The following is a 115,343-nucleotide window of genomic DNA, read 5'->3' on the forward strand; positions in this document are numbered from 1 at the left end:
GGCACCTGCACGATCATGCCCTGCGGGAACTTGCCGACCGACGGCGAGAAGATCGGCGCGCGGTCAAGCAGGCCATGCGCCGTCATCTCGGGCACATGCTTGTGGGTCAGCGGCAGGCCGTAAAGGAAATGCGGCGCGGTGATTGCATCGGGATGATCGGCATTTTCGATCTGCGCGATCATCTGCTTGCCGCCGCCGGTATAACCGGAAACGGCATTGATGGTGACAGGATAGCCGTCCGGCAGAATGCCGGCAGCACGCAGCGGCCGGATGAGGCCGATGGCGCCGGTCGGATAGCAGCCGGGATTGGCGACGAAACGGGCGGCCTTGATCTTGTCGCCCTGCTCCTTGTCCATCTCGGCAAAGCCATAGGCCCAGCCGGGATTGACGCGATAGGCGGTCGAGGTGTCGATGACGCGGACTTTGTTGTTCGCCGAAACCATCTTTACCGCTTCCTTCGACGCATCGTCGGGCAGGCAGAGGATGGCGATATCGGCGCTGTTCAGCATGTCTTCGCGCATCGCGGCATTGCGGCGCTCGGCTTCCGGAATGGACAGAAGCTCGACATCGCGGCGGTCTGCCATGCGCGTGCGGATCTGCAAGCCCGTGGTTCCGTGTTCGCCGTCGATGAAGATTTTCGGTGCCATTTTATTCCTGCTCTTTCAATAGGTTCAGAGTGTTTCCGGACTCAGTTTGCCATGGAGTTGATTCAAAATGATAACAGCAGTTTTCGAGCGGGCATGATCTCGTCCGAAAACCGCTTCTCACTTTTCGGGATCATGCCTTAGCGACCTGCTGCACGCCTTTCAGCGTGGAGACCGAGCATATACATTGCCACTGTCGCCCCCGCAATGGCGGTGATGTCGGCATGGTCATAGGCCGGGGAAACTTCGACGACGTCCGCTCCCCTGATGTCGAGCTGATGCAGCCGCTGCAGCACCGAAAGGATTTTCGCACTCGACGGGCCACCGGCTACCGGCGTTCCGGTACCGGGTGCATAGGCCGGATCGAGGCAGTCGATATCGAAGGTCAGGTAAGCGGGCGCGCCTTTGGTGTGGGAAATGATCGTCGACGCAATGTCGGCCGCGCTCATAGCCTCGACTTCATGGCCGTAGAGAAGCCGAATGCCGTAATCCTCTGGCGCATGCGTGCGAATGCCGATCTGGATGGAGCGATTGACATCGATCAGGCCGTCACGGGCGGCGCGCGCAACGAAGGAGCCATGATCGATCCGTTTGCCGTCGTCGAACCAAGTGTCCTGATGCGCGTCGAACTGCACCAGCGCCAAGGGGCCATGTTTGGCCGCATGCGCCTTCAGCAATGGCCAGGTGACGAAATGGTCGCCGCCGAGCGTGAGCAAAAAGGCGCCGCTGTCGAGGATCGTGTTCGCTTGCCGCTCGATCTCCGCCGGCGTCTCCTGATGGTTGCCGTAGTCGAGCAGGCAATCGCCATAATCGATGACGGCCATTTCGGCGAAGAGGTCGCGGTGGAAAGGATATTGCGGATCATTGTCGAAGATCGCGGAGGCGCGACGGATCGCCTGCGGCCCGAAGCGCGTTCCAGGCCGATTGGATGTCGCCGCATCGAAGGGAATGCCCCAGACGACGGCGTCGACGCCGTCGAGCGACTTGGTGAAGCGCCGGCGCATGAAGGAGAGCGCCCCCGCAAATGTCGGGTCGCTGGCTGCCGACCTCAGGCTCGTTGCTGAAAAGGCGTGATCAATCGACGTGCTCGGCAAAGGATTCTCCTTCGTTCGCATGGAAACTATAGGCCCGCTCGACCCGGGCGACACGGACTTGGTATTGCTCGTACCAGCGCTCGCGCCCAAGCTTCTGGGCTGCCATGTGCGAGACGACATTCTTCCAGGCCAGAATGCTTTTTTCGTCCCGCCAGAAGGAAATGGTGATGCCGAAGCCATCGCTGCGTCTGGCGCTCTCAAGGCCGAAGCAGCCGTCCTGGGCGAGCGCCAGCGCCTCCATTTTCTCTCCCATGGCCCCATAGCCCTGATCGCCCTCCGTACGGATGGAGGAAAACGAGACGATGTAATAGGGCGGCTTCGGCGTGGCGGCAAAAGGCGATGCGCGATCACGTGTCATAGGGTGTCTCCCGAGGTGAAGAGAAGTAGAGAGCATGGGTGCGGCATGCAAGCATGGGAGCGACAACGAACGCCTATTTGCTTGGTGGAACCGTGCATCGATACGCTTGCTTCACGCAGGCGATTTGCGGCGTCGAACATTGCGCTTTGCCGTCGACAACAGCACAAATCGAACATTGATCGGTAAATTCGTGACAGCCCGGATTGGCTTGCAGGAAATCCCGCATGCTTTCCATGGGGACCGGTGTTGCCTCAATCGTCGTAACGGCATCCGCTGAAAAAGCCGCGGTTGCGTAGAGGGCTGAGAATGCCAGCGAAGAGACCAAACCCAATCCCGTGGATCTCATGTCTGCCCCTGCATGGTTCCTATTCCGCTCTAACCTAGTCGATCATACGATAACAGAGAAAAAAGCGCTGACACATCTCAATGTGGAACATCGGCCGCCGAGGACACTGCAGTTCTGACAACTGCACATAAACGAAAAAAGGCCGGGCGAACCCGGCCTTTCCAAAATCCGATCTCGGATAAGCGATTAACGCTTGGAGAACTGGAACGAACGACGTGCCTTGGCGCGGCCGTACTTCTTGCGTTCGACAACGCGGCTGTCGCGGGTCAGGAAGCCGCCCTTCTTCAGGACCGAGCGCAGGCCCGGCTCGAAGTAGGTCAGCGCCTTGGACAGGCCGTGGCGAACGGCACCGGCCTGGCCGGAAAGACCGCCGCCGGCGACGGTGGCAACGATGTCGAACTGGCCGTCACGGGCAGCAGCGACGATCGGCTGACGCAGGATCATCTGCAGAACCGGACGGGCGAAGTATGCCGTGTAGTCCTTGCCGTTGACGATGATCTTGCCGGAGCCCGCCTTGACCCAAACGCGGGCGACGGCGTCTTTGCGCTTGCCGGTCGCGTAGGAACGGCCAAGCGAGTCGACCTTGCGGACGTGAACCGGAGCAGCAGCTTCCGATGCCGTGCCGAGATCCTTCAGGGAAGAGAGATCAGCCATTATCAGGCGCTCCTTACGTTCTTCTTGTTCAGCTTGGCCACGTCGAGAACGACCGGCTGCTGGGCTTCATGGGGATGGTTGGAGCCGGCGTAGACGCGCAGGTTCTTCATCTGGCGACGGCCGAGCGGGCCGCGCGGAACCATGCGTTCGACAGCCTTCTCGAGAACACGCTCCGGGAAGCGGCCTTCGATGATCTGGCGAGCGGTGCGCTCCTTGATGCCGCCGGCATAACCGGTGTGCCAGTAGTAAACCTTGTCTTCGTACTTCTTGCCGGTGAAGACGACCTTGTCGGCATTGATAACGATGACATTGTCGCCGTCGTCGACGTGCGGCGTGAAGGTAGCCTTATGCTTGCCGCGCAGACGCATTGCGATGATAGAAGCGAGACGGCCAACGACGAGCCCTTCGGCGTCGATGAGAACCCACTTCTTCTCCACCTCTGCAGGCTTCTGGGAGAAGGTAGCCATGTTGAATACTCTCTTTTGGATCCCCGGGCCCGAAGGCATCAGGGCGTTTCTTGTTGCTTGGTTTGGCGAGCGAAACGCGCGCCAAAAAGAAAGCAGCCCGGAAAGGCTGCGATCTGGGGCGGCTTATAAAGGGAATGGGTGAGGAGGTCAATAAGAGCGGATTTTGTGATCTGAAAAATTCATAATGAAAATCAATAGGTTAAATATGAGGTATTTTGATACCCCATATTTCTTGTCCCTAAGCCAGTCTCAGAACCAATACGCCCCCTGCAATAATGGCACCCGCCACATAGCGCCAGACGCTCGATCGCTCCTTCAGGATGACCACCGAAATCACCAGCGCGAACAGGATCGATGTCTCGCGCAACGCCGCCACCATGGCGACGGGTGCCTTCGTCATCGCCCACAATGCCAGGCCGTAGGATGTCAGCGAGCCGCCACCGCCGATCAGGCCGCGCCACCAGTTATAGCGGACATGGGCGGCGACAACGGAGACCCCGCGCCGTGAGATCGCCCACGTAAACAACAGGACCGGCGGCAGGAGCGACATCCACAGTGTATAGGATATGGAATTGCCGGAAAGGCGCGCGCCGATGCCGTCGACATAGGTATAGGTGGCGATAACAACCGCGTTGGACAGAGCGAGCACAATGGCCTGCCGGCCGCCCTTCCGGGCTTCGAAGGCAAGCGTCAATATCCCGGCGCAGATCGTCATCGTGCCGAGCAGCGCGCCGCCGGACAGCGCCTCATGCAGGATGAAGCCGCTGGTCGCCACGATGATCATTGGCGCCACCCCGCGCATCAGCGGATAGACGAGACCGATGTCGCCGGCGCGATAGGCTGCGGCCACCAATTGAAAATAAGCGAACTGCAGGATCGCCGACGCACCGATGAATGGCCAGGCGGCCGAAGCCGGCAATGGCAGAAAGGGCAGAAAGGGCAGGGCGGTTACCGCGCCGCCGGCCGCGACCATCGCTGCATCCAGCGACTTGTCCGTTCCAGCCTTGATGATGGCGTTCCACGTTGCATGCAGCAGCGCGCCGAAGAGAACGAGAGCGATAACGTCAGCGGACACGGAGACCTCGGGATTGCACGGCAACGAGCAAGGATTTGACGATTTGTGGGCATGCAGGCGCCATTTGACCCTCAATGCACCGAAAAGCAACAAAATGTGTGGGTTTTTATGCTTCTGGCTGTTCTTTCTCTCAAGAAATTCAATCGAAAAGCGCGGTTGTGTGTTCTCTGTTTGTTCGAATTATTCGCGCAACCATGAGGTGTTTCTAATTTATGGGAGAATGAAGCGAGAACAAAAATTGCATGCCGGGTGAACGCACGGCGCAAGGTTATTTTAGTAACATTCAAAGCGCTGTGAGGGTGTTATCGTAGTATCATTGACTAAGACGGAAAATTGTAACGCGGAGAATCCCGCTACTTCCAGTCGCTTAAAGCAATCGGAGGCGCAGGAGCCTACTCTGCGTCGCAGATGAGATGGTTCTGATAGGCTGAGCCACATCTCGCGTGAAAGAGGGACAACCTGTCTTGCCGCACGGCTATCGGTGGTGCGGGAAGAGCAAATCATCGTCGTCGAAATCGGTCGACGGCCGGCACGTATAGACGGGGCAATTGGCTCTGTCCTTGGTCGGCATATAGTCCTGGTAGGCATAATAGCCGGGGTCGCAGGCATTGCTGTCGGAGACGACGCGATCGTAAAGCGTCATGTTGCGTACCCTGGTGGATGGATAGCGCATGATGACGGCCCGTTCGCGGTTGATGATCGCCCTGGCCTCACCACAGGTGAAGGACATGGAGTTGTAACGCGAGATCGCCAGGGCCGGTGTGGCGGCGGAGGCGATCAGCAGGCTCAGCAGCACGAATTTTTTCATCGGAGCAATCCTCCTCGAAATTGTTATAATGCTTATATATACGCGAAAGCCGCGGCCGTGGTTTCCGGATTTGTGGCAAAACGCAAGTTTGATCCAATGGGAGGCTGTGTGATGAACCATGACCGTTATGAGGATTCTTATATCGCCGATATCCTTTTATCCGTGCGGACAATCGCGCTTGTTGGCGCATCGCCCAATCCCGCGCGCCCAAGCAACGGCGTCATGGCCTATCTGATGGCGCGAGGCTATCGCGTTATTCCAGTCAATCCCGGACAGGCCGGCAAGGAAATCCTCGGACAGTGGGTTTTTGGTCATCTGGCCGATATTCCCGAGCCGGTCGACATGGTCGATGTCTTCCGCGCGCCGGAATATCTGCGATCGGTGGTCGAAGAGACAATCATGATCGAGCCGCGGCCACCGGTCATCTGGGGCCAGCTCGGCGTGCGAGACGATGCCGCCGCGGCGAGAGCGGAAGCGGCCGGCGTCAAGGTCGTCATGGACCGCTGCCCGGCCATCGAATATCCGCGGCTGGTCGCCTGACGCCGGCAGAGCGCCTCCGACTGCGAAAAACCTGACATGCGATATCGCTGAAAGATGGCAGGTTTTTCACTTGGGTGGAAAAGCTCGGCAAAGTTCGCGGTTAACTTTCAAACCTGAGACGTTATGATCCTCCCGTCACAACAGGGGCGGGAGAAGAGAGTATGGCGACGAATAATCCGGGTTTCGACACGCTGGCAATCCATGCAGGCGCGCAGCCGGACCCGACGACGGGCGCCCGCGCGACGCCGATCTATCAGACCACTTCCTTCGTCTTTCAGGATGCGGACCACGCCGCCGCGCTCTTCGGGCTGCAGCAGTTCGGCAATATCTACACGCGCATCATGAACCCGACCCAAGCCGTGCTTGAAGAGCGGGTGGCCGCTCTCGAAGGCGGCACGGCGGGCCTTGCTGTCGCCTCCGGCCATGCCGCCCAGATGATCGTTTTCCATACCATCATGCAGCCCGGCGACAATTTCGTCGCTGCCAGGCGGCTCTACGGCGGCTCGGTCAACCAGTTCGGTCATTCCTTCCAGAATTTCGATTGGCACGTTCGCTGGGCCGACTCCGCCGATCCCGCGACGTTCGAAGCTCAGATCGACAGCCGTACCCGCGGCATCTTCATTGAAAGCCTTGCCAATCCGGGCGGCACCTTCGTTGACATCGAGGCGATCGCCGCCGTTGCCCGCAGACATGGCCTGCCGCTGATCGTCGACAATACCATGGCCAGTCCCTATCTCATCCGGCCGCTGGAACATGGCGCCGACATCGTCGTGCATTCCCTAACCAAATTCATTGGCGGCCACGGCAATTCCATGGGCGGCATGATCATTGATGGCGGCACCTTCGACTGGTCTGCTTCAGGTAACTATCCGATGCTGTCGACGCCGAGGCCGGAATATAACGGCATCGTGCTGCACGCGACCTTCGGCAATTTCGCCTTCGCCATAGCCTGCCGCGTCCTCGGCCTGCGCGATCTCGGCCCCGCCATTTCCCCTTTCAACGCCTTCCTGCTTCTTACGGGCATCGAGACGCTGCCGCTGCGCATGCAGCGCCATTCCGACAATGCGATCGCCGTCGCACGCTGGCTGAAACAGCAGGACAAGGTGGCCTGGGTGAACTATGCCGGTCTTGAGGACGACCCGAACCATGCGCTGCAACAGCGCTATTCGCCCAAGGGGGCGGGTTCTGTCTTCACCTTCGGTTTGAAGGGCGGCTATGAAGCAGGCAAGGGATTGGTGGAGGGCCTGGAGCTCTTTTCCCATCTCGCCAATATCGGCGACACGCGCTCGTTGGTCATCCATCCCGCCTCGACGACGCACAAACAGCTCACCGACGAGCAGAAAATCGCCGCCGGCGCCGGTCCTGATGTCGTCCGCCTGTCGATTGGTATCGAGGACGTCAAGGACATCATCGCCGACCTCGAGCAGGCGCTGGCGAAGGTGTGATACGCGAGCGTTTCCTGATAGGGACGGAGGATTTATGACAACATATTTACGATTGGACACCGACGGCATCGAGCCGGAAACCGGAGCTCCTGCCGCCGATCGCATCCTTTCCGGTGCGCCAGGGTTCCGGACCTGGAGTGTCGAGGAAGCCGATGGCGGCCTCTATGCCGGCATATGGGAGGCGACGCCTGGCAAATGGCAAATCGTCTATGACGAGTGGGAGTATTTCCATATCCTTTCGGGCTATTCGGTGATGACCGCCGAAAACGGCGAGACTTTTCATCTGCGCGCCGGCGATCGCATGATTCTGAGACCCGGCTTCAAAGGGACGTGGGAAGTCATTGAAACGACTCGAAAGGATTATGTGATCCGTCTCTGAAGGCCGTGCGGATTCCGCCGCAAAACCGATCGCTTCAAACCGGAAAGGTCGGCGCCATTGGATGCAGACAGGCATTCGCGGCAGAGCCAGCGCAATCAGCCATTCCTATTGCTGTAAGTTGTGTCACTGGCCTTTCACCAAACTGTCATCAAACTGAAACACTGCGAGATTAGAGCCATCACTGTCGCCAGGGGATTGAGGTGGGGTTGTGAACCGATGGGGCGCTCCACGCTATCTCCTGCTCGCCATTCATTCATCACTTGAGGAAGTGAGTTCAATCATGTTGAATCAGAAATTTCGTTCGCTTTGCCTGACTGCAGGCTTCATCGCGGTTATGGCCGTTTCGGCCTCGGCTGCCGACATCACGGGCGCCGGCTCGAGCTTCATCGCTCCGGTTCTGTCCAAGTGGGCCGAAGGCTACAAGGCTGCGACGAACAATGTCGTCAACTACCAGTCGGTTGGTTCGGGCGCTGGCATCAAGCAGCTCCTCGACAAGACCATCGTATTCGGCGCTTCGGACAAGCCGATGAGCGACGCTGACCTCGAGAAGAACGGCATTGCCCAGTTCCCGATGATCTCCGGCGGTATCGTCGTTTCCTATAACGTTGAAGGCGTAAAGCCGGGCGAACTCGTTCTCGACGGCAAGACGCTGGGCGACATCTTCCTCGGCAAGATTGCCAAGTGGGACGACACGGCCATCAAGGCCCTCAACCCCGACCTGAAGCTGCCTTCCACGGCGATCTCCGTCGTTTATCGTGCCGACAGCTCGGGCACGACCTTCAACTTCACCGATTACCTATCGAAGGTTTCGCCGGAGTGGAAGGAAAAGGTTGGTTCGAACACGGCAGTTGAATGGCCGGTCGGCTTCGGCGCCAAGGGTTCCGAAGGCGTTTCCACCACTGTCAACCAGACCGCTGGTTCGATCTCCTACGTTGAATATTCCTACGTCGTCGCCAATCACATCGGTTTCGCGAAGATGAAGAATGCTGCCGGCAAGGTTATCGAGCCGAGCCTCGACACCTTCAAGGCTGCTGCTTCCAACGCCGATTGGGCTCATGCTAAGAACTTCAACCTGATCATCACCAATCAGCCGGGCGAAAAGAGCTGGCCGATTGCAGCTTCGACCTGGGTTATGCTCTACAAGAAGCCTGCCGATGCTGCTAAGAACGAAGAAGCTCTGAAGTTCTTCAAGTGGGCCTATCAGAACGGTCAGAAGGATGCGACCGCTCTGTCCTATCTGGCGGTCCCGGAAACTGTTGCCGCTGTTGTCGAAGAGTCCTGGAAGAAGGACTTCGGCACGAAGTAATTTGTGCTGGCTGAGAAGTTGCGGCGGACAGGGTATAAGCCCTGTCCGCCTTTCGTGACAGGACAAGGGGAAATCGATGGCTGACGCGATTCAGACGGCTGGCTTCCAGGCTGTGGATACCACCGCCGCCACCAGAAAATTCCGGATACAGGATCGGATTTTCTATTTTATGACGCTTGGCTCGGCTACTCTTGTCGTGCTTCTGCTGCTGGCAATCCTTGCGGTTCTTGTCATCGATGCCTTGCCGACCTTCCAGACCTTCGGATTGTCGTTCCTTTGGGGCACGAAGTGGAGCGCTCCAGCCGATATCTACGGTGCTGTGCCTGCCGTGGTCGGCACGCTGGTGAGTGCGTTCATCTCCATGCTGATTGCCGTTCCGCTCGGCATCGGCATCGCCATCTTCCTCACGGAACTTTGCCCCGGTAGCCTGCGTCGTCCGATCAGCACGGCCATCGAGCTTCTGGCGGGCGTTCCCTCCATTATCTACGGCATCGTCGGTCTGTTCATTCTCGTGCCGCTGATGCAGAATTATGTCCTGCCCTTTCTTATGATGACGATCGGCCAGGTGCCGGTGATCGGCTTGCTATTCCAGCCGCCGGCGCCGGGTGTCGGCTTGTTGACGGCAAGCCTCGTGCTGGCTGTCATGATCCTGCCGTTCATCACCGCGATCGCCCGCGACGTGTTCAGCACCGTGCCGCCGATGCTGCGTGAATCGGCTTACGGCATGGGCATGACCACATGGGAAGTGGCTCGTAACATCCTGATCCCATATACGCGTCGCGGCCTCGTTGGCGGCATCATGCTCGGCCTCGGCCGCGCGCTTGGCGAAACCATGGCCGTCACCTTCGTTGTAGGCTCGGTAAGCCGTCTGCAAGCGTCGATCATCTCGCCATCCACCACCATTTCCGCCCAGATCGCGAATAACTTCGGCGATGCCGACGGTCTGCAATTGTCGAGCCTGATTGCGCTCGGCCTGCTCCTGTTCGTCCTTTCCTTCTGCGTGCTTGCGCTGGCGAGGTGGATGATCGGCCGCGGCGACTCGCTCTGAGGAAAAACCGATGGAAAATGCAATTCGTCAGAACCTCGTGTCGAGGCGTTATGGGAAGAACCGGGTGATGATGGCCCTGTGCTTTCTCGCGGCCATCCTCGGCATATTCTTTCTCAGCGTTATCCTTGTGACCCTGGTTTATCGCGGTGTATCGGCGCTCAGCCTCGACGTTTTCACAATGTCGATCCCAGCTCAGGGCTCGCGCGGCGGCCTGATCAACGCCATCTACGGCACTGTGCTGGTCACGGGCGCCGCCATCCTGATCGCCGCGCCGATCGGCATTCTCGCCGGCACCTATCTGGTGGAATATGCCAACGGCACCAAGCTTGCCGAAGCTGCCAAGTTCATCAATGACATCCTGCTGTCCGCACCCTCGATCATCGTCGGTGTGTTCGTCTACGGTGCCGTGGTCGTGCCCATGCACGGCAACTCTGCCATCGCCGGCATCCTCGCGCTGGCGCTGATCGCTCTCCCGGTCGTCAATCGCACGACGCAGGACATGCTAATGCTGGTGCCAAATGCGCTTCGTGAGGCGACCGCCGCGCTCGGCGCGCCGCGCTGGAAGTCCATGATGATGGTGATCTACCGTTCCGCCTGGACGGGCATCCTCACCGGCATCCTGCTGGCCGTAGCCCGTATCAGCGGCGAAACCGCGCCGCTTCTCTTCACGGCCGGCTACAGCAAATTCATGAATGCGGGACTGACCGGTCCAATCGCCACGCTGCCGGTTGCCATCAATACGCTCGCCGCCGATGCAGGCGAGGATCTCAAACAATTGGCTTGGGCCGGCGCGCTGATCATCACCGTTGCCATCCTTGCCCTCAACATCCTTGCCCGTGTCTTGAGTGGGCGCCGCCAGTGACGCAGCCGCCGAACGATAGGAATGAAACCATGAACATGAGCGATAGCAATTTTCAGAGCGTCAACACACAGCCGGGGAAGGACGCCGTTTCTCAGTCGGGTGTCGGTGGCGTCGCGAAACTTGAGGTGAAGAACCTCGATTTCACCTATCAGAACGGTCATCGCGTTCTGAAGGGTGTCAATATGAACATCCGCAAGAATGCGGTCACCGCCTTCATCGGCCCTTCGGGTTGCGGTAAGTCCACGCTGCTGCGCACCTTCAATCGGATGTATGATCTCTATCCGGGCCAGACGGTTGGGGGCGAGATCCTGCTGGACGGCCGCAATATCCTTGCGAAGGACGTCGATCTGAACGATTTGCGTGCCAAGGTCGGCATGGTGTTCCAGAAGCCGACGCCGTTCCCGATGTCGATCTATGAGAACGTCGCTTTCGGCATCCGGCTCTATGAGAAGATTTCCAAGGCGGAAATGGACGCTCGCGTCGAAGCGGCGCTGACGGAAACTGCGTTGTGGAGCGAAGTGAAGGACAAGCTGCACCAGAGCGGACTTGGCCTTTCCGGCGGTCAGCAGCAGCGCCTCTGCATCGCCCGCGCCATCGCGGTCAAGCCGTCCGTGCTGCTTCTCGACGAGCCGACCTCGGCTCTCGATCCGATCTCGACCGCTAAGATCGAAGAACTCGTGTCGCAGTTGAAGGGCGAGTTTACGATCGTCATCGTGACGCACAACATGCAGCAGGCAAGCCGCATCTCCGACAACACCGCCTTCATGTATCTTGGCGACCTGATCGAATACGGCCCGACCGAGCAGATTTTCCAGGCGCCGAAAGTCAAGCGCACGGAAGACTACATCACCGGCCGTTACGGCTGATACGGAAGAGGCGGCACCGTCCCGCTTCCAGTGATTTTGCGATGGCGCGCCCACCCGGCGCGCCATCTGCGTTTTGGGGGATGATTCATGAGCCCGGCGCGTCGTTCGACATCGACGTCGTCGAACTTAACTCACCAGCTCAATTCCAGCTTGTCGAGGCCATGGAATTGATAGAGGTCCTTGACCTCCGGCGTCTTCTTGAGCTTCAGGCCGCGCAGGCGCTCGAACAGGATCGGCAGCACCGCATTCAATTCCAGCCGCGCCAACGGCGCACCGATGCAGAAATGGATGCCGGCGCCGAAGGAGAGGTTGGGCGCTTCATTGCGGTCGGGCTTGAAGGTGAGGGGATCGGAGAACTTCGTGGGGTCCAGATTGGCGGCGGCGAGAATCAATGCCGCCTTGTCGCCACGCTCGAAGGAAACGCCGTCGATCTCCGCCGACTCCAGGCACCAGCGCTGGAAAACATGCACGGGCGCGCAGATCCGCAGGGTTTCCTCGACCGTGCGCTCCGTTGTCGCCTCGTCCTTGAAAAGCTCGGCCGGCGCATAGCCGCTCTCCAGGATGACGCGAACGGAATTGCCGATCTGGTGCACCGTCGCCTCGTGGCCGGCATTGAGCAGCACGATCGTCGTCGAGACCAGCTCGTCTTCCGTCAGATACTGGCCCTTGTGCTCAGTGGTGATCATATGGGTGAGGAGATCGTCGCGCGGATTGGCGCGGCGCTCGCGAATGACTGTTTTCACGTAGTCGGCAAATTCCTTGGCCGCCTGATCCGCCGCGATCTCATCTTCGGGCGTGCGGCCGAAGATGTACATACGCACATAGGCATGCGACCACTTCAGCAACTGCGGCCCCATCTCTTCCGGAATGCCGATCATCCGCGCGATCATCGTGACGGGAATGATGTCGGCAAAGGCCGACAGCAGTTCGACTTCGCCTTTTTTCTCGAAATTGTCGATCAGCCGGTTGGCGAGCTCGGCCAGCTCCGGCTTCATCTTCTCGACGTGACGCGAGACGAAAGCGCGATTGACGAGGGTTCTCAGCCGCGTGTGTTCCGGCGGTTCGATTTCGAGAAGCGAATGCTGTTCGGCAAGGTCGAAGTTTTTCAGATGTGGCTGCGGTGCGGGCAGGCCGAGTTCTTCGCGGCTGGCGATATGCAGGATCTGCCGGCCGAAGCGGCGGTCGCGCAGCAGGCCGTTCACATGATCATAGCCGGTGAAATACCATTGCTGCTGCTGTTCCCAATAGAAGGTGGGACATTCGGCATGCAAGGCAGTGTAGACGGCGTTCGGATTGTTGTAGAAGGCGGGATCGCGGGCATTGAGGGACACGCGACGCGCGACGGGATCGATGGAGAAAACGGAGGATGTGGTCATGACGAAAGGATTATCGGAATAAATCGGCTGGGAAAAGGCCATTACATCCGCGACAAAGTGCCGAGGCGGCGCAGAGCATGGATCTGATCGTCGAGCGTCGGCACAAGTTCACCGCCGTTGGGATCGGGCGGCGTATCCGTGGCCGTTGCCGCTTCCGTTTCGCTGAAGACGATCGTGCAGTTGCGGCCGGCGCGCTTGGCGGCATAAAGCGCCCGATCGGCGGCGGAAACCAGCCGGTCCCAGTTGGCGGTGTCGCACGGCATGATCGCCAGACCGATACTGACGGTCGCCGGCACCAATGAGCGGCCGGCAAGCAGCGGCACCCGGCAGAATTCCATGCGGATAGTCTCGGCGATCGCCTCGGCCTCCGACTGGTCGTCGACGAGGACGAAGGCGGTGAATTCCTCGCCACCCATGCGGCCGAATGCGCCGCCGCGCGGCACGAACTGCCGTCCGATGCGGGCGAATTCGGCAAGCACGATATCGCCTGTCTGGTGGCCATAACGATCGTTGATCGCTTTGAAGTGATCGAGATCGAACAACAGCGTGGCGATCTTCTGCGAGTCCTTGTCGGTTTTCCCGGCGATAAGCTCGAAATAATCCAGCAGGCCGCGTCGGTTCAGCACGCCCGTCAGCGTATCGGTAATGGAGATTGCTCGCCAGCGACGTTCGGATCGTTCCATCATCAGTCTGCCGCTGAGTGCGATTGCCGTGGTGATCAGCAGCGCGCTGCTAAGGGCGGAGTAGCTGCGATAGGTCAGAGCTTCCTCAAGGCTGGGTCGCAGGAGCGTCATCGACATGGCGGACGCGAAGCAGAGGCAGGCGAGCGCCATGAAAACGAAACCGAGCTGCCCGCGCACCCCCTCGCGTCGGCCTTCCGCGGGACGAACCGCAGAGGCGAGCAGCGTCGCGCCGACAGCGCCGGCGAGATCGTAAAGGATGACGCGATTGACGTAGCTCTCGTGAATCCAGGGCAGTTCGACGCCGGCAAACCAGATGAGCGGCGGGAACAGCGCCCGCCAGTCCAGCCTACGATTGTCCAGCCAGTAAAAGCCGGCGATCCAGGCGCTTTCGCCGAGCAGGGCAATGCCGTTGCCGACTTCGATCGACAGGAAATCCGGAATGAAGCCGCGCGCCGCCACCAACGCGAACCCGACGCCGCTGACGGTGAAGCCCATCGCCCACATCAAATAGGCGGGCGTCTGGCGATCATGCCGCCAGGCAAAGAAAAGCACGGTTGCGAGCGTAAACGCTTCGGAACACCAGATGGTGAGGCCCGTGGTGATATTGAGCACGATATGCGTTTCTCCCTTACCGTGGCGCGGATGTCGTCGGCGCAAAGGACACGGTAATGCTTGCAATGGAGGCATCATCGCCGAATAAGATGGTGAGTTCCTTAAGTCGGTTGGTAAATTTTAGCTGTGCATGGGAATGAGGCTGTGCCAACCTCGTCTGCGCTTCATCTTTCCTTCACCCTGCGGTTTGGAAAAGCGGTGGACCGCGCGCAGCGCATCATCAGATCTATTGGCATGGGGAAATCAGCGGTTAGAAACCCTTCCTCAACATCTCCTGAGCCATTAGGCCTTTTTGACGTTATCCTTTCGCGCGTCTTGAAGTGCAGGGCGGTGACACTCTATGTAGGGTAAAGGGATTTTATTCGATTCCCGGCAGTTCGCCGTCGGGGCAAGCTTGGTAAAGGACGCACATGAGAAATCCAGTCGATACAGCTATGGCTCTGGTGCCGATGGTTGTTGAGCAGACCAACCGCGGGGAACGGTCTTACGACATCTATTCTCGCCTGCTGAAGGAACGCATCATCTTCTTGACGGGCCCGGTCGAAGATCAAATGGCGACGCTGGTCTGCGCCCAGCTTCTCTTCCTCGAGGCGGAAAATCCGAAGAAAGAGATCGCGCTCTACATCAATTCGCCGGGCGGCGTCGTCACGGCAGGCATGGCAATTTATGACACCATGCAGTTCATCAAGCCCGCAGTATCGACGCTTTGCATCGGCCAGGCTGCGTCGATGGGCTCGCTGCTGCTCGCGGCTGGCGACAAGGACATGCGTTTCGCTACGCCGAATTCGCGCATCATGGTTCACCAGCCTTCCGGCGGTTTCCAGGGGCAGGCTTCGGACATCGAGCGCCACGCCCGCGACATCATCAAGATGAAGCGCCGCCTGAATGAAGTTTACGTCAAGCATTGCGGCCGAACCTACGAAGAGGTCGAGCAGACGCTCGATCGTGACCATTTCATGTCCTCCGATGAGGCCAAGGAATGGGGTCTGATCGACAAGGTGCTGACCTCCCGTACTGAAATGGAAGGTGAAACCCCCGCCTGAGTTATCCAAGGGCGGTGTCTTCTACGCCACAGTTCTATCCCATTTGTGATCGAATAGGGGTTTAATGTGGTGTAGAACACGGTAATAGTAAGCGTTAATGCTATGTAGCGATTTTATGACATAGCATTGGGCATTCGAAGGGGGATTCGTTGCCACCGCAGCCCGGGTATGTGGTCTGGGCTACGTTCAGTACCCCGAAGAGCGCCGCGATCTGCTGATGAAACGAGGGGCAGGTCCGGCGGGCGCATTGAGTGGACCGCGATTTCAATCTGGAAATCAGCGGCGTGCTGGAAGGAAAATGATATGAGCAAAGTCAGCGGCAGCAACGGCGGCGACTCCAAGAATACCCTGTATTGTTCATTCTGCGGCAAGAGCCAGCATGAAGTCCGGAAGCTTATTGCCGGACCGACCGTCTTCATCTGCGATGAATGCGTCGAGCTGTGCATGGACATCATCCGCGAGGAGAACAAATCCTCGATGGTGAAGTCCCGTGACGGCGTGCCGACACCGCAGGATATCATCAAGGTTCTCGACGAATACGTCATCGGCCAGAGGCAGGCGAAGAAGATCCTGTCGGTGGCGGTTCATAACCACTACAAGCGTCTCGCACATGCGTCCAAGAATGGCGATGTCGAATTGGCGAAGTCGAACATCATGCTCGTCGGCCCGACCGGCTGCGGCAAGACCTATCTTGCGCAGACGCTGGCCCGCATCATCGACGTGCCGTTCACCATGGCTGACGCGACGACGCTGACCGAAGCCGGCTACGTCGGTGAAGATGTTGAAAACATCATCCTGAAGCTGCTGCAGGCTGCCGACTACAATGTCGAGCGCGCCCAGCGCGGCATCGTCTACATCGACGAAGTCGACAAGATTTCGCGCAAGTCTGACAATCCGTCGATCACCCGCGACGTGTCGGGCGAAGGCGTGCAGCAGGCGCTGCTGAAGATCATGGAAGGCACGGTTGCTTCGGTTCCTCCGCAGGGTGGCCGCAAGCATCCGCAGCAGGAATTCCTGCAGGTCGACACGACGAACATCCTGTTCATCTGCGGCGGCGCTTTTGCCGGCCTCGACAAGATCATCTCCGCCCGCGGCGAAAAGACCTCGATCGGCTTCAGTGCTGCCGTCAAGGCGCCTGACGATCGTCGCGTCGGCGAAGTGCTGCGCGAACTGGAGCCGGAAGACCTGGTCAAGTTCGGCCTGATCCCGGAATTCATCGGTCGTCTGCCGGTTCTGGCGACGCTGGAAGACCTGGACGAGGATGCGCTGATCCAGATCCTGTCGGAACCGAAGAACGCGCTCGTCAAGCAGTACCAGCGCCTGTTCGAGATGGAAGACGTCGAGCTGACCTTCCACGAGGATGCGCTGCGCGAAATCGCCCGCAAGGCGATTGTTCGCAAGACCGGCGCGCGCGGCCTGCGCTCGATCATGGAAAAGATCCTGCTCGACACGATGTTCGATTTGCCGGCGCTGGAAGGCGTTCGCGAAGTGGTCATCTCCGAAGAGGTCGTTCGCGGCTCTGCCCGTCCGCTCTACATCTACGCGGACCGGCAGGAAGAAAAGGCCAACGCTACCGCCTGATCGCCAGATTTAAGGCCTAAATCCGGGGCTCGTCGTTGACGGGCCCCTTTCTATTTGAAAAATCGTACAGTTTCCTGATAAAGTCCGGGATAAGCTCACTGGAACGCCGACGAAACCGGTTGTTAAGAGCGCCTGCCGCGGCCATGATGGCGTGATTCTGGGGATCATCGGCGGATATGTGGATTTGCGTCCGGCTTCGGTCCATCGGGAACCGCATTGCCGGCGATGTTCGAGTAGCCGGGGTCCGGTGTTTGTTGTTGCGTTCCTCCTCGTGACATGCGTGTTTCGTGACCCTGCGGCGCGTTTTGCACGACTTGAAATGAATGATGTGAAGCTCCACTTCTAACCCAAGTGAGAGAGCCGGCTAATCCCTCCAAGCCGGCAGAGAGCCCGGGAACGGGACGACGGAAAGGAAATGACATGACTAAGAAAACGTCTGCGGCAAATGAGAGCATTGCCTATCCGGTATTGCCATTGCGCGACATCGTGGTTTTCCCCCACATGATCGTGCCGCTGTTCGTCGGACGGGAGAAGTCCATCCGCGCGCTGGAAGAGGTGATGGGGTCAGACAAGCAGATCATGCTCGTCACCCAGATCAACGCCAGCGACGATGATCCAGCCCCGGACGCAATCCACAGGGTCGGCACCGTAGCCAATGTGCTGCAGCTCCTGAAGCTCCCCGATGGCACCGTCAAGGTGCTGGTCGAAGGCCGGGCACGCGCAGAGATCGATTCCTACACGGCCCGCGAGGATTTTTATGAAGCCCTCGGCCATGTCCTGAATGAGCCGAGTGAAGATCCGGTCGAACTGGAAGCACTGAGCCGCTCGGTCGTTTCGGAATTCGAAAGCTATGTAAAGCTCAACAAGAAGATTTCGCCGGAAGTGGTTGGTGCAGCCAGCCAGATCGATGACTACTCGAAGCTCGCCGATACCGTTGCTTCGCACCTGTCGATCAAGATCACCGAGAAGCAGGAGATGCTGGAAACCACCAGCGTCAAGGGTCGCCTCGAAAAGGCGCTCGGCTTCATGGAAGGCGAGATTTCGGTTCTTCAGGTTGAAAAGCGCATCCGCTCGCGCGTCAAGCGCCAGATGGAGAAGACCCAGCGCGAATACTATCTGAATGAGCAGATGAAGGCGATCCAGAAGGAACTCGGCGACGGCGAGGAAGGCCGCGACGAGATGGCTGAACTGGAAGAGCGCATCTCCAAGACGAAGCTCTCCAAGGAAGCCAAGGAAAAGGCCGATGCGGAGCTGAAGAAGCTGCGTCAGATGAGCCCGATGTCGGCGGAGGCCACGGTCGTGCGCAACTATCTCGACTGGCTGCTGGGCATCCCCTGGCACAAGAAGTCGAAGATCAAGACCGATCTGAACAATGCCGAGAAGATCCTCGAAGCCGATCATTTCGGTCTCGAGAAGGTCAAGGAGCGCATCGTCGAATATCTGGCCGTCCAGGCTCGCGCGACCAAGATCAAGGGCCCGATCCTGTGCCTCGTTGGCCCTCCGGGCGTCGGCAAGACCTCGCTCGCTCAGTCGATCGCCAAGGCGACCGGCCGTGAGTACGTCCGCATGGCGCTTGGCGGCGTTCGTGACGAAGCCGAAATCCGCGGTCACCGCCGCACCTATATCGGCTCGATGCCCGGCAAGGTCATCCAGTCGATGAAGAAGGCGAAGAAGTCCAACCCGCTCTTCCTGCTCGACGAGATCGACAAGCTCGGCCAGGACTATCGCGGCGATCCGTCTTCGGCTTTGCTTGAGGTGCTGGACCCGGCGCAGAACTCGACCTTCATGGATCACTACCTGGAAGTCGAATACGACCTGTCTGACGTGATGTTCATCACGACGGCGAATACGCTGAACATCCCTGCGCCCCTGATGGACCGCATGGAGATCATCCGTATCGCCGGCTACACCGAAGACGAGAAGCGCGAAATCGCCAAGCGGCACCTGCTGCCGAAGGCCATCAAGGAACATGCGCTGCAGCCGAATGAATTTTCGGTCAGCGACGACGCCCTGATGGCGATCAGCCAGCAATATACCCGTGAAGCCGGTGTGCGTAACTTCGAGCGCGAATTGATGAAGCTCGCCCGCAAGGCGGTCACCGAGATCATCAAGGGCAAGACCAAGTCCGTCGCGGTCACCGCTGCGAATATCGACGAATATCTCGGCGTTCCGCGCTTCCGCCACGGCGAAGCCGAACGCGACGATCAGGTCGGTGTCGTAACCGGTCTCGCCTGGACGGAAGTCGGCGGCGAGCTGCTGACGATCGAAGGCGTGATGATGCCGGGCAAGGGCCGTATGACGGTCACCGGCAACCTGAAGGAAGTCATGAAGGAATCGATTTCCGCGGCGGCCTCTTATGTCCGCTCGCGTGCCGTCGATTTCGGCGTCCAGCCGCCGCTCTTCGACAAGAGCGACATCCACGTGCACGTGCCGGAAGGTGCGACACCGAAGGATGGCCCCTCGGCCGGTGTTGCCATGGCGACCGCCATCGTCTCGATCATGACCGGCATCCCGGTTTCCAAGGATGTCGCCATGACCGGTGAAATCACGCTGCGTGGCCGCGTGCTGCCGATCGGCGGCCTGAAGGAAAAGCTGCTTGCAGCGCTTCGCGGCGGCATCAAGAAGGTGCTGATTCCGGAGGAAAACGCCAAGGATCTGGCGGAGATTCCGGACAACGTGAAGAACAGCATGGAGATTGTCCCGGTATCCCGCATGGGCGAGGTCATCAAGCATGCGCTGGTGCGCAGGCCCGAGCCGATCGAGTGGGACGGCACCGTCGAAACACCCGTGATCGCAACGGTTGAAGGTGTCGACGATGTCGGGGCAACTATCGCCCACTAAGCGTGGTTGCGCCTCATTTGCGCCGAATTGACATAAAACCAGAAAAGACCGGCATTTTTGCCGGTCTTTTTTTGTGAAAAGCTTTTGACAGCGCTTGCTTTTCCTTGATTTGCAGGGCTTTTGGGGTTTGCGGCGGGCTGGAGCATTCGTATTCTACGCCCCGCTTACAAGATGAGTCGTTTCATACCAAGAAAGGGGTGGAAACATGAATAAGAATGAGCTCGTGTCGGCAGTGGCCGAGAAGGCCGGTATTACGAAGGCTGACGCTGCTTCCGCTGTTGACGCTGTTTTCGATACCGTCCAGTCTGAACTGAAGAAGGGCGGCGACATTCGTCTCGCAGGTTTCGGCAGCTTCACCGTTTCTCACCGTGCAGCCACGAAGGGTCGTAACCCGTCCACCGGCGCTGAGGTTGATATTGCGGCTCGCAACGTGCCGAAGTTCACGCCCGGCAAGGGCCTGAAGGACGCCGTCAACGGCTGATATCTCGTTTTCACCCGCCTATCGAGGCTTTAGCTCGATGGTGGAGGATATGGGGGGTTCGAAGTATTTCGGACCCCCTTTTTCGTTCTTGTCTGGCAAATGCCATCAATGACGACTTTCGGCCCGAAGCCGACTTTCATTCCTGGATTTTCGCACCAAGTACGCCGTCGAAACTTGTGCAATTGAAAACTTCCAAAGAGCGTACGGCTCATCGAATGAGGGCGACATGGGTGTCAGAAACTATCTGATCGAGGGTGTTTCCGGGACTGGCAAGACCTCGGTCGCCACCGAACTGCAGCGGCGTGGTTATCACGTCATTCATGGTGACCGTGAATTGGCCTATGAAGGCGATCCCGTGACGGGCGAACCGCTGGATAGCTCTGCATTAGACCAGAATATTCTGGATGTGGCCTTCCGGCACAGGCTCCACCTTTGGGACGTCGACAAAGTCAAATCTCTGCTGGCGGACAAAAGCCATCCGATCTCCTTCTTCTGCGGCGGCTCAAGAAATTTTCATCGCTTTATTGATCTGTTTGACGAGGTATTTGTTCTCGATGTTGACGCCGTCACTTTAAAGAGGCGGCTTGCGGAGCGACCTGAAGACGAGTTTGGCGGCAAGCCGGCCGAACAAGAGCTAGTCTTGCAACTGCACGCATCGAAGGAAGACGAGCCCAGGAACGCGAGGATCATTGATGCCACTGCACAGCTCTCCTCCGTTGTCGATGACATTCTTTCGAGCTGCGGAGAACTCAATCAAAACCGGCGATGACCGTCTGGCGCATCTAAGCCACGGGCTGTGTTCGGCCCGAAGCGCGACTCGCGATCATAAAAGGGCTTTAGGCAGGGACGCCTATTCGTCCTCGCGGGGACGATCATGACCGGACACTAGCCCGGTCGAAACCACGGTCTCGAAATACTCGACCTTCAAATCGAAGGAGCGCAAAAGCTTCTGCGTACTCGGCTTCACCACCGCATCGTCAAAATCGCCTTTGCCAAAATGACCAGCGGAAGCCATATCGGCCCAAAAGCTCATCACCACCAATTCATTGTCGTTGCCTCGAACCTTGCGGGCGAGGGTCGCCCCGAGATGGCCGGGAAGCTGCGCCATTTCAACAAAAGTGGTCGTCTCAAGATGCTTCGCATAGGCTGCCAGCACCTCGTCAGAGCCAGCGACGGCCCGCCAGGAACGAACGATCATATCAACTCCCTATTCCGCCTGGAGGGTGCTTGTAGCCCCCATCGCCCGATGTCCGATCGTGATTTATGCACCGCTTTCGTTGCCCGGCAATCTCAATTGCGTGTGTATTGGAGGCTCGAAATTCCAGAGGGTGGTCAAAGCAGCGTCCGCCCGCCATTGGACAAAAAATCTATGGCCGGATCTGCATCCGGCCACAGATTTTCCCGGAAACGCCTGCCGTTACCAGCGGTGATGGACGTGCGGGGCAATCAGGCGTTCGTAGATCTCCCGCGTTGCCGCCATGACATCGGCCGAAAGCGGTGCAAGGTCGGCGGCGGCCGCATTGGCCTTGGCCTGCTCGGCATTGCGGGCGCCGGGGATGACGACCGTGACTGCGTCGCTCATCAAGATCCAGCGCAGTGCAAAAGCGGCCATACTAGCGCCTGCGGGGATAAGCTTGCGGACTTCTTCGACCGCCTGCAGGCCGACATCGAACGGCACGCCGGCAAAGGTCTCGCCGACATCGAAGGCTTCGCCGTGGCGGTTGAAGTTGCGATGGTCGTCGTTGGCAAACTGGGTATCGCGGGTGATCTTGCCGGAAAGCAGACCGGAGGCCAGCGGCACGCGGGCAATGACCGCGACATTCCTGCGTCTGGCTTCCTTGAAGAACAGGTGGTCGGGACGTTGACGGAAGATGTTGTAGATGATCTGGATGCTAAGCACGCCCGGATATTCGATCGCCTTGAGGGCTTCCTCGACGTTCGAGACACTGACGCCGTATCCTTTGATCTTTCCGGCCTTCTGCAGCTCATCGAGTCCGACGAAGACCTCTGGGCGGTAGAGCACCTCTGTCGGCGGGCAATGCAACTGCACCAGGTCCAGGCTGTCGACGCCGAGGTTTTTCAGGCTGCGGTCGATGAAGCCTTCGAGATTGGCCTTGGTGTAACCGTCAGCGACGTGCGGGTTGAGCCGCCGACCGGCCTTGGTCGCGACCATCGGGCGCGTGCCGCCACGAGCTTTCAGTACGTCCGCGATGATCTTTTCGGAGCGGCCATCGCCATAGACGTCGGCCGTATCGATGAAGGTCATGCCGGCGTCGAGCGCGGCGTTCAAGGCGGCGCGGCCGTCGGCCTCGCTGACATCACCCCAGGCGCCGCCGATCTGCCAGGCGCCGAAGCCGACATTCGTAACGACAAAAGGCGTGCGGACGAAAGCATCATGTTTCATGGAATTGTCTCCGTTCGTAATGAAATGCCAAGGCACTACCAGCCGCTCAGAGTGCCGACAAGCCTCAGCATGTCGCGCAAAGTGCGTAGCGGTTTTGCGATAACGACATGCGCAAAATCAAGAGCCTAAAGCGCAAGGAGCGAATCCAAGAGATCGCAATGCGCTTTAGGACGAAGTTGCAGGATCGCAATCGCGTGACATAGGAGGATGACAGGGCGTGGCAATAGACGAAAGCGTTGGATGACTTCTGCCGCACGGTATTCATCGGCTCCGTATTTCCCTAAAAGAAGATGCCAGATATCTGACGAAGACCGGAGCTTATGCCCTCTTTCAGTTTCATCCACGCCGCCGATCTGCATCTCGGCAGTCCTTTTCAGGGACTGGCGTTGAAAGATGCTTCTGTCGCCGCTGTCTTCGTGGAAGCGAGCCGCAAGGCCTTTTCGACGCTGGTGGGGCTGGCGATCGAGAAAGCGGTCGATTTCTTCCTCATTGCCGGCGATGTCTATGACGGCGATTGGAAGGACAACAAGATCGGCCTGTTCTTCAATCGGGAAATGGCGCGGCTGGAGCGGGCCGGCATCCGGGTCTATCTGCTGCGCGGCAATCACGACGCGGCGAGTGTCATCACCAAGACCATTACGCTGCCGGCCAATGTCCATGAATTCCCCACCAACAAGCCTGGCTCCGTTAAGCTGGATGCCTTGCAGGTGGCGCTGCACGGGCAGGGCTTTGCCGAACGCTCTGCCAACGACAATCTGGCGCTTGCCTATCCCGCGCCCGTGTCCGGCTGGTTCAATATCGGTATTCTCCATACCTCGCTGACCGGCCGCGAGCCGCATGCTCCCTATGCGCCGTGTTCGGTCGACGACCTGCGTTCGCGCGGTTACGATTATTGGGCGCTCGGCCATGTGCACGACTACGAGGTGGTGGCGAGCGACCCGCTGGTGGTTTTCCCCGGCAACCTGCAGGGCCGCAGCATTCGCGAGCGCGGTGCAAAGGGCGCCGTGCTGGTCACGGTCGACGAGGGCCGCGTCAGCCACGAGCGCTTGATTGTCGACGAGGCGCGGTTCGCGCAGGCCGATATCGTCGTCGATCCGGAGGATGACCAGGCCGCAATCCTGCGCCGCATCGAGCAGGCGGTGCAGCCACTTGCCGATAATATGGCGGGACGCATGACGGCGCTGCGCGTTCGGCTGTCGGGCATCACGCCATTGCAGGGCACTATTGCGGCCAATCGCCAGCAATGGCGCGACGAGGTCGAGGGGGCGTGCCATCGCGTGCATGAGGATATCTGGCTGGAGAAGCTGGAACTGCGGCTGGAGCCGCCCGTAGCGAGCGCTGTCGAGGCCAATGGCACGCTCGATCTCGGCCAATTGCTGACCGAACATGCGGGTGATGCGGATATTGTCGCGGAAGCGGAAAAGCTCGTCGGCGAGATCGCGATGCGCTTGCCATCCGGTCTGGGCGCGGCGGAGTTGCCGCTTGATGATACCGTCGAGATGTTGATCGAGGAAGCGCGGCAATTGCTGCTGGCGCGCGGGCAGAGGGCAGGCTGACCCATGCGCTTCGATCGGCTCGACATTCTCCGCTACGGCGCGCTGACCGAGCGCACGCTCGATTTTCGCGTTGGCGCCAAGCTGCATGTCATTTACGGGCCAAACGAGGCGGGCAAGTCCTCGGCGCTCAGCGCCATTTCCGATCTGCTTTTCGGCTTTCCCGTTGCGGCCGAACAAAGCTTCCTGCATGAGCCGACGAGCCTGCGTGTCGGCGCGGCAATCAGCGCGCGGGATGGTGCGACGCTCGCTTTCCGACGCCGCCGCGGGCGCAAGAACACTCTGCTCGCTCCCGATGACAAGGAGGCGCCGCTTGCCGAAGATGCCCTGGCACTGTTTCTCGGCAATTTGAGCCGCGACGTCTTCGAGCGCGCTTTCGGCCTCGATTCTCTCCGATTGCGGCAGGGAGCAACCGCCATGCTGCATAGCGGCGGAGAGATTGGTAGCCTGCTGTTTTCCGCCGCCTCCGGCCTCACCGGCCTCTCTCGCTTGCGGCAGTCTCTTGACGGTGAAGCGGACGGCATCTACGCGCCGCGTCGGTCGAAGGATCGCAGCTTCTACCGGGCACTGGACCGCCATGACGAGGCCCGCAAGGCCGAACGCGACAATGAGCTCAAATCGGGTGACTGGAAGAAGCTGCTGGCCGAAGCCACGGAACTGGAAACGGAACTGGAGCGCCTGCAGGACCAGCGCCGCGAGACGCGGCAGGCGCTCGATCGGCTGCAAAGGTTGAAGACGCTGCAGCCGCTGCTGGCCGAAATCGACGGCGAGATCGCGGCGCTCGACCGCCTCGTCGATCTCTCGGCGATAGCGGACAGTTTTGCGGACCGGCTGGAGCAAAGCCTGAGCGATAAGCGCGCCGCCGAAGACGAGCTGCGCCGTGCCCAGCAATTGGCCACGCGCACCGGTGAAGAACTGTCGTCGATTGAGATAGACGAAACTCTGCTGCAGATATCGGGCGACATTACGCAGCTCTTTGCTGATACCGGCAACTATCGCAGCCAGCGCCAGGATCTGCCGCGCGTCGATCAGGAATTGGCCGGCTATGACGCGGCGCTCATACAGCTTGGCCGCCGCCTCGGCTTTTCAGATGTTGCGCAGTTGGAAAAACGGCAGCCGAGCGATGCCGACTGCGCCCGGCTCTCCGAACTGGTGGAAGAGGGCAGGCGATCGCTGCTCCGGGCTCAGGCCATTGCGGAGCAATTGGAGAGCGAGCGCGGGCAGCTCGCGGCGCTGGAAAAGGATGGCCTCGCCGGTCGTTTGATCGATCCCCGGCCTCATATCGACCAACTGGAGTCTCTGGGCGGTGACTTGGCTTCCCTTGCCCGTCTCGATGCGTTGGAGACACAGATCCGCCGCGCCGAGACGAACCTTCACGAGGCCGCTGCCCGCCTGCGTCCTCCCGTCGCCGATGTCGAGGCGCTATTCACCGCACCGCTGCCGGACACAGCCGAGATCGCCACGCATCGCGAGACGATTGATGCCGCCCGCGGCAGCCTGCGCGAGGCATCGGACAAGGTACGTGTCTATGATGAGCAGTTGGCCGAGATCGAGCGGGCGCTGGAGGATGCCGAGCGTACAGGCCCGATCGTCACGCGTGAACAGATCGCCGACGCTCGGGACGCGCGCAATGTCCTATGGCAATCGATCCGCGATGGATTGGCGGATGGTGGCCGTGCTCTCGAAGGCAAAGCGATCGCCAGTTTCACGACGAGCCTTGCGGAAGCGGATCGCCTGGCCGATGCGGCACTGAGCGATGCAGACCGGGTTTCGCGCCATGCGGACAATCTTTTGCGTCAGGCGCGGCTGCGACAAGAGCGCGAGGCCGCTGTAAGGCGACTGCGGCAGCACGAGGAAACATCGGCGCAGGCGCTCGCCGCCTTTGCGGCGCTTTTCGAGCCCTGCGCTATCGCGGCGCTCGATCCGGCGGCCATGCTGGAATGGCGGCGCGCGGTCGAAGGGCTGTTGCGGGAGTGCCGGGCCCTGCACGATCTGGTGGACGAGCGGGATGAAGCCACCCTTGCTGAAGCGCGCGTTGCTCCGGCACTAAAAGATCTCGCTGACGCCACAGGCTATAAAAGCGCTCGCCTGCCGTCAGGCGCCATGGCGGAAGGATTGCGAAAACATCTTCGCCTGCTCTCGGAGCGCTGGAATGAAAGCCGCACGCGCGAAGGTGAGATCGCTTCGGCACGCGACCGGCTGACGCGTCTTGGCGAACAGCAGCAAGATATCGAGCGGCGCCAGACCGCTTGGAGCGACGCGTTCGGCAAAGCTGTCCTGCCGTTCGGTCTTCCTGCAGATGCGACGCTGGAAATGGCTGCCGCTGCCTTGAAGGCATGGACGGAGCTTCCGGATGTCTTGGCGGAGCATGACAACCGTCGACGCCGTGTCAGCGGCATGCGCCGCGACATGGCCGATTTCGAGCGCCGGCTTGCCACGCTTGCCGCAACTGCCGGCTATGAACTCGATCACCTGCCGCCGGATGCCGCAGCCGAAGCGCTGCACGCCCGCGTCAATGCGGCGCGCGGTGACCAAAAGAAGCGCGATCAACTCGACGAGGAGCGCCAGCGTGCCGAGGCGCAGGCTATCCGTTGCGATGACGCCGTTGCAAAAGTGATGGCCGATCTTGCCCGTCTGACCGCCGATCTGCCTGAGGATACCGATCTGTCGGCATTGCTCTCACGCCTGCGCGAACGTGCCCGGCTGAACACGAGGCTGATGGAAAGCTGCGACCGTTTCCGCCAGCAGGCCGACGGCGACAGCGAAGATGAAACCCGCACCCAGCTCGCCGGCTTCGAGCGCGTTGCCGCGGAGCTGGAAATCGAGCGGCTGACCGCCGAAGATCTCCGGCAATTCACTGCGCATGGCGAACTGATCGCGCGTTTGTCGGAAAACCAGCGCCAGCGGCGCGCCCTGGAGACCGGCGTCAGCGCTGAACATGCCGTGTTCGAGAAGCTCTCCGCCGAGCAGGAGGCCAAGGAACTGGCACGGCAATGGGTGGTGCTGAAACTCGCGGCACGGATGTTGGCAAGCTCGATGGAGGCCTATCGCGAGCAGCAGGCCGATCCCGTCATCACGCGGGCAGGGGATTTGTTCTCGTTGCTGACCGGCCAGCGCTTTGCGCGATTGGTCGAAGAACATGACGAAAGGGATGCTCTGCAACTGCTGGCGGAGCGCTCCGGCGGCGAGCGTGTGCCGCTGGATGGCTTGAGCGAGGGTACTGGCGACCAGCTTTACCTCGCGCTGCGGCTCGCCTTCCTCGAAGATTATTCGTCCCGCAACGAGCCCGCGCCGCTGATTGTCGACGATATCTTCCAAACCTTCGACGATGATCGCGTCAGCGCCGGCCTGAAGGCGCTCGCCGGCACGGCGGAGCGTTTCCAAACCATTCTTTTCACCCATGAAATGAGTCTGGTCGAGATTGCCAAACGGGAGATCGGCAAGGATTTGGATCTGATCCAATTGTAGAGCGTTAGCGTCGGTGTTGTCGCTTGGATGACGTCATCGAATGGCATAGGCTGGCAGCAGAGAAAGAGGCGCGGCAAGCGTCGCGCTGGCAGAAGCAGGAGAAACGCCGTGGAGATCAAGCCCAAGGGATCGCGCCCGTCCTTCGATGCGCCGGCCGAATATTTTACCGGTGGCGTGCGTCAGGAACCATTGATGCAGGCAGAGGCGCCGGCACGCGTCCAGGTGGTCAATGTCAGCTTCGACCCGGGCGCCCGCACGGCCTGGCACACGCATCCCTTCGGCCAGACACTGGTCGTCACCTCCGGCAAGGGACTCGCGCAAAGCTGGGGCGGCGAAATCCGGGAGATCAATACCGGCGACGTTCTCTGGTTCGCTCCGGGCGAAAAGCATTGGCACGGCGCTGGGCCGGACACCGCGCTGACGCACATCGCCATTCAGGAGATGCAGGACGGCAAGGCCGCCGACTGGATGGAATATGTAACCGAAGAGCAGTATCGCGGGTAAAACAACGCGACGGTTCCCTTAGGTGGGATAGCTGCCGAAACTTACATCGATGGAATACGCAGCTTTGTTGGCATCAAGATCTTCGGGTCCGATTTGTCTCGGCTGTATGCCGGATTGATCGCCGGGTCCTCGAAAGTCTGCGTCGCGTGCAGCCGGCGCAGATTGTCTTTTTCCCGCTCAAATCGCTTTTTCCGTTCTCCCGATTTGTCCGATCCCCGTGAAAGCGATTCATGATGGTAGAGACAGGCAAATGGCGTCCATATGATGCGAAACCCCGCCTTGTGGGCGCGCAGGCAATAGTCGACGTCATTATAGGCGACGGCGAAATTTTCTTCGTCGAACGTGTCGATGGCTTCGGCGCAGTCGCCGGAAATCAGCATGACCGCCCCGGTCACGCAGGTCATCGAATTGCGGACGTGCAGCCTGTTCATCGGCCCGCCGAAATCCTTGGGCTTGTTCATATACCAATGACCCGCCAACCCGCCGAAGCCGATAATAACGCCGGCATGTTGGATCTTGTCGTTCGGATAAAGAAGCTTGGCGCCGACGATGCCGGTCCCTTCATAGGCAAGACAGGCCACCATCTCCTTCAGCCAGTCGGGCTCGATAATCTCGACGTCATTGTTGAGGATCAGATAGTGCTCACCTTTGGCGGCGCGCAAACCGCGATTGATCGACCGGGAAAAATTGAAGGGTTCAGGCGTGATCGAGGCCGAAAACTCTGGCCGCGTTTCGCGGTAGTGCGCGTAGAGATCCAGGACGGCCTTGTCCGAAGAGCCGTTGTCGATGACGAGCACTTCGAAATCGGCATAGTCCGTTCGCTCGAAGATATCCTTCAACACCCTGGAGATCAGGTCGAAGCTATCCTTGCTGGGAATGATGATGGATATCTTCGGCCATGACATCTTCGGACGCTCGAACATCACGCGATGCAGGGTATTCGTCAGCGCGCCCTCAACGCGGACGGGCTGCCGTTGACGCTCAAATCGTTCGACAAGCGCCTTTCTGGCGTTGGCCGTCGCGGCATCCATGAATTTCCGCGAATAGGTGCGGCCATTGCGCCGCCACCAATAGGCTGGGTAGGGCAGGTGAAGGATGGTATTGTCGGGCAGTCCTTCCAGATAGCGCAGCAGGAGATCATAATCCTGCGATCCGTCATATCCGGTGCGGATATAGCCGATCTCCTGAAGCCGGCTACGGCGGTAGATGGAGAAATGATTGATGTAGTTGACGCCTGTCAGAAGAACGGGGTCATAGGCCGGTTTCAACATCAGCCCCTTGGGCTTCAGCATGTCGTCGACAACCAGTTCATCGGTATAAAGGAAATTGGCATCCGGATTCTGCTCCAACGTGTGCCGCACGACCTTGAAGGCATGAGGGGCGATTACGTCGTCATGGTCGAGGAAAGCGACCCATAGGCCGCGCGCATGCGAAAGTCCGGCGTTGGTAGCGGCTGCTATGCCACCGTTCTTCTCGTTCAGAACAAAATGGACATTGTCTCTCGGTCTCTGCGTCTCAAACCATCGCCGTGTTTCCAGCGAGGTCGATCCGTCGTCGCTTAGAATGAGTTCCGTACCCTCTTGGTTTTGTGCCTCGAAGGATTTCAGGAGATCGTCGAGATACCGTGCCGGAGCGTTATAGACGGGAACGACAACGCTGAGCCATAGCCCAGCCGTCGAGGAAACAGGGGAGGCAGCGAGATCGGCGGCAAGCCGGTAACTTGTTTCCGCATATTCTATCGCAGCATTCTTAGAACGTTTTCCGAAGGGCAGTTTTGGCAGCTTCGTCCAATACTGCGCCAGTTTGCCGAGATCGACCCGTTCCGCTTGCCCATGGGGGCCGAGTAGCGTTGAAATATGCTTCTCGGCCGATTTCACCGAAGAAAAAGCCGCAACGTTGAAGCTGAACGTCGTCGGGAAAGTTGCGGGATCGGCGCGGAGCGAGCAGATGGTGCCGACGGCTCCCACATCGGCCGTAATAATGAAGCGACGCCCTGCCGACAGCGTGACCGCATCCTTTTCCCGAAAGCCGCGACCGCGATTGACGTAGAACTTCGGGTCGATCGGCTCATCGGTGCCGGCAATATGAACGACGACAAGCCTCTTTCTGACGGGCGCAAAGCGAATTTCGAAAGCAGGATCGTCGCCAAGGGATGTCCATAAATTGGCATCCGCACCGGAAATCTGGCGTCGAAGATCGTTATTGGGAAAAATCTTAAGTGTCATTGATTTCTTAATATCCAAATCCCGGCCACAGAGAGCGTCTCCATGGCTGGCCATCAAGCCATATCACCAAGCCCGTCAAAACATATGCCTGGAAATGCCGGCGTCGCGCTCTGGCGCATTTTTTCTATGGATTGCAGTGTTGCATTGCGCGCGGCAATTCGCTGGTCTCGATCCTCCACAAGCTGATCGATGGCCATCAGCCATTCCTCCGGCGCGTTCCCGATGTGAATCTCGCCAGAGACGGCGCAGCGTGCAAACGTCGCGCATTGCGAAAATATGGCGGCGGCTCCCATGCGGCTTATATCGATCCGCTTGGTGTCGGCGCGGCTGTCGTTGGTCCTTCCCGCCAAGAGCGGCACCAGGGCAATGTCGGAACCATGGTCCGTGGTCCTTGCGAGGTAGGACGACCACGGCAATTGCGGGTGTATCGTCATTCTAGCCGGCTCGATGCTCTGACGACACCATCGACGCGCAAGGTAGCCATCGGCAAAGACCTCGAAATGCAAATTCCCATGCTTGTTCATCGCAGATCTGACGATCGGCATCAGGAACTCGTGCTCGTGACGGTGAATACCGGTCGCATGATAGACCATCTTCAGCGACGCCGCAGTTTCATCCTTCCTCTCGACCGATCCGCGGGTGAGGGGTGATGGCATCGGCGCGAGGATGTCGACCTTATGGCCCGACTTTGCCAGCGTGCCGGCCAGGTGCTCGGTCGAGGCCCACAAATGGGTAAGCAATCGGTTGAGGCGCGGGAGCGGCCGGATAGCGAAATTGAGCAGTCGGAATTTATAGAGCCAATTGGCTTCGTCGCCCGCGATGACGGCGGGAATATCGTCGTCGACGAAATAGGCTATCCCCGCCAGACGCTTTTGCCGGTGCTCCAGCCAGCGCAGTTGCGGCTTCTTGATGTAGCGGCAGATGATGACGAACAGTCCTTCGCAATCGACGTCATCCAATCCGTCATCGAGCCCCTTCACGATAACGGGAATATCGGCAAGGGCTTTGCTCCGCTCCTCCAGATAGTAGCTGACGCTGGGGTTGGGATATCGCGACAGGACGAGCAGTCGTTTCGCGGGCGGGCGAATACCGTCGATAGGCGCAGCGGAAGGTTGCGGCCTGGGTATTGATCCATAGATGGTGTCGCGCAGACTTTGCATGGGTGATTGACGGAGCGTGATCACGCCAGGCGGTTTCGCAGGCTTGTCAGCAGGCCGACGACAATGCCCCAAATTGCCAGGGTCAGTGCCAAGATACCGCCGATCCAGAGTCCTCGTTTGGGATATTCCGCTTCGTCCGGCAGGTCCGGCGCAAGAAATGTGTCGAGATAGAGGAGCTGCTGCTTACTGACGAACTGCACTTGCTCCAGCGTTTTCATGCTGGTGGCGAATTGCTGTTCGGCCAGGCTTTGCTCCAATTGTCGTTGGGACATGTCGACCGACACGTCGGCAAGGTTCTGCGCAGATTTATTCTGCCCTGCCACCTGGCTGTTCAGATCGTCCAGTTGCTTTTGCTTGCTGTCGATTTCGCGCTTCAGAACCTTCATTTGCGGCGCATTGGGCGCCACCGTCCCGAGCAAGGCATCGTATTTCTGCTGCAGATTGATCTTGTCCGTCTGAACGCTGGCTATCAAGCCAGAGAGGATTGCAGATGATCCCTCGACACTGAGGACGCCCGTTTGGTTGCGGGCAAGCTGAAGCTGCTCTCGCGCTTTCTGCAGTTGATTCTTGGCATTATCCAAATTGGTTTGAGCTGTCGTGATGACATCGCGCCAGATGCGGTTGTTGACGTCGTTGACCACGGCTTCGGAGGCAGCAACGACCTCCTGCAATATCTTTTGCGCATCGGCGGCGGAAAAGGCACGGACCTTGACCGTCACGATACCGCTGTTGGCATCGATTTTGACTGAGACCATGTCCTTCCAGTAGTCGAGCATCTTCTCCGAAGTCGCATCCTGCTTGAGTCTCGCCAGCGGATCGATCGCCGGGTTTCCATAGAGTTTTTGGAAGTCGACTTTGGCCCGGAGTGCGGCCACCATGTCCTTGCTGGCAATGAAATTGGTAACGATCAGCGTATCCTGAACGATCTGCGCCGATGGCAGGCCGGTTACCTTGGCCAGTTGGTCCTTGCCGAGCGCCGGCGTCGACGACCGGACGGTAAAGCGCGTTTCGGACTGAAATTGATCCGAAGCCATTCGTGAGAAGTAATAGATCGAAACGGCGTTCGGAATAACCAGAAACAACACCGTAAAAGCCAATATGGCCCTTCCGAGAATTTGTTCCATCGGGCGGGGGCGCAATCCAACTGCTTTGTAAAATTGGCTTCGCTTCGATGTCGAAAAGCGCAATTTGCGCGCAGTCACCGACAGTTTCGCGGCAACGTCGCGGCTGTGCTGGATCGCACTGAGCTGAACAGTTTCAGATGTCTTTCCGGTATCGTGAGCCATATGGGACCTAGTTGAAAACCCGTCGCATCTTATCTGTTCAATCTGTAGTAGGCTTCGATGGCCTGCTCGACCTGATCGAAAAATATGAGCCTGCCGTCGACGAGCACCATTCCCTTGTCGCAATGCGATTTGATCATGCTCATGCTGTGCGAGATCATGATGATGTCGGAATGTTTCCGTCGGCTGTCAAATGCGACGCGGCAGCGCTCTTGAAACCGGGCATCGCCGACGGCCAGAACCTCGTCGACGAGATAGCACTCGAATTCGATCGCCATGGAAAGCCCAAAAGCCAATCGGGCCGCCATGCCGGAAGAATAGGTGCGTACCGGCGCGTTGATATAGTCGCCGAGTTCCGCGAACTCTTCGACAAAACGGGAGACGCGCCTGACATCCTCCCCATAGGCGCGGGCGACGAAGTGAAGATTCGCGCGGCCGGTCATATAGGGATTGAAGCCGCTGGAAAGGCCCAACGGCCAGGACACCCGAACGTCCTTGGTGATCTTGCCCGAATTTGCCAGCATGGTGCCGGCGATCATCCGCATCGTCGTGGACTTTCCGGCGCCGTTCACGCCGAGCAGGCCATAGGAATAGCCGGACATGAACTCGCAGCTCACGCGATCCAGGATTACTTTCTTGGTATTCTGGGTCTTGAAGTGTTTCGATACGTTCTTGAAGCGGATCATCGCGCATGTCGCCTATATCTGATGATCCTGCACCGACGCCCAGATCAACGAAAGCGTTGCCCAGAGAACGGCTAAGCCAAGCAATATAATCAGCGGTGTCGTGATCCGGTGCGGAAAGATAGCTTCGTCCGGAAGCGCCGGTTTTACGAACACCGCCAAATAAAGCGTCTTTCGAAGCGCTTCCGCGAGCACCGCATCGTAGTTCTTCTGGGAAGCCTCGTAGAGCTTCTCCGCAATCATCCGGTTTGTGTCGAGCTTGGAGTATTCCAGCAGCGCTTTGGCAAGACTGGCATTTTCCGGCCCGGTCAGCTCCGCTTTCTTCTTGTCGATCTGAGCGTCAAGGCTCTGCAGGGCGAGCGTGAGCTGCTGATAGGTCGGAGAACCCTTGGCATGTGACTGCTTCATTACGAACAGGCGCGTTTCGAATTCGAGCTTCTGCGCAAGCAGTCCTGTCAGCAGCGTGCTACTGTCCTTGGCCTGAGCCTCCGGGCTGAGAAGCCCGGATTGATGCTGAAATTGGTTGAGCGCGGTCAGGGTGTCGTTATAGGCCTTGCCGCTTTTCTCAACATCCGCCTGCATGCTTTGCACAATATCATTGCGCGCGCGCTGCGAGAGTTCGTTGATCAACGATTCGCTCTCCTGAATGATGGCGTCGGAGAGCTTTACCGAATCATCGGGCGTGAACGCGCGCACCTTCAAAGTGATGATACCGGAAGAGACGTCAATATAGGCGCTGACGTGATTTTCCCAATAGTTCAGGAACTTCTCATCGGATTGCGTGGAGCGGAATCGAGATAGAAAATCCGCATCCTGCCGCGCGAACATGGATCGATAGTCGAGTTTCTCGCCGATCCGTTTCAGGATCTCGGTCGAGTGAATGAAGCTCGTGACGACATAGGCATCCTGTGATGCAGAACGCATGTTGAGAAGGCCTGCTGCGCCGCCGCTATTTTCGGACCCGCCGCTGCCGTCGCCCTTATCATCCGAACTGGTGCCGGAGAGTGCGCGGACGGCGAAACGGGCTTCGGCAACATACTGATCCGAGGCGATGAAGACGTAATAGATCAAGCTCGCCAGAAACGGCAGGATAACGATCAACAGAAAGCTGAGGAGCCGCAGTGGCGGTTTGCCACCGGCTTGGGGTGCTGGTTCGTGCGTGCCGGGTACCGGCAAATATTCGATGTCTTCCAGATCATCGTGCCGGTGCCGTTCCGGTAGCCGTCGCCGAAACAATGACGGCAAGATCTGCCGTGCCGGTTTTGCCCGCGGATATTGCTGATCGATCGTCTCTTCAATGGCTATTTTGGGCATGTCGGCTTGTATTCGCTTTCCGCAATTCCGGCGCGGTGGGTTTCATCGCCTCACGCACATAATGATCAAAAATCAAATCTTCTTCGAGTATCAGTTCGGCAATATGCAACGTGCGTAATCTCGTAGCAACGTCCTCCAGAGCGGTATGCCGCGACGGCAGCGGAAGATCGCCGATGGAAATGCCAAGCAGCTCACCGATCGCGTCCTGAAAATGAAAACTGTCGGCATCGTGCCCGACAATGGTGAATCGTGAAAGCAGGTCGATCGCCGCGGCGACGTCGCTACGCTTGACGAGTTGCTCCGGAGTGCTGGCGACCAATTGGCGGGTCACGGGTGACAGCAGAACGTTTCTGACATTCTGCGACGCTTTCTTGAGCGCGGATTTAAGGGATGCCTCGCTTTCGAGATCAACCTCGGCGAAGTGTTCCGCCGCCGGCGCCAGGATGATCTTGTCCCGGTCGCCAAAGAAAGAGATCTGGGTCTTTGCCATGCGTTTCAAAAGGAAAATGCGCAGCGCCAATTCGTAATAGGGGTCCGTGAGCAGAACGATGGCCTTGAATCCCTTGTCGAGAAACTCCTCGTAGTTCCGCAGCAGCAGCCGTCCGCTGATGTAGATCGACTGGATGGCATTGAGATGAAAGGCCTGGAGCGCGGTTTCATGGCCGAAGCGCTCCACGGACGACAGCTCATATTGGAAATGGCGGCCGCAGCGATAGTCGAATTTGGCCATGGGCAGGAGCTGCGTTTCCAGCCGCAGGATCTTCAGCGGAACCGGCTGCGACACCTGCGGCCGCCGGTAAATCAGCAATCCAGACTTGGCATCATGGATCATGAGCGTATGTCGCTCGGCAATATCCGGAATGATCGATGTGTCCAGCTTGAAGCCTACCCGCCCGTTCTCATGTCGGCCCGAAGCGACAACCGCCTCCTTGATCTGGTCGCAAGGTAAGACCATTAGCTCGCCGTCCGCATCGGACACCCTGATATGCGGCAGATCAGAAAATCCGTCCGGAATGAGATAGCCTTCCAGGACCGTGCCCCGATCATATTCGAGATTAAACAGCACGGATGCCCTCCGGCGTCTCAAGCTTGCCGGCAGGGAAGGAATGGGGGCCTTCAAGAACCGTCAAATTGTCGTAGGTGCCTTCAAACACGTTAAGATTATCCAAAATACTCTCGGGCGCCGAGCTTCGGCCCACGTATCAATCACGGAGCCGCATGCGCTTTGCGGGCCAAGAAAGAAAAGCAAGGTCCGCCGGAATGGCTGAGGTCCTGATCCTTGATTACGATGTCGCTGAATCCAAGCTTTTCCAGCAGCGTTAAAATATCGTCTCTGTGCATCCAAAAATGGCGATCCTTCATTCCACCGCAGAAGGATGCGTTCGAGTTGGCATGCTGATAGCTGCGTTCGTAGTAGCGTACCGGAACGCCCTCGATCATCTTCGTTTCGACTTTTCCGCTGAAGGGATTGCGGCGCACATCGCCCGCCGGCATCGCTTCTTCGAGAAAAAAATGCGTCCAGATAAAAATGGCATTCGCGCGGCTGGCCAACAGTCTCAAAAACTCTCCGGGATCGGCCATGTGATAGAGGACGCCCGAAGCTATGGCGAAATCATAGATCTCGTCGTGTTCGGTAAGCCATGCCTGAATATCGCCCAACAAAAACGAAGCGGTGTTGATATCGAGAATCTGCCTTGTCACCAGGCATCGCAGGAAACAAAGCCGATTTGCCTCAATCGCATCGATTCGCGCCGGACGCTCGCGGTGGAGCATATAGGTATGCATCCCCTCCAATGGTCCGACTTCCAAAATCGTCTTTCCCGCAATCGAGCCAAATGACCGTAGAGCCCAATCTATTCGGTCGTCCGCATAAAGATGATGTTTTCCGGCATTCAAATTAAGGGCGACGGGAAAGGCGCTATTCCAGCCGGGAAGGGCATCAATCGCATTCTGATGATCGGGTTTGCCCTGCTCGTATTGGTCAAATATCGCTTCCAGAGAATTCTCGGACACCTTTTTTCTGGATCGCTTTGCAAAACCGAGCATCGACAGCACTTTCATTTCCATCGGTATTTGGGTCCGGTTTTGGGCACGCCTCTAAGCCGGAGGAAGAGGTCAAATCACCACAGCATCCTGTTGGACGGCGCAATCCACATTGCGGTTTCTTTCGAGACCCTTTGAGTAACGACGAAAACTTGCGCCTAACTTCCCTGCTATCATGGCAATCCCGCGAAGGATGAATTCATCGTTTTAACAATCTTGGATTGCTTTATTTGACCCGCAATATTGGCCACGGTTTAGAGCGCAAGGCTATGATAAGCAAGGGTGCCCTCATGAAAAGGAAGAGATGCTTGCTCCGATTCGTCGTATAGGACGCAGAGGCTTTAAGATATATCTTGATGTCGTTATTTAACGGATTCCTTTATCATTCAGTGACTATTAATTTAATTTGCTTAGATATTTCTCGTATAAATTGCCTTGTTTCTGCTTTCAGTCTATATCGCAAAGAGTGTGCTGCCGTAACGTGAGTTTAGAAATATGCTCATAGGATCGCACACAGATTTTTTCGCGGCACCCGTGCAGAATCGGCTTGTTGAGGGGCTCCCATTATGCTTTTCAGGGCGCCGACGGATTTTATGAATAATGCGCTGTCCTGACCTGAGTCGGTGAGGCCAGCCGATATTGATTTTGAGGTTATTCAATTGATTCGCGTAGGGGCGGCGTTGCTGGTTTGCGTGGTTCTGGCGGGATGTAATTCCGTCTCGAGCGAAGGGCCGCTGGCCGGTGCGATAGACGGTGATGCCGGGCAATCGGGCGCAGAACTTGGGCGCAAGAATGTGGCCGTCTTCGATGTCGTCGACATCAACAGCCGTACGGCGCGCTTTGTCTCGGATTACGTTTCTAGCGCGCTCAATCGTCGGTTCGGGATCGGCGGCCCTGTCGGGCGGGTCGTGATCGGCGTCGGCGATTCGCTGAAGGTGACCATCTTCGAGGCAGGCGCCGACGGCCTGTTTTCGACGGCCCAATCGAAACAGGTGTCCCTCGATATTATCGTCCAACCGGATGGGACCGCGGCCATTCCCTATGCCGGCACGGTCAAATTTGCGGGCAAGACGTTGGAACAGGCCCGTCAGGCGATTCTGGCGGCGCTGGCGAGCAAGGCAGTCGAACCCGACGTCATCGTGACGAGCATGGGCACATCGTCACGCACGGTGACTGTTTCCGGTGCTGTCGGCCGTCCGTCGCTGGTTCCCTTGGATTTGACCGGCGAAAAAATCACGCAGGTGATTGCCAAGGCGGGCGGACCCGTCACTCAGCCTTATGAGACATACGTAACGTTGGTTCGCGGCAACAGGACCGGGACAGTTCTTCTAAAATCGATCATCGAACATCCCACTGAAGATATTTATGTTCAGCCTGGCGACCAGATTTTCCTCGTGCGTGATCCCAGGACCTTTACTCTTCTTGGTGCCGTCAAGGGCGATGGCCGTCTTGAGTTCGGGGCCAATGACCTGAATCTGCTGGAGGCTGTCGCTTTGGGCCATGGCGCGGTCGATGAAGCCGCCAATGCGCAAGGATTCTTCCTGTTCCGTTACGAAGAGCCGGAAATCGTTCAAAACCTGCTCGGCGCCGCTCGCTTCCAGGAGCTCGAGCGCAAGGGAATGGTGGCGGATTCTAAGGGGCGCTATCCGATCGTCTATAAATTCGACATGTCGCATCCCGACAGCCTCATCGTCGGCCAGACCTTCCCCATCAAGAGCCGCGACGTCATCTATGTATCGCGCCATCCCTCGGTCGATATCAGGAAATTCCTGACGCTTGTCGGCGCACCGCTCAACATAGCCTCCCAGGGCGCTGCGACGGCCGCCAACTTGGGACAATGACGTTGGCTTGATCGTCAGGTGGCGCTGAATAGCTTTGCCGGGAGTTTCAAGGGCCGCGTCAACATACCCATCGTCGAAAGACGGGAATTTATTGATCGACAGTGAATGATCGGAACTGGCAAGCTGCTCCGTATATTTGAAATTCCGATGCTGGTTCTTCTATAAGGGGTTGTGGCCGGCTAGGCTTATTCCGTCCCGGATCATGTTAGTGTTGTTTGTCAATATGGTGTTCTGAACCCGGTTTTTTGCAGGTGACAACCGCAGGCAATTATGGTGTGAACGGTTGATAAGCAAATATGGCTACTTTCATCCCATGCAATTTTAAAGACGACGCCGAGAGATTATGACGGTTGAAATTATCGGGCGGGCGAGCATTGCCCCGGGGGCAGATTCGATCGAAGAGCTGCAGCTCGTCCTCAAGGAAGGACGTTGCACGGTCACCCGGATACCCGATGAACGCTGGGATCTCGCGCGTTTTTGGCATCCCGTCGTCGGCACGCAAGGAAAGACTTATAGCTACGCCGCCGGTGTCATGGCGGACATCTACTCCTTTGATCCAGCGGTCTTCGGCCTTTCGCAGCGCGAGGCGATGCAGATGGATCCGCAGCAGCGCATCCTTCTGAACCTCGTCTGGCGGGCTTTGGAAGATGCGAATTTGCCGGTCGACGGCTTCGAGGGTGAAAGGGTCGGCGTCTATGTCGGCGCTTCGTCGCTTGACCATGGCAATCTCACTGCCGAAGATCCGGCCGCCGGCAGCCCATATTTCATGGCGGGCAACACGCTCTCGATCGTCTCCAACCGCATTTCGCATATTTTCGGCCTGCGTGGTCCGAGTATGACGATCGATACGGCCTGTTCATCGTCGCTCGTGGCGCTCGATCAGGCAGTGAGGGCGCTGGAATGCGCCGATATCGATACGGCGATTGTCGGCGGCATCAACCTTCTGGTCCATCCGCTATCCTTCGTCGGCTTTTCGCAGGCGCGCATGCTGTCGCCGGAAGGGCTTTGCCGCGCCTATGACGACAATGGCCGCGGCTACGTTCGCGCCGAAGGCGGCGCTGCCATCGTCCTGCGCAGAACGGATCGCGCTCTGCGCGAGAAGGATCGCAGTTACGCGCGGATTCATGCGGTCGGGGTGAACTCCTCTGGCCGTACGAATGGGATTTCCTTGCCCTCGCGCGATGCGCAAGCAGCTTTGCTGCGTTCGATCTATGAAGGGCAAAACATCGACGTCAATCGCGTCGCCTTCGTCGAAGGCCATGGTACGGGAACCAAGGTGGGCGATCCCGCCGAGATTTGGGCGATCGGCGATGTCATCGGCCGGAATCGCCGGGCGCCGGTGCCGGTCGGCTCGATCAAGTCCAATATCGGCCATACCGAGCCTGCATCTGGTCTCTTCGGTCTGCTGAAGGCGATGATTGCGCTGGAGAACAATTTCCTGCCGGCATCGCTGCATTTCCAGCAGCCGAATGAAACCATCGATTTCGAAGGCTTGAACGTTCGGGTCAACACATCGGCCGTCGAGCTTCTTCCGGCCAAACGCCCACGCTTTGCCGGCATCAATTCCTTCGGCTTCGGCGGCACGAACGCCCATGTCGTCATCAGCGACCCTGATCCGGTGGCTCCGCCCGAGCCGCAGTTGCGCGGCGAAGGCACGACATTCATTGCAAGCGCCCACACGGCTTCGGCGCTCTCGAAGCTGCTTGAAGACTACAAGAGCCGGCTCGAGCGCGCAGAGCCCAAGGAAGCCCGGCAAATCATCGCGTCCGCGGCTGCCAATCGCGAGCCGATGCGCCACCGCTTCGCGGCCAAGGCCAAAGACAGCGCCGCAGTGCTTGCGGCGATCGATGCGCATCTCGGCGGTGAGAATTCCGCCGGTGAAGTGGGCGAAGTGCCGGGTCAGGCGGTTAAGATCGCTTTCGTGTTTTCCGGCAACGGCTCGCAATGGGCGGGCATGGGCATCGAGGCCTATCGGGAAAATAGCCATTTCCGGCAATGTTTTCAGTCGTTCAGCGCACTCTTCGAATATTATCTCGGCCAGAAGCTGACGGATATTCTGGTTTCTCCCGATCTATCCCTGCAGATCGCCGACACCAAGATCGCACAGCCTCTGCTTTTTGCAATTCAAGCGTCCCTGTCGGACTGTTTCTCGGCGCTGGGCGTGAAGCCCGATGCCGTCCTCGGCCACTCCGTGGGTGAAATCGCCGCCGCCTACGCGGCCAAAGCGCTGACGGCTGCGGAGGCGGTCGCGATCGTCGCCAAGCGTTCGCTGCATCAGGATCTTCTTGCCGGAGAAGGCAAGATGGCAGCGGTCGTTCTCAACGAGGACGCAGCACTCGCCTTCGCCAAATCGCACGGTCTCCACAATATCTGCATCGCGGCGATCAACGCGCCGAATTCGATAACGATTTCTGGTCCCGTCGACGAGATCGAAGCTTTCAGGGAGGCCGCCCGCAAGTCGCAGATCGTCGCTCATATCCTCGACATCAACTATCCCTTCCATCATCCGATCATCGATCGGGCGAAGGATGCCTTTCTGGCCGATCTGCCTGATGTTGCGCCGGATGCGGGCCTCGGTACCTTCATTTCGACGGTGACCGGCGCTGCCTGTGACGGCCATCTGCTGGACGCAGAATATTGGTGGCGAAACGTCCGCGATCCCGTGCTTTTCAAGGCCGCCTGTCAGGCGGCGATGGCGATGGGGTGCAACCTGTTCATTGAAATTGCCCCGCGTCCGATCCTGTCGAATTATGTGACGGAGATCGCCAAACAGGCGTCCGTCCAGGCGATTGCTATACCGACATTGCTGCGGGAGCCGGCGCTCTCCGGCCGCGATCCGGTTTCGCAGGCCTTTGCGCGCGCTGTCGCGCATGGTGCGCCGGCGCAGCGTTCGCGCGGCAGCGCCACGCGCAATGCCTTCGTCAAGCTGCCGCCTTTGCCGTTCGAACCAGTGGGGCTGCGTTCGCAGCCGACAACGGACGAAATCGACATTTTCGGCCGCGACGGCAAGAGCCCTTATACTCTGCTCGGCTGGCGTACGGACCCTAACGCGTCCACCTGGAAGAACCATCTGGATGCACATCTCTTCGCCGACCTTGCGGAACATGTCGTCGACGGCAAATCGATCCTGCCAGGCAGCGGTTTTATCGAGATCGCGGTCATCGCTGTTCAGCGATATTACCAGACGGATGCGGTTGAGATCGGCAATCTCGAAATCGTCAGACCCTTGGAGCTGCGCCAGGATCGGATGGTGGAACTGTCGACCATCCTTTCCCCGGAGACCGGTGATATCGAGATCCGCTCGCGTGAGCGGCTGAGCAACGACGACTGGACCGTTCATGCAGTCGCCCGCGGCCGCAAGCCGACCGGCAATGGCAGCGCCGAGGACCAGGCCGCGCGGCGGTTCGAGGAACAGAAATCCGTCCTGACGTCCGAGAAGACCTATGAGACGGCGGAGCGTTTCGGGCTGCAATATGGTCCGCATTTCCAGCTTCTGTCGAAAGCTGTCGCCTTCGGGCGCAATATCATTGAAGTGGACCTCAAGCCGGCTGCCGCGCCCACCCATCCGTTCGTGACCTACAACCTCAATCCAATGTCGATCGATGCGGCATTTCACGGTCTTGTCGCGCTCTTCGATCAACTGTCCGGCGACGAGGCCGGGGCTCCCTATATTCCGGTTCGTTTCGGCACCGTGCGAGTTGCGGGCAAGAGAAAACCCGTTGTCAAAGCGATCATAGAGATCGATCGGTTCAGCAATAATTCGATCAAGGCCCGCTTCCGCATGTTCGGGGGCGATGGCGATGAGATTGCCGTTTTCGACGATTGCCGCTTCCGCCGCACCTATCTGCGCCGGCACACGACGCTCGATTCCGTCGCCTTCCACTATGAGACCGTGCCATCGACGATATTTAGGCGTCGGTCCGTGTCGAACATGGTCGTGCCGGATGCTTCGCCGCTGCGCCGCCTCGATGGAAATCATTCGCTCAATAATGCGACCCTGCTTCTCGATGCGGCGATCTACCGGGCATGCCACGAGATCGCGCTCACGGTCGCAGGCAGAGACGGAGCGGTCTCGCTTTCAAACCTTCCCGGCGATCCGGAATTCCGGCCGTTTCTGATCAACTGCCTCTATATTCTCGAGGATGCGGGGATTGCTTCGGGTGTCGATGGCGGATGGCATATTCCGCTCGATTTTACCTTGCCGACGGTGAGCGAAGCCCTGCAGGAGCTTTATCGCGAGGATGCCGGCCGGGTTGCCGAAGCCATTCTCGTCAACAATGCCTATCGCGAGGCCCTGGAGCGTCTGGCCGCTGTCCATAAATATGTGCTTGGCCAACAGCAGGCCGAGGCCGCAGTTCATGCGGCTGGAGGAGCGACGCTGGAGCATGTGCTTGTTCATTCGCCCTTGAGCGGCAAGCGGCTTTCGTTGATTGCTGAGGCGCTGGTGGCTGCCGTCGAGGCCAATCCCGGCAGCATCGGCCACATTTTGGAAGCTGGTTCGACATCCACCGCCTTCAGCCAGCGGTTGGCAGCGGTCGCCGCCAACGCTGGTGCGTGCCTGATCATCGCCGAACCGCGAGAGCAGATGCGCCGCGCGCTTGAAATCGCTTTTGAGGGCGCTGCACATGTCATCGTCACGGAGCCCGGCAGGCTTGGCGATCAACCGCTCGCCGACGTCATCATTGCCTGTGGCGATCAGAGCCAGCTTCTTCTATCGCATGATGATGGGCTGAAAGCCGCCATCCGCAGCGCTGCCGCGCGTGGTGCACAACTCCTGTTTGCCGATCGCGCACCGAGCGTCTTCAACGATTTTGCCTTTGGCCTGTCGGAAGGATGGTTCGCCGGCAGTCAATCGTCTGAATTCCCTGTCGGCCAATTGGGGACCTTGCAGCAGGTCGAGGATATTCTTGCGGTGCTCGGTTTCAGCAAGGTACAGCTCGAGGAGCAGGTTTTCCCGGAAGGCGGGCTGATCACCGCGGCGGCTGCATCCGAAGGTCAGGTCGAAGACGAGCCTGCTTTATCAAGCGCCGACGCGCCGCTTTTGGTTCTGTCCGAGCGCGGAGAGGGTATCGGCTTTTCCGATATGCAGGTGATCGCTGTCGACGTTGGGGCAGGGTCTTCGAACCTCGCCGGTGTCATGACGTCCCATCATCCGCGCCGCATTCTCTATGTGGCGGAACGGGAGGGCGCCCGCGGCGCGTCCGATCCGTCGCAGATGCGGCTTGAGGTGTTCAAAGAGCTGGCCGATACACTTATCAGATATGCAGAGGGCGACAGGCCGCGCCTTGTCATCATGGCTCCGGGCGGTTCGCCGCTTGCCAAGGAGCGGATTGATAGCGCCAATGCCGGACTGTGGGCCTTCGCGCGCGTGCTGCAGAACGAATATGACGGCTTCGACGTGCATCTCCTTGATGCCGAAACGGACGACAAGTGGGCGATTGCGGCCATTGAGACCGTTCTTTTCGCTGAGACTAATAACCGGGAGTGGGCGCTCGACAGGGTAACCGGCGAGATCCGCGAAATCCGGGCCGTTGCGGGTCCGTTTGCGGTGACCGAGATGAACCGCCGCGACGTTGTCGCGGCGACGATCCGGCAACATTCGAGCGGCCGCTTGGACAGCGTCGTTTGGGAAGCGTCGGATTTGCCGGCACCGTCGGACGACGAGGTCATTATTGCCGTCGAAGCGACCGGCCTCAATTTCCGCGACGTCATGTGGGCCATGGGCTTGTTGCCGGAAGAGGCGCTGGAGGATGGGTTTGCTGGCGCAACGATCGGCATGGAGTTCGCCGGTCGCGTGCTGCAAACCGGCTCTGGTGTCGGCGATCTCCAGCCGGGCGACAAAGTCATGGGCATCGGTCCCGCTGCGTTTTCGACCCATGTGCGCGTGCGCCGCGACGGCGTCACCAAGCTGCCGGAGACGATGGACACGCTCGCCGCGGCCACGGTGCCCGTTGCCTTCCTGACGGCCTATTACGCCATGGTCGAGCTTGGGCGCATCCAGCCGGGCGAAACCATCCTGATCCATGGTGCCGCTGGCGGCGTCGGTCTTGCCGCGCTGCAGATCGCCAAGTTCAAAGGGGCAAAGGTGATCGCCACCGCCGGCACGATCGAGAAGCGCCGTTTCCTGCAAATGCTCGGCGCCGACCATGTGCTCGACTCCCGCTCGCTCGATTTCGTTGCGGGCGTGCGCCATGTGACCGGAGGCGAAGGCGTCGATCTCGTGCTGAATTCGCTGTTTTCCGAAGCGATGGAGCGGAGCATCGAGCTGGTCAAGCCGTTCGGGCGGTTCCTGGAACTGGGTAAGCGCGACTATTATTCCGACCGCAAGATCGGGCTGCGCCCTTTCCGCCGCAATATCAGCTATTTCGGCATCGACGCCGACCAGTTGCTGGTCAACGCTCCCGCCTTGACGAAGCGGATCTTCGCGGAAATCGGTCAGCTCTTTGCCGATCACAAGCTCACGCCGCTGCCCTATCGTGCCTTCGGCTATGACGAAATCGGCAGCGCTTTCCGCTTGATGCAAAATGCCGGTCATATCGGCAAGATCGTCGTTCGTCCGCCCGTTCTTGGTGTCGATCATCTCTTGCCGGCGCCGGCCAAGTCCCTGCGGCTCGATCCCGCCGGTATTTTCCTTGTGGCTGGCGGCATCGGCGGTTTCGGTCTTGCGGCGGCCGACTGGCTGGTGTCCAAGGGCGCGCGCCGCATTGCGCTGTGCTCGCGCCGGGGCGTCGCCGATGAGGAGACGGAGAAGGCCGTTGGCGAATGGGAGAAGAAAGGCGTCGTGGCAACACTGCACGTCTGCGATATCACCGATGAGGTCGCTGTCGAGGCACTGCTTGGCTCACTTCGTTCCGAGGGTGCGCTGAAGGGCATCATCCATGCTGCCATGGTCCTGGATGATGCGCTGCTCGCCAACCTGACGCCGGAACGCAATCGGCCAGTCATCGACGTGAAAGTCCGAGGCGCCGACAATCTTCATCGATTGACTCAGCATGACCGCCTTGATCTGTTCCTGCTGTTTTCGTCAGCGACGACGATGCTCGGCAATCCGGGGCAGGCGAACTATGTCGCCGCAAACGGCTATCTCGAAGGTTTGGCGCGTGCACGCCGTGCTGCCGGACTGCCGGCGCTTGCCATCGGCTTCGGCGCTATTGCGGACAAGGGATTTCTTGCCCGCAATATCGAGGTCAACGAGCTCCTATCCAAGCGAATCGGCAAGGCCGCCCTAAAGGCGCGCGATGCGTTGGAGCAGGTCGAACGCTACATGCTTGCCGATACCGGCAAGATCGATGCCGCGGCCGTCATGATCGCCGAGATCGATTGGAGTGCCGCACGCATGCTGCCGATTGCCGCCCGGTCGCTGTTCGAGCCGCTGATGCGCCACGCGCGCGATCACAACTCCCTGAACGATGGCGATATCATCGATCTGGGCGAGCTGATCAAAGGCAAATCCGAGGACGAGGCGCAGGCTGCTTTGCACATTGTCGTCGCCTCGGAAATTGCTGCGATCCTGCGTGTGACCGAAGATACGATCACACCCGACAAGGTGCTGAAAGATATCGGCCTCGACAGCCTGATGGCGATGGAGCTCGGCATCAGTTTCCAGCAGAAGACCGGTTTTGACATTCCCTTGAGCGGAATCGGGGAGGGGACGACGGTCAGCGACGTCGTCAGCCGCTTGCGTGATCGGGTCATGAACCGCAGTGGCGGGGGGGGCGAGGTTTCGGCGGCGAGCGAGGATCAGGTGGTCAGCCGGTTGGTCCAAAGCCACTCCCTGCAATCGCCGCAGAAGAGAGCCGCACAGTCATGACGCAGGATGCCAATGACGACATGCCGCCCGGCGATAAGAAAAGCAGCTTGCTGGAGCAGATGCGCCGCGCCAATGAATCCTCCGGACGCAACCGGGTGGAGCGGCTGAACAGACAACCGCAACAGCCGGTTCGCCAAGCCCTGCGCTTCGAGGATTTGCCGGAGTACAAGCGCGTCATGACGCAGAAGATTGCCGGCGAGATGGCCGGCATCGTCAATCCCTTCTACCGCTCGCATGATACCGCCGCCGGCGCGACGACGAAGATGGGCGGGCGGGAATTCGTCAATTTCGCCTCCTATGACTATCTGGCCACCAACACCGACCCACTCGTGGCAGCCCGTGCCAAGGAGGCTATCGACCGCTTTGGCATCTCCGCTTCCGCCAGCCGCCTTGTCGCCGGCGAGCGGCCGGTGCATGTCGAGCTGGAGCAACAGCTCGCCAGGCTCTATGGCGTCGATGCCGCTGTCTGCTTCGTCAGCGGCTACCTGACCAACGTTGCGACCATCGGCTGTCTGCTGGGGCCACAGGATCTCGTCATCCACGATGAGTTCATCCACAACAGCGCCCTTGCCGGCATCAAGCTTTCCGGCGCGGCGCGGCGCCTGTTCAAGCACAATGACGTCGAAAATCTCGAAAGCATCCTGAAAACGCTGTCTTCCGATTTTCGCCGTATCCTCGTCATTGTCGAAGGCATCTATTCCATGGACGGCGATGTCGCCGATCTCCCGGCGCTGCTGGAGCTGAAGGCCCGTTACGGTTTCTGGCTGATGGTGGACGAGGCCCATGCGCTCGGCATCCTCGGCGAAAGGGGCCGCGGCACGTTCGAGCATTTCGGCCTCGATCCGCGCGATGTCGACATCTGGATGGGAACGCTTTCGAAGACGACATCGAGCTGCGGCGGCTATATCGCCGGCAGTAGCGCGCTCGCCGATATCCTGAAGGCGGAGGCCGGTGGCTTTGTCTATAGTGTCGGTCTTGCCCCCGTTCTGGCGACGGCGGCCATGGCTGGCCTGCAAATCCTGGAATCCGAACCGGACAGGGCAGCCCGGCTCAGGCGCAACGGCAGCCTCTTTCTGCGATGCGCTAGGGAGGCGGGCCTCGATACCGGTTTGAGCATGGGCTTTTCCGTCGTTCCTGTCATCGTCGGCGATTCGCTGCGAGCGGTGCAGCTCTCCAACGATCTGCTGAGCGAAGGCATCAATGTGCTGCCTATCATTCATCCGGCCGTGCCGGAAGGCATGGCGCGTCTGCGCTTCTTCATCACCTGCAACCATACCGAAGAGCAAATCCGCCGTTCTGTTGCTGTCACTGCTCGGAGACTTCAAGATTTGAAGGATCGGAATTTCGGCCTGGCCTCCATCGACATGGACAAGGTGATGCAGTTGCTGCCGATGCGTCAGGCCGTCGGTAAGCCATAACCTTAAGGCGCTCAGCTCATGCATGTCATCGTCACCGGAGGCTCAAGCGGGATCGGTTTGGCGATCGCCAAGCTCTATGCCACCAGGGGCGCCAAGGTTTCTCTTTTCGCGCGCCACCCCGGGCGTCTGGAACAGGCGCGTATCGAGATTGCGGCCATGCCGGGTGCCGATCTTTCTCGCATCCAGATCGCCCCTGTCGATGTCGCATCCGCCAATCGAGTTTCGGAGGCCGTTGATATCTGCGAACGCGCTTTCGGGCCTTGCGACCTCCTGATCGCGTCGGCCGGGATCGTAGAGCCTTCTGCTTTCGATAGCATGCCGGCTACGGTTTTCGACGAGCAGATTGCCACTAATCTCCTGGGAACGGCAAATGTCGTGCGCGCCGTCTACAAGGGTATGAAGACCCGCCGTGGCGGCAAGATCATGATGATCTCCTCCGGCGCCGCTTTGATCGGCATTTACGGCTATACCGCCTATTGCGCCTCGAAATCGGCACTGATCGGCTTTGCAGAGGCATTGAGCGCCGAAGCGGCCGTTTCGGGAGTGGATGTCTCCATCTGCTTTCCGCCGGATACGCTCACCCCGCAATATAGCCATGAAATGTCGATGCGGCCTGCGGAAGCGGAGCTTCTGATGGGCACGGTCAAGCCGTGGAGTGCCGAAGCCGTGGCCGCAAAAATCGTCCGCGGCCTCGACCGCGGCAGGACCCGAATCCATTTTGGATTGTCGCTAACCGCACTCGGTTATTTCGGCCCGTTGATAAAGCCGCTGTTGATGTGGTGGTATTTCCGCAAGCTTCGAAAAATAATTGAAGAAGGGCGAGATGAAAGCCTTGCCCGCTCGACCGACAAAGGCTTTGGTTGAGCGCAGTTTCCATAATTCGCGTGATGCTTCAGCGCGCCTGATGGGATGCGCGTAAAAAACGATAGAATTGAGAATTGGCGGCTTTTTCCGGTTTTTGAGGGAAGCCGCCGCAGACTATGACATTTGGACGGTATTGTTTTGAAACTTCATGATTTTCCGGCTCTTTTGACGGTTGCGTGCTTCGCTTTTTCCTGTGTCGTCATTTTCCTGACCGATCCTTTTGCGATGCCTCCTGCAGTCAACAAGCAAAATCATACAGAGAGAAGTTTGAAGCGGCTGGCGTTCGAGTGGGCGGCAAGAATTCCCGTCATCGCTCTCATCTACGCCCTATTCTTCGCGATTTCCTGGCGTCCGATTTACGGTGCGCAGGGCGTGATCAGTTTCTTCGTCATCTTCACCGGAATTTCGCGTGCAAAATTCGAGTTCATCCGTGAGCCCTTAGTCTTCTCCGATATCGCCCTGGTGGTCGACGTTTTCAAATACAAAGAGATTTTCTACGCGACGTCTCTGAACATCGTCTTCTGGATCATCGCGCTTTCCTATGTGTTCGGCGTCAGCGCTCTCTATATGTATTTCGAGCCGTCGATCCTGCCCGACCACAACGGTTTCCTTTGGGTTCTCGTTATGCTGGCGGTTGCCTTCGGTCCCTGGCTCGCTTTGTTCAGCAGGACCGTCAGCGGACCCGTCTGCCGTTTCACGCAGAATGTTCTCGGCAAGGTCGACGTCAAGAAGGATACGGTCAGGTTCGGTACCTTTGAATCCGTCGTCTTTCATTTCGTCATATGGGTTGGCGTCAGGCGCGAGGCCATTGTCACCCAGCTATCGGAACGCTTCATCTCCGCCCTTCATGATCTATGGGAACATGGCGACGACGAGCCGTTGATCGTCATATGGCAATCCGAATCCTTCATCGACCTCCGGCATTTTGGTGCGGAAAACGTCAAGCTTCCCAATCTGGACCGGCTGCGGGATCAGGCAGCGCAGTGGGGCCGGATGACGAGCGTCTTCGAAGGTGGCTATACGCTGCGCACCGAATTTGCGGTGCTGAGCGGTTTGTTGCCTGAGAACGTCCATATCGACGCGAGCTACCCTTATCTGCGCGCCAGCCACTACAAGGATGTCGTATGGCCGCAACGGCTGCGGAAGGCGGGTTGGAAGACGCAGTTCATCCACCCTTACGACAAGACTTTTTTCCTGCGCCACAAGGCCATGCCGCAGCTCGGTTTCGATCGGATGATGATGCTGGACGAATTCGATCACCGGCCGGAACGCGATGGCCCTTATGTCAGCGACCTGTCGCTGACGAAAAGCGTGATTCGAGCGATCGACGGGGAAGGCGCCGGCAAAAACTTCGTTTTCGTGGCTTCCATGGCGAATCATGGACCCTGGGAACCTGGCCGTTGCGGCGACCTGACGAATCCAGTGGATATCTATAGTGAGCTGCTGATGCGCGCCGACCATGCGCTCGGCAATCTCGCGCATCACCTGGACCGGCTCGACCGCCCCGTGTGGCTGTTGTTCTACGGCGATCATGCGCCGCTGTTGAAGGCCTTTGCCGATCCCTTTCCGGATCCGCGCACGGACTACATCATCGTTCCGCTCGGCCGTGCGCGGTCGCACTCGCAAAAGCCGGTGCCGCCGCAGGAAGAAGCGCCGTGGAACCTTATCGGCACGCTGCTGCGCTATGCTGGCCTCAGCACCGAGGTGCCGGAGTGACGGCTGACGGGCAGGGGGATGCAGCGGCTTCCCAGCGCGTCTTTCTTTTCCTGCAGGGGCCGTCCTCACCGCTTTTCATGGAGATCGCCAGAAGGCTGGAGACCGCGGGCCATCGCTGCATCCGCATCAACCTGAACCCGGGCGATTGGATATTCTGGCGCCGCCGCGGAGCCTACAATTATCGCGGCGGCTTTGCCGGCTGGCGCAGCTATGTTCGCCGCCGAATCGAGGCAGATAAGGTCACGGATGTGATTCTTCTCGGCGAGGAGCGTCCGTATCATCAGGTCGCCATCGAAGAGGCGAGGCGGCGAGCCGCCAGTATCAGCGTCGTCGAGATGGGATACCTGCGGCCGGATTGGGTGACGCTCGAGCGTGACGGAATGTCATCCAATTCGCATTTTCCCGTCGATCCACTTTATATAGTCCAGGCTGCGGCGAGCCTTGCCGAGCCGGATTGGACCCGCCGGTTCAGTCACAGCTTCCTGGCGGAGGCGACATACGATCTCCTCTACAATCTTCCCAGTGCTTTTCTTTGGTTTCTCTACCCCGGCTATCGGCGCCATGCGCTCTATCATCCGCTGGTGGAATATGCGGGCTGGCTCCGCCGGCTGCCGTCGAGCGGCAGGCGTGCGCGGGAATCGGAGGCTACGATCGAGCGGTTGATCGCCGCTGAAACGCGATTCTTCGTCTACCCCCTGCAGCTTCAGACGGATTATCAACTGCGCGCGCACTCGCCCTTCCATCGGCAGCAGGATGCAATCAGGCAGGTCATGCAGTCGTTTGCCTTGCACGCAGCGCTGGACAGGCATTTGGTGATAAAGCTTCATCCGCTCGACAATGGGCTTGTCGACTGGAAAGGCTATATCCACGGCATAGGCGCAAAGCTTGCCCTGTCCTCCCGCATCCATTTCATCGACGGCGGTAATCTCGAAAAATTGATCTCGGCAAGCCAGGGCATGGTGACGGTCAATTCCACTGCCGCACTTTCCGCCCTGCAGGCTGAAAGGCCGGTGAAAGTCCTTGGAGCGGCTATCTACGATATCCAAGGCTTGACCGATCAAAAGCCGCTGGACCTGTTCTGGGACAATCCGGCGACGCCATCGGTGGACATTCGCAGTGCATTTCTGAAACTGCTTGCCGCATCCATACAGGTGCGCGGGAATTTCTACTCCCGAGTCGGCGCACGGGCGGCGGCGGATGAGATCGCCGAACGCCTGCTATCGCAGAGCGTCAACCTGCCGGCCGCCTTTATCGACCCGCCGCCACGGCAAAGGCCGACAAAGATCAATATTCCTTAGTCGCCGGTCAGCAGTTTTGATCAATCTCGGAGGGTGACGGTGTTCATCTGCCGCTCACAAGAGCGACCGTTTTGACTGTTGATCCCAAAATTGACATGCCGTCCGCCTATGCGAGATTCGCACTGGATTTGACGCAGCGATTCGATGCTGGGACAAAGAACGAATACGCAGTTTGCAGGGGGAGCAAACGCCATGGATGGCAGCAAGATGCAACGTTTTATGCTGAAGGAGCTGCTGGCGATCATCGCAGCTCTCGTGCTTGTCTCAGCGGTACTTCTGACGATCGTGATTACCGGGAATTATTGAGAGGGGCGCTGAAGAGCGCATCGGCATCAATAGCTACGCAGAAAGCGCTGCCAAGTAGCCGGAAAGCCGCTATTTCAATCAATCAGTTATATCTCTGAAAAATGGTGGGCGATGAGAGACTCGAACTCCCGACATCCTCGGTGTAAACGAGGCGCTCTACCAACTGAGCTAATCGCCCTTGCAGCAAGCGGTGCGTTGGACCGCTGCGTTTCGGTGGCCGTGATCTATGCGGAACGACAAAAAACCGCAAGAGTGTTTGTGAAGATTTTTTGATTTTTTTGATGGCGCGGCATCAGTGGACGATATCGCCACATGCGACTGCTGCGAAAGCCAGGCCTGGCCGGGGCGGGTTTATGAGCCGTTTTTGAAATGCGTGGGGCGCGAACCTGCCATGCCAAATCGACGGAGCCGAAACATGTCGGCGGCGGTCGCGAAAACAATTCGTGCTCTGTCATGGATTTGTATTTAAACCTGCTTGACACCCAAACGCGAACCCCGTAGTTAGCCGCTCATCGAACGGCGAGGCCGCTTTGATGGGTGCGAAAGCATCCGGAATGCTTGAAATGAAGTGCGGGTGTAGCTCAGTCGGTTAGAGTGCCGGCCTGTCACGCCGGAGGTCGCGGGTTCGAGCCCCGTCACTCGCGCCATTTCAAAGCATAATGCCGGATTTCGCACGACCGAAAGGTCAAACGATGCGCGGGTGTAGCTCAGTCGGTTAGAGTGCCGGCCTGTCACGCCGGAGGTCGCGGGTTCGAGCCCCGTCACTCGCGCCATTTCAAAGCATAATGCCGGATTTCGCACGACCGAAAGGTCAAACGATGCGCGGGTGTAGCTCAGTCGGTTAGAGTGCCGGCCTGTCACGCCGGAGGTCGCGGGTTCGAGCCCCGTCACTCGCGCCATTTGCTTCAAGCCATTACAATCAATCATCAATTTGCTGCGACTGCGAGAAAGCCGTTTTGCCTTTGCGCGGATTTGTCGCGATATCGTTACAGCCTGTTGATAAGTCCGGTTCGGTAGTGCTTGAAACGACATATTCAAAAGGCTTGCGCCCGCGCTCCGGCTGCGCTAACCACGGCTCTGTTGCAACGCTCTTTCGCTTGGCTTGGGCATTTGCTCAGAGGCGCCGCCCCGGCGCACATGGCAAGCAGGGATGGACATGATGACTGGACTGCTCAGTTCCTATATTCCGATAGCGATTTTCATTGGTATTGCCGTGGTGATCGGCCTAGCGTTGTTGATCACGCCGTTTGCCGTCGCCTTCAAGGCGCCTGATTCGGAAAAGCTGTCGGCCTACGAGTGCGGCTTCAACGCATTCGACGACGCCCGCATGAAGTTCGACATCCGCTTCTACCTCGTGTCGATTCTCTTCATCATCTTTGACCTGGAAGTCGCCTTCCTTTTCCCCTGGGCCGTATCCTTCGGTGCGATCGGCTGGTTTGGGTTCTGGTCGATGATGGTGTTCCTGGCGGTGCTGACCATCGGCTTTATTTATGAATGGAAGAAGGGAGCGCTCGAATGGGAGTAGCTCAAGGCAACACGACACTCGTTGCGTCGCAGCCGAAAGGGATCATCGATCCCGCAACCGGCAAGCCTGTCGGCAGCAACGATCCGTTCTTCGGCGAGATCAACAATGAACTCGCCGACAAGGGTTTTCTGGTCACCTCGACCGACGAGCTGATCAACTGGGCCCGTACCGGCTCGCTGATGTGGATGACCTTCGGTCTCGCCTGCTGCGCCGTCGAAATGATGCAGGTTTCCATGCCGCGTTACGACGTCGAGCGCTTCGGCTTCGCGCCGCGCGCCTCGCCGCGTCAGTCCGACGTCATGATCGTCGCCGGCACGCTGACCAACAAGATGGCTCCGGCTCTGCGCAAGGTCTATGACCAGATGCCGGAACCGCGTTACGTCATCTCGATGGGCTCCTGCGCCAATGGCGGCGGCTACTATCACTATTCCTATTCGGTTGTGCGCGGCTGCGACCGCATCGTGCCGATCGACATCTACATACCGGGCTGTCCTCCCACGGCGGAGGCGCTGCTCTATGGCGTGCTTCTGCTGCAGAAGAAAATCCGGCGCACCGGCACGATCGAACGGTAAGGCAGGGGACAAGGCAATATGAGTGAAGCCCTGAACGAGCTAGTCACCTATCTCACGGAAGTTCGCGGTGCTCTGATTTCGTCGTCCGAGATCAAGTACGGCGAGCTGAACGTGACGACGACAGCCGCAAATGTCGTCGCGCTGCTGACGTTCCTGCGTGATGATGCCAAGTGCGGCTTCGTCAACTTGATCGATATTTGCGGTGTCGACTGGCCGCAGCGTCCCGATCGTTTCGACGTCGTCTACCACCTGCTGTCGCCGAAGAAGAACCTGCGCATCCGCATCAAGGTTCCGGTCGCCGAAGATCAGCCTGTTCCGTCGGCCTGCAGCGTCTATCCCGGCGCTGATTGGTTCGAGCGCGAGACCTGGGACATGTACGGTGTTCTCTTCACCGGCCACCCGGACCTGCGTCGCTTGCTGACCGACTACGGCTTCGAAGGCCATCCGCTACGCAAGGACTTTCCGACGACCGGTTTCGTCGAAGTTCGCTATGACGACGCCGCCAAGCGCGTGGTTTACGAACCCGTCGAGCTGAAGCAGGAATTCCGTAACTTCGACTTCTTGTCCCCATGGGAAGGCACGGATTACGTGCTCCCGGGTGACGAGAAGGCGAAGGCATAATTTGATGGCGTGTGGCGGGCGGAAGCCTGCCATTCTCTGAATATCTGAAAACGCGAGCATCGCCGCCATGACAGAACACAACGTTCGCAACTTCAACATCAATTTCGGTCCGCAGCACCCGGCTGCGCACGGCGTTTTGCGTCTTGTCCTCGAATTGGACGGCGAAATTGTGGAACGCGTCGATCCCCATATCGGCCTGCTGCATCGCGGCACGGAAAAGCTGATCGAGACGAAGACCTATCTGCAGGCCGTTCCTTATTTCGATCGCCTCGATTACGTGGCGCCGATGAACCAGGAGCATGCCTATGCGCTGGCCGTCGAAAAGCTGCTCGGCATCGAAATTCCGATCCGCGGTCAGCTGATCCGCGTGCTCTATTCCGAAATCGGCCGCATCCTTTCGCATCTGCTGAACGTCACGACGCAGGCCATGGACGTTGGCGCGCTGACGCCGCCGCTCTGGGGCTTTGAAGAGCGCGAAAAGCTGATGGTGTTTTATGAGCGCGCCTCTGGCTCGCGCATGCATGCTGCCTATTTCCGTCCGGGCGGCGTTCACCAGGACCTGCCGGAAAAGCTGGTGCAGGACATTGGCGACTGGTGCGATCCTTTCCTGAAGGCGCTCGACGATATCGATGAGCTGCTTACGGGCAACCGCATCTTCAAGCAGCGCAACGTCGACATCGGCGTCGTCTCGCTCGAAGACTGTTGGGCCTGGGGCTTCTCCGGCGTCATGGTCCGCGGCTCGGGTGCCGCCTGGGACTTGCGTCGCGCGCAGCCCTATGAGTGCTATTCTGATCTCGAATTCGATATTCCGATCGGCAAGAACGGTGACTGCTATGACCGCTACCTGATCCGCATGATCGAGATGCGCCAGTCCGTCCGCATCATGAAGCAGTGCGTCAATCGCCTGCTCGGCGATGCCAAGACCGGCCCGGTCTCTTCGCTCGATGGTAAGGTCGTGCCGCCGAAGCGTGGTGAGATGAAGCGCTCGATGGAAGCGTTGATCCATCACTTCAAGCTCTACACCGAAGGTTACCATGTGCCCGCCGGCGAGGTTTATGCCGCCGTCGAAGCGCCGAAGGGCGAGTTCGGCGTCTACCTCGTCTCCGATGGTTCGAACAAGCCGTACCGATGCAAGATCCGCGCTCCGGGCTATGCGCATCTGCAGGCCATGGATTTCATGTGCCGCGGTCACCTGCTTGCCGACGTCGCGGCCGTGCTCGGTTCGCTCGACATCGTGTTCGGTGAGGTGGACCGCTGATGCAGTTTTGGCCGGTCATCGCTATTGCGCTTCTCGTTGCTTCCGGAGCCTCGGCTCAGCAGGCCGGTAAGGCGCAGGCGCTGCCCAGCATCTCCGTGCAAGGTTCGAATGCGAAAAGCTCGAATGTTGCGAAGAGCGGAAATACGGCTACGCAGAGCGCGGTATCGACCATGGGCGATCTCGTGTCGCGTGGCTATGAAATAAAGGCCGCCGTGCCGAACGGCGGCAAATTCGTTGTGTTTATGCAGAAAGACCAGTCGGCCTATGCCTGCGAATTTTCGTCCCTGACGGATACGCGGTGTGGGTCCTTAAACTGAGATAAGGCGTGAAAGATGTCCGTTCGTCGACTAGCCGAAGATCAATTCCAGCCTGCCGCCTTCGCCTTTAACCAGGAGAACACGGCTTGGGCTGAAAAGACGATCAAGAAATATCCCGAGGGCCGCCAGCAATCCGCGATCATCCCGCTGATGATGCGTGCGCAGGAGCAGGATGGCTGGGTCACCAAGGCGGCCATCGAAAAGATCGCCGATATGCTTGATATGGCTTATATCCGGGCGCTCGAAGTCGCCACCTTCTACACGCAGTTCCAACTGCATCCGGTTGGCAGCCGCGCCCATATCCAGGTCTGCGGCACGACGCCCTGCATGTTGCGCGGCGCCGAAGGCCTGGTGAAGGTCTGCAAGAGCCGGATCGCCGACCACGCGCTGGAACGCAACGCCGAAGGCACGCTCTCCTGGGAAGAGGTCGAATGTCAGGGCGCCTGCGTCAACGCACCGATGGTCGTGATCGGCAAGGATACCTATGAGGATCTGACGCCGGAACGTCTCGAAGAGATCATCGACGCATTTGTCGCAGGCAAGGGCAGCGAAGTGCAGACCGGTCCGCAGATTGATCGTGTTTTCTCCGCACCGGAAGGTGGTTTGACGTCGCTTCTGGATTCGCCGGCGACGAAGACGAAGAAGAAGGCTGGTGCTAAGGTTGCCGCCGAAACGGTTGTGCTGCCGCCATCCGAGGCAGCCAAGCCCGTTAGCAGCGATGCTGAGACCAATCCGGCGCTGAAGAGCCCGGCCGATGGCAAGACCGCGCTGCCCGCCGAGCATCCGAAGGCGGCTCCGGCCAAAGAAGACAATACGGCTGTCGGCGACAAGGCTGAGTAAGAGGTAAGGTATGTTACAGGATCAGGATCGCATCTTTACCAATATCTACGGTCTCAAGGACAAGTCCCTGAAAGGCGCGATGAGCCGCGGCCACTGGGACGGCACCAAGCAGATCCTCGAAAAGGGCCGGGACTGGATCGTCAACGAGATGAAGGCATCGGGCCTGCGCGGCCGCGGTGGCGCCGGCTTCCCGACCGGGCTCAAGTGGTCCTTCATGCCAAAGGAAAGCGATGGCCGTCCGCATTACCTCGTCGTCAATGCCGACGAGTCCGAGCCCGGCACCTGCAAAGACCGCGACATCATGCGCCACGATCCGCATACGCTGATCGAAGGCTGCGTCATCGCCGGTTTCGCCATGGGTGCGAACACGGCGTACATCTATGTCCGCGGCGAATATATGCGCGAGCGCGAAGCCCTGCAGGCCGCGATCGACGAATGCTACGATGCCGGTCTTCTCGGCAAAAACAATAAGCTCGGTTGGGATTTTGATGTTTTTGTTCATCATGGCGCCGGTGCCTACATCTGCGGCGAAGAAACCGCGCTGCTCGAAAGCCTGGAAGGCAAGAAGGGCCAGCCGCGCCTGAAGCCGCCATTCCCGGCCAATATGGGTCTCTATGGCTGCCCGACAACCGTCAACAACGTCGAGTCGATCGCCGTTGCGCCGACGATCCTGCGCCGCGGTGCCGGTTGGTTCTCCTCCTTCGGCCGTCCGAACAATGTCGGCACGAAGCTGTTCATGCTTTCCGGCCACGTCAATCGTCCGTGCACGGTCGAAGAAACGATGGGCATCACCTTCCGCGAACTGGTCGAGAAGCACGGCGGTGGCATTCGTGGCGGCTGGGACAATCTGCTCGCTGTCATTCCCGGCGGTGCGTCGTGCCCGGTCGTTCCGGCGGCCGACATCATCGATTGTCCGATGGATTTCGACGGTCTGCGCGAAGTCAAGTCGTCCTTCGGTACGGCGGCTGCGATCGTCATGGACAAGTCGACCGACATCATCAAGGCGATCGCCCGTATCTCGGCCTTTTTCAAGCATGAGAGCTGCGGCCAGTGCACGCCGTGCCGTGAAGGCACCGGCTGGATGTGGCGCGTGCTGGAGCGTATGGCTCGGGGCAATGCGCAGAAGCGCGAAATCGACATGCTGTTCCAGGTGACGAAGCAGATCGAAGGCCACACCATCTGTGCGCTCGGCGACGCCGCCGCATGGCCGGTACAGGGTCTGATCCGCAACTTCCGCCCGGAAATCGAAAAGCGCATTGACCAATACACGGCCAATGCCACAAGCCACGGCGCGGTGCTGGAAGCGGCCGAGTAAGGACGATGATGGCGAAGACCACGGATACAAGGCAGAACAGCGGAGTGGCCGATGCATCGGCTGATCTCGGCCGTATTGCTGCGGATATGCTGCGGAATTCGCCAGTCTTGTCGATCAATCCGCTAATGGCACATCCGGCTGCTGCATTTGCTGCGGCGACCGCAATCGGGTTCGGCTTCTCGTCGCAAATGGCCGGTGCATTCTTCGGCGCGCTGCAAAGCGCGGTCGAGGCGACCAACAAGTTCGCTGGTTCGCTGGACGAGAAGAACAATGTCGCTGTGGAAGAAAAGCCGGCGGCAAAGAGCGAAGTGGCAGGGGAGGCGACGCCGGTGAAGGCATCGCCTGCTGCCAAACCGGTGACAGTAAAGCCGGCGAGGGTGCAGAAGGCCGAGCCGAAACCCGTTGCTGTGAAGGTGGAGCCGGCAAAGGCGCCCACGAAGGCCCCAGTCAAGGCCAAGGTTGTTGCCGTAAAGCCGGTTGCGGCAAAGCCGACCACGGCGCCTGCACGCAGCAGCAAAGTCGCCGTGAAGACGGATGACCTGAAGCGGATTTCGGGCATCGGTCCGAAGCTGGAGCAGGTTTTGAACGGGCGCGGTATTCTGCGCTTTGCCGATATCGCCGCCTGGAACGAGGCGGATGTCGAGCGGATCGATGCGGAACTCGGTTTCGATGGCCGTATCCGACGCGACGATTGGGTTGGCCAGGCGATGGCGCTACAGCCGAAAGGCCGGAGTTGAGAGTTTCTTCGGCTGCGTCCCGAGCGGCCGAGGGTGTGAATGAGGCGGTGAGCATCTTGCGGGCGCGGCCTGTGATGTCTCAGCCAAGATGCTGATCTTGTGGGGCAAGGTTCGGCAAAGGTGATTGTGAGCAAGACCGGTGCCACGCGGCTCAAATGCCGCGCCGGTGGCGAGACGGTGTTGCGATCATGAAATTGTCTGCGGCCATATACGGCGGCAGACGTGACATAGGACTGAGTGGACGATGGCAAAACTGAAGATTGACGGTAAAGAGATCGAAGTTCCGGATCACTACACGCTTATCCAGGCGTGCGAGGAAGCCGGCGCCGAAGTCCCGCGCTTCTGCTTCCATGAACGACTGTCGGTGGCCGGCAATTGCCGCATGTGCCTCGTCGAGGTAAAGGGCGGCCCGCCGAAGCCGCAGGCTTCTTGCGCCATGGGCGTGCGCGATATCCGCGGCGGCCCGAATGGCGAGCTTCCGGAAGTCTTCACCAACACGCCGATGGTCAAGAAGGCCCGAGAAGGCGTGATGGAATTCCTGCTGATCAACCACCCGCTGGATTGCCCGATCTGCGACCAGGGCGGCGAATGCGACCTGCAGGACCAGGCCATGGCCTTCGGCATCGACTCGTCGCGCTATCAGGAAGACAAGCGCGCCGTTGAAGACAAATATATCGGCCCGCTCGTCAAGACCGTGATGAACCGCTGCATCCACTGCACGCGCTGCGTCCGCTTCACGACGGAAGTCGCCGGCATTTCCGAACTCGGCCTGATCGGCCGCGGCGAAGACGCCGAGATCACCACCTATCTCGAGCAGGCAATGACCTCCGAGCTGCAGGGCAATGTCGTCGACCTCTGCCCGGTCGGCGCGCTGACCTCGAAGCCTTTCGCCTTCACGGCCCGTCCGTGGGAACTGAACAAGACCGAATCGATCGACGTCATGGACGCGCTCGGCTCGGCCATCCGCGTCGACACCCGCGGCCGCGAAGTCATGCGCGTTCTGCCGCGCGTCAACGAGCAGATCAACGAAGAGTGGATCTCCGACAAGACCCGCTTCATTTGGGACGGCCTGAAGACGCAGCGCCTGGACAAGCCCTATGTCCGCAAGGACGGCCGCCTGCAGGCTGCGACCTGGAGCGATGCTTTCGCCGCCATCAAGTCCGCGGTTGCCGCCACCAGCGGCGACAAGATCGGCGCGATCGCCGGCGATCTTGCTTCCGTCGAGGAAATGTACGCGCTCTCGGAGCTGCTGAAGTCGCTGGGATCGGAAAATCTCGACTGTCGCCAGGACGGGACGGCGCTTGATCCGTCGCTTGGCCGCGCAAGCTACATCTTCAATCCGACCATCGAAGGCATCGAAGCTGCCGACGCGCTGCTGATCATCGGCGCCACGCCGCGCTTCGAAGCGGCCGTGTTGAACTCGCGCATCCGCAAGCGCTGGCGCAAGGGCAAGTTCCCGATCGGCGTGATCGGCGAACATGCCGACCTGCGCTACTCCTATGACTATCTCGGCGCTGGTCCGGATACGCTGGCTGATGTCGTCAGCGGTTCGCATGGCTTCGCCGACGTTCTGAAGAATGCACAGAAGCCGATGATCATCATTGGCCAGGGTGCTCTCATTCGCGAAGACGGCGCCGAAGTGCTGGCGAATGCCGCCAAGCTCGCTGCCGCTGTCGGCGTCGTGACGGATGGCTGGAACGGCTTTGCTGTACTGCATACGGCAGCGTCCCGCGTTGGCGGCCTCGATCTCGGCTTCGTACCGGGGGCAAAGGGCGTCAACGCTGCGGCGATGCTGTCCTCGATGGACGTCCTCTTCCTGCTTGGCGCTGACGAGCTCGACTTCACCCGCAAGGGCGCGAAGTTCGCCGTCTACATCGGCTCGCATGGCGACAACGGCGCACACAATGCCGACGTCATTCTGCCGGCCGCCACCTACACCGAAAAGTCGGGTACCTGGGTCAACACCGAAGGCCGCGTTCAGATGGGCAACCGCGCCGGTTTCGCACCGGGCGATGCTCGCGAAGACTGGGCCATCATCCGCGCCCTTTCCGATGTACTCGGCAAGAAGCTTCCCTTTGATTCGCTGAGAGAATTGCGTGCCAAGCTCTATGCTGCGTTCCCGCATTTCGCAGGCATCGACGAGATCGCCGAAGGCGATAGCGCCCAAATTGCCGCACTCGCGAAAAAAGCTGGCGCGATGGGTAAATCCGGGTTTGCTTCGCCGATCAAAGACTTCTATTTGACGAACCCGATAGCGCGTGCCTCGGCTGTTATGGCCGAGTGCTCGGCATTGGCCCGCAACAATTTCCAGGCTGCGGCAGAGTAAGGGCAGAGGACTATGGATTCATTCGTTTCGACCTATCTTTGGCCGGCGCTGATTATCATCGGTCAGTCCGTGTTGCTCCTGGTCTGCCTACTGATCTTCATCGCCTATATCCTTCTTGCCGACCGCAAGATCTGGGCGGCGGTTCAGTTGCGCCGCGGCCCGAACGTCGTCGGTCCTTTCGGCCTGTTCCAGTCCTTCGCCGACCTTTTGAAGTTCATGGTCAAGGAGCCGATCATCCCGGCCGGCGCCAACAAGACCGTCTTCCTGCTGGCACCGCTCGTCTCCGTGGTCCTGGCGCTCTCCACCTGGGCCGTCGTGCCGGTGGCGCATGGCTGGGTTATCGCCGACATCAATGTCGGCATTCTCTACATTCTGGCGATTTCGTCGCTCGAAGTGTACGGCATCATCATGGGCGGCTGGGCTTCGAACTCGAAGTATCCGTTCCTCGGCGCGCTGCGCTCCGCCGCGCAGATGGTGTCCTATGAAGTCTCGATCGGCTTCGTCATCGTTACCGTGTTGCTCTGCGTCGGCTCGCTGAACCTGACCGATATCGTCATGTCGCAGCAGACCGGCCTCGGTACCAAGCTCGGCCTGCCGGCTTCGTTCCTCGACTGGCATTGGCTGTCGCTGTTCCCGATGTTCATCGTGTTCTTCATTTCGGCGCTCGCCGAAACGAACCGTCCGCCCTTCGACCTTCCGGAAGCGGAATCGGAGCTGGTTGCCGGCTTCATGGTTGAATATGGCTCTTCGCCCTACATGATGTTCATGCTCGGCGAATATGCTGCCGTCGTTCTGATGTGCTCGCTGACTACGATCCTTTTCCTCGGTGGCTGGCTGCCGCCGGTGGATATCTGGATCCTCAACTGGGTCCCGGGCATCATCTGGTTCCTGCTGAAGTCGTGCCTCGTCTTCTTCATGTTCGCGATGGTCAAGGCATTCGTGCCGCGCTACCGCTACGACCAGCTCATGCGCCTCGGCTGGAAGGTGTTCCTGCCTCTGTCGCTTGCCATGGTCATTATCGTTGCATTCGTGCTGAAGCTGACGGGATGGGCATGATGATGTCGTTCCTCGCTTCAAGCAGATTTGGAGGTTGAAGATGGCCGGAATTTCCAACGCCGTCAGCTCGCTGTTCCTCAAGGAATTCGTCGGCGCATTCTTTTTGTCGATGCGTTATTTCTTCAAGCAGAAGGCGACGATCAATTATCCCTTCGAAAAGGGGCCGGTCAGCCCGCGCTTCCGTGGCGAACATGCGCTGCGCCGTTATCCGAACGGCGAAGAGCGTTGCATCGCCTGCAAGCTCTGCGAAGCCATCTGTCCTGCTCAGGCCATCACCATCGAAGCCGGGCCGCGCCGCAACGACGGCACCCGCCGCACGGTGCGCTATGACATCGATATGGTGAAGTGCATCTATTGCGGCTTCTGCCAGGAGGCTTGCCCGGTCGACGCCATCGTCGAAGGGCCGAACTTCGAATTCGCCACCGAAACCCGCGAAGAGCTTTATTTCGATAAGGCGCGGCTTCTGGAAAATGGCGACCGCTGGGAACGCGAAATCGCGCGCAACATCGCGATCGACTCGCCGTACCGCTGAGCGGAATTTTGAATATGCCGTGACGGGCGGCTGAGATTGTCGCCGTCGCGGTGGAATAGAGACCGGGGCTTTGGCGGACGCATGTCCAGCCAAGTCCCATCGGGCAGGGACACTCCCGGCTGCCCGGGGGAAGACGAAAAAGGCACCAACATGGGTCTGCAGGCTCTTTTTTTCTATATCTTCGCCTTTGTCGCGGTGGCGTCGGCGTTCATGGTTATCTCGGCGCGGAATCCGGTCCATTCGGTCCTGTTCCTCATCCTGGTATTCTTTAATGCCGCCGGCCTCTTCCTCCTGATGGGGGCGGAATTCCTGGCAATGATCCTGCTGGTCGTCTATGTCGGCGCCGTCGCGGTTCTCTTCCTCTTCGTCGTCATGATGCTCGACATCGACTTCTCCGAGCTCAGGGCCGGCATTCTGGAATATGCGCCGATCGGCGCGCTGATCGGCATCATTCTCGCCGCCGAGCTGATCGTCGTCATCGGCGGCAGCGTGATTTCGCCTGTTGTCGCCAAGTCGGTTGCCATGCCGATCCCGGCAGTGACGACCCGCACGAACACCGCCGCACTCGGCGACGTGCTCTATACCAACTACGTTTATTTCTTCGAGATCGCCGGTCTTGTGCTGCTGGTCGCGATGATCGGCGCGATCGTGCTGACGCTGCGGCATCGCACCCACGTCAGACGCCAGAGCATTCCGCAACAGGTCGCCCGCACGCCCGCGACCGCCGTCGAGGTGGTCAAGGTCAAGCCGGGGCAGGGCGTCTAAGGCGCGGCACGAGGGTCAAAGGAACAAGAATATGGTCATCGGACTTTCCCACTACCTGACGGTCAGCGCCATCCTTTTCGTACTCGGCGTTTTCGGCATCTTCCTGAACCGTAAGAACGTCATCATCATCCTGATGTCGATCGAGCTCATCCTGCTTGCGGTCAACATCAACATGGTCGCCTTCTCGTCGTTCCTCAACGATATCGTCGGCCAGGTCTTCGCTTTGTTCATTCTGACCGTCGCTGCTGCCGAAGCGGCCATCGGTCTTGCAATTCTCGTCGTCTTCTACCGTAACCGCGGTTCCATCGCGGTCGAAGACGTCAACGTGATGAAGGGCTGATACAGCTATGTTTTTATATAAGGCTATCGTCTTTCTTCCCCTGATCGGCGCGATCATTGCCGGCCTCTTCGGCCGTGGGATCGGCGCCAAGGCCTCGGAATACGTCACCACCGGCTTGATGATCATCGCCGCGGTTTTGTCCTGGATCGTCTTCTTCACGGTCGCGCTTGGTCACACCGACGAACCGATCAAGGTGGAAGTGCTGCGCTGGATCCAGTCCGGCGGCATCGACGTCTCCTGGATGTTGCGCATCGATACGCTGACCTCGGTGATGCTGATCGTCGTGAACACGGTTTCGACCCTCGTTCACGTCTACTCGATCGGATACATGCATCACGATCCGCATCGTCCGCGCTTCTTCGCCTATCTCTCGCTCTTCACCTTCGCCATGCTGATGCTGGTGACGTCAGACAACCTTGCCCAGATGTTCTTTGGCTGGGAAGGCGTCGGTCTGGCTTCCTATCTGCTCATCGGTTTCTGGTTCAAGAAGCCTTCGGCGTCCGCGGCTGCGATCAAGGCCTTCATCGTCAACCGCGTCGGCGACTTCGGTTTCGTGCTCGGCATCGCCGGTGTCTTCGTTCTCTTCGGCTCGATCAACTTCGATGTCATCTTCGGCAACGCCCAGAGCTTTGCCGCAGGGCAGGGTGGTCAGCCGGGCGATATCGTGCTCAACCTCTTCGGCATGCATCTTGATCGTGCGCATGCACTGACCGGCGTCTGCCTGCTGCTCTTCATGGGCGCCATGGGTAAGTCGGCACAATTCCTGCTGCACACTTGGCTGCCGGACGCAATGGAAGGCCCGACCCCGGTGTCGGCGCTCATCCATGCCGCGACCATGGTCACCGCCGGTGTCTTCCTCGTCGCCCGCATGTCGCCGATCTTCGAACTTTCGCCTGACGCCCTGACCTTCGTTACCGTCATAGGTGCGATCACCGCCTTCTTCGCTGCGACGGTCGGTCTGGTGCAGAACGATATCAAGCGCGTCATCGCCTATTCGACCTGTTCGCAGCTCGGCTATATGTTCGTCGCCCTTGGCGTCGGCGCTTACGGCGCGGCTATCTTCCATCTGTTCACGCACGCCTTCTTCAAGGCTCTGCTCTTCCTCTGCGCCGGCTCGGTCATCCACGCCGTCGATGGCGAGCAAGACATGCGTTACATGGGTGGCCTGCGCCCGCATATCCAGAAGACCTTCTGGATGATGATTATCGGCACGGTGGCGATCACCGGTGTTGGCATTCCCTTCACCCATTTCGGTTTTGCCGGCTTTATCTCGAAGGACGCGATCATCGAGGCTGCCTATGCTTCGCACAGCTCGGTCGCTGGCTTCGCCTTCACGCTCTTGGTCATCGCCGCGCTGTTCACCAGCTTCTACTCCTGGCGCCTGATCTTCATGACCTTCTTCGGCAAGCCCCGCGCTTCGCACGAGGTCATGCATCACGTGCATGAATCGCCGAACGTTATGCTGATCCCGCTCTATCTGCTGGCGCTTGGCGCTGTCCTCGCCGGTATGGTCTACAGAAGCGATTTCGTCGGCGAGGCTTATGGCGAGTTCTGGAAGACCGCGCTGTTCACATTGCCCACGAACCACATCTTCGAAGAGATGGAACATGTTCCGGCTTGGGTGAGCATCAGCCCGTTCATCGCCATGCTGCTCGGCTTCGTGCTGGCCTGGTACATGTACATCAAGTCGCCGGAGACCCCGAAGGTCCTCGCACGGCAGCATCGCGTTCTCTATGAGTTCCTCTTGAACAAGTGGTACTTCGACGAGCTCTATGACTTCCTCTTCGTCCGTACCGCCAAGGCGCTTGGTCGCTTCCTCTGGCAGAAGGGCGATATCGGGGTCATCGATACCTTCGGCCCGAACGGTGTTGCTGCCCGCGTCGTCGATGTCACCAACCGCGTCGTCCGCCTGCAGACCGGTTACCTCTATCACTATGCCTTCGCGATGCTGCTCGGTATTGCGGCCCTCGTTACCTGGATGATGCTCGGGAGTTCCCTCTGATGACCGATTGGCCTATTCTTTCAACGGTCACCTTCCTGCCGCTGGTGGGCGTCCTTCTCCTGCTGTTCATGCGGGATGACGGACCCAACGGCCGCCGCAACATCCTGAACGTATCGCTGCTGACCACGGTCTTCACCTTCGTCGTGTCGCTGTATGTCTGGATTGGCTTCGACAACGCCAATCCGGGCTTCCAGATGATCGAGAAGCATGGCTGGCTGAGCTCCGGCATCAGCTATCACATGGGCGTCGACGGCATTTCCATGCTGTTCGTCATCCTGACGACCTTCCTGATGCCCTTCTGCGTGCTGGCGAGCTGGCTCTCGGTCGAGAAACGCCTGAAGGACTACATGATCGCCTTCCTCGTCCTCGAGACGATGATGGTCGGCGTGTTCACGTCGCTGGATATCGTGCTGTTCTACGTCTTCTTCGAAGCCGGCCTGATCCCGATGTTCCTGATCATCGGCGTCTGGGGCGGCAAGGATCGCGTCTACGCTAGCTACAAGTTCTTCCTCTATACGCTGCTCGGCTCGGTGCTGATGCTGCTCGCCATCATGGCGATGTACTGGCAGGCCGGCACGACGGACATCCCGACGCTGCTCGCCTACAAGTTCCCGCCGCAGATGCAGACATGGCTATGGCTGGCTTTCTTCGCTTCCTTCGCGGTGAAAATGCCGATGTGGCCGGTTCACACCTGGTTGCCCGACGCACACGTTCAGGCGCCGACGGCGGGCTCGGTCATCCTGGCTGGTATTCTTCTGAAGCTCGGCGGCTACGGTCTCATCCGCTTCTCGATCGGCATGTTCCCGAATGCGTCGGAATATTTCGCGCCGCTCGTCTACGCTCTGTCCGTCATCGCCATCATCTACACCTCGCTCGTGGCGATGATGCAGGAAGACATCAAGAAGCTGATCGCCTACTCTTCGGTCGCGCACATGGGCTATGTCACCATGGGCATTTTCGCGGCCAACCAGCAGGGTGTTCAGGGTGCGATCTTCCAGATGCTGTCGCACGGCATTGTCTCCGGCGCGCTCTTCCTTTGCGTCGGCGTGGTCTACGACCGCACCCATACCCGCGAGATCGCGGCGTATGGCGGCCTGGTCAACAACATGCCGAAATATGCCGTCGCGATGATGGTCTTCACCATGGCCAATGTCGGTCTGCCCGGCACCTCCGGCTTCATCGGTGAATTCCTGACCCTGATCGGCGTCTTCCGTGCCAACACCTGGGTTGCACTCTTCGCTGCCACCGGCGTCATTCTTTCAGCCGCTTACGCGCTCTGGCTCTACCGCCGCGTCATTTTCGGCGCGCTGGAAAAGGAAAACCTGAAGAAGCTGCTGGATCTGTCGCCTCGCGAACAGCTCATCCTTTATCCGCTGATCGCGCTGACCATCTTCTTCGGCGTCTATCCGGCTCCGATCTTCGATGCGACGGCCGCTTCGGTTGATCTGCTCGTGAACAACTACACCGCAGCCCTGCACGCCGCGCAGAATGTTGCGCTGTCGATGAATTGATGACGGGACTTATTCGACATGACTGCTGACACAATTCTTGCAAGCCTGCATCTTTCCATCCCGGAGCTCATCCTCGCGGTCGGTGCGCTTGTGCTGCTCATGATTGGCGTCTTCTCGGGCGAACGGTCGGGACCGACGGTAACCGGTCTTGCCATTGCGGTTCTTGCGGTGGCCGGTCTCTGGATCATCTTCGTGCCCGGCGAAGGCCTGGCTTACGGCGGCGCCTACCTCGCCGACGGCTTCTCGCGCTTCATGAAGATCGTCGCCCTAGTGGGCTCGATCGTCGCCATGTTCATGAGCATGGGGCATGCGCGCGAGCAGCAGCTCGATCGTTTCGAATTCCCCGTGCTGCTGCTGCTGGCGACCCTCGGCATCCTGCTGATGATCTCGGCACATGACCTGATCTCGCTCTATCTGTCGCTGGAGCTGCACTCCCTGGCGCTCTACGTCGTTGCTGCCATCAACCGCGACAGCGTCAAGTCGACGGAAGCCGGTCTGAAGTATTTCGTTCTCGGCGCGCTGTCCTCGGGCATGCTGCTTTACGGCATGTCGCTGGTCTATGGCTTCACCGGTCACACGACCTTCGATGCCATCGCCACCGCGCTCAGCGCTGAGACCCGTTCGCTCGGCCTCGTCTTCGGTCTGGTCTTCGTGCTCGCCGGCCTGGCCTTCAAGATTTCCGCCGTGCCGTTCCACATGTGGACGCCGGACGTCTATGAAGGTGCGCCGACCCCGGTCACCGCCTTCTTTGCCGCTGCCCCGAAGGTTGCGGCCATGGCGATCCTGACCCGTATCGTGGTCACCGCTTTTCATCCGGTGCTTGCCGACTGGCAGCAGATCATCGTCTTCATCTCGATCGCCTCGATGCTGCTCGGCTCCTTCGCCGCAATCGGTCAGCGCAACTTCAAGCGACTGATGGCTTATTCCTCCATCGGTCACATGGGCTATGCGCTGGTCGGCCTTGCTGCCGGCAACAAGACCGGCGTCTCCGGTGTCATGCTTTACATGGTCATCTACATGGTCATGACGCTCGGCTCCTTCGCCATCATCATGGCGATGCGCCGCAAGGATGGTCGCCAGGTTGAGAACGTCGACGACCTCGCCGGCCTTTCCACGACGAATCCGTTCATGGCGGTCGTGTTGACGGCGCTGATGTTCTCGCTTGCCGGCATCCCGCCGCTCGCCGGCTTCTTCGGAAAGTACTTTGTCTTCGTCGCAGCCATCCAGGCCCATCTCTATGCGCTCGCCATCATCGGCGTTCTCGCATCGGTCGTCGGCGCCTACTATTATCTGCGCGTCATCAAGGTGATGTGGTTCGATGAAGCCAAGGACGAGTTTACCCGCACTGCCGGTTCGCTGCGTCTGGTCTTCGGCCTTTCGGGTCTCTTCGTCGTCACCTACGTCTTCTTCGGCGGTGCTATCGGCGGTGCGGCCGATCTCGCTGCCGCGACGCTGTTTTGATGGCGTCTGACATGAACAGCCGGAAGTCGCTCGCCGACTTCCGGCACGATGCCCTTTCAGTGACCGCGTCCACCAACAGCGAATGCCTGGAGCGGGCGCGGGCAGGCGATGCCGGCAATCTCTGGGTGACAGCGGACCGCCAGACAGGCGGCCGCGGACGCCGCGGGCGCCCTTGGGTGTCCGAACGCGGCAATCTCTATGCTTCCCTTCTTCTGATCGATCCGGCCCCCATGGACCGCCTCGGCTCCCTGCCGCTGGCTGTCGCAATTGGCGTGCATCAGGCGGTGCGTGGCGTGCTGCCTCTGGCCGCGGAGCCCGTCGAGGTCAAATGGCCGAACGATATCCTGATCGGCCGCAAGAAGACCTGCGGCATTCTGATCGAGGGAGAGGCCCTTGCGGATGGACGGTATGCGCTGGTGATCGGCATCGGGATCAATATTGCCGTCAAACCGGAAAACCCGCTCTATCCGGTCACCTACCTGCATGAGCATGGCTCGACCGTATCGCCGGAGGAACTGTTTGCGCATCTCTACGCGTCCATGGCCGAGGCATTGGCCGTTTGGAACAGCGGCAAAGGCGTTCGCGAGGTGACCGCACGCTGGCGTGAGGTCGCTTGTGGCATCGGCGAAAAGATCACCGTGAATCTGCCGGACCGTTCGATTTCCGGCCATTTCGCCGGAATCGATGATAATGGCTTATTGATGCTCGATATCGGCGGCAAGATTTTGCCGATCGCCGCGGGCGACGTTTTTTTCAGATCGTAGGTAAAAGATAGATATGGCAAACCAAGACGAACTGGTGTTTTTGCCACTCGGCGGCGTCGGCGAGATCGGCATGAATCTCGCGCTTTACGGCTATGGCGCGCCTGAGCATCGCCAGTGGATCATGGTCGATTGCGGCGTCACCTTTCCCGGTCCGGACCTTCCGGGCGTCGATCTTGTGCTCCCCGATATTCGTTTCCTCGCCAAGGAACGCAAGAACCTCAAGGGCATCATCATCACGCATGCGCATGAGGATCACTATGGCGCGCTGAACGATCTCTGGCCGGGCCTGAACGTTCCGGTCTACGCGTCCGCCTTCACTGCCGGCCTGCTGGAAGCCAAGCGCGACTACGAAAAGTCGATGGGCGAGATCCCGATCACGCCGTTCAAGGCTGGCGATCGCATCAATGTCGGCCCCTTCAGCATCGAGGGTGTCGGCGTCAATCACTCCATTCCCGAACCGATGTCGCTGATGATCCGCACGCCGGTCGGCAATGTCATCCACACCGGCGACTGGAAGATCGATCACGAGCCGTCGCTCGGGCCACTGACCGACGAGGCGCGTTTCCGCCAGCTCGGTGATGAAGGCGTGCTGGCGCTGATGTGCGATTCCACCAATGCGCTGCGAGACGGCGTATCTCCCTCGGAAAAGGATGTTTCCGAAAGCCTGCGCAAGATCATCGAGGACGCAGAGGGTCGAGTAGCGATCACGACTTTCTCCTCGAATGTCGGCCGTATTCGCACCATCGCCGAGGCTGCCGAGGCTGCGGGCCGCGAGATTTTGCTGCTCGGCAGTTCGCTGAAGCGTGTCGTCGATGTCGCGCGCGACATCGGCATCATGGAAGGCATCAAGCCGTTCATCGCTGAAGATGAATATGGCTATATCCCGCGCGACAAGGTCGTCGTCATCCTGACCGGCAGCCAGGGCGAGCCGCGCGCGGCGCTTGCCAAGCTTTCGCGTGACGAGATGCGCAACGTCGCGCTCGCCGCCGGCGATATCGTCGTTTTCTCATCGCGCGCTATTCCCGGCAATGAGAAGGCCATCCAGGATATCAAGAACGGCCTCACCGAGCAGGGCGTGCATGTCGTGACGGATGCCGAAGCACTGGTACATGTCTCCGGCCATCCGCGCCGCAACGAGCTGCAGCGGATGTATGAATGGACGCGGCCGAAGGTCGTTGTGCCGGTGCATGGCGAAGCGACGCATCTGACCGCACATAAAGAACTGGCCGAACAGTCCGGCATTTCCATTGTGCCGCGGGTTCGCAATGGCGACATATTGCGACTGGCTCCGGGTCCTGTAGAGGTGATCGGCGAGGCGCCGCATGGCCGTATCTTCAAGGATGGCACGCTGATCGGCGATTTCGACGAGATGGGCATTGGCGAGCGCAAGAAGCTTTCCTATGTCGGCCATGTCGCTGTGAATGTCGTGCTCGATGCCCGTTATGATATCGTCGGCGATCCCGATCTCGTTGCTATCGGCCTTCCGGCCTATGACGATGAGGGCGAGGACATGGAAGACACGCTCTTCGATGCCATCGTCAGTGCCATCGAAAGCATCCCGCGCGCCCGCCGCAAGGATATCGACATGGTGCAGGAAGCCGCGCGTCGGGCTGTGCGCGCTGCGGCCAACCATGGCTGGGGCAAGAAGCCGGTCGTGACCGTGTTCATTACCCGCGTAACTGGGCAATAGCGTTACTATCTGGTCGGGGAGGAGGGACGCCATGCTCGGGCGCATCAACCATATCGCGATTGCCGTTCCGGATATTGCCGCCGCTTCCGCCACCTATCGTGACACGCTTGGCGCCAAAGTATCGGCGCCGCAGCTCTTGCCGGAACATGGCGTCACCGTCGTCTTCATCGAATTGCCGAACACCAAGGTCGAGCTACTGGAACCGCTTGGCGACGCCTCGCCCATCTCGGCATTTCTCGCGAAGAATCCCGACGGGGGCATGCACCATATTTGCTATGAGGTGGATGATCTTATGGCTGCGCGTGACCGCCTTATCGAGGCCGGCGCTCGCGTGCTCGGCAATGGCGAACCGAAGATCGGCGCCCACGGCAAGCCGGTGCTTTTCCTGCACCCGAAGGACTTCTTCGGAACCCTCATTGAACTTGAGCAGAGCGCTGATGTCAGCACAGCAGTGTGACATTAGAGCGCTGAGCAGCACTTTGAAACGCGGAGGCTTTGGCTCTATAGGCGGGTTAGGGCGAGGAGCGCGCAGGCCGGTTTGAGGCCTGTCTTGAGGAAGCATAATGGTCCAGCAGATTTTTTCGACATGCGCTGTCTATTTCGTTGTCTGGTGGATCACGCTCTTCGCCATCCTGCCTTTCGGCATGCGCACCCAGGCTGAAGACAATCAGGTGGTCCTCGGCACCGTCGAAAGCGCGCCGACGAAATTCCGCGGTTTGAGGGTGGTGCTGATCACGACATTGGTATCCGGCGTGATCTACGCTGCGTGGTACATCAGTTCGCACTATTTGGGTTTCGGCTTCGACTCGATCCCGCCGATCATTCCGCGCTACGATGGCTGACGTTTATTTCCAAAAACTCTTTTCAACCTGTAGATGAAAATCATGCGCTATTGAATAGCGTGCAATCCGTCATACCGTTGTCATCTATTTGAGGCAAAGAGGCGGCGCGACGGTGGTGATTCCGTTACGTCAGCTTGGCTGCGGTAGAAGAAGGATTCAAAGCCTTCCCGCTTAAAAAGCTGATGGTTAAATGAGGTAGAAAAGCAAAAAAAAACAAGGCTGTAAGCCTTGTTTTTAAGTATCGCGTGATCCTTATCCGTTGCCGGGGCTGCGAACGAGCGCGCCTAAGATCTGATCCTCCCAAGACTTGACCGCGAAACGACAAGAATTAACCTTCTTGCCTCTTTTGTGAGCTAAAATTAGCTCAAAGATTGAGCTTTGTCATCTGTTTTTTTGCATTTTTGCTACAGTCGCGTAGAATTTTTCTGTTGACAGATTTCCCCGTCAAATACTTATAAACGTGCATTTTTTCGAATTTATAGAAACATATGAGGTTCGCCCGCGTTTGTGGGTGTTCGCCCGGTTTACTCGCGTTAAATGCGGGTTTCTTTCCTGCGCCGAAGCAGTTATGAACGCCTCCAGAAGTTAATTTCTAACGATTCCGCCGGTGCGGAACGTCAAACCATCTGGAATAAGCCCATGCGTCTGTCTCGTTACTTCATGCCCATTCTGAAGGAAAATCCCAAAGAGGCTGAAATTGTTTCTCATCGGCTGATGCTGCGTGCCGGCATGATCCGCCAGCAGTCGCAAGGCATCTATTCCTGGCTGCCGTTGGGCAAGCGTATCCTCAACAAGGTCAACAATATCATCCGCGAGGAACAGAACCGCGCCGGCGCCATCGAGCTCTTGATGCCGACGCTGCAGTCGGCCGAGCTCTGGCAGGAAAGCGGCCGGTATGACGCTTATGGCAAAGAGATGCTCCGCATCCAGGACCGTCAGGAGCGCCCAATGCTCTACGGCCCGACCAATGAGGAGATGGTCACCGACATCTTCCGTTCTTACGTCAAGTCCTACAAGGACCTGCCGTTGAACCTCTATCATATCCAGTTGAAGTTCCGCGACGAGATCCGTCCGCGCTTCGGCACCATGCGCTCGCGCGAATTCATGATGAAGGATGCCTATTCCTTCGATCTGACGCTCGAGGGTGCCGTACACTCCTATAATAAGATGTTCGCCGCCTATCTACGCACTTTCAATCGGCTGGGCCTTAGAGCCATTCCGATGCGCGCCGACACCGGCCCGATCGGCGGCAATCTCAGTCATGAATTCATCATTCTCGCCGACACCGGCGAATCCGAGGTCTTCTGCCACAAGGATTTCGTCAATTTCGACATCCCCGCGGAAGACACGAATTTTGACGATGTCGCGGGCATGAAAGCCGTCTTCGACAAATGGACGTCGGTTTATGCGGCGACCTCGGAGATGCACGACGAGGCGGCCTTCAACGCCATTCCGGACGGCGAGCGTCTGTCGGCCCGCGGTATCGAAGTCGGCCATATCTTCTATTTCGGCACCAAATATTCAGAGCCGATGGGCGCGAAAGTGCAGGGTCCCGACGGCAAGGAACATGCCGTCCACATGGGTTCTTACGGTATTGGCCCGACACGCCTTGTTCCCGCCATCATCGAAGCATCGCATGATGAAAACGGAATCATCTGGCCGGCCTCGGTCGCGCCCTTTGATGCCGTCGTGATCAACATGAAGGCTGGCGATCAGGCCTGCGATGCAGCTTGCGAGACGATCTATGCTGCGCTCTCGAAGGCCGGCAAGGATGTCCTGCTTGACGATACGGACGATCGCGCCGGAACGAAATTCGCCACTGCCGATCTGATCGGCGTGCCCGTGCAGATTATCGCCGGGCCGCGTTCGGTCGCGAACGGCGAAGTGGAAGTCAAGGACCGCAAGACCGGCGCCCGCGAAACGATGACCATCGAAGCGGCGATCAATCGGCTGGCAGGCTGATAAAACGATAGGATGAGAAGCGAATGGCGGCAGACGCGGCAGTGAAGCAGCAGGGTAAGGCTTTCAAGACCGGCCCGTCATCGCGTCCGTTCTCCGGCTTCGAGCGGCTTGTCGCCTGGCGCTATCTGCGCGCCCGGCGCAAGGAGGCGTCGATCTCGGTCATCGCCGGCTTCTCTTTGGTCGGCATCATGCTCGGCGTCGCGGCATTGATCATCGTCATGGCGGTCATGAATGGTTTTCGCGCCGAGCTCTTCAAGCAGATTCTCGGCTTCAACGGCCATGTCGTTGTTCAGCCCGTGGATACGCCGCTGAATGACTATGCCGTGCTGGCGCAGAAACTCGCTGCCGTTCCTGGCGTCACCATGGCCTTGCCGTTGGTTGAAGGCGAAACACTTGCCTCCGGTCGCGGCGGTTCCGGCACCGGTGCGCTCGTCCGCGGCATCCGGCCCGAAGACTTCACCAAGCTCAAGACGGTTTCGGACCATATCGTCGATGGCAACATGGTGGGCTTCACCGCCGGCCAGGGCGTCATGGTCGGTTCGCGCCTGGCACGGCAACTGGGTCTGACGGTCGGCGATCAGATTACACTGACTGCGCCGGATGGCGACGTGACGCCCTTCGGGGTTAATCCGCGTGTCAAGGCCTATACGATCTCCGGCATCTTCGAAGTCGGCATGTCGGAATATGACGCCTCCGTGGTCTTCATGCCGCTGGAGGAGGCGCAGCTCTATTTCAATGTCGAAGGGATCGTCGAGAAGATCGAGCTTTTCGTCAGCAACCCGGATGATGTCGACGAACTCAGGCCGCAGATCGAAGCGGCCGCGGGACGGCAGGTCTTTCTGACCGACTGGCGGCAGGTGAACGAGACCTTCTTCTCGGCATTGCAGGTCGAACGCAATACCATGTTCATGATCCTGACGCTGATCGTTATCGTCGCTGCGCTTAACATCATTTCCGGCCTGATCATGCTGGTGAAGGACAAGGGAAGCGATATCGCCATTTTGCGCACCATGGGCGCGACGTCGGGGGCGATCATGCGCATCTTCTTCATGACAGGGGCGGCGATCGGCGTAGTTGGCACTGTCGCCGGCGTTGCGCTTGGCGTTATTGTCTGCCTCAACATTGAATCGATCCGTCAGTTCTTCTCCTGGATTTCCGGCACGGTGATCTTCAATCCCGAGGTCTACTTCCTCAGCAAGTTGCCGGCGCAAATGAATCTCGGCGAGACCATCTCCGTGATCGTGATGGCGCTGACGCTGTCCTTCCTTGCCACGATCTTTCCGGCCTGGCGTGCCTCGCGGCTCGATCCGGTGCAGGCGCTACGGTACGAATAAGGAATTCCACATTTGATCAAACGCAACGTCGTTCTCCAGCTTACGGGCGTGGAGCGTCATTACGGGCAGGGCGAAACGCGGCTGTCGATCCTGAAGGGTGCCGATTTCGCCTTGACCAGCGGCGAGATCGTTGCGCTGGTTGCGCCGTCGGGAACGGGCAAGTCGACGCTTCTGCATGTCGCCGGCCTGCTCGAGCATCCTGATGGTGGCGAGGTGACGATCAACGGCCAGGCCTGCGAGGGTCTGTCCGATGAAAAGCGCACCGCCGTCCGTCGCAGCGAGATCGGCTTCGTCTATCAGTTCCACCATCTGCTGCCTGAGTTTTCCGCGCTGGAAAACATCATGATGCCGCAGTTGATTTCCGGCCTCTCCAAGAAAGAGGCGAGCGCTCGCGCTGCCCAGCTTCTCGACTATATGCGCATCGGTCACCGTGCCGAGCATCGCCCGGCCGAGCTTTCCGGCGGCGAGCAGCAGCGTGTCGCCATTGCCCGCGCCGTCGCCAACGCACCGCTGGTGCTTTTGGCAGACGAGCCGACCGGCAATCTCGATCCCGATACGGCGCATTATGTCTTCGACGCGCTTGAGGCGCTCGTGCGCCAGTCCGGGCTCGCAGCGCTGATCGCCACGCACAATCACGAGCTGGCGGCACGCATGGACCGTCGTGTGACTATCCAAGACGGCAAGGTCGTCGAATTCTGACGGTGTAATTACGGGACGATCAGCCCGCCGCGGTAATCCAGCTCATACGCCTTGCGCCCGTCCACCAGGATGACCTCATGGCCAATGAAATGATCGCAGCCACCGGTGCTGCGATCGACATAATGGCCAAATGAATGCGCGAATTCGTAACCGCCGAGAAAGCGTTTCTCATCCAGGTAGAGCCGCATCAGCGCCGCCTTGATGACCATCCCGGCAGCCGTGGCGTCGATCAGATCACGCTCGACGATCCGCCCGAAATAGTTCATCGCCCAGACCGGTTCGTCGTCGAGCCAGATCAGCTCCTGTCCGGCGAAATCCGTGCCGCCGAAATAACTGTCGAGATAGCGCCAGCGGCCACTGGCATAGCCGATATCATGCGAACCACTGCGGCAGGACGGCAGTCTCTCGCCATCGCCGACATAGGTTTCCGCCTTCGCGGCAACAATAAAATCGTTCAGCTCGGCAAGATCCGGCATGGTCCTCTCCATCCATGATGAGGGATCAAAATGCCACGCTTTTGATAACAAGTAAAGAACAAATAGTGAACAAATGGCGCTGCTATGGGTTTTGCCCACAACCCTTGTGGCCGATATCGTCGTTCCAGTCCTCGATCCTGATAGTCTTGGCTTCGGCCGTGAGCTCCCTGCCGCCCTTCGTCGCCTTGCCCGTCAGGACATTGTAGTCGCAGCTATAGCTCTCCTCGGCCTTGAGATTGTCTCGCAAATCATAGGTGTAGCCGGCAACGACGAAGGCATTGTTGCGGAAGGCGAGGGTGAGCGTCTGATGCCAGCGGTAGCGCCCGTACCCATCGTTCTGGGACATAACTGCGATCGAACCGTTCGGCATAGCCGCGATCGACGGTTCCTGGCCGAAGATACCGCCCGGCTCACCGCGGCCCCATACCTTGTCGGGTGCGGTCGTCACCAGCTTGAGCAGCTCATGTTCTTTGTCGCGGAGATAAATATAGATGCCGATCGTGGTCTCGTCGTCTTGCGGGGCCAACGCCAGCAATGCGAGGTCCGGCTTACCGTCCTTGTTCCAGTCGCCGACCGCTACGTCGATGATGCGGTCCGGCGTGATGGTATTTTCCGCATGAGCCGCTGATGTAACCGAAAGCAGAATGAGAGCGCAGGCAAGTGGTTTCATGGTGATCCCTTCCTTCGCGTTTTGATAGCTTAGGGTTGTGCTTCCGTCCATTGATACCCTTCAAAATACCGAGGATGAAAATTATTGATGCAGCTATTGACTCTCGAACATAAATAGAACAAATAAGAAACATAACGAGTAAGGAGCGCGTAAATGACCGATATCATTCGAGACGTTGCAGCATTCACCTCCATCGTCATGTTTGTCGCCAGCTTTTCCCTCATCGTGATGGCGATGTGAATCTTATCCCCACGGGTGTCGCGATGCGCCCGTGATTCATGAGGTCAACTTCTGGACTTTATCGTCCGCTATGCCGAGAATGCAGCCGATTCATTTGGGCATGCGGAAGGGCATATGATGGCGGATATGGTGAGCAGCGGCGCAACAGGTGCGCCGGTCGGAGATACGCCGGAATTCGTGCACCTTCGCGTCCATTCCGCCTATTCGCTGCTCGAAGGCGCGTTGCCGCTGAAGAAGATTCTCGCGAAGGCGGCCGGCGATAGCCAGCCGGCCATAGCGATCACCGATACGAACAACCTTTTCATCGCGTTGGAATTTTCCCAGAAGGCGATGGATGAGGGCCTGCAGCCGATCATCGGCTGCCAGGTGTCGATCGACATGGAAGATGGTGTCGAGGGCGAAAAGCGCGGGCCGCAACAGGCGCTTGCCAAGCTGCCGTCCATCGTGTTGCTCGCCGCCACCGAGCGTGGCTATGAGCGGCTGGTCGATCTTGTCAGCCGCGCCTATCTCGGCGGCGAAGGCAATCAGGCAGTCCATATTACCGCCTCCTGGCTGAAGGAGATCGGCACGGACGGCATGATCGCGCTTACCGGCTCGCTCGGCGGTCCGGTCGATATGGCGCTGAAGGAAGGCCACGCGCCGCAGGCGCTGTCGCGGCTGCTGACGTTGAAGAGCCTGTTCGGCGACCGCCTTTATGTCGAATTGCAGCGTCACGGCACCTACGATCGCCGCCACGAACAGAAGATGATCGCGCTCGCCTATGAGCATGAATTGCCGCTGGTCGCGACCAACGAGGCCTTCTTCCCGACGCGCGATGATTACGATGCCCATGATGCGCTCATGGCGGTCGCCCACAATGCCATCGTTTCGGACGATACCCGCTTTCGCCTGACGCCGGATCACTATTTGAAGAGCCGTGCCGATATGGCGAAGCTCTTCGCCAATCTGCCGGAAGCGTTGGAGAACACCGTCGAGATCGCACGGCGCTGCTCCTTTGTTCTGAAGACACGCAAGCCTATCCTGCCGCGCTTCACCGGGGCCACCGCCGATCCGGAGGAGGCTGAACGCGCCGAGGCGGCTGAATTGCGTGCCCAGGCGGTCGAAGGTCTCGACCGGCGTCTCGCCTCGCTCGGCATGGCGTCGGGCTATACGGAGAACGACTATCGCGAGCGGCTGGAATTCGAGCTCAGCGTCATCGAGCGCATGAAATTCCCCGGCTACTTCCTGATCGTCGCGGACTTCATCAAATGGGCCAAGCAGCATGACATTCCGGTCGGCCCAGGCCGCGGCTCGGGCGCAGGTTCGCTGGTCGCCTATGCGCTGACGATTACCGACGTCGATCCGCTGCGTTTCTCGCTGCTGTTCGAACGCTTCCTCAATCCGTCGCGCGTGTCGATGCCCGACTTCGATATCGATTTTTGCCAGGATCGCCGCGAAGAGGTGATCCGCTATGTTCAGGCCAAATATGGCCGCGAGCAGGTGGCGCAGATCATCACCTTCGGTTCTCTTCAGGCGCGCGCCGCCCTTCGCGACGTCGGCCGTGTGCTGGAAATGCCCTATGGCCAGGTCGACAAGATCTGCAAGCTGGTGCCGAACAACCCCGCCAATCCGACACCGCTCAGCAAGGCGATCGAGGAGGAGCCGCGTCTGCAGGAGGAGGCCGACAAGGAACCGGTCGTCGCCCGTCTGCTCGATATCGCCCAGAAGATCGAGGGCCTCTATCGCCATGCCTCGACGCACGCCGCTGGCATCGTGATCGGCGACCGGCCGCTGTCGAAGCTGGTGCCGATGTATCGCGACCCGCGCTCCGACATGCCGGTCACCCAGTTCAACATGAAATGGGTGGAGCAGGCCGGCCTGGTGAAGTTCGACTTCCTCGGCCTGAAGACGCTGACGGTTCTGAAGACAGCTGTCGATTTCGTCGCCAAGCGCGGTATCACGCTTGATCTCGCCAGCATTCCCCTCGACGATAAGACGACCTACGACATGCTCTCGCGCGGTGAGACGGTCGGCGTGTTCCAGGTGGAAAGTGCGGGCATGCGCAAGGCGCTGATCGGCATGCGCCCCGACTGCATCGAAGACATCATCGCGCTGGTGGCCCTCTATCGTCCGGGCCCGATGGAAAACATCCCGGTCTACAATGCTCGCAAACATGGCGAAGAAGAGATCGAATCGATCCATCCGACGATCGATTATCTCCTGAAGGAAACGCAGGGCGTTATCGTCTATCAGGAGCAGGTGATGCAGATCGCCCAGGTCCTCTCGGGCTATTCGCTCGGCGAAGCCGATCTTCTGCGCCGTGCCATGGGTAAGAAGATCAAGGCCGAGATGGATCAGCAGCGCGAACGCTTTGTCGACGGCGCCGTCAAGAATGGCGTATCGAAGGGCCAGGCGGACGTCATTTTCGACCTGCTCGCCAAGTTCGCGAACTACGGCTTCAACAAATCGCACGCCGCCGCCTACGCGATCGTCTCCTACCAGACCGCCTATATGAAGGCGCATTATCCGGTGGAGTTCCTTGCGGCCTCGATGACGCTCGATATGGCGAATACCGAAAAGGTCAACGATTTCCGCCAGGATGCCAAGCGTCTCGGCATCGAGGTCATCGCGCCGTCGGTCCAGACTTCGTTCCGCCATTTCGAGACGGGCGAGAACCGCATCTATTATGCGCTGGCCGCCATTAAAGGCGTCGGCGAATCCGCCGTCGACCACATTGTCGGGGTGCGCGGCGACCAGCCTTTTGCCGGCATTGAGGATTTCTGCCTGCGCATCGATCCGAAGCAGATCAATCGCCGTGTGCTGGAAAGCCTGATCTGCGCCGGCGCCTTCGATTGTTTCGACATCGATCGCGCCCAACTGATCGGCGGGCTGGACCGGGTCATGGGCTATGCGCAAGTTGCGCAGGAAAATAAGCGAAGCGGTCAGTCCGACATGTTCGGAAGCGCAGCCTCGGGACCTGAGAAGATCTCATTCCCGCCTTTCACCCCCTGGCTCGCCTCGGAGCGGCTGCTGCGCGAATTCCAGGTGCTGGGCTTCTACCTCACCGCCCATCCGCTCGACACCTACAAGACCGTGCTGAACAAGATGCGCGTGCAGACCTTCGCCGATTTCTCTGCGGCGGTGAAGCAGGGGGCGAGCAATGGCCGCTTGGCCGGCACGGTCATTTCCAAGCAGGAGCGCAAGACGCGCACCGGCAACAAGATGGGCATCTTCGTTTTCTCCGATGCCTCCGGTCAGTTCGAGGCCGTGCTGTTTTCGGAAGTGCTCAATCAATATCGCGACGTGCTGGAAGTCGGCAAATCCTTCGTCATCACCGCGCAGGCTGACGAGCGGCCGGAAGGCATCAGCCTGCGCCTGCAAACGGCGCAGTCGCTGGAGGAAAAGTCGCTGCAGATGCAAAAAGCGCTGCGGGTCTACGTCCGTGATTCCGGCCCGCTGAAAGCGGTCGCCGCGCACCTCAACGCCAAGGGCGACGGCCTGGTCTCCTTCATCGTCATCAAGGAGGAGGGCAAGCGCGAGGTCGAGGTGGCGCTGCCGGAGAAATACCGCATCACACCGGAAATCGCGGCCGCGCTGCGCACCGCGCCGGGCGTGATCGACGTCGAGCTGGTCTAAAGCTCGTCGCGATCTTTCAGATTCGCTCCCACGCTTTAGCTCCTTGTTTTTGCATATCGTTTTCGCAAAACCGCCGCACACTTTTGCGCGACATGCATTAGCCGTTTTTCCCAAGGGCGCCGCGGTTGGTGATGGTGATGAAATCAGTGCCGTCGCCGGTTTCCGGGCCGATGCCGGTGTCGGAAATTGTCAGCGAGGAACCTGCGGTCAGCAGGTCCTGGATCTTGCGCCTGGCGTCATCGGGTATGGTGATGCGGTCGAGCGCACGGTCGGCGGCGTCGAGTGATTCGGCTTGTTCCTCGCTGGTGATGCCGAACCGCTTTTTCGCATCCCTGGAAAGATCGTCCTCCAGCGTCACGCCGAACCAGTCCGCCTTGCCGTTCACTTTGTCGATCGTATGGGCGGTAAAGAAATGCGTGCCGAGGGCTTCCTGCGGCTCGGCGATGATGGCTGGCGCTTCAAATAGCGGTTTGAAATTCTGCCGAACCATGATTTCGCCGTTCGCCGGCTCGCCCTTGCCAGCGAGGATATAGACAGCCTTCATCAGCGCCGGGCTGACGAGGCCACCCGATGTCGTGATGTTATGGGCCTTCTTGAAATCCTCGATCGCCTGCACCGTCGCAGGTCCGAGCATGCCGTCCGGCGTGCCTGTCGCAAAGCCCATGCTGTTCAAGATGCCCTGTAGGTCGCGGACATTTTCCCGCAGGCCCCGACGGGTGATGAGGATGCCGAGCGGAGCCTGATCGGCTGATGGTGCTTGTATGGCCTTTGGCATGGGCAGGGAGGCGACATCGTTTGTGGCGACCTGCACCGATTGCGCCTGCGGCAGGAAGGCCGCCGTCGACGGGCGCAGTTCGATATCGGAGAACAGAGCAGCGGCGGGCGCGACTTCAGGCTGGAACAGCATGGCATGTTCGAAAGGTTGTGGCACCAGCGGCTGGTCGGCGATGACAACATGCACGCCGCGTTCCGTCATCTGATAGAGCATCTTGGCAAAGGCCTTGGGCATCCGCACGCAGCCATGCGAGGCGGGATAGTTCGGCACCGAATTGGATTCGTGCAGGGCGATGCCGGACCAGGTCAGCCGCTGCATGAAGGGCATCGGCGACGCCGAATAGAGGTTGGACTCGTGATAGACCTCTTTTTCCAGAATGGAAAAGATGCCGCTCGGCGTCGTATGGCCGCGCTTGCCTGTCGAAACCTTCGATGTCGCCACCACCTTGTCGCCGTCATAGACGGCAAGCGATTGCCGGTCCTTCGATACGACGATCTGCAATGTGCGGGCATCTTCCTGGCCGAAGGCAGGATGAACGAGAGCTGTGGCCGACAGCAGGCCAAGCCCGAAAAGGAAACGCGGCTTCATATACACATACCAAAACGCAATACTCGTATGGCCGGACGTTAGACTTCGAAGTTTAAGGAAGACTTGAAGACGAGCCGTCCACTTGAATTGCTCTTTTGCAGCTTCATCAGCAAAGGCCTGTCCGATAGGCGCAATTGCGACAGGAAGTATTTTATGTAAATCTTAAATTGTAGGATGCGGAGCCGGGCGGGCGTTCGACATGCATGTGGACGTGATCGAAAAGCTGGAAGATCTGCGGGGGCTGAAAGACAACTGGGATCGGATCTATGAGATCGACCCGGAAGCACATTGTTTTCTATCCTGGACCTGGATATCGAGCTGGTTTGCCTCTCGTTCCCTGGCCTGGCTCGTGCTGGCGGCAAGGGAAGATGAGGGCGGTGCCTATGTGGCCTTCCTTCCAATTCAGCTCGGTACGGGGCTCGATAGGGGCAACGGCTTCTACAATACCATCGTCCTGGGTGGCTCCTATTTCGCCCCTTATACGGGTATTCTCTGCGATCCGGCCCATGCCGGTGGTGCGGTCTCAGCCTTTGCCGATCACATTCGCACCCTTCATTGGTGCAGTCTGCATCTCGACGATATCGATCGATCGTCCACGCGCATCGAGTCCTTCCTCGACCGCTTTCCACCAGAGGACTTTGTCGGCGACAGGGTCAAGCGCCCGATACAGATATCGGATGCGGCCGAGAGGATCGATCCGGAGATCCACGTCCATGTGACGCTGCCTGCGGATTTCGATTCGTTCCTGCACGAGAAACTGCATTGGCGGGCGCGGCGCAATATCCGCCACTGCCTGCGAACGCTCGAGGACTCGGCGGCACTGCGGATGACGCATGCCGACACATCAACCATCGAAGAGAATCTTGCGACGCTGCTGAGCCTCTGGTCGAAGCAATGGGGATGTCGCAATCACGGCTATATGCGTTACATCCTTGACAATTCGCGGTCGGTTCTGCCGGATTGCTTTCGCAGCGGTGATCTTTTTCTGCCGGTTCTATGGCAGGACGGGGTAGCGATTGCCGCTTCCGCCGTTCTTCTCGATCGTCCCAGGAAGAGCCTGATCTGTTTCCTCAGCGCCCGTGATGTCTCGATCCGAGATCTGTCCCCGGGCTTGATGCTGCATGCCTATACGATCCGCTGGGCGATAGAGAACGGCTTTCGGATCTACGATCTCGGTGCCGGCGATTATCCGCACAAGTATATTTTCGGCTCCGTCAGCCGGCGCATCGAGCGCTACCGGATCAACACACGGACAGGGCGGAACCTTGGCGAGCGGCTCGACGAGCATTGCCTCCCCTTTGTGTTCGCCCGCATCAAGAACCTGTATTCCGCCGGTGATCTGAGCGATGCCGAAATCGGCTGCCGGCAGGTTCTTGCCATCGAGCCGGCACAAAGTGAGGCCCTGTCGCTCTACCGCGAAGTCGTGGCGTCGCGGACGCTCTGGCAGGCGATCTCGTCCGATGCTGCTGAGGATATCAGCTCGGACGACCAAGGAGTGATCGACCGCGCCGAGGCGGAGAAGCAATGTCGCGCTACCATCGCCGAAAACCCGGGAGATTTCGATGCTGTGCATCGGCTGAGTATACTTCTTTTGCTGCGCGGCGAGGCCAGGGAGGCGGAAGCCGAGATCGGACGGGCACTGGAGCTGCGTCCCGACTCCGCTGCAGCCCATTGCACATATGGCAATATCCTCGCCGCGGTCAGGGATTTCGAAGGCGCCGTCGTCCGCTACGAACGCGCCATCGCCTTGGAGCCAGCCCATGCGATTGCCTATAATAACAAGGGCAATGCGTTGCGCCGTTTGGGGCGCACGGAGGAAGCGCTGGCGAGCTATGAAAAGGCGATTGCGATCAGGCCGAACTACGAGCAAGCAATAGCCAATCGCACGGCACTTTTCGACGAAGAGACGGACATGCTGCCGGCCATAATTCAGCTCTCGCGCTTGCCGCCGAATGTGTAGCCGGTTTCGACCGTCTTGTTGCCGAATTTTTCCCTGAGCTTGTCCATCGCCGCTTCCGCTGCGGCGCGACGGGTCGCCTGTTCGTCGATCAGATCCGGCGGGTCGGCGCGGGCGGCGTCGCAGAGATCGGTAACGCCGATGCCGATCAGGCGGAATTTCGTACCGTCAGTCTCGTGTTCGAGCAATCGCAGGCCGGTCCGGAAAATGCGGTCGGCAAGCTGAGTCGGGTCTTCCAGACGACGGTTGCGAGTGCGGCTTTTGAAATCGGCCGATTTCAGCTTCAACACGACGGTCTGCCCGGCAATGCCGCTGCGCTTCAAGCGGCGCGACACTTTCTCCGAGAGATCGCGCAGGATCGGCACTAGATCGTCATGGCGGGAAATATCGTCGAAGAAGGTCGTCTCCGACGATACGCTCTTTGCCGCTTCGTTCGGATGCACCGTGCGATCGTCGATGCCGCGCGACAGGCGAAAGAGCCGCTGGCCGATGACGCCGTAGCGGCGCATCAGGTCGCCTTCTTCCATGGTCTGCAATTGGCCGATGGTGCGGATGCCGTCGCTTTCCAATGTCGCGGCAAAGGCCTTGCCGACGCCCCAGATGGTGGTCACCGGACGCGGCTCCAGAAACGACAGCGCCTCCTGCCGTCCGATGACGGAAAAGCCGCGCGGTTTCTGCAGGTCGGAAGCGACCTTGGCCAGGAATTTGCAATAGGAAAGGCCGACCGAAATGGTGATGCCGATTTCGCTTTCGATGCGCTTGGCGAATTTCGCCAGGATGCGGGCCGGCGGATCATGGTGCAGGCGCTGCGTGCCTTCGAGCTCCAGAAAGGCTTCGTCGATCGAAAGCGGCTGCACCAGCGGCGTCAGCTCCTGCATGAGCGCGCGCACTTCGCGGCCGACGCGGACATATTTCTCCATATTCGGGCGGATGACGATTGCTTGCGGGCAAGCCTCCAGCGCCTTGAACATCGGCATGGCCGACCGGACCCCATGAATGCGGGCGATATAGCAGGCTGTGGAGACGACGCCGCGCTTGCCGCCGCCCACGATGACCGGCTTGTCGGCCAGCTCCGGATTGTCGCGCTTTTCGATCGAGGCATAGAAGGCGTCGCAATCGATATGGGCCAACGTCAGGCCATAGAGTTCGCGATGATAGACGAGGCGTGGACTGCCGCAGGCCCGGCAACGCGTGCGCTCAGCCGATTGCTCGCTCAGGCAATCGCGGCAGAAACCGGAAACTTTGTCGGGCGCGCTGGTCATGAAAATAGAACAAAAATTGAACATCGCCACCTTATGTTTTAAGCTCGTGAGTCTCAAGACGGAAAAGAGCGGGGAGGAGATGTTGGAGGAGTTGAAAGCGGTGCCTTTGACGGCGGAACGCTGGGGCGATTTCGAAACGCTCTTCGGGCCAAGCGGTGCCTGTTATGGCTGCTGGTGCACCCATTTCCGCGTCCCGACATCCGACCGCAAAACGATGGATGGCGGAGCGAAGAAAGAATTCATGCAAGCCCGCGTCGCCGCTGGCCCGCCGCCCGGCCTTCTCGGCTATATCGGTGCGCGCCCGGTTGCCTGGACGCAGGTAGGACCGCGATCGGAACTGCCGCAATGGAATTCGCCGAAAACCGTATCGCGGCCGCTCGATCCGGACGATGCCGAAGACAGCTCGGTCTGGGCCGTTAGTTGCTTCTTCATGAATTCGCGCGACCGCGGCAAGGGGTATAGCCATCGGATGCTGTCGGAGGCGGTGAATTTCGCCAAGGCTTCCGGTGCACGCATTCTCGAGGGTTGTCCGATTGAACGGACGAAACAATCGAAATCCGTCGGCCTCTATGTCGGCTCGCTCAACATATTCGAGGCGGCAGGATTTTCCGAGGTCGCCAAACGAAAGGACGGGCGCCCTTTGATGCGCCTTGTTCTCTGATGCCGGGGCGGGCGAGCTTAGCGGGCAATATGGGCGCGGATCAATGGCGCCACCTCTGCCCAATCGTTCGCCTGGGGAATATCGGCCGCCACAGCCGGCGCCATGCTATGGACGATCGAATCCGGCCTCAGGTTGATCAGAAGGCAGCTTGCGACATGCTCGCGGACCGAATGCAGATTGTGCGCCATATCGTCGACGAAGGCGACGGGCAGGGTGCGCTTGCCATGCAATGCCTGCACAATCGGCCCCTTCGGCTGCAGCGAGGCGAGCAGCGGATAGGCAAGGCCCAGCCTGTCGAGAAGACGGCGGCGCTGCGCCCAGAACTGCGGCGGCATGGCGGTGAGAAAGACGATGTCGGCATCCCTGGAGAAGCCGTCGAGGGTATCGATGACGCGATCCAAGGGCGTCTGCCACTGCTCCTGCGCTTCGAAAAAGGCGTCGATCAGGCGATGGACCTCTTTTTCCTCCAGCGCCGCGCCACCCCTCTTCGAAATGATATTGCCGGTCAGCCGGAAGGACCGCGGCAGGAATTCATGGCCTTCACCGTCAAGAAAGATCAGGAAAGGCGCAAAGAAATGCAGCACGACATCATCGACATCGCAGACGATCAGCGGCCGGTCTCCAAGGCGGACATGCGATGTATCAAATTCGATCGGGGCATCCATCGTCAATATTCCCCCGAGGAAAGGCCGGGCGGCGAGAAATGTGCCGAGGCGGCAGCAACCGTTTCCGGCGCGATGCCGCTTGCCTGGCAGAATGCGAGCAATGTCGGCTCGTGGTTCATCAGAAAATCCAGCATGCCTGCCAGGAAAGCGGGTTCGTTGATGGCGTTGCGCACCTGTGCCGGTTCGACACCGGTCAGCGCCAGGAAGCGGCCGAACATATCAGGCTCATTGGCCAGCCAGCCAAGTACGGCGATCGCGGTTTCCTGCGGATCGGCGGCCGCCACCTTCGAGTTCTTGAAGTTACTTTGCATTTTGAGGGGTAAGTTACCTATTTTTCAACCAAATGCCGCTAGCGTCGGATTCAAGTATTTCTGGAATCGATTTCTCGCGACGTTATATTTTCATAGAATGGATGCAATACCGGATGCAGGGACAGCTCTCCATGCCTAAGCAGGTGATGATTGTAGAAGACAACGAGCTCAATATGAAGCTCTTTCGCGATCTTATCGAGGCGTCCGGCTACACCACGATCCAGACCCGGAACGGCATGGAAGCGCTTGATCTCGCTCGCAAACATCGCCCGGACCTGATCCTCATGGACATCCAGCTTCCGGAAGTTTCGGGGCTCGAGGTGACGAAGTGGCTGAAGGAGGATGACGATCTGCACGTCATTCCGGTGATCGCGGTCACCGCCTTCGCGATGAAGGGCGACGAGGAACGAATCCGTCAAGGCGGCTGCGAAGCCTATGTCTCCAAGCCGATCTCGGTCCCGAAATTCATCGAGACCATCAAGACTTATCTGGGCGACGCCTGAGCGCGGGGAAAGACTAATGACCGCGCGTATCCTGGTGGTTGACGACGTACCCGCAAACGTAAAGTTGCTCGAAGCACGGCTGCTGGCCGAATATTTCGACGTGCTGACGGCGGAGGACGGCTTGAGAGCGCTCGCCATCTGCGAAAGCACCCAGGTCGACCTCGTCCTGCTCGACATCATGATGCCCGGCATGGACGGTTTCGAAGTCTGCGAGCGGCTGAAGTCCGATCCGCGTACTTCGCATATTCCCGTGGTCATGGTCACCGCGTTGGATCAGCCGGCCGATCGCGTGCGCGGCCTGAAGGCCGGCGCCGACGATTTCCTGACCAAGCCGGTCAACGACTTGCAGCTCATTTCGCGGGTCAAAAGCCTGCTGCGCCTGAAGACGCTCAGCGATGAGCTGCGCATGCGCAACGAGACGGCGCGCAACTTCGGCATCGACGATCTCCTGCGCTTCGGTGAAGGCCGCGCCGACGAGAGCGGCCATGTGTTGCTGGTCGATGGCCGCGCCAATTCGCAGGAGCGCATCATCCGCGCCCTGAAGCCGATCGCCGAGGTGACGGTGACGTCCGATCCGCAGGCGGCCCTGTTCGAGGCTGCCGAAAAGCCGTTCGAGCTTGTCGTCGTCAATTCGAATTTCGATGACTACGACCCGCTCAGGCTTTGCTCGCAGCTCCGCTCACTGGAGCGCACTCGGTTCCTGCCGGTGCTGCTGGTGACGGAGCAGGGGGCTGACGAAATGATCGTCCGGGCGCTCGATCTCGGCATCAACGACTATATTATCCGCCCGCTCGATCCGAACGAGCTGGTTGCCCGCTGCCTGACGCAGATCCGTCGCAAGCGCTACAACGATCGTCTGCGTGCCAGCGTGCAGCACACGATCGAGCTTGCCGTGACCGATGCACTCACCGGGCTCAACAACAGGCGCTATCTCGACAATCATCTGAAGATCCTCTTCAACCGTTCGCTGACGCGCGGACGGCCGCTTTCGGTCCTGATTACCGATATCGACCGCTTCAAGCAGGTGAACGACACCTATGGCCATGACGCCGGCGATGAGGTGCTGAAGGAGTTTGCCGCCCGTATTCGCTCCACCGTGCGCGGCGCCGATCTGGCCTGCCGCTATGGCGGCGAGGAATTCGTCGTGGTCATGCCAGATACGCCGCCTGATGTTTCGGCCGCCGTTGCCGAGCGCCTGCGCGCTGCCGTCGAGACCATGCCCTTCACGCTGCGCGAGGCAGGGATTGCGCTGAATGTCACCGCCTCGTTCGGCATTTCGTCGCGTTTGGAGACAGTCGAAACACCCGAGCAGTTGATGAAGCAGGCCGATCGCGCCCTTTACGAAGCTAAACACGGTGGCCGCAACCGGGTTGTCGCGGCGGCGGCTTGATCAAAATGATGCTGTCGAGGCCCATTAATATTCATGGGCTTTTGCAAGTTTTGAACAGTGATTACAAATTTGTAATCTTTGTTCCCGGACCAGGCATGCCGATTTCCACAGGAGAATAGGCTCTATATTTGCCACAGTAAGCTCACAGAAAATACTTGTTATATTTGATAGAAAATCGATGTATAGCGTGTATTTGTTGTGATAATTTTGCCATGTATAAAGTTGAAATGGCGAAAAACTGTGAGTATTCCATGAATAACATGACTGTCATCATGGTATGAAAAGGCGCCTAAATATCTGTAGTCAAACTTTGCTATGCATACGATCATTACCTCTTTATTTTTGAGATCTACTCGCTTTCAGATTGTCGTTTTTTCAAGCCAACAAGACTGAATGACAGCAGGAATTTTAACCATTCGGGCAGACGAGAACTTTTTATCATTAAGAATTTGTTGATTTTCTTTCGATTTCGCGCAAATTTAGTCTCGTACAAGGACAGGCCCGCAAGGGCGTGGCAATACCCCATGATGCTCAGGTCCGCCGCATCTCCTGGGTCGTGGGGTCGGTCGGCTGGCAAGCAATTTTAAGCGGTTCCTCGTGCCGTTTTGCAGGCTAGCCGACCCCCAATTCGAAACGCCGCCTTCCAAAGGAAGTGCGGCGTTTTTCTTTGTTAATATCAGAAAGTTGAGTTTTAGCTTTTTCTGTTTTTCCGGCGCCTTGATGAGGTTTTGCACAGAAAAAGAAAGCCGCCAAAAGAAAAAGGCGCTAACCTTATGGTTGCGCCCTTTTGTAATCAGAAGTTTAGGAAACTTACTTGATCTTCGTTTCCTTGAATTCGACGTGCTTTTTAGCAATCGGGTCGTACTTCGTCTTCGTCATCTTATCCGTCATCGTACGGCTGTTCTTCGTCGTGACGTAGAAGAAACCGGTGTCGGCCGTCGACAGCAGCTTGATCTTGATGGTGGTAGCCTTGGCCATGGTCGTCCTGCCTTTAAGAAAAATGAAAGCCGTGGACGGCCAGTGCGGAGGTCCACGGCAAATTCTGGCGCGAAACTACAAATCGCGCCCGAAAAGTCAACCCCTGCTGCCCATGAAAAGCAGCCGTATCGCCGAAAGCAGGACATATAGTCCAAAGAAAAAGGCGATTGCCCAGGCAAAACCGCTGGGATTGACCAAATCCATGGCGGTTCCGATCGTCGGTGGACCGAGAACCATCCCGACGGCATAACAGAAAACAAAGGCGGCATTGGCGGCGACAAGGTCCGCGCCCGTCAGCCGCGTTCCGAGATGGCTGAGGCCGACCGTGTACATGCCGGAGACGCAGCCGCCCCAGAACAACAGGATGACCGCCAGAAGTATCCAATTCCAGGCCAGAGAGGGCAATAGGAGCGCTCCGACCAGCCCGATGGCGGCCATGATCGACAGCAGCGGCCGCTTGTCGCGCAGGCGGTCGGCAAGCAGCCCCAGGGGGATCTGGAAGACGAAGTTGCCGACGCCCATCACGGTCAGCAGCAATGCCGCCTGTGATTCGTTGAAACCAAGCCGGGTCGCATAGCTGGTGAACAACGACCCGCCGCCGACGGTCACGGCGCCGAATACGAAAACGGCGGCGGTCGCCGTGGGCACCAGGAAGACATAGCGGATGAAGTGCAGCTCCGGCTTTTCGTCGACGATGGGGCTTTCGTTGCGGGCAATGAAGATCGGGATTGTCGCCGCCAGAATGATGCAAGCGCCGATGATGAAGGGCATCAGCCCTTCGCTGCCGACCAGCGAGAAAAGCAGGGGACCGGCCGCGAAGCCGAGCGAGAAGACAGTGGAGTAGAGGCCGAGTACGAAACCGCGCTTGGAGGGCGGGGAGGCGGCGTTGATCCAGAATTCCGACAGGATGAAGAGGGTAGTGGTGGACCCGTGGAAGATCAGGCGCAGCGGAAACCAGAGCAGCAGGCTTTCCGCATAATAGAAGCCGAGCGAGCTCAGCGCGGAGAGCACGACGGCCCAGATCATCGTCTGCACCACACCGAATCGGTGGGCGAGCTTCGTGGTGATCAGCGCCGCTATCATCGCGGCGATCCCCATCATTGCCGTGTTGAGCCCGATCAGGCTCGAGGGAATGCCGCGTTTTTCGAGGATGATGCTGAGAAGCGGAAGGCCGAGGCCGATGGCGATGCCGACAGCGGAAACGGACGAAATGGCGGCGACGAGCGAAGGCCAATGAATTTCTTCGACATGGCCGGCCTTGCCGTTCGTCGGTTCAAACATGAATTGATCCTTAGAGCATGTGGCGAACGAATCGTTCGCAACGCGGAAGATAGAAAGGCACGGCTCGGCCAAATCCAGGTGACGGGTCGGCTTTCATGGGATCGATCATGTCCTCCACAATGCTCCTTTCGACGCCCGGCATGTTCAGACAAGAAATGCCGCCGATGTCAAGCCATTGGAGATCAAGCAATTCCCGCGAATCATGAATATATGGCGGATCGATACTGGTTCCATCCGAAGGGAGTAAGGGCGCACGCTCGCTCCTGCCGGCCGGCAAGGCTGGTGATCTCAGCTCGAGCCTTTGGATCACGACCGGCCGTTTCCCCGATCCCATTCTTCGGGACTGTCGTCATGGCCGCCGAAGCCATGCATCCGCAGCGCCCATTGCAGGCCGATGACACCGCCTTTGATCGGCTGGATTGCTGTGAGGGCAGTGATCACCGTAATCGGCGCCCAGATGGCAAGATGCGCCCAGATCGGCAAATGAAAGGCCATATCCGTCATCATGTAGCCGCCGACCACGACGTGGCCGAGCAGGAGGACCACCAGATAGGGCGGCAGGTCGTCGGCACGCTGATGGAACAGCTCCTCGTCGCAGACGGCGCAACGGTCGACTGGTTTCAAGAAGGCCCTGAAGAGCTTTCCCGTGCCGCAGCGCGGACAGCGGTTCAGCAAACCGCGGGCGATCGAGCGTCCGAGCGGACGTTCAGCCTCGTCGGGGCCGCCAAAGCGGATGATGGGATCGGACGGGCTGCTCGTCATGGTACTTTCCTTCCTGCCGGCAGCCACCGTTTTATCGGCGTCCGCGCGGCGGTCTCGTTCCAGGCGCTTTGCGCGCCGGGGTCTTGTTGCGCCGCGTCGCCTTGTGGAAGGAACGCACCGCCGTGGGCATGGCGCGGCCGTCGCTCAGCATTTCGAAGCGCAGGGCGCCGGCAAGCGGGATCGCTTCCGCAAGACGCACCGTGACGCTGTCACCGAGGCGAAAGCCTAGCCCTGTCTTTTCACCTGTCAGCGCCTGATGGGCCTCGTCATAGATGAAATAGTCGGAGCCGAGCGTTGATATAGGGATGAAGCCGTCAGCGCCATAGTCGGGCAGGGTGACAAAAAGTCCCGATTTGGTGACACCGCCAACGCGCGCCTCGAATTCCTCGCCGACGCGGCCGGCAAGATGATGCGCGATCAGCCGGTCGACGGTCTCGCGTTCGGCAGCCATGGCACGGCGCTCGAATGTGGAAATTTCGGCGGCGATATCGTCGAGCGTTGCTTCCTCGTCTGGCGTGATGCCGCCTTCGCCGAAGCCGAGCGAGCCGACGAGGGCGCGATGCACGATCAAATCCGCATAGCGGCGGATCGGCGAGGTGAAATGCGCGTATTTCATCAGGTTCAGGCCGAAATGACCGATATTGTCGGGGCTGTAGATCGCCTGGCTCTGCGAGCGCAGCACCATCTCGTTGACCATGGTTTGATGCGCCGTGCCATCAGCCTTCGCCAGGATGCCGTTGAAGCTGTTGGCGCGGACATTGCCGCCCTTGGCGAGAGAGATGCCGAGCGTTGCGAGGAATTCGCGCAGCACTTCCTGCTTGGCAAGCGTCGGGCCGTCATGGATGCGATAGATCAGCACCTGCCGCTTCTTTTCCAGCGTTTCGGCGGCGGCGACATTCGCCTGGATCATCATTTCTTCGATGAGCTTGTGGGCATCGAGACGCGCCGGCACGAAGACCCGGTCGACCGTGCCATCCGGCTTCAGCAGGATCTTGCGTTCGGGCATGTCGAGCTCGAGCGGCTGGCGCCGGTCGCGGCCGCGCCTCATGACCTCATAGGCATGCCAGAGCGGCTTCAGGATCGGCTCCAGCATCGGTCCGGTCTTGTCGTCCGGCTTGCCGTCGATTGCCGCCTGCGCCTGTTGATAGGAGAGCTTGGCGGCACTCTTCATCATGATGCGATGGAAGGTATGGCCAGCCTTGCGACCTTCTTTGGAAAAAATCATTCGCACGGCAAGGGCAGGGCGGTCGACACCTTCCTTGAGAGAGCAGAGATCGTTGGAGATGCGCTCGGGCAGCATCGGCACGACGCGATCCGGGAAGTAGACCGAATTGCCGCGCTTCAGCGCCTCGCGATCCAGCGCTGAGCCCGGGCGCACATACCAGGAGACATCGGCGATGGCGACGGTGACGATCACACCACCCGGATTGTCAGGCGAGGGATCCAGTTCGGCATAGACCGCATCGTCATGGTCCTTGGCGTCGGCCGGATCGATGGTGATCAGCGGCAGGCTGCGCCAATCCTCGCGATGCGACATGGTGGCGGCCTTGGCGGCGTCAGCCTCGGCGATCGTGGCCGCCGGAAAGACATGCGGGATGCCATGCGCATGGATGGCGATCATCGAGATCGCCTTTTCGGAAGCGACGGAGCCGACGACCGACAGCACCTTGGCGCGCGGCAGGCCGAAACGGCCGAGGCGAGCCACTTCGACTTCGACCAGATCGCCGTCCTTGGCGTCGCCGGTATAGTCCGGATCGATGACCATTTCCTCGCCGCGCCGCTCGATCGGCATCAGCCGTCCGCCGCCGCCCGGCGTCTCGCGAAAGACGCCCATGGTCGCGGCCAGACGCTTGTCGATGACCCTGATGATGCGCGCGGTATAGGCCGGGCCGCCGCGATCGACCGCCGGAAAGATCTTGGCGAGGATGCGATCGCCCATGCCGGCAACCGGAGCCTTGCCCTTGCCGTTGCGACCGGCAGGGGAAGAGGACTGCTTAATCATTACGGCCGGCGCCACGCCGTTTTCCTCCGGCCATTCGGTCGGACGGCCGATCAATCCGCCATCCTTGTCGCGCGTGGTAATGTCGAGGACGGCGATCGGCGGCAATGCTCCGGGGCGGATGAGCGATTTGCGGCTTTTCTGCACCATGCCGTCTTCTTCAAGCTCGCGCAGGAGGTTTTTGAGCTCGACACGGCTCTCGCCCTTCAACCCGAAGGCCTTGGCAAGCTCGCGCTTGGAAGCCTGCTGCGGGTGATCGGCGATGAAGCGCAGGAGGACTTCGCGCGGCGGCAATACACCGTGCACGATCGCCATCATCGGTTCCTGGTCGCCGCTGTTTTTCGCCGCACGCCCGGCCTTGCCGGGGCGTCGCTCCGACGATGAAATCCTGCCGCGCGGTTCTCTGCTCACTCTGCGCTCTTCTTTTTGGTTGCCGTCTTGGTCGCAGGCTTCTTTGTAGCAGCTTTTGGCTTGGCGGTCGTCTTCGTCGCCTTGGCGCCTGCGGCCGCAGCCTTCGCCTTGGCAGGCGTCTTCTTCGGCGCGCTGCCGCTCTTGCCGGCCTTTGCTGCGATCAGAGCCAGAGCTTCCTCGACCGTAATTGCCTGCGGGTCAGTCCCCTTCGGCAGCGTGGCGTTGACCTTGCCCCAATTGACATAGGGACCATATTTGCCATCGCGAACGGTGATTGCACCGCCGTCCGGATGCTGCCCGAGATCCTTCAGCGCCGCTGGCGTACCGCCGCGTGCCCCACCGCCGCCAGCCTTGCTCTGCTTTTCAGCGAGAACGGTGACGGCACGGTTAAGACCGACGGTGAAAACATCCTCGACCGTCTCGAGATTGGCATAGCTGCCGTCATGCAGCAGGAACGGCCCGTAGCGGCCGATGCCGGACGAGATCATCTTGCCGCTTTCCGGATGCTTGCCGATATCACGTGGAAGCGAAATCAGCGCCATGGCCTTTTCATAGTCGATATCTTCGGGCTTCCAGCCCTTCGGCAGCGACGCACGCTTGGCTTCCTTGCCGTCGCCGCGCTGGATATAAGGTCCAAAGCGGCCGGAGCGCAGCGTCAGCTCTTCGCCGGTTACCGGATCGGCGCCGAGCGCCTTCGGTTCGCTCAGCCCGCTGGCTTCGGCCTCCGTGCCGCCTTCCGAGGAAAGCTGGCGCGTGTAGTTGCATTCCGGATAGTTCGAGCAGCCGATGAAGGCGCCGTATTTGCCGAGCTTCAGCGACAGGTTGCCTGTGCCGCAGACCTGGCAGATACGCGGATCGCTGCCGTCTTCGCGCTTCGGGAAGACCAGCGGTGCGAGCGCCTCGTTCAGCGCGTCGAGCACATTGGTGACGCGCAGCTCCTTCGTATCCTCGATCTGGGCGAAAAAATCGCGCCAGAAGTCGCGCAACACGTCCTTCCAGTTCAATTCGCCGGCGGAGATGCGATCAAGCTTCTCTTCGAGATCGGCGGTGAAGTCGTATTCGACGTATTTCGTGAAGAAGCTTTCGAGGAAAGCGGTGACGAGCCGGCCCTTGGCCTGCGGCACCAGCTTGCGCTTGTCGATCGTCACATAGTCGCGGTCGCGCAGCGTCGCCAGCGTCGCCGCATAGGTCGACGGGCGGCCGATGCCGAGTTCTTCCATCTTCTTGATCAGCGATGCTTCCGAATAGCGCGGCGGCGGCTCGGTGAAGTGCTGGGTCGAATTGATCTTCTGCTTGGCGAGATTTTCGCGCGCATTGATCTCCGGCAGGCGGCCATCCTCGTCGTCGGCATCGTCGCTCTGCTCGCCGTCTTCCTTCTGGTCGGTGTAGGCAGCGATAAAGCCGTCGAAGCGGATGACCGAACCGACAGCGCGCAAGCCTGCCTTCTGGCCGGCATTGTCAGCCAGGATCTCGACGGTGGTTCGCTCGATCTCAGCCGACGCCATCTGGCTGGCGATGCCGCGCTTCCAGATGAGGTCATAAAGCCTGATCTGATCGGCATCGAGGAATTTGCGGACGCGATCCGGCGAGCGATCGAAATCGGTCGGACGGATCGCCTCGTGCGCTTCTTGAGCGTTCTTGGCCTTGGTTGAATAAAAGCGTGCTTTTTCCGGCAGGTAGCGATTGCCGAACTGATCGGCGATGGAGTGCCGCGCTGCATCGATCGCTTCCGGCGCCATCTGCACGCCGTCCGTACGCATATAGGTGATGAGGCCGACAGTCTCGCCGCCGATATCGACACCTTCATAGAGCTTCTGCGCGATCTGCATCGTGCGGGATGCCGAGAAGCCGAGCTTGGAGGAGGCGGCTTGCTGCAGGGTGGACGTGGTGAAGGGCGGGCTCGGATTACGCTTGACCGGCTTTGCCTCGACCGTGTCGACAACGTAAGCCGCGCCTTCCAGCAGCGTCTTCAGTTTACCGGCTTCTTCGCCATTGCCGATCGAACGCGGCTGCAGGCGCTTGCCGTTGGCGGCGACCAGCCGCGCTTCGAATTCGTCACCGCGCGGTGTCTTCAGGATCGCCGAGAGGTTCCAGTATTCTTCGGAGACGAAACGTTCGATCTCCGACTCGCGGTCGCAGACGAGGCGCAAGGCCACCGACTGCACGCGGCCGGCCGAACGGGCACCGGGCAGCTTGCGCCAGAGCACAGGCGACAGGTTGAAGCCGACGAGATAGTCGAGGGCGCGGCGGGCAAGATAGGCGTCGACCAGCGGCACGTCGATATCGCGCGGCTCGGCCATCGCGTCGAGCACGGCCTTCTTGGTGATGGCGTTGAAGACGACGCGCTTTACGGGCTTGCCGTTGATGACGCGCTTCTTGTTCAAGAGGTCGAGCACGTGCCAGGAAATCGCTTCGCCTTCGCGATCCGGGTCGGTCGCGAGAATCAGGCCGTCGGAGGATTTCACTGCGTCGGCAATGTCCTTGATGCGCTTTTGCGAAGCGCCGTCGACTTCCCAGAGCATTTCAAAGTCTTGATCCGGCAGAACCGAACCGTCCTTGGCAGGCAGGTCACGCACATGGCCGAAGGAAGCAAGAACCTTATATCCGGGTCCCAGATACTTATTGATTGTCTTGGCCTTGGCAGGCGATTCCACCACTACAACGTTCATCACATATCTCTGAATACGAGGTCGCGCCGGAAAACGGCGCGGGAGAGACGGGGTATTTTAGTTTCCCCGGCCTTCCGACATGGACAGGGAATTCGTCGCGGTCAAGAGGTGAAGTTGATTTTTGCAATCAGCGCGGCGATGCGATCCTGCAAGATGACATCTATGTTACAATCGCTGATAAACGCCTTCGAACGCTCTTGGCGGGGTACGGTCATCATATCGGAATGGTCGGCAACATTTTCAATCCAACATCGAGATTGACACCAGTCCGCCGGGATGCCGATGCAGCCGGCCGGCCATGTCGAGTTCCAAAAGCACGGAATGGACTGAGGATACCGATAGACCGGTATGCCGGATGATATCGTCGATCTCTACCGGCGTCGGCCCGAGCGCATCGATGATCTCCCAGCGGTCGGTATCGTCCGGCGGCAATGATATCGGTTTGTCGCTCTTTTCAGCGGGCGCTTCGGCAAGCTGCGGGCGGAAAAGATCGGGCTCGGCCAGCGGCCTCAAGGCTTCGATGACATCTTCCGGCCTGGTCACGATCATCGCACCATCCTTCAACAAGCCATTGGTGCCTTCGCAACGCGGATCGAGCGGAGAACCGGGTACGGCAAATACCAGACGGCCGAATTCGCCCGCGAGCCGCGCGGTAATCAGTGAGCCGGAGCGCGTTGCCGCCTCGATCACGACGACGCCCAGCGAGATGCCTGCTATCAGCCGGTTGCGGCGCGGGAAATCCCGTGCGCGTGGTTCCCAGCCGAAGGGCATTTCGCTGACGGCGAGTCCATTGCCATCCCATATTTCATGCAAAAGGCCGATATTTTCGGGCGGATAGGGCTGATCGAGCCCGCCGGCCATCGCGGCGATCGTGCCGGTTTCCAGGCTGGCGCGGTGAGCCGCCGTGTCGATGCCGCGGGCAAGGCCGGAGACGACGGCATAGCCGGCTTGTCCGCAGGCGCGGGCGATCATTGCGGTGAATTTGGCGCCGCTGATCGAAGCGTTGCGCGAGCCGACGAGGCCGATCGCCGGCCGGGTTGCTGTCGGCAGATTGCCTTTGACGGCGAGAAGCGGCGGCGCGCCGTCGATCTCCCTCAGCGCCTGCGGATAGTCCGGTTCGCCGATGCCGACGAAGCGTGCGCCGAAACGATGGGCGGCTTCCAGTTCACGCAACGCATCCTGCTCGCTGGCAATGCGGATCACTCGGGTCGAGCCGCCGCGCTGCGACAGCTCCGGCAACGCGGCGAGTGCGGCTTCGGCTGAGCCGTAGTGACGGATGAGGTCGCGGAAGGTGGAAGGGCCGACATTGTCGGAACGGATCAGGCGGAGCCAAGCTATCCTTTGTTTTTCCGTCAGCGCAATTCCAATTCGTCCTGCGCTGCCTCTTCCCATTACCCCTTCGCTCCGATCTTGGTTTCCGTGCCGGCCGTCAGCCGGGCAATATTTGCTCTGTGCTTATACCAGGCGATGACGGTCATCAGCGCCATGGCCGCGGCGATCTTATCGGCGCCCAATATCCATAATGCAACCGGAATGACAAGGGTTGCAACCAACGCGGAAAGAGAGGAGTAGCGGGTCGTAAAGGCGATCGCCAGCCAGACGATGGAAAAGATCAGCGCCATCAACGGCGCGAGGCCCAGGAGAATACCGAGATAGGTCGCGACGCCCTTGCCGCCCTTGAAGCCGATCCAGACCGGAAAGATATGGCCGATGAAGGCGGAAAAACCGGCGAGCACGCTCGCATCCTCACCGAAGAAATGCGAGACGATCAGCACGGCGAGCGTCCCCTTGAAGGCGTCGAGCAGCAGCGTTGCTACCGCCAACGGCTTGTTGCCGGTGCGCAGCACATTGGTCGCGCCGATATTGCCGGAGCCGATCTTGCGGACATCGCCGAGGCCGGCCATCCGCGTCAGAACCAGGCCGAAGGGAATGGACCCGAGCAGATAGCCGATGACAATAGCTGCCAGCGCCGTCGGCAGGGTGAGCTGCCATGTCCAGAAATCCGCCATCACTTTTTATTCCCCATAAGCCCGAGCTTTGCCTAGAGACTGTGAACCAGCTTGCCTGCGACATAGGTCGCGACTGCCCTGCCGGTCATTCGTGCGTCTTCGAACGGTGTATTCTTCGAGCGCGACAGAAGCATGTCTTTGGCAACAAGCCAAGGCTCGTCGAGATCGATCAAGGCGATATCCGCCTTCGCGCCAGGCTTCAGCGTGCCGGCGTCAAGACCGAAGATCTGCGCCGGCCGTGTGGACAGGGCGTCGATCAGCCGCATCAGGCTGACTTCGCCGCTGTGATGCAGGCGAAGCGCGGCGGCCAGCAGCGTCTCCAACCCGATCGCGCCGTCCTCGGCCTCGCCGAAAGGCAGGCGCTTGGTATCCACATCCTGCGGGTCGTGCGCCGAGACGATGATGTCGATGGTGCCGTCCGCAAGCGCCTCGATCATGGCCGTGCGGTCATCCTCGGAACGCAGCGGCGGATAGACCTTGAAGAAGGTGCGGTACTCCCCGATGTCGTTTTCGTTGAGCGCCAGATTGTTGATCGAGATGCCGCAGGTGACCTTCGCGCCGCGCGAACGGGCGAGACGGATGGCCTCTGCCGATTCCGGCACGGAGATCATCGCCGCGTGATAATGGCTGCGGGTCAGCGCCGCGATCCTGAGATCGCGTTCCAGCGGGATGAGTTCCGATTCCTTCGGGATACCGGATAGCCCGAGCCAGCTTGCCAGCAGCCCCTCATGCATGACGCCGTTGGCGCCGAGATATTTGTCGCGGGTTTCGCAGGAGACAACGGCGCCGAATTCGCGCGCATAGGTCATGATGCGGCGCAGGACCTGCGTGTCATAGACGCCGGAATGCGCATCGGTGAAGACCACGGCGCCAGCTTCCCGGAGGAGGCCGATTTCCGTCATCTCCTCTCCAGCAAGCCCTTTGGTAATCGCCGCTGCCGGATAAACATTGACGACGGCGGTGTCGCGCGCCGTCTTCTTGACGAATTCGACCAAGGCGATGTCGTCGACGACGGGGTCTGTGTCCGGCATCATGATGAAGGAGGTCACGCCGCCTGCTGCCGCCGCGCAGCTCGCCGACGCGATGGTCTCGCGATGTTCACCGCCGGGCTCGCCGACATGGACGCGGGCATCGACAAGACCGGGCACGGCGACGAGGCCGGTGCAATCACGCACTTCAGCCCCTTTTGGCGCCGCACGCCCGAGCGCATCCTTGCCGGCAGCGAGAATGACGCCGTTTTCGACGATGATCGTGCCGACCTCGTCGAGATTGCGCGAGGGATCGATGATACGGACGTTCTGGAGGACGATCGAGTTGCTCATGCGCCAGCTCCCTCGGTGCGCGGCCCCTGGTTTTGTGAGATCAGCAGCGCTTCCATGACCGCCATGCGCACTGCGACACCCATTTCGACCTGTTCGGCGATGACGCTTTGCGGTCCGTCGGCCACCTCGGAGGCAATCTCGACGCCGCGGTTCATCGGACCGGGATGCATGACCAGCGCATCCTCCTTGGCCGCCTTCAGCGTCTCCGCATCGAGCCCGTAGAAGTGATAATATTCGCGCACCGACGGCACGAAAGCACCGGACATACGCTCACGCTGCAGCCGCAGCATCATCACCACGTCAGCGTCCTTCAGTCCTTCCTTCATGGAATGGAAGACCTCGACCCCCATGTCGGCGATCCCGGCGGGCAGCAGCGTGGCGGGAGCCACGACCCGGACCCGGGCGCCCATGGCATTCAGCAGCAGGATGTTGGAGCGTGCGACGCGCGAATGCTGTACGTCGCCGCAGATCGCCACGATGATGCGCGACAGCTTGCCCTTGGCGCGGCGGATGGTCAGTGCGTCGAGCAGCGCCTGTGTCGGGTGCTCGTGCTGGCCGTCGCCGGCGTTGACGACGGAGCAGGAGACCTTTTGTGCCAGCAGCGAGGCGGCACCGGCGCTGGAATGGCGGATCACGAGGACATCCGGCCGCATGGCATTCAGCGTCATCGCCGTGTCGATCAGCGTTTCGCCCTTCTTCACGGAAGAATTGCCGACCGACATGTTCATCACGTCGGCTCCGAGCCGCTTGCCGGCCAGCTCGAAGGAGGCCTGTGTGCGGGTCGAGGCTTCGAAAAAGAGGTTGATCTGCGTCAACCCGCGAAGCGTCGACGTCTTCTTTTCGCGTTGCCGGCTAATCTTCACCGCCTCGTCGGCCTTGTCGAGAAGATAGGTGATATCTTGTTCGGTGAGGCCCTTGATGCCGATGAGGTGGCGGTGGGGGAAGAAGACCATGACGCTGCCCTCCGGATTTCGTCAGGGGGTCTATAAAGAGGGAGTGCCTCAGGGGCAAGCGTGGGCTTTCGTCATGCCCGCTTGTTCCCCATGCAATTTCGTTCGAATCCCGCTACAGCGGCTATGCTGTTGGGAGACGAAAGTTCCAGTTTCCTTTTGCAACCCTCTTGCTCTACAAGCGATCCATGACCCAACCGACCCGGACTGACGACACATTTGCCGAACTGAACCAGCCGAGCCTCTGGTCCGGCATCAACGCTTATCGTTCCGATCCGCTGATCGTTGATTTGACGTCCGGCCTACCGCGTTCGACGCGTGACGATCTGGAGCAGATGGGCCGTTACGTCACCTCGCATGAGGCACAGGAACTGGCGCGCATGGCGAACCAGGGAGCGCCGCAACTGCGCACCCACGGCCCGCGTGGCGAACGGCTGGATGTCGTCGAGTTTCATCCGGCTTGGCATGCGTTGATGCGCCGCTCCATGTCGTCTGGCCTGCACTCCTCGATCTGGGATCCACAGGCTGACCCGGAAGCCAAGGGCCAGTCGCATAAGGTCCGTGCCGCGCGCTTCTATCTGACCGCACAATTGGAATGCGGCCATCTCTGCCCGCTGACCATGACCAGCGCCTCGGTCGCTGCAATGATGGCGTCTCCGGCGGTGCAGAAGGATTGGGCGCCGAAGATTCTCTCGCGCAAATATGATTCGTCCAACAAGCCGGCCATGCAGAAAAGCGCCGTCACCATCGGCATGGGCATGACGGAAAAGCAGGGCGGCACGGATGTGCGCGCCAACAAGACGACCGCCGACAAGGTTAGCGATGGCATCTATCGGCTCTCGGGCCACAAATGGTTCATGTCAGCGCCGATGAGCGACGCCTTCATTATGCTGGCGCAGACCAAGGACGGCATGGGCTGCTTCCTGGTGCCGCGCCTCCTCGAAGACGGTTCGGCCAATGGCCTGCAGTTCCAGCGGCTGAAGGACAAGCTCGGCAATCGCTCAAATGCGTCCTCCGAAGTCGAGTTCAGCGACACCTTCGGCTTCCTGCTCGGGGCGCCCGATGGCGGCGTTCGCACCATTCTCGATATGGTGACGCTGACACGCCTCGATTGCGCGCTGGCGTCTGCCGGCATCATGCGGGCCTCGCTCGCCGAAGCGGTGCACCATGCCCGCGGCCGCAGCGTCTTCGGCAAGATGCTGGTCCATCAGCCGATCATGACGCGCGTGCTTGCCGACATGGCGCTCGATGTTGCCGCAGCGACTGCCCTCGCCTTCCGTCTGGCGGAAGCCTTCGACAAGGCAAGCAGCAGCAGCGAAGATGCCGCCTATGCCCGCGTCATGACGCCGGTCGCGAAATATTGGTGCTGCAAGATCGCGCCCGCGCTGATCTACGAGGCGATGGAGTGCATCGGCGGCAGCGGCTATATCGAGGAACGCCCCATCGCCCGGCATTACCGGGAGGCGCCGGTCAATGCGATCTGGGAAGGCTCCGGTAACGTCATGGCACTTGACGTGCTGCGCGTTCTGAACCGGGGCAGAGATCTGTTCGAAACCGTCTTCGCCGGTCTTGCCCGCGATCTCGGTCCGGCCGGCAAGAAGACCATCGATGTTCTGCGCGCCGCCATGGCGCTTTGCGAACAGGATGAAGGTGCCGCTCGTCTGCTGATCGAGCAGATGGCACTCGCCGCGGGTGCGGCCGAACTCTATCGCCTGGGCGCAGGCAAGATCGCCGATGCCTTCATCGAAACCCGCTTGGCAGGCGGCTGGCGCGCCACCTACGGCATGCTGGATGCTCGCTTCGATGCGAGCTACATCGTCGATCTACTCTATCCGCCGGCGACTTGAAGCTGCCATTCAACGGAGACAGCGGGTTCGCGATAGCATCCATAGTTGATGCGATACCAATAATTATTATATATTGGTATCAGCAAGGAGTTGCCTATGGCCCGCAACACATCCATTTCGCTTGGTGACCACTTTACCGACTTCATCGACAGTCAAGTGCAGACAGGTCGATATGGCTCCGCCAGCGATGTTGTCCGGGCAGGGTTGCGTCTTCTGGAAGAACACGAGGCGAAGGTCAGGGTTCTTCAGGACGCACTCATCGCAGGGGAAGAGTCAGGGAAGCCGGGTCCTTTTGACAACGCTGCGTTCCTGAAGCGGATGCGAGCTACATATGGCGAGTAAGTCCGGTAGATATGGAAGAAGTCTCCATGATCAACCTCCGCTCCGTCCAACCCGATGACATCGATCAACTCTATGTCATCTCCCTGGTTACCGGCGATGCCGGCAGGGACGCGACGGCGCTCCATCGCGATGGACGGATGATTGGGCATATTTACTCGGTACCCTATGCGGCACTCAGCCCGGAAACCGTCTTTGTCGCCGAAGATGGGGAGGGCGTCTGCGGCTATATTGCCGGCGTCTTCGACACGGTTGCTTTCGAGGAAAGACTGGAGCGCGAGTGGTGGCCGGAGCTGCGCAAACGCTATGCGGAACCATCTGGCGATGCTTCGGCCTGGAATGCGGATCAGCAGAGAAGTTTTACGATCCATCATCCGAAGCGAGCGCCCGCCGCTCTCACCGATCCGTTCCCGGCGCATATTCATATGAATCTCCTGGCGCGCACGCAGGGGCAGGGCATCGGCAGTGCGCTTCTCGATCGATGGCTCTCGCATGCCCGCGCCCGTGGCGTCAGAGGCGTGCATCTCGGGGCAAATGTTGGCAACCACAATGGCATACGCTTCTGGGCATCGCGCGGATTTTCCCGGCTCGAACTGCCGCCGGAGCTGACGTCCGGAAACACCGTCTGGTTCGGCCAATCTCTCTAATCTGTGGATTCCACAGTTTTAAATCTATCGAATCTCATCGCCTCGTTGTTCACTTGTATGCGGCTTGCTATTCACCGGCTGGTGACAAGTTGGGGCCGAGATGATGTCAAGCGCAAACGCCGTTCTGAGAAAACCGATCGAAACGCCGGCTGAGCCGGAGAAGCGGGTGCGCAATCGCGCCGCCACCGAGCAGGCGATCCTGGATGCTGCGAAACGGCTGTTGGCGGAAGAGGGATTCCAGAATTTCGGCATCAACGCCGTCGCCCGCGGCGCCGGTTGCGATAAGCAACTGATCTATCGCTACTATGGCGGTCTCGATGGCCTGGTCGAGGCGATCGGCACTGATCTCGGCGGTTGGGTGCAGGATCGCATCCCCGACGATACCGGCGGCATGTTCCTACTGACCTATGGCGACCTGATGGAACGGCTGGCCCTGCTTTTCCTCGATGCATTGCGCGCCGATCCGCTGATGCGTCGCATCGTCGCTTGGGAGGTGTCCGAAAATACAGAGCAGGTGCGCCGGCTATCGGAAGCCCGCTCAAAGGCGCTTGCCGGCTGGATCGAGCGCATGCGCGGTTCGCTCACCCCGCCCAAGGGGATAGATACGGTCGCCGTCAATGCCATGATCTTTGCCGCTATTCAGCATCTCGTTCTTTCGGCGACCATCAGCGGCCAATGCGCCGGTCTTGCCCTGAAAACGGCGAAGGATTGGGAGAAGGCCGCGACCGCGCTGAAGCGGATCGTGCGCGGCGTCTACGGCTGACATCGCCGCCGCGCAGAAGATATCCACAGCCCCGTCTGGCCGTTAACCTTAACAATTGGTTTACGTTGCGCAGCACCGGTTAAATGGCCACTCTATGTGGACCGATTGTTAACCATTAAGCGTGCAGCCATGGGGCCCAGACCCGCAAAAATAGTGCTTCTTGTCGCGGCGATGATGTTCTTCGCCGTGCTGGCACTAGATATAACGCTACCGGCACTGGTGCTGAGCGCCATGGCATTGTCGAACTGGCTGGTCCTTTCGACTGAAGCGGCGCAATACCAGCGTCGAAGGGGAACCGCATGAAGTGGTTGCTGATATTCTGGGCCGCGCCGGTCTCGTTTCTCGGGGCTTGGTACTACCTGTCCTACTACGACATGAGTTTCGGCATCTTCATGTTCACGCGGCAGACGCACGACCTCGTCTTCCAGATCTACGGCAAGATCCTCGGCATCCCACCGGAAAGCATTCCGCCGCTGGTCGCCCGCGCCATCGCCTTCGACAGCCTGCTGGTTTTCGCCATCTTCGGCTTTCGCAAGCGCGCCGTCATTCTGGAATGGTGGAACCGCCGTCAAGTCTCGAGGTCGGGAAAGACCGGCCTGCCAAGCGCTGAAAGCCTATCCAAAGCTCCCTGAAGAATGAAGCTCGCGGCGGCCGAGTCGATCCGCTCGGCACGCTTGGCGCGCGACACATCCATTTCCAGCAGCGCCCGTTCGGCGGCGACCGTCGACAGCCGCTCATCCCAGAAGACGAAGGGCAGGGCGGTCTTGTCGGCCATGCTGCGCACGAAGGCCCGCGTCGCCTGCACGCGAGGCCCTGCCGAACCGTCCATGTTCATCGGCAGGCCGATGACGAAGGCCGCGACTTTTTCCTTTTCGGCGAAGGCAACCAGCACCTGGGCATCCTGGGTGAATTTCACCCGCTTGATCACCGGGCGAGGCGTGGCGAACCGCCGGCCGAGATCGGACATGGCGAGCCCGATCGTCTTGGTGCCGAGATCGAGCCCGGCGATCGGCTGACCGGGCAGGAGCATCACGGCGAGGTCTTCGATGGTCAGCGTCGTCATCAGCTCTCGTCCCCCGTCAAAACAAATTGAAGTCCGCGCCGCTTTTCTTTGTGGCGGTTTCGGATATGTCCTAAGACACCAGTCTTGCATTAGAAATCAAGTATTAAGGAGAAAATCCATGAAGATCACTTGGCTCGGCCATGCAGCCTTTCGCATCGAAACGGCTAGCGCCAAAATCCTTATCGACCCTTTCCTGAGCTACAATCCATCCTTCGCCGGCACGGGGCTAAATATCAAGGATGTAGCCGCCGGCATCACCCACATTCTCTTGACCCACGGTCACGGCGACCATGTCGGCGACACCGTTCAGATTGCCAAGGACACGGGCGCGGTTGTTCTCGCCAATGCCGATCTTGCTGCCTGGCTTAGCAGCAAGGGTGTCGAGAAGCTGGAAATGGGCAATACCGGCGGCACGGTCGGTCTCGGCGGTTTCTCTGCCACCTTCACGAATGCGCTGCACTCCTCCGCCCAACTCACCGAGGACGGTGTTTCGCATTCTCTCGGCAACGCGAACGGCCTGATGCTGCATTTCGACGACGAGCCGACGCTGTTCCACATGGGCGACACGGACATCTTCTCCGACATGGGCCTGATCAACGAACTGCATCAGCCTGATATCGGCATTGTGCCGATCGGCGACCGCTTCACCATGGGCGGCGCCGTTGCCGCGCTCGCCTGCCAGCGCTTCTTCAACTTCAAGACCGCCATTCCGGGCCACTACGGCACGTTCCCGATCATCGACCAGACCGCGGAAAAGTTCATCGCCGGCCTGGAAGGCTCGAAGACGGCGGTCGCGGCTCCGAAGCCCGGTGAGACCATCTCGGCGTAACGATACCCGTTGCGTATAGCGGACATGGCCTTTATAGCGTGAGGAAAATCCACTGTTGGTGGATATCAACTATCCGGAGAATGCCATGTCCGTCGATCTCGCCACCGTCAAACGCGTCGCCCATCTTGCGCGTATCGCCGTCAATGAGGACGAAGCGCAGAGAATGATGGGCGAACTGAACGGCATTCTGGGCTTCGTCGAGCAGCTTTCCGAAGTGAATGTCGATGGTATCGAGGCCATGACCTCCGTCACGCCGATGGCGATGAAGAAGCGGACTGATGGTGTCACCGATGGCAGCAAGGCCTCCGACATCGTCGCCAATGCGCCGAATACCGACCAGAATTTCTTCCTGGTTCCCAAAGTTGTTGAATAACGGCCGGACGAGCCTGTTCCGACCCATTGCCCTCATTAGACCTGAAGCGAAACAAGATGAGTGAACTGACCAGCCTGACCATTGCCGAAGCCCGCGACAAGCTGCGCGCCAAGGACATCACCGCCACCGAATTGACCGAGGCCTATCTTTCGGCGATCGAGGCGGCCAATGCTCAGTTCAATGCCTATGTGAAGGTGACGCCGCAAAAGGCGCTCGCAATGGCCAAGGTGTCGGACGCCCGCCTTGCGGAAGGCAAAGCCGGCGCGCTGGAAGGCATTCCACTCGGGATCAAGGACCTGTTTGGCACCGAAGGCATTCATACCCAGGCCTGCAGCCACATCCTGGACGGTTTCGAGCCGCACTACGAATCGACCGTCACGCAGAACCTTTGGAACGACGGCGCCGTCATGTTGGGCAAGCTCAACATGGATGAGTTCGCCATGGGTTCCTCCAACGAGACCTCCTATTACGGCCCGGTGATCAACCCCTGGCGCGCCGCCGGTTCCAACCAGCAGCTCGTTCCCGGCGGTTCCTCGGGCGGTTCGGCCGCTGCCGTCGCCGCGCATCTCTGCGCCGGCGCCACGGCTACCGACACCGGCGGCTCCATCCGCCAGCCGGCCGCCTTCACCGGCACGGTCGGTATCAAGCCGACCTATGGCCGTTGCTCGCGTTGGGGCATTGTCGCCTTCGCCTCGTCGCTCGACCAGGCCGGCCCGATTGCTCGCGATGTTCGCGACGCAGCCATCCTCCTGAAGTCGATGGCAAGCGTCGACGCCAAGGACACGACCTCGGTCGATCTGCCCGTGCCGGATTACGAAGCCTCGCTCGGCAAGTCGCTCAAGGGCATGAAGATCGGTATCCCGAACGAATACCGTGTCGACGGCATGCCGGAAGAGATCGAAACCCTTTGGCAGCAGGGCATTGCCTGGCTGAAGGATGCAGGCGCAGAGATCGTCAACATCTCGCTGCCGCACACGAAATATGCCCTGCCGGCCTATTACATCGTCGCGCCTGCCGAAGCGTCCTCGAACCTCGCCCGTTACGACGGCGTGCGCTACGGCCTGCGCGTCGATGGCAAGGACATCGTCGACATGTATGAAAAGACGCGCGCTGCCGGCTTCGGCCAGGAAGTGAAGCGCCGCATCATGATTGGCACCTACGTTCTGTCGGCCGGCTACTACGACGCCTATTACCTGCGCGCCCAGAAGGTTCGCACGCTGATCAAGCGCGATTTCGAACTCGCCTTCAACGCCGGCGTCGACGCCATCCTGACGCCCGCCACGCCGTCCTCGGCCTTCGGCATCGCCGACGAAAACCTCGCTTCCGATCCGGTCAAGATGTACCTCAACGACATCTTCACGGTAACGGTCAACATGGCCGGTCTCCCCGGCATCGCCGTTCCCGCCGGCCTCGACCCGAAGGGCCTGCCGCTCGGCCTGCAGCTCATCGGCAAGCCATTCGACGAGGAAACCCTGTTCAAGACCGCCCACGTCATCGAACAGGCCGCCGGCAAGTTCACGCCGGCGAAGTGGTGGTAAGTAGCATATCCGGAAAGGTCGATAGCTGAAAGTGACGGGCCAGACCTCGTGGTTCGAGGCCCTGTCACCTTCGCTATCGCTTCGGTGCCAGAGCACCTCACCATGAGGTCTGGAGCGGCCGAATATCTGACGGCAAGCGAGGGGAGTAGCCCTCATGGTGAGGTTTGAAGCCCTTTGAGCATAGCGAAATGGCGGAGCCTCGAACCACGAGGGCGGATGATGCGGCCTACCTATTATCCAACTGCGCCCTCACCAGCCGCAATCCGTGCTCGGTAATCCGATACGGATGACCGTCGGAGGATTTGATGGCTCTTAGGCGTTTGAGTTTGCGGAAGAGATCGAGGCCGAAGCCGGGATAAAGCCAGCCGTCGCGTGTAAAGCAACGGACGGTCTCGATCTTCTTGTTTTCGGAGCGATTGATTTCAATGCGGCCGCCTTGGGCGAGCAGATGCAGAATGCGCTGTTCGGCGCGGGAAATATCCATGGTTTTCAAGATCCGGAAAGCGCCGTAAGGCGCGACAAAACGATCCGACATTCCCTTGGGGAATTCGGGGCTTCGTTTCGGGCCCAGCGCGCAAGAAAGACTTGCGGGCAGGGCCTTTACCGGGTCTGAGAAAAGGTGGACATCAAGACTCCATTGATGCCTAACATCTAAAGCAGGTTGTATTCTCGGTCAAGTTTCACTCCTGTTAGCCATCCTGCGCCTGTTCTCATTTGGCGGCTGGAAAAAGCCCTTTTCCGGTGTTTTACTGCTGAAAACGGCGGGGGCCTGATGATCCATATTCGCAATGCCCACGAGGGAGAGACGGAGATATTAGTCAATATCGGCCTGCGGTCGTGGCAAACGGCCATGCGGTCGATCGGTGGCACGGATGCTCTGCTCGAAAGTGCCAGAGAAGCCTTCTCGAATTTCACCCGCAGGTCATGGCTGACTATCACGATTGTGGAGCTGAACGGACTTGTTGCCGGCTGGGCTGCTCGCGAGGCGTTAGACGAGAATATCTCCGATTTCTGGATCGATCCCGATCACCTGCGGCAGGGGCTTGGTTCGGCACTGCTGGCGCAGATCGAGAAGGATGTTCTGGAGCAGGGGCTGGAGAAGGTCGCGGTGCAGACCCACGCAGGCAATACCGACGCGATCGAGTTCTTCAAAGCACACGGCTATGCCATCCATTGGCTCTCCGTTGACTATTCCCCGAAGCTCGATCGCGACGTGCCGACGGTCGGCCTTTCGAAACCGCTGCTCGATAGTAGCGAAGGGACATATGGCACGGGCATATAACGGCAGCGGGGTGCTGAAAGTCTTGCGCCGCACCGCCAATTGCTCTACCTCACAAAGTTCAGAAGAACAGCATTTCAAGAGCCTCTCATGACCATTGTCGACGTCCGCACGCCAGATCCGAAGCGTTTCATTCCCGGTGCCACCGGCGATTGGGAAGTTGTTGTCGGGATGGAAGTCCATGCCCAGGTGTTGAGCAAATCCAAGCTCTTCTCCGGCGCTTCGACAGAGTTTGGCAAGCCGCAGAATTCCAACGTGTCGCTGGTCGACGCCGCCATGCCCGGCATGCTGCCCGTCATCAATGAGGAATGCGTCAGGCAGGCGGTCCGCACCGGCCTCGGTCTGAAGGCTCAAATCAACAAGCGCTCGGTCTTCGACCGCAAGAACTATTTCTATCCCGACCTGCCGCAGGGCTACCAGATCTCGCAGTACAAGGATCCGATCGTCGGCGAAGGCAAGATCGTCATTTCGCTCGGTCCGGATCGCCAGGGCCAGTTCGAGGACATCGAGATCGGCATCGAGCGCCTGCACCTGGAGCAGGACGCCGGCAAGTCGATGCACGACCAGCACGCCACCATGTCCTACGTCGACCTCAACCGTTCCGGCGTGGCGCTGATGGAAATCGTCTCCAAGCCGGACATGCGCTCGTCGGACGAGGCGAAGGCCTATATGACCAAGCTGCGCTCGATCGTGCGTTATCTCGGCACTTGCGACGGCAACATGGACGAAGGCTCCATGCGCGCCGACGTCAACGTCTCCGTCCGCCGTCCGGGTGGAGAGTTCGGCACGCGCTGCGAGATCAAGAACGTCAACTCGATCCGTTTCATCGGCCAGGCGATCGAATACGAAGCCCGCCGCCAGATTGCGATCCTCGAGGACGGTGGCACGATCGATCAGGAAACCCGGCTGTTCGATCCGAACAAGGGCGAAACGCGATCCATGCGCTCCAAGGAAGACGCGCATGATTACCGCTATTTCCCCGATCCGGACCTGCTGCCGCTCGAATTCGACGACGCATTTATCGATGCCTTGAGAGCCAATCTGACGGAACTGCCCGACGACAAGAAGGAGCGTTTCGTTCGTGAAATGGGCCTGTCGATCTATGACGCCTCCGTGCTCGTCTCGGAAAAGGCGATTGCCGATTATTTCGAAACGGTCTCTGCCGGCCGCGACGGCAAGATCGCGGCAAACTGGGTGATCAACGACCTCTTGGGTGCCTTGAACAAAACCGGCAAAACCATTGAAGAGACTCCGGTTTCGCCCGCCCAGCTCGGCGCCATCATCGACCTGATCAAGGCCGAAACCATCTCCGGCAAGATCGCCAAGGACCTGTTCGAAATCGTGCTCAACGAGGGCGGCGATCCTGCCGAGATCGTCGAAGCCCGCGGCATGAAGCAGGTCACCGACACTGGCGCCATCGAGAAGGCGGTCGACGAGATCATCGCCGCCAATCCGGATCAGGTCGCCAAGGTCAAGGCTAAGCCGACGCTTGCTGGCTGGTTCGTCGGTCAGGTAATGAAGTCGACCGGTGGCAAGGCCAATCCGCAGGCGGTACAAGGTCTCGTCAAGGCCAAGCTCGGCATCGAAGAGGAATAGGCTCCGTGTATTTCGTCCGCACGGCCGGCGAGAAGGATCTCGGGAAGGTCCGCGACCTTCTCGTCGAGACTTGGCATGCGGCTTACGACCGGCACTTTGGCGCGGCGAAGGTCGATGAACTGATCGAGTTTCTGCTCTCGCCGGCCAAGCTGAAGGCGCGGTTGGCGAAGCGGCAATCGGAGTTCCTGGTCGCCGACAATGGCGAGGATATCGGCGGCATGGGTTATGCCGTCATGTCCGAGCAGATGACCAAGACCGTTCTCCTACATATGCTCTATGTCCGTCCCTCACTGCAACGCAACGGCATCGGCCGCGACATCTTCGCCGAGCTGGAAACCTGCTTTCCGGACGCCGAAGTCATGCGCCTCGACGTCGAACCCAAAAACGCCGAAGCGATCGCCTTCTACAAAGCCCACGGCTTCACCGAGGTCGGCCGCAACGAGAATGCGGGGCAGGGACAGTCGGGCATTCCGGCGTTGGTGTTTGAGAAGCGGCTGACTACGTAACTGGCGTGGCGGGTGCAGCGCTCGCATACTGCTTGTGGAACGCCAGCATGAGATCAAGAAGTTCCTTCCTTGAAACCGAAAGGTTTGCCATCGCGATGTAAACGCGCTGTGTACCGTCTTTGTTGTCTTTTATCCGAAGTCTCGCAGCAGGCGTCGTTTGCTCCAAGTGTACGCCAGAGCGCAACCAAAACTTGATGTTACGCCTATCCCTATATTTGGACAGGCTGAGATCGCTTGGAATTGTCAATTTCCCATACAGTCCAGACATGGCCAAGAGGCGCAGAGTACCACGGGAGATGAAACGGAGGATCTCCGCATTAGGAGAATTGGGCTCGAATTTCAGTGCGTCCACATCGATGTGCTCTATGGCGGACCACGGAATGAAACCCAGCCCAAATCGGCTATCCAATATGCCTTCCGGGCCGATAGTCACGATCGCGCTATTGGATTGAGAGGTTATTGTTCGAAGCGCGACAACGACATAGAAGGATACAGGCAGCAAAAGTAAAATTAAAAGAAGCTTAAATGCCGCGTCGGTGTTTGGCACTACGAGCAAAAATAAAAGCAGCCCCATCAGGGATATTTGCAGGACTGTTTTTAGGTGCAGTTCGGGCATGAAGTATTGAAATGAGTGTGTTTCGCTCGCAGACATACGGCCTTCCAGAGTCACAGCGTTGCCGTTCAGTTAGACGTAGGTAGAAAACATTGCCGCCACAAGATCTACTTATCCGCGCAGCCAGAGAAGCTGACCTTCCTTCCTTGATCGCCCTCTTCGCCGCCGATGCTCTCGGCGGTCACGGCGACACGACCGATCCCGCCGCATATGAAGACTACCTCCGCGCCTTTCGCACGATCCAATCCTCGCCAGATCAAACACTCTATGTCGCCGAGTTCCGCGGCGAGGTCGTCGGTACATTCCAGACCATGATCACGACATCGCTGACCGGCCGCGGTTCTTCCTCGATGATCATCGAGGCGGTTCAGACGCGCTCGGATCTGCGCGGACAGGGGATTGGTGCCGCGATGATCAATTTTTGCATTGCCGAGGCAAAAAGCCGCGGCATGCGGTTGGTGCAACTGACGTCGAATGCTCTTCGCAAGGATGCCCATCGCTTCTATGAGAGATTGGGTTTCAAGCCGAGCCATCTTGGCTTCAAGATGGCTTTGAAATGACCGCTTTTCCCGCTGGAATCACTGGACAAGGCGGCATAGTGGCGGCATAAGCGAGGGATCGAATTCTGGTTTCGCACGCACTCCCAGCGGGCATAAGGAAAAGACATGTGGAATTTACTCGTACAAACCTTCACCTGGTGGAATGGTCAGACGATGGGCACCCGCTTTGCGACCTGGCGGTTCGGCAAGCGCGTCGGCGAGGATGAATTCGGCAATGTCTACTATGAGGGCGGCACGTCGTCCTACGGTCTTCCGAAGCGCTGGGTGATCTACAAGGGTTATGCCGAAGCTTCCGCCATTCCTCCGGGCTGGCACGGCTGGATGCACCACCGCACCGACGTTCCGCCGACCAAGGACAACTACGTTGCCAAGGAATGGCAGAAGGCGCATCGCGCCAATCCGACTGGCTCGCCGCAGGCCTATCGCCCGCCGGGCTCGTTGGCCGTTGCCGGCGAACGTCCGCGCGTGACCGGCGACTACGACGCCTGGACGCCGGGCAACTGAGCACGGAAGGCCGGCCCGTCCTTTGGCCACAATTGGCCTTTAGAGTAGTTCCAGGAAAAGTGCGAAGCGGTTTTCCGTCCGGAATGCGTAAAAAAACAAAAAGATAGAGCGGGGAAAGCGATTCCAGGGAACGCTGATCCGCTCTTGGCGCAGAACATGCCGGCTCGTGCTCGGCGCTTTGACCGAGACCAAGCGGAGATTGGCGGATATGACGTTTTTCACGCGGAGCGCTTCTTTGCGTGCGATATCGGGAGTGGCGCTTGCCCTTGCTGCGGGCGCTGTCTTGCCGCCGTCTGCAGAGGCTGCCCGCATCTCCAACCCCGTCGCCGTTTTCTCCGGCCTCGACAAGATCACCGGCCGCATCACCACGTTCGATGTCTACATCAACGAGACCGTGCAGTTCGGCGCGCTGCAGGTGACGCCGAAGGCCTGCTATTCGCGTGACGATACCGAGCAGCAGAAGGTCGACGGTTTCGTCGAGGTGGACGAGATCACCCTCGACCGCCGCATCCGCCGCATCTTCA

Annotated in this window: 99 protein-coding genes, 4 tRNA genes and 1 pseudogene (2 of these 104 running past the window's edge); 67 read left to right on the forward strand and 37 right to left on the reverse strand. The window is 59.4% G+C overall.

The window, feature by feature from the left end; genetic code table 11:
• The 7 genes from argC to C9E91_RS07395 form a co-directional block, all read right to left on the reverse strand.
• Positions 1-647: the 5' portion of an N-acetyl-gamma-glutamyl-phosphate reductase gene (gene argC, locus C9E91_RS07365; protein ID WP_107107706.1), read on the reverse strand. Its footprint begins 286 nt before the window's first position; only the first 647 of its 933 coding nucleotides appear in the window; it begins with the start codon at positions 645-647; its stop codon lies beyond the left edge, outside the window.
• Between the two features lie 137 nt (positions 648-784).
• Positions 785-1,738, reverse strand: coding sequence for an agmatinase (speB, locus tag C9E91_RS07370; protein ID WP_107107707.1), 954 nt, complete (start codon positions 1,736-1,738; stop codon positions 785-787).
• Positions 1,719-2,096 carry an antibiotic biosynthesis monooxygenase family protein gene (locus C9E91_RS07375; RefSeq protein WP_107107708.1) on the reverse strand — a complete coding sequence of 126 codons (378 nt, stop codon included), beginning with the start codon at positions 2,094-2,096 and terminating at the stop codon, positions 1,719-1,721. The genes speB and C9E91_RS07375 overlap by 20 nt, the downstream gene beginning before the upstream one ends.
• Positions 2,097-2,628: 532 nt before the next feature.
• Complete coding sequence (gene rpsI, locus C9E91_RS07380) at positions 2,629-3,096, reverse strand: 30S ribosomal protein S9 (protein WP_028753976.1); 468 nt, start codon at positions 3,094-3,096, stop codon at positions 2,629-2,631.
• Between the two features lie 2 nt (positions 3,097-3,098).
• Positions 3,099-3,563 (reverse strand): 50S ribosomal protein L13, encoded by a 465-nt coding sequence (gene rplM, locus C9E91_RS07385; protein WP_028753977.1) that lies wholly within the window; start codon positions 3,561-3,563, stop codon positions 3,099-3,101.
• 238 nt (positions 3,564-3,801) lie between these two features.
• The gene (locus C9E91_RS07390; protein WP_107107709.1) at positions 3,802-4,638 is read right to left on the reverse strand and encodes an EamA family transporter; all 837 of its coding nucleotides are present in this window, start codon (positions 4,636-4,638) and stop codon (positions 3,802-3,804) included.
• 475 nt (positions 4,639-5,113) lie between these two features.
• Positions 5,114-5,446 carry a hypothetical protein gene (locus tag C9E91_RS07395; RefSeq protein WP_107107710.1) on the reverse strand — a complete coding sequence of 111 codons (333 nt, stop codon included), beginning with the start codon at positions 5,444-5,446 and terminating at the stop codon, positions 5,114-5,116.
• A gap of 111 nt (positions 5,447-5,557) precedes the next feature.
• Here C9E91_RS07395 and C9E91_RS07400 point away from each other — a divergent pair, with 111 nt between their 5' ends.
• The 7 genes from C9E91_RS07400 (at position 5,558) to pstB (ending at position 11,892) form a co-directional block, all read left to right on the forward strand.
• Positions 5,558-5,986, forward strand: coding sequence for a CoA-binding protein (locus C9E91_RS07400; protein ID WP_028753980.1), 429 nt, complete (start codon positions 5,558-5,560; stop codon positions 5,984-5,986).
• 161 nt (positions 5,987-6,147) lie between these two features.
• The gene (locus tag C9E91_RS07405) at positions 6,148-7,431 is read left to right on the forward strand and encodes an O-acetylhomoserine aminocarboxypropyltransferase (protein WP_107107711.1); all 1,284 of its coding nucleotides are present in this window, start codon (positions 6,148-6,150) and stop codon (positions 7,429-7,431) included.
• Between the two features lie 34 nt (positions 7,432-7,465).
• Entirely contained in the window at positions 7,466-7,810 is a 345-nt protein-coding gene (locus tag C9E91_RS07410) for a cupin domain-containing protein (RefSeq protein ID WP_107107712.1), read from the forward strand.
• Between the two features lie 334 nt (positions 7,811-8,144).
• The gene (gene pstS / locus C9E91_RS07415; RefSeq protein WP_245407464.1) at positions 8,145-9,116 is read left to right on the forward strand and encodes a phosphate ABC transporter substrate-binding protein PstS; all 972 of its coding nucleotides are present in this window, start codon (positions 8,145-8,147) and stop codon (positions 9,114-9,116) included.
• Between the two features lie 76 nt (positions 9,117-9,192).
• On the forward strand, positions 9,193-10,164 hold the full coding sequence (gene pstC, locus C9E91_RS07420; RefSeq protein WP_107107714.1) for a phosphate ABC transporter permease subunit PstC: 972 nt from the start codon (positions 9,193-9,195) through the stop codon (positions 10,162-10,164).
• Positions 10,165-10,174: 10 nt separating this feature from the next.
• The gene (gene pstA, locus C9E91_RS07425) at positions 10,175-11,026 is read left to right on the forward strand and encodes a phosphate ABC transporter permease PstA (protein ID WP_107107715.1); all 852 of its coding nucleotides are present in this window, start codon (positions 10,175-10,177) and stop codon (positions 11,024-11,026) included.
• Between the two features lie 29 nt (positions 11,027-11,055).
• Entirely contained in the window at positions 11,056-11,892 is an 837-nt protein-coding gene (pstB, locus tag C9E91_RS07430; protein ID WP_107107716.1) for a phosphate ABC transporter ATP-binding protein PstB, read from the forward strand.
• A gap of 131 nt (positions 11,893-12,023) precedes the next feature.
• Here the strand turns inward: pstB and C9E91_RS07435 are convergent, their stop codons facing one another.
• Together C9E91_RS07435 and C9E91_RS07440 are read right to left on the reverse strand one after the other, a co-directional pair.
• Positions 12,024-13,268: a cytochrome P450 gene (locus C9E91_RS07435; protein ID WP_107108110.1), complete on the reverse strand. Its 1,245-nt coding sequence runs from the start codon at positions 13,266-13,268 to the stop codon at positions 12,024-12,026.
• Positions 13,269-13,309: 41 nt separating this feature from the next.
• Entirely contained in the window at positions 13,310-14,563 is a 1,254-nt protein-coding gene (locus C9E91_RS07440; protein ID WP_107107717.1) for a GGDEF domain-containing protein, read from the reverse strand.
• 410 nt (positions 14,564-14,973) lie between these two features.
• On the opposite strand from C9E91_RS07440, the gene clpP reads away from it, so the two are divergent.
• The 5 genes from clpP (at position 14,974) to C9E91_RS07470 (ending at position 21,278) form a co-directional block, all read left to right on the forward strand.
• Positions 14,974-15,606, forward strand: a complete 633-nt coding sequence (clpP, locus tag C9E91_RS07445; RefSeq protein ID WP_104822662.1) for an ATP-dependent Clp endopeptidase proteolytic subunit ClpP — start codon at positions 14,974-14,976, stop codon at positions 15,604-15,606.
• Between the two features lie 303 nt (positions 15,607-15,909).
• Positions 15,910-17,187, forward strand: coding sequence for an ATP-dependent Clp protease ATP-binding subunit ClpX (gene clpX, locus C9E91_RS07450; protein ID WP_028753990.1), 1,278 nt, complete (start codon positions 15,910-15,912; stop codon positions 17,185-17,187).
• A gap of 420 nt (positions 17,188-17,607) precedes the next feature.
• Positions 17,608-20,028, forward strand: coding sequence for an endopeptidase La (gene lon, locus C9E91_RS07460; RefSeq protein WP_107107719.1), 2,421 nt, complete (start codon positions 17,608-17,610; stop codon positions 20,026-20,028).
• Positions 20,029-20,233: 205 nt separating this feature from the next.
• Positions 20,234-20,509, forward strand: a complete 276-nt coding sequence (gene hupB, locus C9E91_RS07465; protein WP_104822664.1) for a DNA-binding protein HupB — start codon at positions 20,234-20,236, stop codon at positions 20,507-20,509.
• 226 nt (positions 20,510-20,735) lie between these two features.
• A complete protein-coding gene (locus C9E91_RS07470; protein WP_107107720.1) occupies positions 20,736-21,278 on the forward strand; it encodes an ATP-binding protein in 543 nt (180 codons plus the stop codon).
• Positions 21,279-21,359: 81 nt separating this feature from the next.
• On the opposite strand, the gene C9E91_RS07475 is transcribed toward C9E91_RS07470, so the two are convergent.
• Entirely contained in the window at positions 21,360-21,707 is a 348-nt protein-coding gene (locus C9E91_RS07475) for an antibiotic biosynthesis monooxygenase (protein ID WP_107107721.1), read from the reverse strand.
• Between the two features lie 219 nt (positions 21,708-21,926).
• Positions 21,927-22,913, reverse strand: coding sequence for an aldo/keto reductase (locus C9E91_RS07480; RefSeq protein ID WP_107107722.1), 987 nt, complete (start codon positions 22,911-22,913; stop codon positions 21,927-21,929).
• A 320-nt stretch (positions 22,914-23,233) separates the two neighbouring features.
• Here C9E91_RS07480 and C9E91_RS07485 point away from each other — a divergent pair, with 320 nt between their 5' ends.
• The 3 genes from C9E91_RS07485 to C9E91_RS07495 all read left to right on the forward strand — a co-directional run bounded on the left by C9E91_RS07485 (position 23,234) and on the right by C9E91_RS07495 (position 28,438).
• Positions 23,234-24,469 (forward strand): metallophosphoesterase family protein, encoded by a 1,236-nt coding sequence (locus tag C9E91_RS07485; protein ID WP_107107723.1) that lies wholly within the window; start codon positions 23,234-23,236, stop codon positions 24,467-24,469.
• A gap of 3 nt (positions 24,470-24,472) precedes the next feature.
• The gene (locus C9E91_RS07490) at positions 24,473-27,934 is read left to right on the forward strand and encodes an ATP-binding protein (protein WP_107107724.1); all 3,462 of its coding nucleotides are present in this window, start codon (positions 24,473-24,475) and stop codon (positions 27,932-27,934) included.
• 108 nt (positions 27,935-28,042) lie between these two features.
• On the forward strand, positions 28,043-28,438 hold the full coding sequence (locus C9E91_RS07495) for a (R)-mandelonitrile lyase (RefSeq protein WP_107107725.1): 396 nt from the start codon (positions 28,043-28,045) through the stop codon (positions 28,436-28,438).
• A gap of 41 nt (positions 28,439-28,479) precedes the next feature.
• Here the strand turns inward: C9E91_RS07495 and C9E91_RS07500 are convergent, their stop codons facing one another.
• From C9E91_RS07500 to C9E91_RS07530, 7 genes are all read right to left on the reverse strand, one after another.
• Entirely contained in the window at positions 28,480-30,663 is a 2,184-nt protein-coding gene (locus tag C9E91_RS07500) for a glycosyltransferase family 2 protein (protein ID WP_107107726.1), read from the reverse strand.
• A gap of 53 nt (positions 30,664-30,716) precedes the next feature.
• Positions 30,717-31,847: a hypothetical protein gene (locus C9E91_RS07505; RefSeq protein ID WP_245407445.1), complete on the reverse strand. Its 1,131-nt coding sequence runs from the start codon at positions 31,845-31,847 to the stop codon at positions 30,717-30,719.
• On the reverse strand, positions 31,844-33,232 hold the full coding sequence (locus tag C9E91_RS07510; protein ID WP_245407446.1) for a KpsE/RkpR family capsule polysaccharide export protein: 1,389 nt from the start codon (positions 33,230-33,232) through the stop codon (positions 31,844-31,846). The genes C9E91_RS07505 and C9E91_RS07510 overlap by 4 nt, the downstream gene beginning before the upstream one ends.
• The gene (locus C9E91_RS07515) at positions 33,139-33,792 is read right to left on the reverse strand and encodes an ABC transporter ATP-binding protein (protein WP_107107729.1); all 654 of its coding nucleotides are present in this window, start codon (positions 33,790-33,792) and stop codon (positions 33,139-33,141) included. The genes C9E91_RS07510 and C9E91_RS07515 overlap by 94 nt, the downstream gene beginning before the upstream one ends.
• A 12-nt stretch (positions 33,793-33,804) precedes the next feature.
• Positions 33,805-35,103, reverse strand: coding sequence for a KpsE/RkpR family capsule polysaccharide export protein (locus tag C9E91_RS07520; RefSeq protein ID WP_107107730.1), 1,299 nt, complete (start codon positions 35,101-35,103; stop codon positions 33,805-33,807).
• Positions 35,084-36,169 carry a hypothetical protein gene (locus tag C9E91_RS07525; RefSeq protein WP_107107731.1) on the reverse strand — a complete coding sequence of 362 codons (1,086 nt, stop codon included), beginning with the start codon at positions 36,167-36,169 and terminating at the stop codon, positions 35,084-35,086. Before C9E91_RS07525 ends, C9E91_RS07520 begins: the two co-directional genes overlap by 20 nt.
• Before the next feature lie 140 nt (positions 36,170-36,309).
• Positions 36,310-37,170: a class I SAM-dependent methyltransferase gene (locus C9E91_RS07530; protein WP_245407447.1), complete on the reverse strand. Its 861-nt coding sequence runs from the start codon at positions 37,168-37,170 to the stop codon at positions 36,310-36,312.
• 638 nt (positions 37,171-37,808) lie between these two features.
• On the opposite strand from C9E91_RS07530, the gene C9E91_RS07535 reads away from it, so the two are divergent.
• From C9E91_RS07535 to C9E91_RS07560, 6 genes are all read left to right on the forward strand, one after another.
• Positions 37,809-38,987, forward strand: coding sequence for a polysaccharide biosynthesis/export family protein (locus tag C9E91_RS07535; RefSeq protein WP_107108112.1), 1,179 nt, complete (start codon positions 37,809-37,811; stop codon positions 38,985-38,987).
• 343 nt (positions 38,988-39,330) lie between these two features.
• A complete protein-coding gene (locus C9E91_RS07540) occupies positions 39,331-46,797 on the forward strand; it encodes a type I polyketide synthase (RefSeq protein WP_107107732.1) in 7,467 nt (2,488 codons plus the stop codon).
• Positions 46,794-48,215 (forward strand): aminotransferase class I/II-fold pyridoxal phosphate-dependent enzyme, encoded by a 1,422-nt coding sequence (locus tag C9E91_RS07545; protein WP_107107733.1) that lies wholly within the window; start codon positions 46,794-46,796, stop codon positions 48,213-48,215. Before C9E91_RS07540 ends, C9E91_RS07545 begins: the two co-directional genes overlap by 4 nt.
• 18 nt (positions 48,216-48,233) lie before the next feature.
• Positions 48,234-49,079: an SDR family oxidoreductase gene (locus tag C9E91_RS07550; RefSeq protein WP_107107734.1), complete on the forward strand. Its 846-nt coding sequence runs from the start codon at positions 48,234-48,236 to the stop codon at positions 49,077-49,079.
• Between the two features lie 138 nt (positions 49,080-49,217).
• Positions 49,218-50,795, forward strand: a complete 1,578-nt coding sequence (locus tag C9E91_RS07555) for an LTA synthase family protein (RefSeq protein WP_107108113.1) — start codon at positions 49,218-49,220, stop codon at positions 50,793-50,795.
• The gene (locus C9E91_RS07560; protein WP_181316031.1) at positions 50,792-52,093 is read left to right on the forward strand and encodes a capsule polysaccharide biogenesis protein; all 1,302 of its coding nucleotides are present in this window, start codon (positions 50,792-50,794) and stop codon (positions 52,091-52,093) included. The genes C9E91_RS07555 and C9E91_RS07560 overlap by 4 nt, the downstream gene beginning before the upstream one ends.
• Positions 52,094-52,501: 408 nt before the next feature.
• Here the strand turns inward: C9E91_RS07560 and C9E91_RS07565 are convergent.
• Positions 52,502-52,577: transfer RNA gene (locus C9E91_RS07565), tRNA-Val, on the reverse strand.
• Between the two features lie 392 nt (positions 52,578-52,969).
• On the opposite strand from C9E91_RS07565, the gene C9E91_RS07570 reads away from it, so the two are divergent.
• The 26 genes and pseudogenes from C9E91_RS07570 to C9E91_RS07695 all read left to right on the forward strand — a co-directional run bounded on the left by C9E91_RS07570 (position 52,970) and on the right by C9E91_RS07695 (position 76,868).
• A tRNA-Asp gene (locus C9E91_RS07570) sits at positions 52,970-53,046 on the forward strand.
• A 49-nt stretch (positions 53,047-53,095) separates the two neighbouring features.
• Positions 53,096-53,172: transfer RNA gene (locus C9E91_RS07575), tRNA-Asp, on the forward strand.
• Between the two features lie 49 nt (positions 53,173-53,221).
• Positions 53,222-53,298, forward strand: a tRNA-Asp gene (locus C9E91_RS07580).
• Between the two features lie 260 nt (positions 53,299-53,558).
• Positions 53,559-53,924: an NADH-quinone oxidoreductase subunit A gene (locus C9E91_RS07585; protein ID WP_028754004.1), complete on the forward strand. Its 366-nt coding sequence runs from the start codon at positions 53,559-53,561 to the stop codon at positions 53,922-53,924.
• Positions 53,915-54,496 carry a NuoB/complex I 20 kDa subunit family protein gene (locus tag C9E91_RS07590; RefSeq protein ID WP_107107735.1) on the forward strand — a complete coding sequence of 194 codons (582 nt, stop codon included), beginning with the start codon at positions 53,915-53,917 and terminating at the stop codon, positions 54,494-54,496. Before C9E91_RS07585 ends, C9E91_RS07590 begins: the two co-directional genes overlap by 10 nt.
• An 18-nt stretch (positions 54,497-54,514) precedes the next feature.
• Positions 54,515-55,117 carry an NADH-quinone oxidoreductase subunit C gene (locus C9E91_RS07595; RefSeq protein WP_107107736.1) on the forward strand — a complete coding sequence of 201 codons (603 nt, stop codon included), beginning with the start codon at positions 54,515-54,517 and terminating at the stop codon, positions 55,115-55,117.
• 67 nt (positions 55,118-55,184) lie between these two features.
• Positions 55,185-56,375, forward strand: a complete 1,191-nt coding sequence (locus C9E91_RS07600; RefSeq protein WP_107107737.1) for an NADH-quinone oxidoreductase subunit D — start codon at positions 55,185-55,187, stop codon at positions 56,373-56,375.
• Positions 56,375-56,692, forward strand: coding sequence for a hypothetical protein (locus C9E91_RS07605; RefSeq protein ID WP_107107738.1), 318 nt, complete (start codon positions 56,375-56,377; stop codon positions 56,690-56,692). The genes C9E91_RS07600 and C9E91_RS07605 overlap by 1 nt, the downstream gene beginning before the upstream one ends.
• Positions 56,693-56,707: 15 nt before the next feature.
• Positions 56,708-57,487, forward strand: a pseudogene (gene nuoE, locus C9E91_RS07610) (NADH-quinone oxidoreductase subunit NuoE); the annotation flags it as partial.
• Between the two features lie 55 nt (positions 57,488-57,542).
• Positions 57,543-58,847 (forward strand): NADH-quinone oxidoreductase subunit NuoF, encoded by a 1,305-nt coding sequence (gene nuoF, locus C9E91_RS07615; protein WP_028754009.1) that lies wholly within the window; start codon positions 57,543-57,545, stop codon positions 58,845-58,847.
• 8 nt (positions 58,848-58,855) lie between these two features.
• Positions 58,856-59,584 (forward strand): helix-hairpin-helix domain-containing protein, encoded by a 729-nt coding sequence (locus tag C9E91_RS07620; protein WP_107108115.1) that lies wholly within the window; start codon positions 58,856-58,858, stop codon positions 59,582-59,584.
• A 244-nt stretch (positions 59,585-59,828) separates the two neighbouring features.
• A complete protein-coding gene (nuoG, locus tag C9E91_RS07625; RefSeq protein WP_107107740.1) occupies positions 59,829-61,910 on the forward strand; it encodes an NADH-quinone oxidoreductase subunit NuoG in 2,082 nt (693 codons plus the stop codon).
• A gap of 12 nt (positions 61,911-61,922) precedes the next feature.
• On the forward strand, positions 61,923-62,966 hold the full coding sequence (gene nuoH / locus C9E91_RS07630; RefSeq protein WP_107107741.1) for an NADH-quinone oxidoreductase subunit NuoH: 1,044 nt from the start codon (positions 61,923-61,925) through the stop codon (positions 62,964-62,966).
• Positions 62,967-63,006: 40 nt separating this feature from the next.
• Positions 63,007-63,498 carry an NADH-quinone oxidoreductase subunit NuoI gene (gene nuoI / locus C9E91_RS07635; protein ID WP_092710917.1) on the forward strand — a complete coding sequence of 164 codons (492 nt, stop codon included), beginning with the start codon at positions 63,007-63,009 and terminating at the stop codon, positions 63,496-63,498.
• Between the two features lie 150 nt (positions 63,499-63,648).
• Positions 63,649-64,263, forward strand: a complete 615-nt coding sequence (locus C9E91_RS07640) for an NADH-quinone oxidoreductase subunit J (protein WP_104822690.1) — start codon at positions 63,649-63,651, stop codon at positions 64,261-64,263.
• A gap of 31 nt (positions 64,264-64,294) precedes the next feature.
• Positions 64,295-64,603 (forward strand): NADH-quinone oxidoreductase subunit NuoK, encoded by a 309-nt coding sequence (gene nuoK, locus C9E91_RS07645; protein WP_004122490.1) that lies wholly within the window; start codon positions 64,295-64,297, stop codon positions 64,601-64,603.
• A gap of 7 nt (positions 64,604-64,610) precedes the next feature.
• Positions 64,611-66,605, forward strand: a complete 1,995-nt coding sequence (gene nuoL, locus C9E91_RS07650; protein ID WP_107107742.1) for an NADH-quinone oxidoreductase subunit L — start codon at positions 64,611-64,613, stop codon at positions 66,603-66,605.
• Complete coding sequence (locus C9E91_RS07655) at positions 66,605-68,116, forward strand: NADH-quinone oxidoreductase subunit M (protein WP_107107743.1); 1,512 nt, start codon at positions 66,605-66,607, stop codon at positions 68,114-68,116. The genes nuoL and C9E91_RS07655 overlap by 1 nt, the downstream gene beginning before the upstream one ends.
• Before the next feature lie 18 nt (positions 68,117-68,134).
• Positions 68,135-69,577 carry an NADH-quinone oxidoreductase subunit NuoN gene (gene nuoN / locus C9E91_RS07660; RefSeq protein WP_107107744.1) on the forward strand — a complete coding sequence of 481 codons (1,443 nt, stop codon included), beginning with the start codon at positions 68,135-68,137 and terminating at the stop codon, positions 69,575-69,577.
• Positions 69,577-70,341 carry a biotin--[acetyl-CoA-carboxylase] ligase gene (locus C9E91_RS07665; protein ID WP_107107745.1) on the forward strand — a complete coding sequence of 255 codons (765 nt, stop codon included), beginning with the start codon at positions 69,577-69,579 and terminating at the stop codon, positions 70,339-70,341. The genes nuoN and C9E91_RS07665 overlap by 1 nt, the downstream gene beginning before the upstream one ends.
• Before the next feature lie 13 nt (positions 70,342-70,354).
• Positions 70,355-72,031 (forward strand): ribonuclease J, encoded by a 1,677-nt coding sequence (locus C9E91_RS07670; RefSeq protein WP_107107746.1) that lies wholly within the window; start codon positions 70,355-70,357, stop codon positions 72,029-72,031.
• A gap of 31 nt (positions 72,032-72,062) precedes the next feature.
• Complete coding sequence (mce, locus tag C9E91_RS07675) at positions 72,063-72,488, forward strand: methylmalonyl-CoA epimerase (RefSeq protein ID WP_107107747.1); 426 nt, start codon at positions 72,063-72,065, stop codon at positions 72,486-72,488.
• A gap of 106 nt (positions 72,489-72,594) precedes the next feature.
• Positions 72,595-72,873 carry a DUF1467 family protein gene (locus tag C9E91_RS07680; RefSeq protein ID WP_107107748.1) on the forward strand — a complete coding sequence of 93 codons (279 nt, stop codon included), beginning with the start codon at positions 72,595-72,597 and terminating at the stop codon, positions 72,871-72,873.
• A 639-nt stretch (positions 72,874-73,512) separates the two neighbouring features.
• Entirely contained in the window at positions 73,513-74,835 is a 1,323-nt protein-coding gene (proS, locus tag C9E91_RS07685) for a proline--tRNA ligase (protein ID WP_107107749.1), read from the forward strand.
• Between the two features lie 23 nt (positions 74,836-74,858).
• Positions 74,859-76,169, forward strand: coding sequence for a lipoprotein-releasing ABC transporter permease subunit (locus tag C9E91_RS07690; RefSeq protein ID WP_107107750.1), 1,311 nt, complete (start codon positions 74,859-74,861; stop codon positions 76,167-76,169).
• 15 nt (positions 76,170-76,184) lie between these two features.
• Entirely contained in the window at positions 76,185-76,868 is a 684-nt protein-coding gene (locus tag C9E91_RS07695; RefSeq protein WP_107108116.1) for an ABC transporter ATP-binding protein, read from the forward strand.
• 8 nt (positions 76,869-76,876) lie between these two features.
• On the opposite strand, the gene C9E91_RS07700 is transcribed toward C9E91_RS07695, so the two are convergent.
• Both C9E91_RS07700 and C9E91_RS07705 read right to left on the reverse strand, forming a co-directional pair.
• Positions 76,877-77,344 carry a DUF5680 domain-containing protein gene (locus C9E91_RS07700; protein WP_107107751.1) on the reverse strand — a complete coding sequence of 156 codons (468 nt, stop codon included), beginning with the start codon at positions 77,342-77,344 and terminating at the stop codon, positions 76,877-76,879.
• Positions 77,345-77,426: 82 nt separating this feature from the next.
• Entirely contained in the window at positions 77,427-78,014 is a 588-nt protein-coding gene (locus C9E91_RS07705; RefSeq protein ID WP_107107752.1) for a hypothetical protein, read from the reverse strand.
• Between the two features lie 357 nt (positions 78,015-78,371).
• Between C9E91_RS07705 and dnaE the strand changes: the two genes are divergently transcribed.
• Positions 78,372-81,869: a DNA polymerase III subunit alpha gene (gene dnaE, locus C9E91_RS07710; protein ID WP_107108117.1), complete on the forward strand. Its 3,498-nt coding sequence runs from the start codon at positions 78,372-78,374 to the stop codon at positions 81,867-81,869.
• Positions 81,870-81,966: 97 nt separating this feature from the next.
• On the opposite strand, the gene C9E91_RS07715 is transcribed toward dnaE, so the two are convergent.
• A complete protein-coding gene (locus tag C9E91_RS07715; protein WP_107107753.1) occupies positions 81,967-83,232 on the reverse strand; it encodes a L,D-transpeptidase family protein in 1,266 nt (421 codons plus the stop codon).
• A 199-nt stretch (positions 83,233-83,431) separates the two neighbouring features.
• On the opposite strand from C9E91_RS07715, the gene C9E91_RS07720 reads away from it, so the two are divergent.
• Positions 83,432-85,192, forward strand: coding sequence for a GNAT family N-acetyltransferase (locus tag C9E91_RS07720; RefSeq protein ID WP_107107754.1), 1,761 nt, complete (start codon positions 83,432-83,434; stop codon positions 85,190-85,192).
• On the opposite strand, the gene C9E91_RS07725 is transcribed toward C9E91_RS07720, so the two are convergent.
• Positions 85,162-86,451: a DNA polymerase IV gene (locus tag C9E91_RS07725; RefSeq protein ID WP_107108118.1), complete on the reverse strand. Its 1,290-nt coding sequence runs from the start codon at positions 86,449-86,451 to the stop codon at positions 85,162-85,164. The two genes, C9E91_RS07720 and C9E91_RS07725, sit on opposite strands and share 31 nt — an antisense overlap.
• Positions 86,452-86,530: 79 nt before the next feature.
• On the opposite strand from C9E91_RS07725, the gene C9E91_RS07730 reads away from it, so the two are divergent.
• A complete protein-coding gene (locus C9E91_RS07730) occupies positions 86,531-87,112 on the forward strand; it encodes a GNAT family N-acetyltransferase (RefSeq protein WP_107107755.1) in 582 nt (193 codons plus the stop codon).
• A gap of 17 nt (positions 87,113-87,129) precedes the next feature.
• On the opposite strand, the gene C9E91_RS07735 is transcribed toward C9E91_RS07730, so the two are convergent.
• Together C9E91_RS07735 and C9E91_RS07740 are read right to left on the reverse strand one after the other, a co-directional pair.
• Positions 87,130-87,777: a hypothetical protein gene (locus C9E91_RS07735; RefSeq protein WP_107107756.1), complete on the reverse strand. Its 648-nt coding sequence runs from the start codon at positions 87,775-87,777 to the stop codon at positions 87,130-87,132.
• 2 nt (positions 87,778-87,779) lie between these two features.
• Positions 87,780-88,088, reverse strand: a complete 309-nt coding sequence (locus tag C9E91_RS07740) for a DUF3572 domain-containing protein (protein ID WP_107107757.1) — start codon at positions 88,086-88,088, stop codon at positions 87,780-87,782.
• Between the two features lie 131 nt (positions 88,089-88,219).
• Here C9E91_RS07740 and C9E91_RS07745 point away from each other — a divergent pair, with 131 nt between their 5' ends.
• Positions 88,220-88,591: a response regulator gene (locus C9E91_RS07745; protein WP_028754034.1), complete on the forward strand. Its 372-nt coding sequence runs from the start codon at positions 88,220-88,222 to the stop codon at positions 88,589-88,591.
• A gap of 16 nt (positions 88,592-88,607) precedes the next feature.
• The gene (locus C9E91_RS07750) at positions 88,608-89,981 is read left to right on the forward strand and encodes a PleD family two-component system response regulator (RefSeq protein ID WP_107107758.1); all 1,374 of its coding nucleotides are present in this window, start codon (positions 88,608-88,610) and stop codon (positions 89,979-89,981) included.
• Positions 89,982-90,791: 810 nt separating this feature from the next.
• Here C9E91_RS07750 and rpmG read toward each other — a convergent pair.
• The 9 genes from rpmG to C9E91_RS07800 all read right to left on the reverse strand — a co-directional run bounded on the left by rpmG (position 90,792) and on the right by C9E91_RS07800 (position 102,365).
• Positions 90,792-90,959 carry a 50S ribosomal protein L33 gene (rpmG, locus tag C9E91_RS07755; RefSeq protein WP_003587245.1) on the reverse strand — a complete coding sequence of 56 codons (168 nt, stop codon included), beginning with the start codon at positions 90,957-90,959 and terminating at the stop codon, positions 90,792-90,794.
• A gap of 96 nt (positions 90,960-91,055) precedes the next feature.
• Positions 91,056-92,240 carry an MFS transporter gene (locus tag C9E91_RS07760; protein WP_107107759.1) on the reverse strand — a complete coding sequence of 395 codons (1,185 nt, stop codon included), beginning with the start codon at positions 92,238-92,240 and terminating at the stop codon, positions 91,056-91,058.
• Between the two features lie 306 nt (positions 92,241-92,546).
• A complete protein-coding gene (locus C9E91_RS07770; protein WP_107107761.1) occupies positions 92,547-93,002 on the reverse strand; it encodes a DUF983 domain-containing protein in 456 nt (151 codons plus the stop codon).
• Between the two features lie 31 nt (positions 93,003-93,033).
• Entirely contained in the window at positions 93,034-95,412 is a 2,379-nt protein-coding gene (gene rnr / locus C9E91_RS07775) for a ribonuclease R (RefSeq protein WP_107107762.1), read from the reverse strand.
• On the reverse strand, positions 95,409-98,081 hold the full coding sequence (gene topA, locus C9E91_RS07780; RefSeq protein ID WP_107107763.1) for a type I DNA topoisomerase: 2,673 nt from the start codon (positions 98,079-98,081) through the stop codon (positions 95,409-95,411). Before topA ends, rnr begins: the two co-directional genes overlap by 4 nt.
• 240 nt (positions 98,082-98,321) lie before the next feature.
• Complete coding sequence (dprA, locus tag C9E91_RS07785) at positions 98,322-99,473, reverse strand: DNA-processing protein DprA (protein ID WP_107107764.1); 1,152 nt, start codon at positions 99,471-99,473, stop codon at positions 98,322-98,324.
• Positions 99,473-100,090 (reverse strand): glycerol-3-phosphate 1-O-acyltransferase PlsY, encoded by a 618-nt coding sequence (gene plsY, locus C9E91_RS07790; protein ID WP_107107765.1) that lies wholly within the window; start codon positions 100,088-100,090, stop codon positions 99,473-99,475. The genes dprA and plsY overlap by 1 nt, the downstream gene beginning before the upstream one ends.
• Before the next feature lie 32 nt (positions 100,091-100,122).
• Positions 100,123-101,412 carry a dihydroorotase gene (locus tag C9E91_RS07795; RefSeq protein WP_107107766.1) on the reverse strand — a complete coding sequence of 430 codons (1,290 nt, stop codon included), beginning with the start codon at positions 101,410-101,412 and terminating at the stop codon, positions 100,123-100,125.
• Positions 101,409-102,365 carry an aspartate carbamoyltransferase catalytic subunit gene (locus C9E91_RS07800; RefSeq protein ID WP_107107767.1) on the reverse strand — a complete coding sequence of 319 codons (957 nt, stop codon included), beginning with the start codon at positions 102,363-102,365 and terminating at the stop codon, positions 101,409-101,411. Before C9E91_RS07800 ends, C9E91_RS07795 begins: the two co-directional genes overlap by 4 nt.
• A 185-nt stretch (positions 102,366-102,550) precedes the next feature.
• Between C9E91_RS07800 and C9E91_RS07805 the strand changes: the two genes are divergently transcribed.
• The 6 genes from C9E91_RS07805 (at position 102,551) to C9E91_RS07825 (ending at position 106,590) form a co-directional block, all read left to right on the forward strand.
• The gene (locus C9E91_RS07805) at positions 102,551-104,209 is read left to right on the forward strand and encodes an acyl-CoA dehydrogenase family protein (RefSeq protein WP_107108119.1); all 1,659 of its coding nucleotides are present in this window, start codon (positions 102,551-102,553) and stop codon (positions 104,207-104,209) included.
• 96 nt (positions 104,210-104,305) lie between these two features.
• Entirely contained in the window at positions 104,306-104,551 is a 246-nt protein-coding gene (locus C9E91_RS07810; RefSeq protein ID WP_107107768.1) for a type II toxin-antitoxin system ParD family antitoxin, read from the forward strand.
• Positions 104,552-104,577: 26 nt separating this feature from the next.
• The gene (locus tag C9E91_RS07815) at positions 104,578-105,195 is read left to right on the forward strand and encodes a GNAT family N-acetyltransferase (RefSeq protein WP_107108120.1); all 618 of its coding nucleotides are present in this window, start codon (positions 104,578-104,580) and stop codon (positions 105,193-105,195) included.
• Positions 105,196-105,298: 103 nt separating this feature from the next.
• Positions 105,299-105,958: a TetR/AcrR family transcriptional regulator gene (locus C9E91_RS07820; protein WP_107107769.1), complete on the forward strand. Its 660-nt coding sequence runs from the start codon at positions 105,299-105,301 to the stop codon at positions 105,956-105,958.
• Between the two features lie 129 nt (positions 105,959-106,087).
• Positions 106,088-106,261, forward strand: coding sequence for a hypothetical protein (locus tag C9E91_RS19760; RefSeq protein ID WP_181316033.1), 174 nt, complete (start codon positions 106,088-106,090; stop codon positions 106,259-106,261).
• Positions 106,258-106,590, forward strand: a complete 333-nt coding sequence (locus tag C9E91_RS07825; RefSeq protein ID WP_107107770.1) for a DUF6105 family protein — start codon at positions 106,258-106,260, stop codon at positions 106,588-106,590. The genes C9E91_RS19760 and C9E91_RS07825 overlap by 4 nt, the downstream gene beginning before the upstream one ends.
• On the opposite strand, the gene ruvX is transcribed toward C9E91_RS07825, so the two are convergent.
• Positions 106,527-107,021 (reverse strand): Holliday junction resolvase RuvX, encoded by a 495-nt coding sequence (gene ruvX, locus C9E91_RS07830; protein WP_107107771.1) that lies wholly within the window; start codon positions 107,019-107,021, stop codon positions 106,527-106,529. The two genes, C9E91_RS07825 and ruvX, sit on opposite strands and share 64 nt — an antisense overlap.
• A 118-nt stretch (positions 107,022-107,139) precedes the next feature.
• Between ruvX and C9E91_RS07835 the strand changes: the two genes are divergently transcribed.
• From C9E91_RS07835 to gatA, 3 genes are all read left to right on the forward strand, one after another.
• Positions 107,140-107,850 (forward strand): metal-dependent hydrolase, encoded by a 711-nt coding sequence (locus C9E91_RS07835; RefSeq protein WP_107107772.1) that lies wholly within the window; start codon positions 107,140-107,142, stop codon positions 107,848-107,850.
• 85 nt (positions 107,851-107,935) lie between these two features.
• Positions 107,936-108,223 carry an Asp-tRNA(Asn)/Glu-tRNA(Gln) amidotransferase subunit GatC gene (gene gatC / locus C9E91_RS07840; protein ID WP_107108121.1) on the forward strand — a complete coding sequence of 96 codons (288 nt, stop codon included), beginning with the start codon at positions 107,936-107,938 and terminating at the stop codon, positions 108,221-108,223.
• A 56-nt stretch (positions 108,224-108,279) separates the two neighbouring features.
• Entirely contained in the window at positions 108,280-109,761 is a 1,482-nt protein-coding gene (gatA, locus tag C9E91_RS07845) for an Asp-tRNA(Asn)/Glu-tRNA(Gln) amidotransferase subunit GatA (protein WP_107107773.1), read from the forward strand.
• 226 nt (positions 109,762-109,987) lie between these two features.
• On the opposite strand, the gene C9E91_RS07850 is transcribed toward gatA, so the two are convergent.
• Entirely contained in the window at positions 109,988-110,245 is a 258-nt protein-coding gene (locus C9E91_RS07850) for a YjhX family toxin (RefSeq protein WP_107108122.1), read from the reverse strand.
• A gap of 288 nt (positions 110,246-110,533) precedes the next feature.
• On the opposite strand from C9E91_RS07850, the gene C9E91_RS07855 reads away from it, so the two are divergent.
• The 3 genes from C9E91_RS07855 (at position 110,534) to C9E91_RS07865 (ending at position 113,142) form a co-directional block, all read left to right on the forward strand.
• Positions 110,534-111,043, forward strand: a complete 510-nt coding sequence (locus C9E91_RS07855) for a GNAT family N-acetyltransferase (protein ID WP_107107774.1) — start codon at positions 110,534-110,536, stop codon at positions 111,041-111,043.
• A gap of 87 nt (positions 111,044-111,130) precedes the next feature.
• A complete protein-coding gene (gene gatB, locus C9E91_RS07860; RefSeq protein WP_107107775.1) occupies positions 111,131-112,636 on the forward strand; it encodes an Asp-tRNA(Asn)/Glu-tRNA(Gln) amidotransferase subunit GatB in 1,506 nt (501 codons plus the stop codon).
• A gap of 5 nt (positions 112,637-112,641) precedes the next feature.
• Positions 112,642-113,142: a GNAT family N-acetyltransferase gene (locus C9E91_RS07865; protein ID WP_107107776.1), complete on the forward strand. Its 501-nt coding sequence runs from the start codon at positions 112,642-112,644 to the stop codon at positions 113,140-113,142.
• Here C9E91_RS07865 and C9E91_RS07870 read toward each other — a convergent pair.
• Positions 113,135-113,794, reverse strand: a complete 660-nt coding sequence (locus C9E91_RS07870) for a hypothetical protein (protein ID WP_107107777.1) — start codon at positions 113,792-113,794, stop codon at positions 113,135-113,137. The two genes, C9E91_RS07865 and C9E91_RS07870, sit on opposite strands and share 8 nt — an antisense overlap.
• 53 nt (positions 113,795-113,847) lie before the next feature.
• Between C9E91_RS07870 and C9E91_RS07875 the strand changes: the two genes are divergently transcribed.
• The 3 genes from C9E91_RS07875 to C9E91_RS07885 all read left to right on the forward strand — a co-directional run.
• On the forward strand, positions 113,848-114,315 hold the full coding sequence (locus C9E91_RS07875; RefSeq protein WP_107107778.1) for a GNAT family N-acetyltransferase: 468 nt from the start codon (positions 113,848-113,850) through the stop codon (positions 114,313-114,315).
• A gap of 105 nt (positions 114,316-114,420) precedes the next feature.
• Entirely contained in the window at positions 114,421-114,819 is a 399-nt protein-coding gene (locus C9E91_RS07880; protein ID WP_107107779.1) for an NADH:ubiquinone oxidoreductase subunit NDUFA12, read from the forward strand.
• A gap of 208 nt (positions 114,820-115,027) precedes the next feature.
• Positions 115,028-115,343, forward strand: partial view of a DUF2155 domain-containing protein gene (locus C9E91_RS07885; RefSeq protein WP_107107780.1) — the 5' portion only. It continues 125 nt past the right edge of the window; the window shows 316 of its 441 coding nt (coding positions 1-316); it begins with the start codon at positions 115,028-115,030; the stop codon falls past the right edge of the window.

The sequence above is a fragment of the Rhizobium sp. SEMIA4064 genome, from assembly GCF_003025035.1.
In the GTDB taxonomy this organism is placed as follows: domain Bacteria; phylum Pseudomonadota; class Alphaproteobacteria; order Rhizobiales; family Rhizobiaceae; genus Rhizobium; species Rhizobium paranaense.

What these genes read in the sequence shown, in the direction of transcription:
- C9E91_RS07375 (WP_107107708.1), bottom strand. Translation starts at nt 2,096, where the DNA reads ATGACACGTGATCGCGCATCGCCTTTTGCCGCCACGCCGAAGCCGCCC.
- rpsI (WP_028753976.1), bottom strand. Translation starts at nt 3,096, where the DNA reads ATGGCTGATCTCTCTTCCCTGAAGGATCTCGGCACGGCATCGGAAGCT.
- rplM (WP_028753977.1), bottom strand. Translation starts at nt 3,563, where the DNA reads ATGGCTACCTTCTCCCAGAAGCCTGCAGAGGTGGAGAAGAAGTGGGTT.
- C9E91_RS07395 (WP_107107710.1), bottom strand. Translation starts at nt 5,446, where the DNA reads ATGAAAAAATTCGTGCTGCTGAGCCTGCTGATCGCCTCCGCCGCCACA.
- C9E91_RS07400 (WP_028753980.1), top strand. Translation starts at nt 5,558, where the DNA reads ATGAACCATGACCGTTATGAGGATTCTTATATCGCCGATATCCTTTTA.
- C9E91_RS07405 (WP_107107711.1), top strand. Translation starts at nt 6,148, where the DNA reads ATGGCGACGAATAATCCGGGTTTCGACACGCTGGCAATCCATGCAGGC.
- C9E91_RS07410 (WP_107107712.1), top strand. Translation starts at nt 7,466, where the DNA reads ATGACAACATATTTACGATTGGACACCGACGGCATCGAGCCGGAAACC.
- pstS (WP_245407464.1), top strand. Translation starts at nt 8,145, where the DNA reads ATGGCCGTTTCGGCCTCGGCTGCCGACATCACGGGCGCCGGCTCGAGC.
- pstC (WP_107107714.1), top strand. Translation starts at nt 9,193, where the DNA reads ATGGCTGACGCGATTCAGACGGCTGGCTTCCAGGCTGTGGATACCACC.
- pstA (WP_107107715.1), top strand. Translation starts at nt 10,175, where the DNA reads ATGGAAAATGCAATTCGTCAGAACCTCGTGTCGAGGCGTTATGGGAAG.
- pstB (WP_107107716.1), top strand. Translation starts at nt 11,056, where the DNA reads ATGAACATGAGCGATAGCAATTTTCAGAGCGTCAACACACAGCCGGGG.
- C9E91_RS07435 (WP_107108110.1), bottom strand. Translation starts at nt 13,268, where the DNA reads ATGACCACATCCTCCGTTTTCTCCATCGATCCCGTCGCGCGTCGCGTG.
- clpP (WP_104822662.1), top strand. Translation starts at nt 14,974, where the DNA reads ATGAGAAATCCAGTCGATACAGCTATGGCTCTGGTGCCGATGGTTGTT.
- clpX (WP_028753990.1), top strand. Translation starts at nt 15,910, where the DNA reads ATGAGCAAAGTCAGCGGCAGCAACGGCGGCGACTCCAAGAATACCCTG.
- lon (WP_107107719.1), top strand. Translation starts at nt 17,608, where the DNA reads ATGACTAAGAAAACGTCTGCGGCAAATGAGAGCATTGCCTATCCGGTA.
- hupB (WP_104822664.1), top strand. Translation starts at nt 20,234, where the DNA reads ATGAATAAGAATGAGCTCGTGTCGGCAGTGGCCGAGAAGGCCGGTATT.
- C9E91_RS07470 (WP_107107720.1), top strand. Translation starts at nt 20,736, where the DNA reads ATGGGTGTCAGAAACTATCTGATCGAGGGTGTTTCCGGGACTGGCAAG.
- C9E91_RS07475 (WP_107107721.1), bottom strand. Translation starts at nt 21,707, where the DNA reads ATGATCGTTCGTTCCTGGCGGGCCGTCGCTGGCTCTGACGAGGTGCTG.
- C9E91_RS07480 (WP_107107722.1), bottom strand. Translation starts at nt 22,913, where the DNA reads ATGAAACATGATGCTTTCGTCCGCACGCCTTTTGTCGTTACGAATGTC.
- C9E91_RS07485 (WP_107107723.1), top strand. Translation starts at nt 23,234, where the DNA reads ATGCCCTCTTTCAGTTTCATCCACGCCGCCGATCTGCATCTCGGCAGT.
- C9E91_RS07490 (WP_107107724.1), top strand. Translation starts at nt 24,473, where the DNA reads ATGCGCTTCGATCGGCTCGACATTCTCCGCTACGGCGCGCTGACCGAG.
- C9E91_RS07500 (WP_107107726.1), bottom strand. Translation starts at nt 30,663, where the DNA reads ATGACACTTAAGATTTTTCCCAATAACGATCTTCGACGCCAGATTTCC.
- C9E91_RS07515 (WP_107107729.1), bottom strand. Translation starts at nt 33,792, where the DNA reads ATGATCCGCTTCAAGAACGTATCGAAACACTTCAAGACCCAGAATACC.
- C9E91_RS07520 (WP_107107730.1), bottom strand. Translation starts at nt 35,103, where the DNA reads ATGCCCAAAATAGCCATTGAAGAGACGATCGATCAGCAATATCCGCGG.
- C9E91_RS07530 (WP_245407447.1), bottom strand. Translation starts at nt 37,170, where the DNA reads ATGGAAATGAAAGTGCTGTCGATGCTCGGTTTTGCAAAGCGATCCAGA.
- C9E91_RS07540 (WP_107107732.1), top strand. Translation starts at nt 39,331, where the DNA reads ATGACGGTTGAAATTATCGGGCGGGCGAGCATTGCCCCGGGGGCAGAT.
- C9E91_RS07545 (WP_107107733.1), top strand. Translation starts at nt 46,794, where the DNA reads ATGACGCAGGATGCCAATGACGACATGCCGCCCGGCGATAAGAAAAGC.
- C9E91_RS07550 (WP_107107734.1), top strand. Translation starts at nt 48,234, where the DNA reads ATGCATGTCATCGTCACCGGAGGCTCAAGCGGGATCGGTTTGGCGATC.
- C9E91_RS07585 (WP_028754004.1), top strand. Translation starts at nt 53,559, where the DNA reads ATGACTGGACTGCTCAGTTCCTATATTCCGATAGCGATTTTCATTGGT.
- C9E91_RS07590 (WP_107107735.1), top strand. Translation starts at nt 53,915, where the DNA reads ATGGGAGTAGCTCAAGGCAACACGACACTCGTTGCGTCGCAGCCGAAA.
- C9E91_RS07595 (WP_107107736.1), top strand. Translation starts at nt 54,515, where the DNA reads ATGAGTGAAGCCCTGAACGAGCTAGTCACCTATCTCACGGAAGTTCGC.
- C9E91_RS07600 (WP_107107737.1), top strand. Translation starts at nt 55,185, where the DNA reads ATGACAGAACACAACGTTCGCAACTTCAACATCAATTTCGGTCCGCAG.
- C9E91_RS07605 (WP_107107738.1), top strand. Translation starts at nt 56,375, where the DNA reads ATGCAGTTTTGGCCGGTCATCGCTATTGCGCTTCTCGTTGCTTCCGGA.
- nuoF (WP_028754009.1), top strand. Translation starts at nt 57,543, where the DNA reads ATGTTACAGGATCAGGATCGCATCTTTACCAATATCTACGGTCTCAAG.
- C9E91_RS07620 (WP_107108115.1), top strand. Translation starts at nt 58,856, where the DNA reads ATGGCGAAGACCACGGATACAAGGCAGAACAGCGGAGTGGCCGATGCA.
- nuoG (WP_107107740.1), top strand. Translation starts at nt 59,829, where the DNA reads ATGGCAAAACTGAAGATTGACGGTAAAGAGATCGAAGTTCCGGATCAC.
- nuoH (WP_107107741.1), top strand. Translation starts at nt 61,923, where the DNA reads ATGGATTCATTCGTTTCGACCTATCTTTGGCCGGCGCTGATTATCATC.
- nuoI (WP_092710917.1), top strand. Translation starts at nt 63,007, where the DNA reads ATGGCCGGAATTTCCAACGCCGTCAGCTCGCTGTTCCTCAAGGAATTC.
- C9E91_RS07640 (WP_104822690.1), top strand. Translation starts at nt 63,649, where the DNA reads ATGGGTCTGCAGGCTCTTTTTTTCTATATCTTCGCCTTTGTCGCGGTG.
- nuoK (WP_004122490.1), top strand. Translation starts at nt 64,295, where the DNA reads ATGGTCATCGGACTTTCCCACTACCTGACGGTCAGCGCCATCCTTTTC.
- nuoL (WP_107107742.1), top strand. Translation starts at nt 64,611, where the DNA reads ATGTTTTTATATAAGGCTATCGTCTTTCTTCCCCTGATCGGCGCGATC.
- C9E91_RS07655 (WP_107107743.1), top strand. Translation starts at nt 66,605, where the DNA reads ATGACCGATTGGCCTATTCTTTCAACGGTCACCTTCCTGCCGCTGGTG.
- nuoN (WP_107107744.1), top strand. Translation starts at nt 68,135, where the DNA reads ATGACTGCTGACACAATTCTTGCAAGCCTGCATCTTTCCATCCCGGAG.
- C9E91_RS07665 (WP_107107745.1), top strand. Translation starts at nt 69,577, where the DNA reads ATGGCGTCTGACATGAACAGCCGGAAGTCGCTCGCCGACTTCCGGCAC.
- C9E91_RS07670 (WP_107107746.1), top strand. Translation starts at nt 70,355, where the DNA reads ATGGCAAACCAAGACGAACTGGTGTTTTTGCCACTCGGCGGCGTCGGC.
- mce (WP_107107747.1), top strand. Translation starts at nt 72,063, where the DNA reads ATGCTCGGGCGCATCAACCATATCGCGATTGCCGTTCCGGATATTGCC.
- C9E91_RS07680 (WP_107107748.1), top strand. Translation starts at nt 72,595, where the DNA reads ATGGTCCAGCAGATTTTTTCGACATGCGCTGTCTATTTCGTTGTCTGG.
- proS (WP_107107749.1), top strand. Translation starts at nt 73,513, where the DNA reads ATGCGTCTGTCTCGTTACTTCATGCCCATTCTGAAGGAAAATCCCAAA.
- C9E91_RS07690 (WP_107107750.1), top strand. Translation starts at nt 74,859, where the DNA reads ATGGCGGCAGACGCGGCAGTGAAGCAGCAGGGTAAGGCTTTCAAGACC.
- C9E91_RS07700 (WP_107107751.1), bottom strand. Translation starts at nt 77,344, where the DNA reads ATGCCGGATCTTGCCGAGCTGAACGATTTTATTGTTGCCGCGAAGGCG.
- C9E91_RS07705 (WP_107107752.1), bottom strand. Translation starts at nt 78,014, where the DNA reads ATGAAACCACTTGCCTGCGCTCTCATTCTGCTTTCGGTTACATCAGCG.
- dnaE (WP_107108117.1), top strand. Translation starts at nt 78,372, where the DNA reads ATGGCGGATATGGTGAGCAGCGGCGCAACAGGTGCGCCGGTCGGAGAT.
- C9E91_RS07715 (WP_107107753.1), bottom strand. Translation starts at nt 83,232, where the DNA reads ATGAAGCCGCGTTTCCTTTTCGGGCTTGGCCTGCTGTCGGCCACAGCT.
- C9E91_RS07720 (WP_107107754.1), top strand. Translation starts at nt 83,432, where the DNA reads ATGCATGTGGACGTGATCGAAAAGCTGGAAGATCTGCGGGGGCTGAAA.
- C9E91_RS07725 (WP_107108118.1), bottom strand. Translation starts at nt 86,451, where the DNA reads ATGACCAGCGCGCCCGACAAAGTTTCCGGTTTCTGCCGCGATTGCCTG.
- C9E91_RS07730 (WP_107107755.1), top strand. Translation starts at nt 86,531, where the DNA reads ATGTTGGAGGAGTTGAAAGCGGTGCCTTTGACGGCGGAACGCTGGGGC.
- C9E91_RS07735 (WP_107107756.1), bottom strand. Translation starts at nt 87,777, where the DNA reads ATGGATGCCCCGATCGAATTTGATACATCGCATGTCCGCCTTGGAGAC.
- C9E91_RS07740 (WP_107107757.1), bottom strand. Translation starts at nt 88,088, where the DNA reads ATGCAAAGTAACTTCAAGAACTCGAAGGTGGCGGCCGCCGATCCGCAG.
- C9E91_RS07745 (WP_028754034.1), top strand. Translation starts at nt 88,220, where the DNA reads ATGCCTAAGCAGGTGATGATTGTAGAAGACAACGAGCTCAATATGAAG.
- C9E91_RS07750 (WP_107107758.1), top strand. Translation starts at nt 88,608, where the DNA reads ATGACCGCGCGTATCCTGGTGGTTGACGACGTACCCGCAAACGTAAAG.
- rpmG (WP_003587245.1), bottom strand. Translation starts at nt 90,959, where the DNA reads ATGGCCAAGGCTACCACCATCAAGATCAAGCTGCTGTCGACGGCCGAC.
- C9E91_RS07760 (WP_107107759.1), bottom strand. Translation starts at nt 92,240, where the DNA reads ATGTTTGAACCGACGAACGGCAAGGCCGGCCATGTCGAAGAAATTCAT.
- C9E91_RS07770 (WP_107107761.1), bottom strand. Translation starts at nt 93,002, where the DNA reads ATGACGAGCAGCCCGTCCGATCCCATCATCCGCTTTGGCGGCCCCGAC.
- topA (WP_107107763.1), bottom strand. Translation starts at nt 98,081, where the DNA reads ATGAACGTTGTAGTGGTGGAATCGCCTGCCAAGGCCAAGACAATCAAT.
- dprA (WP_107107764.1), bottom strand. Translation starts at nt 99,473, where the DNA reads ATGGGAAGAGGCAGCGCAGGACGAATTGGAATTGCGCTGACGGAAAAA.
- plsY (WP_107107765.1), bottom strand. Translation starts at nt 100,090, where the DNA reads ATGGCGGATTTCTGGACATGGCAGCTCACCCTGCCGACGGCGCTGGCA.
- C9E91_RS07795 (WP_107107766.1), bottom strand. Translation starts at nt 101,412, where the DNA reads ATGAGCAACTCGATCGTCCTCCAGAACGTCCGTATCATCGATCCCTCG.
- C9E91_RS07800 (WP_107107767.1), bottom strand. Translation starts at nt 102,365, where the DNA reads ATGGTCTTCTTCCCCCACCGCCACCTCATCGGCATCAAGGGCCTCACC.
- C9E91_RS07805 (WP_107108119.1), top strand. Translation starts at nt 102,551, where the DNA reads ATGACCCAACCGACCCGGACTGACGACACATTTGCCGAACTGAACCAG.
- C9E91_RS07810 (WP_107107768.1), top strand. Translation starts at nt 104,306, where the DNA reads ATGGCCCGCAACACATCCATTTCGCTTGGTGACCACTTTACCGACTTC.
- C9E91_RS07815 (WP_107108120.1), top strand. Translation starts at nt 104,578, where the DNA reads ATGATCAACCTCCGCTCCGTCCAACCCGATGACATCGATCAACTCTAT.
- C9E91_RS07820 (WP_107107769.1), top strand. Translation starts at nt 105,299, where the DNA reads ATGTCAAGCGCAAACGCCGTTCTGAGAAAACCGATCGAAACGCCGGCT.
- C9E91_RS19760 (WP_181316033.1), top strand. Translation starts at nt 106,088, where the DNA reads ATGGGGCCCAGACCCGCAAAAATAGTGCTTCTTGTCGCGGCGATGATG.
- C9E91_RS07825 (WP_107107770.1), top strand. Translation starts at nt 106,258, where the DNA reads ATGAAGTGGTTGCTGATATTCTGGGCCGCGCCGGTCTCGTTTCTCGGG.
- ruvX (WP_107107771.1), bottom strand. Translation starts at nt 107,021, where the DNA reads ATGACGACGCTGACCATCGAAGACCTCGCCGTGATGCTCCTGCCCGGT.
- C9E91_RS07835 (WP_107107772.1), top strand. Translation starts at nt 107,140, where the DNA reads ATGAAGATCACTTGGCTCGGCCATGCAGCCTTTCGCATCGAAACGGCT.
- gatC (WP_107108121.1), top strand. Translation starts at nt 107,936, where the DNA reads ATGTCCGTCGATCTCGCCACCGTCAAACGCGTCGCCCATCTTGCGCGT.
- gatA (WP_107107773.1), top strand. Translation starts at nt 108,280, where the DNA reads ATGAGTGAACTGACCAGCCTGACCATTGCCGAAGCCCGCGACAAGCTG.
- C9E91_RS07850 (WP_107108122.1), bottom strand. Translation starts at nt 110,245, where the DNA reads ATGGATATTTCCCGCGCCGAACAGCGCATTCTGCATCTGCTCGCCCAA.
- C9E91_RS07855 (WP_107107774.1), top strand. Translation starts at nt 110,534, where the DNA reads ATGATCCATATTCGCAATGCCCACGAGGGAGAGACGGAGATATTAGTC.
- gatB (WP_107107775.1), top strand. Translation starts at nt 111,131, where the DNA reads ATGACCATTGTCGACGTCCGCACGCCAGATCCGAAGCGTTTCATTCCC.
- C9E91_RS07870 (WP_107107777.1), bottom strand. Translation starts at nt 113,794, where the DNA reads ATGTCTGCGAGCGAAACACACTCATTTCAATACTTCATGCCCGAACTG.
- C9E91_RS07880 (WP_107107779.1), top strand. Translation starts at nt 114,421, where the DNA reads ATGTGGAATTTACTCGTACAAACCTTCACCTGGTGGAATGGTCAGACG.